General features: G+C 75.1%; 94 protein-coding genes (2 of these 94 cut by a window edge). 36 read left to right on the plus strand and 58 right to left on the minus strand.

All coding sequences use genetic code 11. The features are described 5' to 3' along the window. Both ACN9MS_RS18590 and ACN9MS_RS18595 read left to right on the plus strand, forming a co-directional pair. A protein-coding gene (locus ACN9MS_RS18590; protein WP_426309871.1) for a MerR family transcriptional regulator crosses the window boundary here: on the plus strand, positions 1–87 show its final stretch. 723 nt of this gene lie to the left of the window's left edge; only the last 87 of its 810 coding nucleotides appear in the window; the start codon falls outside the window, past its left edge; the stop codon is at positions 85–87. Between the two features lie 166 nt (positions 88–253). Beyond that, entirely contained in the window at positions 254–2,143 is a 1,890-nt protein-coding gene (locus tag ACN9MS_RS18595) for a glycerophosphodiester phosphodiesterase family protein (RefSeq protein WP_426309872.1), read from the plus strand. 70 nt (positions 2,144–2,213) lie between these two features. On the opposite strand, the gene ACN9MS_RS18600 is transcribed toward ACN9MS_RS18595, so the two are convergent. The 3 genes from ACN9MS_RS18600 to ACN9MS_RS18610 form a co-directional block, all read right to left on the minus strand. Beyond that, complete coding sequence (locus ACN9MS_RS18600; RefSeq protein ID WP_426309873.1) at positions 2,214–3,587, minus strand: hypothetical protein; 1,374 nt, start codon at positions 3,585–3,587, stop codon at positions 2,214–2,216. 65 nt (positions 3,588–3,652) lie between these two features. After that, positions 3,653–4,252 carry a dihydrofolate reductase family protein gene (locus ACN9MS_RS18605; RefSeq protein WP_426309874.1) on the minus strand — a complete coding sequence of 200 codons (600 nt, stop codon included), beginning with the start codon at positions 4,250–4,252 and terminating at the stop codon, positions 3,653–3,655. 48 nt (positions 4,253–4,300) lie between these two features. Beyond that, positions 4,301–5,134: a VOC family protein gene (locus ACN9MS_RS18610; protein WP_426309875.1), complete on the minus strand. Its 834-nt coding sequence runs from the start codon at positions 5,132–5,134 to the stop codon at positions 4,301–4,303. A 149-nt stretch (positions 5,135–5,283) separates the two neighbouring features. On the opposite strand from ACN9MS_RS18610, the gene ACN9MS_RS18615 reads away from it, so the two are divergent. Beyond that, a complete protein-coding gene (locus tag ACN9MS_RS18615) occupies positions 5,284–6,603 on the plus strand; it encodes an endonuclease/exonuclease/phosphatase family protein (RefSeq protein ID WP_426309876.1) in 1,320 nt (439 codons plus the stop codon). Positions 6,604–6,894: 291 nt separating this feature from the next. Next, entirely contained in the window at positions 6,895–8,043 is a 1,149-nt protein-coding gene (locus tag ACN9MS_RS18620; protein WP_426309877.1) for a ScyD/ScyE family protein, read from the plus strand. 102 nt (positions 8,044–8,145) lie between these two features. On the opposite strand, the gene ACN9MS_RS18625 is transcribed toward ACN9MS_RS18620, so the two are convergent. Further along, entirely contained in the window at positions 8,146–8,688 is a 543-nt protein-coding gene (locus ACN9MS_RS18625; protein ID WP_426309878.1) for a hypothetical protein, read from the minus strand. A gap of 62 nt (positions 8,689–8,750) precedes the next feature. Beyond that, complete coding sequence (locus tag ACN9MS_RS18630) at positions 8,751–10,139, minus strand: pyridoxal phosphate-dependent decarboxylase family protein (protein WP_426309879.1); 1,389 nt, start codon at positions 10,137–10,139, stop codon at positions 8,751–8,753. A 213-nt stretch (positions 10,140–10,352) separates the two neighbouring features. On the opposite strand from ACN9MS_RS18630, the gene ACN9MS_RS18635 reads away from it, so the two are divergent. Beyond that, the gene (locus ACN9MS_RS18635; protein WP_426309880.1) at positions 10,353–11,972 is read left to right on the plus strand and encodes an asparaginase; all 1,620 of its coding nucleotides are present in this window, start codon (positions 10,353–10,355) and stop codon (positions 11,970–11,972) included. A 31-nt stretch (positions 11,973–12,003) separates the two neighbouring features. Next, on the plus strand, positions 12,004–12,873 hold the full coding sequence (locus ACN9MS_RS18640) for a chitinase (protein WP_426309881.1): 870 nt from the start codon (positions 12,004–12,006) through the stop codon (positions 12,871–12,873). 101 nt (positions 12,874–12,974) lie between these two features. Here the strand turns inward: ACN9MS_RS18640 and ACN9MS_RS18645 are convergent, their stop codons facing one another. The 11 genes from ACN9MS_RS18645 to ACN9MS_RS18695 all read right to left on the minus strand — a co-directional run bounded on the left by ACN9MS_RS18645 (position 12,975) and on the right by ACN9MS_RS18695 (position 27,949). Then, positions 12,975–15,497, minus strand: a complete 2,523-nt coding sequence (locus tag ACN9MS_RS18645) for an alpha/beta hydrolase-fold protein (RefSeq protein WP_426309882.1) — start codon at positions 15,495–15,497, stop codon at positions 12,975–12,977. A gap of 157 nt (positions 15,498–15,654) precedes the next feature. After that, on the minus strand, positions 15,655–16,503 hold the full coding sequence (locus ACN9MS_RS18650; RefSeq protein WP_426309883.1) for an HpcH/HpaI aldolase/citrate lyase family protein: 849 nt from the start codon (positions 16,501–16,503) through the stop codon (positions 15,655–15,657). Beyond that, the gene (locus tag ACN9MS_RS18655; protein WP_426309884.1) at positions 16,500–17,720 is read right to left on the minus strand and encodes a CaiB/BaiF CoA transferase family protein; all 1,221 of its coding nucleotides are present in this window, start codon (positions 17,718–17,720) and stop codon (positions 16,500–16,502) included. Before ACN9MS_RS18655 ends, ACN9MS_RS18650 begins: the two co-directional genes overlap by 4 nt. Next, positions 17,717–19,855 carry an SUMF1/EgtB/PvdO family nonheme iron enzyme gene (locus ACN9MS_RS18660; RefSeq protein ID WP_426309885.1) on the minus strand — a complete coding sequence of 713 codons (2,139 nt, stop codon included), beginning with the start codon at positions 19,853–19,855 and terminating at the stop codon, positions 17,717–17,719. The genes ACN9MS_RS18655 and ACN9MS_RS18660 overlap by 4 nt, the downstream gene beginning before the upstream one ends. Before the next feature lie 52 nt (positions 19,856–19,907). Continuing rightward, positions 19,908–20,903 carry a ribokinase gene (locus ACN9MS_RS18665; RefSeq protein WP_426309886.1) on the minus strand — a complete coding sequence of 332 codons (996 nt, stop codon included), beginning with the start codon at positions 20,901–20,903 and terminating at the stop codon, positions 19,908–19,910. After that, a complete protein-coding gene (locus ACN9MS_RS18670) occupies positions 20,900–22,381 on the minus strand; it encodes an ADP-ribosylglycohydrolase family protein (RefSeq protein WP_426309887.1) in 1,482 nt (493 codons plus the stop codon). Before ACN9MS_RS18670 ends, ACN9MS_RS18665 begins: the two co-directional genes overlap by 4 nt. Continuing rightward, on the minus strand, positions 22,378–23,574 hold the full coding sequence (locus tag ACN9MS_RS18675; RefSeq protein ID WP_426309888.1) for an ADP-ribosylglycohydrolase family protein: 1,197 nt from the start codon (positions 23,572–23,574) through the stop codon (positions 22,378–22,380). Before ACN9MS_RS18675 ends, ACN9MS_RS18670 begins: the two co-directional genes overlap by 4 nt. Before the next feature lie 135 nt (positions 23,575–23,709). After that, positions 23,710–24,996 (minus strand): ABC transporter substrate-binding protein, encoded by a 1,287-nt coding sequence (locus ACN9MS_RS18680; RefSeq protein ID WP_426309889.1) that lies wholly within the window; start codon positions 24,994–24,996, stop codon positions 23,710–23,712. Positions 24,997–25,061: 65 nt separating this feature from the next. Then, positions 25,062–25,889, minus strand: coding sequence for a carbohydrate ABC transporter permease (locus ACN9MS_RS18685; RefSeq protein WP_426309890.1), 828 nt, complete (start codon positions 25,887–25,889; stop codon positions 25,062–25,064). 3 nt (positions 25,890–25,892) lie between these two features. Further along, positions 25,893–26,855, minus strand: a complete 963-nt coding sequence (locus tag ACN9MS_RS18690) for a carbohydrate ABC transporter permease (RefSeq protein ID WP_426309891.1) — start codon at positions 26,853–26,855, stop codon at positions 25,893–25,895. Then, a complete protein-coding gene (locus tag ACN9MS_RS18695) occupies positions 26,852–27,949 on the minus strand; it encodes a LacI family DNA-binding transcriptional regulator (protein ID WP_426309892.1) in 1,098 nt (365 codons plus the stop codon). The genes ACN9MS_RS18690 and ACN9MS_RS18695 overlap by 4 nt, the downstream gene beginning before the upstream one ends. 266 nt (positions 27,950–28,215) lie before the next feature. Here ACN9MS_RS18695 and ACN9MS_RS18700 point away from each other — a divergent pair, with 266 nt between their 5' ends. Next, positions 28,216–29,196 carry a glycoside hydrolase family 19 protein gene (locus tag ACN9MS_RS18700; protein ID WP_426309893.1) on the plus strand — a complete coding sequence of 327 codons (981 nt, stop codon included), beginning with the start codon at positions 28,216–28,218 and terminating at the stop codon, positions 29,194–29,196. Between the two features lie 172 nt (positions 29,197–29,368). Here ACN9MS_RS18700 and ACN9MS_RS18705 read toward each other — a convergent pair whose 3' ends face one another. Then, positions 29,369–30,091, minus strand: a complete 723-nt coding sequence (locus ACN9MS_RS18705; protein ID WP_426309894.1) for a DUF305 domain-containing protein — start codon at positions 30,089–30,091, stop codon at positions 29,369–29,371. 171 nt (positions 30,092–30,262) lie between these two features. Between ACN9MS_RS18705 and ACN9MS_RS18710 the strand changes: the two genes are divergently transcribed. Next, complete coding sequence (locus ACN9MS_RS18710) at positions 30,263–32,020, plus strand: carbohydrate-binding protein (protein WP_426309895.1); 1,758 nt, start codon at positions 30,263–30,265, stop codon at positions 32,018–32,020. 118 nt (positions 32,021–32,138) lie between these two features. Here ACN9MS_RS18710 and ACN9MS_RS18715 read toward each other — a convergent pair whose 3' ends face one another. Next, the gene (locus tag ACN9MS_RS18715; RefSeq protein ID WP_426309896.1) at positions 32,139–32,726 is read right to left on the minus strand and encodes an NADPH-dependent FMN reductase; all 588 of its coding nucleotides are present in this window, start codon (positions 32,724–32,726) and stop codon (positions 32,139–32,141) included. Between the two features lie 97 nt (positions 32,727–32,823). Here ACN9MS_RS18715 and ACN9MS_RS18720 point away from each other — a divergent pair, with 97 nt between their 5' ends. Together ACN9MS_RS18720 and ACN9MS_RS18725 are read left to right on the plus strand one after the other, a co-directional pair. After that, a complete protein-coding gene (locus ACN9MS_RS18720) occupies positions 32,824–33,345 on the plus strand; it encodes a MarR family winged helix-turn-helix transcriptional regulator (RefSeq protein ID WP_426309897.1) in 522 nt (173 codons plus the stop codon). A 2-nt stretch (positions 33,346–33,347) separates the two neighbouring features. After that, positions 33,348–33,773, plus strand: coding sequence for a YchJ family protein (locus tag ACN9MS_RS18725; protein ID WP_426311934.1), 426 nt, complete (start codon positions 33,348–33,350; stop codon positions 33,771–33,773). A gap of 22 nt (positions 33,774–33,795) precedes the next feature. Here ACN9MS_RS18725 and ACN9MS_RS18730 read toward each other — a convergent pair whose 3' ends face one another. After that, positions 33,796–34,257 carry a VanZ family protein gene (locus ACN9MS_RS18730; protein ID WP_426309898.1) on the minus strand — a complete coding sequence of 154 codons (462 nt, stop codon included), beginning with the start codon at positions 34,255–34,257 and terminating at the stop codon, positions 33,796–33,798. A gap of 118 nt (positions 34,258–34,375) precedes the next feature. On the opposite strand from ACN9MS_RS18730, the gene ACN9MS_RS18735 reads away from it, so the two are divergent. The 5 genes from ACN9MS_RS18735 (at position 34,376) to ACN9MS_RS18755 (ending at position 39,653) form a co-directional block, all read left to right on the plus strand. Then, on the plus strand, positions 34,376–35,365 hold the full coding sequence (locus tag ACN9MS_RS18735) for a TIGR03885 family FMN-dependent LLM class oxidoreductase (protein WP_426309899.1): 990 nt from the start codon (positions 34,376–34,378) through the stop codon (positions 35,363–35,365). Beyond that, entirely contained in the window at positions 35,362–37,065 is a 1,704-nt protein-coding gene (locus tag ACN9MS_RS18740; RefSeq protein WP_426309900.1) for an alpha-amylase family protein, read from the plus strand. Before ACN9MS_RS18735 ends, ACN9MS_RS18740 begins: the two co-directional genes overlap by 4 nt. 463 nt (positions 37,066–37,528) lie before the next feature. After that, positions 37,529–37,924: a hypothetical protein gene (locus ACN9MS_RS18745; protein ID WP_426309901.1), complete on the plus strand. Its 396-nt coding sequence runs from the start codon at positions 37,529–37,531 to the stop codon at positions 37,922–37,924. 18 nt (positions 37,925–37,942) lie between these two features. Then, the gene (locus ACN9MS_RS18750) at positions 37,943–39,139 is read left to right on the plus strand and encodes a threonine aldolase family protein (protein WP_426309902.1); all 1,197 of its coding nucleotides are present in this window, start codon (positions 37,943–37,945) and stop codon (positions 39,137–39,139) included. A gap of 19 nt (positions 39,140–39,158) precedes the next feature. Continuing rightward, positions 39,159–39,653, plus strand: a complete 495-nt coding sequence (locus ACN9MS_RS18755; RefSeq protein WP_426309903.1) for a nucleoside deaminase — start codon at positions 39,159–39,161, stop codon at positions 39,651–39,653. Positions 39,654–39,732: 79 nt separating this feature from the next. Here the strand turns inward: ACN9MS_RS18755 and ACN9MS_RS18760 are convergent, their stop codons facing one another. Continuing rightward, complete coding sequence (locus ACN9MS_RS18760; protein ID WP_426309904.1) at positions 39,733–40,647, minus strand: hypothetical protein; 915 nt, start codon at positions 40,645–40,647, stop codon at positions 39,733–39,735. A gap of 85 nt (positions 40,648–40,732) precedes the next feature. On the opposite strand from ACN9MS_RS18760, the gene ACN9MS_RS18765 reads away from it, so the two are divergent. Beyond that, the gene (locus ACN9MS_RS18765) at positions 40,733–41,161 is read left to right on the plus strand and encodes an SRPBCC family protein (RefSeq protein WP_426309905.1); all 429 of its coding nucleotides are present in this window, start codon (positions 40,733–40,735) and stop codon (positions 41,159–41,161) included. A gap of 97 nt (positions 41,162–41,258) precedes the next feature. Here ACN9MS_RS18765 and ACN9MS_RS18770 read toward each other — a convergent pair whose 3' ends face one another. Beyond that, complete coding sequence (locus ACN9MS_RS18770; RefSeq protein WP_426309906.1) at positions 41,259–48,299, minus strand: DUF5979 domain-containing protein; 7,041 nt, start codon at positions 48,297–48,299, stop codon at positions 41,259–41,261. A 342-nt stretch (positions 48,300–48,641) separates the two neighbouring features. Here ACN9MS_RS18770 and ACN9MS_RS18775 point away from each other — a divergent pair, with 342 nt between their 5' ends. The 3 genes from ACN9MS_RS18775 to ACN9MS_RS18785 all read left to right on the plus strand — a co-directional run bounded on the left by ACN9MS_RS18775 (position 48,642) and on the right by ACN9MS_RS18785 (position 53,074). Continuing rightward, positions 48,642–49,856, plus strand: a complete 1,215-nt coding sequence (locus ACN9MS_RS18775) for a glycoside hydrolase family 3 N-terminal domain-containing protein (RefSeq protein ID WP_426309907.1) — start codon at positions 48,642–48,644, stop codon at positions 49,854–49,856. A gap of 169 nt (positions 49,857–50,025) precedes the next feature. Then, the gene (locus tag ACN9MS_RS18780; protein ID WP_426309908.1) at positions 50,026–51,783 is read left to right on the plus strand and encodes a discoidin domain-containing protein; all 1,758 of its coding nucleotides are present in this window, start codon (positions 50,026–50,028) and stop codon (positions 51,781–51,783) included. Between the two features lie 238 nt (positions 51,784–52,021). Continuing rightward, entirely contained in the window at positions 52,022–53,074 is a 1,053-nt protein-coding gene (locus tag ACN9MS_RS18785) for a LacI family DNA-binding transcriptional regulator (RefSeq protein ID WP_426309909.1), read from the plus strand. Between the two features lie 86 nt (positions 53,075–53,160). On the opposite strand, the gene ACN9MS_RS18790 is transcribed toward ACN9MS_RS18785, so the two are convergent. The 4 genes from ACN9MS_RS18790 to ACN9MS_RS18805 form a co-directional block, all read right to left on the minus strand. Then, positions 53,161–53,439, minus strand: a complete 279-nt coding sequence (locus tag ACN9MS_RS18790; RefSeq protein WP_378218137.1) for a hypothetical protein — start codon at positions 53,437–53,439, stop codon at positions 53,161–53,163. 25 nt (positions 53,440–53,464) lie between these two features. After that, positions 53,465–54,763 (minus strand): anion permease, encoded by a 1,299-nt coding sequence (locus tag ACN9MS_RS18795; protein WP_426309910.1) that lies wholly within the window; start codon positions 54,761–54,763, stop codon positions 53,465–53,467. Positions 54,764–54,952: 189 nt separating this feature from the next. Then, positions 54,953–56,695, minus strand: coding sequence for a hypothetical protein (locus tag ACN9MS_RS18800; RefSeq protein WP_426309911.1), 1,743 nt, complete (start codon positions 56,693–56,695; stop codon positions 54,953–54,955). A gap of 63 nt (positions 56,696–56,758) precedes the next feature. Then, entirely contained in the window at positions 56,759–57,610 is an 852-nt protein-coding gene (locus ACN9MS_RS18805) for an NUDIX hydrolase (RefSeq protein ID WP_426309912.1), read from the minus strand. Positions 57,611–57,707: 97 nt separating this feature from the next. On the opposite strand from ACN9MS_RS18805, the gene ACN9MS_RS18810 reads away from it, so the two are divergent. Beyond that, positions 57,708–58,805 carry an SPFH domain-containing protein gene (locus ACN9MS_RS18810; protein WP_426309913.1) on the plus strand — a complete coding sequence of 366 codons (1,098 nt, stop codon included), beginning with the start codon at positions 57,708–57,710 and terminating at the stop codon, positions 58,803–58,805. Positions 58,806–58,807: 2 nt separating this feature from the next. Next, positions 58,808–59,725 carry a hypothetical protein gene (locus ACN9MS_RS18815; protein WP_426309914.1) on the plus strand — a complete coding sequence of 306 codons (918 nt, stop codon included), beginning with the start codon at positions 58,808–58,810 and terminating at the stop codon, positions 59,723–59,725. A 31-nt stretch (positions 59,726–59,756) separates the two neighbouring features. Here the strand turns inward: ACN9MS_RS18815 and ACN9MS_RS18820 are convergent, their stop codons facing one another. Beyond that, entirely contained in the window at positions 59,757–60,749 is a 993-nt protein-coding gene (locus ACN9MS_RS18820) for a hypothetical protein (RefSeq protein ID WP_426309915.1), read from the minus strand. A gap of 7 nt (positions 60,750–60,756) precedes the next feature. Next, positions 60,757–63,129, minus strand: a complete 2,373-nt coding sequence (locus ACN9MS_RS18825; protein WP_426309916.1) for a S9 family peptidase — start codon at positions 63,127–63,129, stop codon at positions 60,757–60,759. 73 nt (positions 63,130–63,202) lie between these two features. Between ACN9MS_RS18825 and ACN9MS_RS18830 the strand changes: the two genes are divergently transcribed. Continuing rightward, positions 63,203–64,042 (plus strand): MerR family transcriptional regulator, encoded by an 840-nt coding sequence (locus ACN9MS_RS18830; protein WP_426309917.1) that lies wholly within the window; start codon positions 63,203–63,205, stop codon positions 64,040–64,042. Between the two features lie 9 nt (positions 64,043–64,051). On the opposite strand, the gene ACN9MS_RS18835 is transcribed toward ACN9MS_RS18830, so the two are convergent. After that, the gene (locus ACN9MS_RS18835; RefSeq protein WP_426309918.1) at positions 64,052–65,521 is read right to left on the minus strand and encodes a DUF1254 domain-containing protein; all 1,470 of its coding nucleotides are present in this window, start codon (positions 65,519–65,521) and stop codon (positions 64,052–64,054) included. A gap of 140 nt (positions 65,522–65,661) precedes the next feature. On the opposite strand from ACN9MS_RS18835, the gene ACN9MS_RS18840 reads away from it, so the two are divergent. Continuing rightward, a complete protein-coding gene (locus ACN9MS_RS18840) occupies positions 65,662–66,597 on the plus strand; it encodes a transglutaminase-like domain-containing protein (protein WP_426309919.1) in 936 nt (311 codons plus the stop codon). 7 nt (positions 66,598–66,604) lie between these two features. Here ACN9MS_RS18840 and ACN9MS_RS18845 read toward each other — a convergent pair whose 3' ends face one another. Continuing rightward, positions 66,605–68,311, minus strand: coding sequence for a PQQ-binding-like beta-propeller repeat protein (locus ACN9MS_RS18845; protein WP_426309920.1), 1,707 nt, complete (start codon positions 68,309–68,311; stop codon positions 66,605–66,607). 21 nt (positions 68,312–68,332) lie between these two features. Then, positions 68,333–70,174, minus strand: a complete 1,842-nt coding sequence (locus tag ACN9MS_RS18850; protein WP_426309921.1) for a PQQ-binding-like beta-propeller repeat protein — start codon at positions 70,172–70,174, stop codon at positions 68,333–68,335. A gap of 174 nt (positions 70,175–70,348) precedes the next feature. Between ACN9MS_RS18850 and ACN9MS_RS18855 the strand changes: the two genes are divergently transcribed. After that, the gene (locus ACN9MS_RS18855; protein WP_426309922.1) at positions 70,349–71,335 is read left to right on the plus strand and encodes a diguanylate cyclase domain-containing protein; all 987 of its coding nucleotides are present in this window, start codon (positions 70,349–70,351) and stop codon (positions 71,333–71,335) included. 49 nt (positions 71,336–71,384) lie between these two features. Here ACN9MS_RS18855 and ACN9MS_RS18860 read toward each other — a convergent pair whose 3' ends face one another. The 5 genes from ACN9MS_RS18860 to ACN9MS_RS18880 form a co-directional block, all read right to left on the minus strand. After that, on the minus strand, positions 71,385–72,104 hold the full coding sequence (locus ACN9MS_RS18860) for an ABC transporter ATP-binding protein (protein WP_426309923.1): 720 nt from the start codon (positions 72,102–72,104) through the stop codon (positions 71,385–71,387). After that, positions 72,091–73,152, minus strand: a complete 1,062-nt coding sequence (locus ACN9MS_RS18865) for an ABC transporter ATP-binding protein (RefSeq protein WP_378229761.1) — start codon at positions 73,150–73,152, stop codon at positions 72,091–72,093. The genes ACN9MS_RS18860 and ACN9MS_RS18865 overlap by 14 nt, the downstream gene beginning before the upstream one ends. Continuing rightward, entirely contained in the window at positions 73,149–74,537 is a 1,389-nt protein-coding gene (locus ACN9MS_RS18870) for a branched-chain amino acid ABC transporter permease (protein WP_426309924.1), read from the minus strand. Before ACN9MS_RS18870 ends, ACN9MS_RS18865 begins: the two co-directional genes overlap by 4 nt. Beyond that, entirely contained in the window at positions 74,534–75,592 is a 1,059-nt protein-coding gene (locus ACN9MS_RS18875) for a branched-chain amino acid ABC transporter permease (protein ID WP_426309925.1), read from the minus strand. The genes ACN9MS_RS18870 and ACN9MS_RS18875 overlap by 4 nt, the downstream gene beginning before the upstream one ends. 111 nt (positions 75,593–75,703) lie before the next feature. Then, positions 75,704–76,957 carry a branched-chain amino acid ABC transporter substrate-binding protein gene (locus tag ACN9MS_RS18880; RefSeq protein ID WP_426309926.1) on the minus strand — a complete coding sequence of 418 codons (1,254 nt, stop codon included), beginning with the start codon at positions 76,955–76,957 and terminating at the stop codon, positions 75,704–75,706. Between the two features lie 874 nt (positions 76,958–77,831). Between ACN9MS_RS18880 and cspE the strand changes: the two genes are divergently transcribed. Continuing rightward, positions 77,832–78,035, plus strand: a complete 204-nt coding sequence (gene cspE, locus ACN9MS_RS18885) for a transcription antiterminator/RNA stability regulator CspE (RefSeq protein ID WP_047231069.1) — start codon at positions 77,832–77,834, stop codon at positions 78,033–78,035. A gap of 287 nt (positions 78,036–78,322) precedes the next feature. After that, complete coding sequence (locus ACN9MS_RS18890) at positions 78,323–79,069, plus strand: hypothetical protein (protein WP_426309927.1); 747 nt, start codon at positions 78,323–78,325, stop codon at positions 79,067–79,069. A gap of 126 nt (positions 79,070–79,195) precedes the next feature. Here the strand turns inward: ACN9MS_RS18890 and ACN9MS_RS18895 are convergent, their stop codons facing one another. Beyond that, positions 79,196–83,083, minus strand: a complete 3,888-nt coding sequence (locus ACN9MS_RS18895; RefSeq protein WP_426309928.1) for a TM0106 family RecB-like putative nuclease — start codon at positions 83,081–83,083, stop codon at positions 79,196–79,198. A 210-nt stretch (positions 83,084–83,293) separates the two neighbouring features. Here ACN9MS_RS18895 and ACN9MS_RS18900 point away from each other — a divergent pair, with 210 nt between their 5' ends. After that, positions 83,294–84,340 (plus strand): hypothetical protein, encoded by a 1,047-nt coding sequence (locus tag ACN9MS_RS18900; RefSeq protein WP_426309929.1) that lies wholly within the window; start codon positions 83,294–83,296, stop codon positions 84,338–84,340. Between the two features lie 30 nt (positions 84,341–84,370). Here ACN9MS_RS18900 and ACN9MS_RS18905 read toward each other — a convergent pair whose 3' ends face one another. Beyond that, positions 84,371–84,811, minus strand: a complete 441-nt coding sequence (locus ACN9MS_RS18905; RefSeq protein ID WP_426309930.1) for an SRPBCC domain-containing protein — start codon at positions 84,809–84,811, stop codon at positions 84,371–84,373. A gap of 196 nt (positions 84,812–85,007) precedes the next feature. Between ACN9MS_RS18905 and ACN9MS_RS18910 the strand changes: the two genes are divergently transcribed. Beyond that, positions 85,008–85,232 (plus strand): hypothetical protein, encoded by a 225-nt coding sequence (locus ACN9MS_RS18910; RefSeq protein ID WP_389273758.1) that lies wholly within the window; start codon positions 85,008–85,010, stop codon positions 85,230–85,232. Positions 85,233–85,324: 92 nt separating this feature from the next. Here ACN9MS_RS18910 and ACN9MS_RS18915 read toward each other — a convergent pair whose 3' ends face one another. From ACN9MS_RS18915 to ACN9MS_RS18930, 4 genes are all read right to left on the minus strand, one after another. After that, positions 85,325–86,089 (minus strand): amino acid ABC transporter ATP-binding protein, encoded by a 765-nt coding sequence (locus ACN9MS_RS18915; RefSeq protein ID WP_426311935.1) that lies wholly within the window; start codon positions 86,087–86,089, stop codon positions 85,325–85,327. A gap of 53 nt (positions 86,090–86,142) precedes the next feature. Next, positions 86,143–87,159: an amino acid ABC transporter permease gene (locus ACN9MS_RS18920; RefSeq protein WP_378229782.1), complete on the minus strand. Its 1,017-nt coding sequence runs from the start codon at positions 87,157–87,159 to the stop codon at positions 86,143–86,145. Positions 87,160–87,316: 157 nt separating this feature from the next. Next, complete coding sequence (locus tag ACN9MS_RS18925) at positions 87,317–88,264, minus strand: ABC transporter substrate-binding protein (RefSeq protein WP_426309931.1); 948 nt, start codon at positions 88,262–88,264, stop codon at positions 87,317–87,319. A 283-nt stretch (positions 88,265–88,547) separates the two neighbouring features. Beyond that, positions 88,548–89,843, minus strand: a complete 1,296-nt coding sequence (locus ACN9MS_RS18930; protein ID WP_426309932.1) for an FAD-binding protein — start codon at positions 89,841–89,843, stop codon at positions 88,548–88,550. Positions 89,844–90,033: 190 nt separating this feature from the next. On the opposite strand from ACN9MS_RS18930, the gene ACN9MS_RS18935 reads away from it, so the two are divergent. Further along, positions 90,034–90,897, plus strand: coding sequence for a CPBP family intramembrane glutamic endopeptidase (locus ACN9MS_RS18935; protein ID WP_426309933.1), 864 nt, complete (start codon positions 90,034–90,036; stop codon positions 90,895–90,897). Between the two features lie 11 nt (positions 90,898–90,908). Here the strand turns inward: ACN9MS_RS18935 and ACN9MS_RS18940 are convergent, their stop codons facing one another. From ACN9MS_RS18940 to ACN9MS_RS18950, 3 genes are all read right to left on the minus strand, one after another. Then, positions 90,909–91,544, minus strand: a complete 636-nt coding sequence (locus tag ACN9MS_RS18940) for a hypothetical protein (protein ID WP_426309934.1) — start codon at positions 91,542–91,544, stop codon at positions 90,909–90,911. 75 nt (positions 91,545–91,619) lie between these two features. Then, complete coding sequence (locus ACN9MS_RS18945) at positions 91,620–92,258, minus strand: response regulator (RefSeq protein WP_426309935.1); 639 nt, start codon at positions 92,256–92,258, stop codon at positions 91,620–91,622. Further along, on the minus strand, positions 92,255–93,496 hold the full coding sequence (locus ACN9MS_RS18950) for a sensor histidine kinase (protein WP_426309936.1): 1,242 nt from the start codon (positions 93,494–93,496) through the stop codon (positions 92,255–92,257). The genes ACN9MS_RS18945 and ACN9MS_RS18950 overlap by 4 nt, the downstream gene beginning before the upstream one ends. Positions 93,497–93,671: 175 nt before the next feature. On the opposite strand from ACN9MS_RS18950, the gene ACN9MS_RS18955 reads away from it, so the two are divergent. Then, on the plus strand, positions 93,672–94,259 hold the full coding sequence (locus ACN9MS_RS18955; protein ID WP_426309937.1) for a GlcG/HbpS family heme-binding protein: 588 nt from the start codon (positions 93,672–93,674) through the stop codon (positions 94,257–94,259). Positions 94,260–94,292: 33 nt separating this feature from the next. Here the strand turns inward: ACN9MS_RS18955 and ACN9MS_RS18960 are convergent, their stop codons facing one another. Both ACN9MS_RS18960 and ACN9MS_RS18965 read right to left on the minus strand, forming a co-directional pair. After that, positions 94,293–95,447 (minus strand): DNA glycosylase AlkZ-like family protein, encoded by a 1,155-nt coding sequence (locus ACN9MS_RS18960; RefSeq protein WP_426309938.1) that lies wholly within the window; start codon positions 95,445–95,447, stop codon positions 94,293–94,295. Between the two features lie 28 nt (positions 95,448–95,475). Continuing rightward, a complete protein-coding gene (locus ACN9MS_RS18965; RefSeq protein WP_426309939.1) occupies positions 95,476–96,165 on the minus strand; it encodes a DUF2993 domain-containing protein in 690 nt (229 codons plus the stop codon). Between the two features lie 116 nt (positions 96,166–96,281). Between ACN9MS_RS18965 and ACN9MS_RS18970 the strand changes: the two genes are divergently transcribed. Further along, positions 96,282–97,067, plus strand: a complete 786-nt coding sequence (locus tag ACN9MS_RS18970) for an LLM class F420-dependent oxidoreductase (protein ID WP_426309940.1) — start codon at positions 96,282–96,284, stop codon at positions 97,065–97,067. A gap of 78 nt (positions 97,068–97,145) precedes the next feature. On the opposite strand, the gene ACN9MS_RS18975 is transcribed toward ACN9MS_RS18970, so the two are convergent. After that, a complete protein-coding gene (locus tag ACN9MS_RS18975) occupies positions 97,146–97,283 on the minus strand; it encodes a hypothetical protein (RefSeq protein ID WP_426309941.1) in 138 nt (45 codons plus the stop codon). 2 nt (positions 97,284–97,285) lie between these two features. Further along, the gene (locus tag ACN9MS_RS18980) at positions 97,286–98,059 is read right to left on the minus strand and encodes a DUF1266 domain-containing protein (protein ID WP_426309942.1); all 774 of its coding nucleotides are present in this window, start codon (positions 98,057–98,059) and stop codon (positions 97,286–97,288) included. Positions 98,060–98,275: 216 nt separating this feature from the next. On the opposite strand from ACN9MS_RS18980, the gene ACN9MS_RS18985 reads away from it, so the two are divergent. From ACN9MS_RS18985 to ACN9MS_RS18995, 3 genes are all read left to right on the plus strand, one after another. Continuing rightward, positions 98,276–100,978 (plus strand): tetratricopeptide repeat protein, encoded by a 2,703-nt coding sequence (locus ACN9MS_RS18985; RefSeq protein ID WP_426309943.1) that lies wholly within the window; start codon positions 98,276–98,278, stop codon positions 100,976–100,978. A gap of 78 nt (positions 100,979–101,056) precedes the next feature. Then, positions 101,057–102,532, plus strand: coding sequence for a multidrug effflux MFS transporter (locus ACN9MS_RS18990; protein WP_426309944.1), 1,476 nt, complete (start codon positions 101,057–101,059; stop codon positions 102,530–102,532). A gap of 112 nt (positions 102,533–102,644) precedes the next feature. Further along, positions 102,645–103,469, plus strand: coding sequence for a uracil-DNA glycosylase (locus ACN9MS_RS18995; RefSeq protein ID WP_426309945.1), 825 nt, complete (start codon positions 102,645–102,647; stop codon positions 103,467–103,469). Positions 103,470–103,571: 102 nt separating this feature from the next. On the opposite strand, the gene ACN9MS_RS19000 is transcribed toward ACN9MS_RS18995, so the two are convergent. Then, positions 103,572–103,736 carry a hypothetical protein gene (locus tag ACN9MS_RS19000; protein ID WP_237840782.1) on the minus strand — a complete coding sequence of 55 codons (165 nt, stop codon included), beginning with the start codon at positions 103,734–103,736 and terminating at the stop codon, positions 103,572–103,574. Positions 103,737–103,905: 169 nt separating this feature from the next. Beyond that, positions 103,906–104,334, minus strand: coding sequence for a VOC family protein (locus tag ACN9MS_RS19005; protein WP_426309946.1), 429 nt, complete (start codon positions 104,332–104,334; stop codon positions 103,906–103,908). Positions 104,335–104,421: 87 nt separating this feature from the next. On the opposite strand from ACN9MS_RS19005, the gene ACN9MS_RS19010 reads away from it, so the two are divergent. Then, positions 104,422–105,225, plus strand: coding sequence for a helix-turn-helix domain-containing protein (locus tag ACN9MS_RS19010; protein ID WP_426309947.1), 804 nt, complete (start codon positions 104,422–104,424; stop codon positions 105,223–105,225). Here ACN9MS_RS19010 and ACN9MS_RS19015 read toward each other — a convergent pair. The 3 genes from ACN9MS_RS19015 to ACN9MS_RS19025 all read right to left on the minus strand — a co-directional run bounded on the left by ACN9MS_RS19015 (position 105,179) and on the right by ACN9MS_RS19025 (position 110,592). Further along, on the minus strand, positions 105,179–105,850 hold the full coding sequence (locus ACN9MS_RS19015; RefSeq protein WP_426309948.1) for a class I SAM-dependent methyltransferase: 672 nt from the start codon (positions 105,848–105,850) through the stop codon (positions 105,179–105,181). The genes ACN9MS_RS19010 and ACN9MS_RS19015 overlap by 47 nt on opposite strands. Positions 105,851–105,997: 147 nt before the next feature. Continuing rightward, complete coding sequence (locus ACN9MS_RS19020) at positions 105,998–109,297, minus strand: AAA family ATPase (RefSeq protein ID WP_426309949.1); 3,300 nt, start codon at positions 109,295–109,297, stop codon at positions 105,998–106,000. Continuing rightward, positions 109,297–110,592 carry an exonuclease SbcCD subunit D gene (locus tag ACN9MS_RS19025; RefSeq protein WP_426309950.1) on the minus strand — a complete coding sequence of 432 codons (1,296 nt, stop codon included), beginning with the start codon at positions 110,590–110,592 and terminating at the stop codon, positions 109,297–109,299. The genes ACN9MS_RS19020 and ACN9MS_RS19025 overlap by 1 nt, the downstream gene beginning before the upstream one ends. Positions 110,593–110,739: 147 nt before the next feature. Here ACN9MS_RS19025 and ACN9MS_RS19030 point away from each other — a divergent pair, with 147 nt between their 5' ends. After that, positions 110,740–110,976 carry a hypothetical protein gene (locus ACN9MS_RS19030; RefSeq protein ID WP_426309951.1) on the plus strand — a complete coding sequence of 79 codons (237 nt, stop codon included), beginning with the start codon at positions 110,740–110,742 and terminating at the stop codon, positions 110,974–110,976. 1 nt (position 110,977) lies between these two features. Here ACN9MS_RS19030 and ACN9MS_RS19035 read toward each other — a convergent pair whose 3' ends face one another. The 5 genes from ACN9MS_RS19035 to ACN9MS_RS19055 all read right to left on the minus strand — a co-directional run. Beyond that, the gene (locus tag ACN9MS_RS19035; protein WP_231581660.1) at positions 110,978–111,352 is read right to left on the minus strand and encodes an STAS domain-containing protein; all 375 of its coding nucleotides are present in this window, start codon (positions 111,350–111,352) and stop codon (positions 110,978–110,980) included. Between the two features lie 271 nt (positions 111,353–111,623). Further along, positions 111,624–112,154, minus strand: coding sequence for an aminoacyl-tRNA deacylase (locus ACN9MS_RS19040; protein ID WP_426309952.1), 531 nt, complete (start codon positions 112,152–112,154; stop codon positions 111,624–111,626). A 61-nt stretch (positions 112,155–112,215) separates the two neighbouring features. Then, the gene (locus ACN9MS_RS19045; RefSeq protein ID WP_426309953.1) at positions 112,216–112,749 is read right to left on the minus strand and encodes a DUF2087 domain-containing protein; all 534 of its coding nucleotides are present in this window, start codon (positions 112,747–112,749) and stop codon (positions 112,216–112,218) included. A 51-nt stretch (positions 112,750–112,800) separates the two neighbouring features. After that, on the minus strand, positions 112,801–114,534 hold the full coding sequence (locus tag ACN9MS_RS19050; protein WP_426309954.1) for an ABC-F family ATP-binding cassette domain-containing protein: 1,734 nt from the start codon (positions 114,532–114,534) through the stop codon (positions 112,801–112,803). 228 nt (positions 114,535–114,762) lie between these two features. Then, a protein-coding gene (locus ACN9MS_RS19055) for a PASTA domain-containing protein (RefSeq protein WP_426309955.1) crosses the window boundary here: on the minus strand, positions 114,763–115,343 show its final stretch. The gene runs 1,462 nt beyond the window's last position; only the last 581 of its 2,043 coding nucleotides appear in the window; the start codon falls outside the window, past its right edge — the gene reads right to left on this strand; the stop codon is at positions 114,763–114,765.

A 115,343-nucleotide genomic window follows, 5' to 3' on the forward strand; every position in this document is an offset into this window, starting at 1 on the left:
GCGATCGCGCGCCGCACCCTCGCGCTGCTGGAGGCCGGGCACGACGTCGCGCGCCTGCTGGCGCGCGTGCCGGGGCCGCGCGGGTGACGCTCGGGGTCGCGTTCGAGGGGGCGCTCGAGGGGGCTCGGGGTGAACGCCGGGGACCTGCGTCCCGTCACCTGGTCGCCCCTCCGGCGTCGCCCGGCGTCCACCGCACCGTCATGCGGCATTCGTAGCGTCGCCGGGGCAACCGTCCCGACGCTCGGAGGACCCGATGACGACCACCCGACGCCGCGCCGTGCGCGGTACCGCCGCCGCGCTGGCAGGAGCCCTGCTCGCGAGCACGCTCGCCGTGGCGGCGACCACGACCGCGACCGTCCCGTTCGCCGCCCCGGCCGCCGCCGAGCCCGGCGACGTGCTGCTCACCGAGTCGTTCGACGGCGACGCCCTCCCCGAGGGCTGGACGCCCGTGCTGGGCGACTGGCAGGTGCGGGACGGCCGGCTCGTCGGCGACGCGCCGGACGGGTCGTCGCCGGCGCGCATCGTCTTCGGGAAGTCGGCGGAGAACTACCGCCTCGAGGCGACGCTGCGCTTCGAGAGCGTGGACAACGCCTCCCGCTGGGCCGGCGCGATCCTCGACGTCGCGCCCGACGGCGCGGTCCCGTGGTGGCAGGCCGTCCTGCGCAGCACGACGACCGCGCACAACGGCGTCGAGATCGCGCAGCGGACGCCCGCGAACGCGTGGAACGTCCCGTACACGGCGTCGGCCCCGGCGGACGCGGCGACGGGTCGCGACGTGCGCCTGTCCGTCGAGGTGCAGGGCGCCGCGGTCACCTACGCGCTCGACGGGAAGACCCTCCTGGAGGGGCGGATCGACCGGTCGCGCGACGGCGCGCTCGGCTTCGTCACGGCCGGGGCGACCGTGAGCGTCGACGACGTCACCGTCACCGAGATCGAGCCCGCGTCCTACGTCGGCGACGACGGCGAGCTCCCCGTCACGGTCGCGCACCGCGGCTACTCGTCGGTCGCGCCGGAGAACACGCTCGCCGCCGTGGCGGCGGGCATGCGCACGGGCGCCGAGTACGTCGAGATCGACGTGCACACCACGGCGGACGGGCTCCCGGTCGTGCTCCACGACCAGACCGTGGACCGCACGACGGAGGGCTCCGGCGACGTCGCCGTGCTGCCCGGCGCGCAGGTCACCGCGCTCGACGCCGGGTCATGGTTCTCCCCCGCGTTCGCCGGCCAGCACCTGCCGACGTTCGCGCAGGTGCTGGACCTGCTGGAGACCGGCTCGTCGACCCTCCTGCTGGAGATCAAGGGCCCGGAGACGTCCGCCGAGGTCGAGCGCGTCGTGGACATGGTCGTCGAGGCCGGTCTCGAGGACCGCGTGGTCCTGCAGTCGTTCGACGTCGCCGCGCTGCGGTCCGCGCGCGAGCACGCGCCGCAGATCCCGCGCGGCCTCCTGCGCGGCTCGCTCGACGCCGACCCCGTCGCCGTGGCGCAGGACCTCGGGGCGGTCATGTACAACCCGTCCGCGACCGCGCTGCTCGCACGCCCGAGCGTCGTCGCGGACCTCAACGAGGCCGGTATCGCCGTGATGCCGTACACCGTGAACTCCGCGGCCGACTGGGCCCGGCTCACCGAGATCGGGGTCGACGGCGTCATCACCGACCGCGCGGGTGCGTTCGTCGGCTGGAAGCAGGCGCGCGAGCAGGAGGCGCCCGCCCCCGCCGCGCCGACGGTGGAGATCGTGAGCCCGGCCGAGGGCGCCGAGGTCGAGCGCGGCGGCACGCTCGTCGTCGCCGCGAGCGCCACGGACGCGGACGAGGTCGTCGTCTCGCTCGACGGCGAACCGGTCGAGAACGGCGCGGCGATCGCCGCCGCCGACCTCGCGCTCGGCGAGCACACCGTCTCCGCGACGGCCCGGGGCGCGGGCGGCGAGGCGACGGCGGAGCGCACCGTCGTCGTCACGGTCACGCCCGAGGGCCTGCGCGCCCGTGTCGCGGTGCTCGACCTTCCGCCCGGCCAGCTCGTGGGCGCGCTCACCGCGGTCGAGGCGGGGCGCTGGGAGTCGGTGCGGCGGACCCTCCAGAAGTTCGTCGACGACGCGGCGACGCGCGAGCGCCTGCTCGAGGAGATCGACCACCTCGACGCCCGCTGACGCCGGCGCCCCACGGAGCACCGTGTCAGGGCCCCGTCCCCGGTCGTGCTGCGACCGGGGACCGGCCCGCTCACGTGTCGGCGAGGAAGCGGCGCCGGTCGGAGCGGGCCGACCCGAGACCTGCCCAGCCGGCGAGGGCGAGCACGCCGCCCGCGACCCAGACGACGACGTCCCACCCGGGCGGGCCGTCGGAGCCGACGACGGCGCCGTCGGTCGCGAGGATCGCCGCCCCGAGCCCGAGCAGCACGACGCCCAGCACGAGCAGGACGACGTCCCGCACGGTCTTCCCCGCGCCGCGCCGGGGCGCGCGCGCCGCGAGCGCCGCGTTCTCGGCCGGGGTGAACGGCGCCGTCGGGCCGAGGGGCTGGACCCGCTCGGCGCCGTGCCGGAACCGTGCCGGGTCGTCGACCGCCTCGACGACCGCCGACGGCAGGCCGAGGAGGTAGGCGAGGTCCGCGACCGGGTCGCCGGGCCACGTGGACGCGGCGAGCAGCGCGCGCAGCCGGTTCGGGTCACGTGGCTCGCCGAAGGTCTCGACGAGCGCGTCGTACGCGCCCTCGGTCCCGGAGGCGGACAGGTCCGTCCACGTGTCGTTCCAGCTCCCGAAGACCCACGGCCGTCCGGGCGTCGTGAGCGTCCACGACACCCCGGACCCCGCCCGCTCGAGGCTGATCATCGCCTCACCCGGCCGCAGGCCGCGCTCGATCGTCGAGCGCGCACGGAACTCCCCGGAGAGGGCCGCGGTGAACGCCTCCCGCACCTCGTCGTCGGGCGCACCCGGGACGGGCGCGGACGGACGGGCGACCGTCCACACGGCGGTGCGCTCATCCGTCGAGCGCACCCACGCCGACCCGGCACGACGCACCGCGGCGCGGACGAACGCGGCGTCGGCGCGCACGAGCTGGACGACGGCGTCGGGCGAGGCCGAGTCGGTCGCCGGCAGGTCGGCGACGGCGGTGAACGTGTCGAGCAGGTCGTCGGGGTGCTCGAGCTCGCGCAGGAGGTCCGGCGCGGACGCCGCGTCCCGCAGCCCGACGAGCGCGGCGACGGCCGCGAGCACGTGGCCCGGGTCGCCGTCGAGGCGCATCGCGTGGTCGGTGCTCGTCCCGGACGGGTCGACGGGCGCCCACGTGACGACCGCCGGCGGAGCCACGGGGTCGGTGCGGGCTGCGAGGATCGCGCTCACGCCGTCGGGCAGCAGGTCCGACCCGCCGTCGAGCTGCACGACCCACGGCGCCGGGACCAGCTCGTCGACCCGCCCGAGCGCCTGCGCGACCGACGCGGGCGGGCCGGGCTCGCGGCCGGCCTCGACGTCGACCTCCGTGTCGACCTCGGCGAACGTCCAGCCGCGCTCGTCCGTCGGGCCGACGCGCCCGTACTCGAGGTCCGCGGCGCGCAGACGGGCGACGACCTGGTCGTGCGGGGTGCGGGTGACGACGTTCACGGCGTCATGATGCCCGAACGCGGCTCCCCGGGAGGTCGGGCCCCGCCAGGCGAGCGGTCGCGCGGTCAGCGCGCCCGGTCGTAGACCAGGGCGAGCTCCCCCGTCGCGCCCGTCTCCTGGTACGCGACCGTCCACGAGGTGGTGGGCAGACCGTCGTCGAAGAGCCGTGGCCCACCGCCCGCGACGACGGGGACGACCAGGAGGTACAGGCGGTCGACCAGGTCGGCAGCCAGGAGTGCCTTGATGACGCTCGCGCTGCTGTTGACGAGGATGTCGCCCTCTCCCGTGCCGCGGAGCTCCGCGACGACGTCCGTGGCGGGGGCGTCCACGACACGCGCGCGGTCCCACGGCGCCTCGGCCAGCGTCGTCGAGAGCACGACCTTCTCCGTGCCGACGAGCCAGCGCGCGTACGCGCGGTCCCGGGGGTCCGCGGAGCTGTCGTCGGCGACCGGCGGCCAGTAGCCGAGGAACCCCTCGGCGTTGACCCGGCCGAGCACGGCCGTGGTCGCGTCCGCGCACATGCGGGTCATCTGGTCGCGCGCCGTGTCGGTGGCGACGTAGGGGGCGAACGCCGCGAAGTCCCCCGGGCCGCCGGGGCCGTGGTAGCGCCCGTCGAGCGTGAGGGCGAGGTTCGCGGTGACGAGGCGTCCGGTCGTGCGGGTCATGAGCTGCTCCCTGTCTGGTGGGCCAGGCGCTCCGCTCGACGCGGCCGGTCAGAAGCCCTCGGGCGGGGTGAACTGCGACAGCGTGAGGACCGCACCCTGCGGGTCGCGGAGCGTGACCTCGCGGGTCCACTCGCCGACCTCCGCGGACAGGACGACGGCACCCGCGCGCTCGGCGGCCTCGGCGGCGGCGTCCCGGTCGGCGACGGAGAACACCACGGCGTGGTGGGCCGGCCCGTCGTCCTCGACCACGCCGGCCACGACGTCACGGAACCCGGGCGGCGCGCCCTCCTGGTTCGCGTCGATCTCCGGGTAGACGGTCCGGGCGAGGTGGTCGCCGTAGCCCGCCACGCGCGCCATGCCCGCGCCGAGCTCCGGGTCCACCTCCCACCCGAGGAGCGGACCGTAGAAGTGCAGCGCCCGTGCGACGTCGGGCGTGTGCAGGACGCTGAAGTTCCACGTGCCGGGCTCGTTGACGCGCTGCGCGCCGACCCGGGCCCCGGGCTCCCAGAGCCGGAACGTCGCGCCCTGGGGGTCGCGGACGGACGCCATGCGCCCGGGCGGCCCGATCGTCGTCGGGCCGTCGAGGACCTCGCCGCCGAGGTCGGGGACGCCGCGCGACGAGGCGTCCACGTCATCGACCGCGACGTACGTGATCCACTCGGGCACGCCGGTCCCCGACGCGACCGCCGCGACGTCCTGCCCGCCGAGCGAGGCGACGACGTAGCGCTCCCCCGTGCCGGGCGGCAGCCTGTCCTCGAACTCCCACCCGAACAGGGCGCCGTAGAACGCGAGCGCGGCGTCGACGTCGGGCTGCTCGGTGTCCACCCAGCACGGCACGCCGTGCGGGTAGGTGCGGACGGGCCGGGACTGCGAGGTGTCCATGCTCCAGGGTCCCACCGGGCGCCCACGTCGGCAGGACCTGCCGCCGTTCACCTGCCGGACACCCCGCCTCCCTTCCGCGCGGGGACGCGCCTGCGTACGGTGGCGGAGAACCTCTCGACGACCACCGTCCCCGACGACGAGGAGCCACCGTGTCCACGAGACCTGTTCAGCGAGCCCAGCCCCGCACCGCACGCACCGTCCTGACCTCTGCCCTCGCCGTTCCCGTCGCCCTGGCCGTCGCCCTGACCGCCACCCTCACCGGGGGAGTCGCCGGCGCCGCCGCGAGCCCCGCCGTCGCGCACGGCGGCCACGGGAACGGCCACGGGAACGGCCACGACCGCGCGACGCTGCGCGTCGCGACGTACAACGCGAGCCTCAACCGCGCCGCGGCGGGCGAGCTCGAGGCCGACCTCTCGACCCCCGACGACCCGCAGGCCGCGACGATCGCCGAGGTGCTGCAGCGCACGCGGCCCGACGTCGTGCTGCTCAACGAGTTCGACTACGTGCCCGACGGGCGCGCCGTCGACCTGTTCCGCGACAACTACCTCGAGGTCGCCCAGGGCGGCGCGACGCCGATCGACTACCGCTACGCGTACGTCGCGCCGTCGAACACGGGCGTGCCCAGCGGGTTCGACCTCAACAACGACGGCACGGTCGGCGGGGGCGACGACGCGCTCGGATTCGGGGTGTTCGAGGGCCAGTACGGCATGGTCGTGCTGTCGCGCTACCCGATCGACACGCGCGGCGTCCGCACGTTCCAGCACTTCCTGTGGAAGGACATGCCCGGCGCGCTGCTCCCCGACGACCCCGCGACCGCCGCGCCCGCGGACTGGTTCACGCCCGAGGAGCTCGAGGTCGTGCGGCTGTCGAGCAAGTCGCACTGGGACGTGCCCGTGCGGGTCGGCCGCGAGACGGTCCACGTGCTCGCGTCCCACCCGACGCCGCCCACGTTCGACGGCCCCGAGGACCGCAACGGCCGGCGCAACCACGACGAGATCCGGTTCTGGGCGGACTACGTGACGCCCGGCAAGGCGTCTCGGTACGTGTACGACGACGCCGGCCGCCGCGGGGGCCTGCACCCCGGCGAGAGCTTCGTGGTGCTGGGCGACCAGAACGCCGACCCGCTCGACGGCGACTCGGTCGACGCCGCGATCGACCAGCTCCTCGACCACCGGCGCGTCCAGGACCCGGCACCCCGCTCGGCCGGCGGCACCGAGGCCGCCGCGCTCCAGGGCGGCGCGAACGCGACCCACCGGGGCGACCCCGCGCTCGACACCGCCGACTTCGCGGACACCGCTCCCGGCAACCTGCGCGCGGACTACGTGCTGCCCTCGCGCGACCTGCGCGTGCGCGACGCCGGGGTGTTCTGGCCGGTCCAGGCGGACCCGCTGTCGCGGCTCACGGGCGTCTTCCCGTTCCCGAGCAGCGACCACCGGCTCGTCTGGGTGGACCTGGCCGTCCGCCGCTGACCCACCGGTCCGCCGTCGCCCCGGGTGCTCGTCGCCCGGGGCGACGGTCCTGGACCGGGACGGCGGTCGGGTGCACACTCGGAGGTCTGTGCTCACCGCCGACGCACAGCAGACTCCCGGCCGGCGCCTCGCCGGTCGCACGGCACGCCCCCGGCACACCCCTGGCGCGCCACGTCGTCCGGCCCGACGACCCCCTCACCCACGTCCCCGGCGCGACGCGCACGCGTGCTGCCCCGCAGCACGGCGACGACATCCCTGCCGCGCCCCGGGACCGCCGGACCTGGAGCACCCATGAGAAGACTCCGCACCGCCCTGCCCGCAGGCGTCGCCGCAGCGACCGCCGCCCTCGTGCTCGTCGCGAGCCCCGCCGTCGCGCACGGCGGCGGCAAGCCCGACCCGCGCCCGCCCACCGTGACCGACGTCGCGACCGGGCTCGTCACCCCGCTCAGCCTCGCGGTCGGTCCGCGCGGCACCACGTACGTCACCCAGAACTTCCCCGGGCTGCTCACGGCCGTCGGGCGCGACGGCACGCCGAGCGTGCTCTACGCGTCGCCCGACGGCGGCGAGGTGGGCGGCGTCTCCTACGCCGACCGCCGCATCACGTTCACCGAGACGCAGCTCGGTGAGCAGGGCCCGGTCGCGTCGGAGGTCTCGACGCTGCGCACGGACCGCTGGGGGAACCCGACGGGCACGCCCCGGGTCCTCGCGGACACGTTCGCGTACGAGCAGGCGAAGAACCCCGACGCAGGCGTGACGTACGGCCTGCGCAAGACCGACCCCGCGTGCGTCGCCCAGGTGCCCCCGGTGCCGGTCCCGGGCCTGTACACGGGGATCGCGGACTCCCACCCGTACGCGACGACCTCGTCGCGCGGCACGACCTACGTCGCCGATGCGGGCGCGAACGCGATCCTGTCGATCAGCGACCGCGGGAAGATCCGCACGGTGGCCGTCCTCCCGGCCCAGCCCGCGGTGGTCACCGCGGAGGCCGCGGCCGCGATCGGGTGGCCCGACTGCGTCGTCGGCGAGACCTACTGGTTCGAGCCCGTCCCCACGGACGTCGAGGTGGGCCCGCGCGGCGTGCTCTACGTGACGACGCTCCCCGGCGGGCCCGAGGACGCGAGCCTCGGGGCGCGCGGCGCCGTCTACACGGTGGACCCGTGGAAGGGGAAGGTGCGCCAGCTCGGCTCCGGGTTCGTGGGCGCGACGAACCTCGCCGTGACGGACAAGGGCACGGTCTACGTGGCCGAGCTCTTCGGCGGCAAGATCTCGCAGGTCGGCAAGCGCGGCCCGAGCACGGTCGTCGAGGTCCCGCTGCCCGCCGGGCTCGAGTGGGACGGCAGGGGCCTGCTCGCGACGACGAACGCGCTGCCCCCGGACGAGACGACGCCGCCCGACGGGCACCTCGTGCGCGTCGACCTCGGCAAGCACCGCGGTCGATGACGGCAGCGGGAGGCCGCTGACCGGCCTGCTGCTCGGCCCGGGCGCCCGCCGCGGCGGGGGCGCCCGGGCCGCGCCGTGCCGGGGCAGTCGCGGGTCGGGCCGTCAGCCCCGGCCGACGGTGAGCGCGAGGACCACCGCGCCGAGCGCGACGGCCAGCCCGACGCCCGCCGCCACGAGGCCGACGATCGTCGCGGCGCGGCTCCCGGCCGACGCGCCCACGCTCATGCCGAGGCCCTGGGCCGCCTCGGTGACGATCCGGCGCCCGGCCGCCGTGTCGAAGAGGACGCGCGTCCGCGCCCCCGACCCCTCGTCGACGACCGACGCCGTGAACGTCGAACGGATGGTCCCGCGCGAGACGGACCGCACCCAGCCCCGCTCGGGCTCGACGAACCGCCCGTCCGCGTCGAGAGCCCAGTGGGTGCGCCGCACGAGGTCGGTGAGCTCGACCCGCAGCCCGTCCGGCAGGACGCGCACCTCGTGGGTGACGAGCGTCGCGTAGTAGCTGTGCGAGAAGATCCGCCACCACGCCGCGTCCGGGCGGTCGAGCCGCAGCTCGAACCCGTCCGGTCGCTCGTCGACGATCCGGTACGGCGTCCCCTCGGCACGCGCGCGGACGGCGGCGGCGAGGTCCTCGGCGGTCGGCACGGCAGCGAGTGTAGGCGCCGCGCCTGCGTCCGCCGCCGTGCCCCGGCGCGGGACGCTAAGCCTCAGCCCGACGACGCGGCGCGGCGCAGGGCGTCGAGGCTCACCCGGACGTCGTCGTCCGTCGTCGCCCACGAGCTCACCGACACGCGCAGCACCGCGCGGTCGTGCCAGCGCGACCCGGACATCCAGGCCGTGCCGTCGTCGAGCACGCGGCGCACGACGTCCTGCGTCCGCGCGTCGTCGCCGAACGCCGCGCAGACCTGGGTGAAGACGACGTCGTTGAGCACGACCGCGCCGTCGAGCGCGCGCATCCCCTCCGCGAAGGTCGTCGCGTGCCGGCAGAAGCCCTCGACGAGGTCCGCGACGCCCGAGCGCCCCAGCGCGCGCAGCACCGCCCACACCGCGAACGCGCGACCGCGGCGCGACAGCTCCGGCACCTTGTCGAGCGGGTCGCCCGTGTCGCTCTGGATGAGGTAGTCGCCGTGCATCCCCATCGCCGCGCGCAGCGGTGCCGGGTCGGCGACGATCGCGAGCCCGCAGTCGTACGGGACGTTGAGCGTCTTGTGCGCGTCGGTCGCCCACGAGTCCGCTGCCTCGTACCCCGCGACGAGGTGCCGGTACGACGGCGACGCGGCGGCGAAGAGCCCGAACGCGCCGTCGACGTGCACCCACGCGCCGTGCCGGTGCGCGACCTCGACCGCGGCGGCGAACGGGTCGAACGCCCCGGAGTGCACGTTGCCCGCCTGGAGCACGACGATCGTCGGGCCCCCGGTCCCACCTGTCGAGGGAGAGGCGGGGTCGGTCAGGGCTTCCTCCAGCGCGGCGACCGAGATGCGGCCCTGGTCGTCGGCGACCACGACCTCGGGCGCGCCGAGCCCGAGGTAGGACAGCGCGAGGTCGACCGACTCGTGCCGCTCGGCACCCACGAGCACGCGGACGCGCGGCGCCCCGGTCAGCCCGTCGCGGCGCACGTCCCACCCGGCACGCCGCAGGACCTCGCCCCGTGCCGCGGCGAGCGCCGTGAAGTTCGCGGTCGTCGCGCCGGTGACGAACCCGACCGCGCCCGTGGCGGGCAGCCCGAGCAGGTCGAGCAGCCACGCGCTCGTCACGTCCTCGACGGCGGTGTGGGCCGGGGTCACCGTGCGCAGCGCGGAGTTCTGGTCCCACGCGCTCGTGAGCCAGTCGGCCGCGAGCGCCGCGGGGTGGCTCCCGCCGATGACCATGCCGTAGAAGCGGCCGGACGGCATCGCCGTGAGGCCGGGCCCGCACGCCGTGGCGAGGAGGTCGACGACGTCCGCGGCCCGCGTCGGACCGTCGGGAAGGTCGGTGCCGAGCGCCGCGACGACCTCGGCCACGGTCGCCCGCGGCGGGACGGGCCGCGTCGCGAGGGAGTCGAGCCACGCGGCGGCGTGCTCGTGCGCCCGCAGGAGGGCGGCGTCGCGATCGTCCATGACCGCTCCTGACCGGGCCGGACCGGCGCCGGCCCCTCCCGCCAGGCTGGACCCGCGGCGTGCGCGGGTCAACCGGCGCGACGCGGCGGGCCTCCGCGCGTACCGACGGAGCGATCCGGTACGCGAGTACTTCTTACGCACAGGCAACCATCAGGCAACACACGGTCCCTAGCGTCGGGCGGGCCAGATGTTCCCCCGACGGAAGGCCCCCTGTTGAGAACGTTCACCCTGACCCTGTCCGGCCGCGCCGTCGCGGCCGTCGTCGCGCTCGTCCTGGCGTGCGCGGCCCTCGCGGCGACGGTCGCGTACACCGTCGCCGACTCCCGGGCGTCGGCCGCCGCCGCACGCGCCGAGGGCGCCGCGGCACCGCTGCTCGCCGCCGGGACGGCCCCGGCCAACCCGCTCGGCATCACGTCCGCGCAGTACACGACCGCGACGGCGACCGCCGCCGCGGAGAAGCCGAAGGTCGTCGTCGTCGCGACCGGCGGCACCATGGCCGGCAAGGCGACCGGCCGCGACACGTTCACGAGCTATCGCGCCGGCACGTACCTCATGGAGGACATGCTCGACACGCTGCGCCCGGAGCTCGACGCCGTCGCCGACGTCACGGCCGTCCAGTTCGGCAACGCCGGGTCGTCCGGCTACTCGATGGAGCAGTTCCACGCGCTCACGCTCGAGGTGGAGAAGCAGCTCGAGACGGCGGACGCCGTCGTCGTGACGACCGGGACGGACACGCAGGAGGAGTTCGCGTACTGGCTCGACCTCACGGTCCAGTCGCGCAAGCCCGTCGTCACGTCCGGCTCGATGCGCCCGTGGGGGTCGGGCGACGGGCCGGACTCGAGCCTCGTGTTCGGCACGGACGCGCCCGCGAACCTGTACAACGCGATCAAGGTCGCGGCGTCGCAGCAGACGTTCTGCTTCGGCACCGTGCTCATGCTCAACGACGAGATCCAGGCGGCCCGCGAGGTCACCAAGTCGAACTCGTACCGCACGGACACGTTCCAGACGCGCGAGTACGGCGTGCTCGGCTGGATCGACGGCGACAACATCACGCTGGGCCGCGCGCCGGCGCGCGTGCTGGCGTGCGACACCGAGGAGTGGTTCACGCCGTTCGACGTCGCGACGGTCGACGCGAAGACCCTCCCGCGCGTCGAGATCGTCACGTCCTACCAGCAGGCAGGCGGTGAGGGTGTCGCGGCGTTCGCGAACGCGGGGGTCAAGGGCATCGTCACCGCGGGCACCGGCGCGGGCGGCATCTCGTCCGCGATGAGCCAGGCCCGCACCGCGGCGATCCGGGACAAGGGCGTGTGGTTCGTCTCGACGACGCGCACCGGGTCGGGGTCGTCGTACGGGGGCGGGACCGGCATCCTCCCGGGCGGCGACCTCACGGCCGTGAAGGCGCGGCTCCTGCTGCTCCTGTCGCGGGCCTTCACGGACGACTTCGCGACGGCACGGGGCTGGTTCGCGACCTACGGCAACGCGTCGTTCGACCAGTCCGCGACGGCGGCCACGATCGGCGCCGAGCCGGGGTCCACGAGCGTCCTCTTCACGGGCACGGCGACGCCGTCGTGCAAGGCGGCGGGCAAGCAGCTCTGGCTGACCACCTCGGTGACGAACACCGACACGGTGCCGATCGACGTCCGGGTGACGACGGTCTCGGGCGAGCACAAGTTCACGAAGATCCCCGCCGGGGAGACGGTCGAGAAGACGTTCTCGGTCAAGGGCAAGTCGCTCGACGCGGGCGAGGTGACGCTCGTCGCGTACAAGAACGTCGACGGCCAGGGCGTCCAGACGAAGGGCACGGCGGCCTACCCGGAGACGACGTGCGGCTGACGTCCTGACCGCCGGTCCCGCCGAGCACGACATGAGGGTCGTCATCGAGTCGATGGCGGCCCTCGTGTCGTGCTCGTGGGCGGGTGGTGTCGTGCTCGAACGAGCGGTGTGGCGCACCTCCGCCGCCGCCCGGATATTAAGCAGGTCTCCTCACGAATCACGTAGGGTGGTCACGGCCGCGACGTCGCGGTCCGCCGCCGACGAAGAGGACCCCATGGCCGACCCCACGCCCTCGCTCATCCCGACGACGCACGCCTCGCCGCCGGCGCCGGACCGCGCGCCGACGTTCGTCGTGACCGAGCAGCAGTTCGACGCGATGTTCCCGGAGCGGAACCCCTTCTACACGTACGCCGGGCTCGTCGCCGCGACGGCCGCGTACCCCGGGTTCGCGACGACCGGCGGCGACCGGGTGGCCCGCCGCGAGGCGGCGGCGTTCCTCGCGAACGTGAGCCACGAGACGCACGGGCTGGTGCACGTCGTCGAGGTGAACACCGCGAACTACCCGCACTACTGCGACCCCGCCCAGCCGTACGGGTGCCCGGCCGGGCAGGACGCCTACTACGGCCGCGGCCCGCTCCAGCTCTCCTGGAACTTCAACTACCGGGCGGCCGGCGAGGCACTGGGGATCGACCTCCTCGCCGACCCGTGGCTCGTCGAGCAGGACCCGACCGTCGCGTGGCAGACCGCGCTCTGGTACTGGAACACGCAGCCCGGCACCGCGTCGATGACGTGCCACGACGCGATCGTCGGCGAGCACGGCTTCGCCGAGACCATCCGGTCCATCAACGGCCCCCTCGAGTGCGAGGGCGGCAACCCTCGCCAGATGAACAACCGCGTCCGCCTCTTCCGCCACTACGTGGAGATCGTCGGCACCACGACGGGCGACCACCTCACCTGCTGACCGCCCCGGCCGCCCCGCGCCGAACACGACCTGGGGGTCGTCATCTGGCCGACAACGACCCCCAAGTCGTGCTCGACAGCGCGCACGGTCGTGCTCGGCGGTCAGCCGCAGGTGAGCGCGTCGTACGGGACGACGGCGGAGCGACCCTCCGCGGTGACGGTCGCCTCGCCCGCGGCGACGGTCGCGGCGCGGACGGGGAACGACTGGTAGGCGCTCGCCCCCGGGGGGACGTCCGCGACCACCCGCGTGCCGTACGGCGTGGCGAGCTCGACGTCGACGGGCGCGTCCGCCGTGCTCGTGGCGCGCACCGCGACGTAGGCCTTTCCGGCCAGGCACCGCGTCTCGGCGGTCGCGGTCAGCGGCGGCTCGCCCGGTCCGGAACCCGGCACGACGGCGTCCCACGGCACGCGCGCGACGAACACGTCCGCGGCGCCCGCGTTGGTCGTGCCCGCGGGGGCGCCGTACGTGAGCCCGGTGAGCAGCGCCGCTCCCTCGCCGGTCGTGCCGGCTGAGTCGGCCGAGGCCGGCCCGAAGGAGGCCGGGGCCGGGGTCGCGAACAGGTTCGCGTCGTCCCACTCGTCGGCGCCGTCGCGCTCGCGCGAGCCGGTCTGCGTCGCCTCGCCGGGGGTGCCGTCGGCCGCGACGGGGAACGTCACGACGTCCACCCCGCCGACGGCCGTGCCCAGCGCGCCGTACGTCGTGCCGACGACGAGCACCGCGTCGTCGGCGCCGAGAACGCCCGTCACGCCGCGGTCGTCGGTCGACGTGCCGACCTGCGTCGTCCACAGGACCTCGCCCGCGGGGTCGAACGCCCGCACCACGACGTCGTTGTCCCCGAGGTTCCCGTCCTCGCCGAGCGCGCCGCGCGTGTGCCCGACCACGACGACCGACCCGTCCGAGCGCGCCACGAGCCCGTTGACCTGGTCGTTCTCGCTCGTCGCCACGGCCCGCAGCCACTCCTGCCCGCCGTCGGCGTCGTAGCGCGCGACCCAGCCGTCGTTGGCGCCCGCGTGCTCGGCCCCGGGCATCCCGCCGCCCGACACCCCGCCCACGTACACCGCGCCGTCGGGCGACGCCGCGACCGCGAGCGCCTTGTCCTCGCCGGGGCCGCCGACCTGGCGCAGCCACAGCAGCTCGCCGTCGGCGGAGACCCGGCCCAGGAGCGCGTCCTTGTCCCCCGCGCTCGGGACGTCACCGACCCTGCCGCTCGTGTACCCGGCGACGTACGCGCCGCCCGCGCCGTCGGACGCGACGGTGTAGAAGCGGTCGGCCGCTCCCGGGTCGCCCGTCTGCAGCGTCCACGCCCGCTCGCCGTCGGCGGTCACGGCCGCGACGAACCCGTCGTCGCGCGTCGCGCCCGCGTGCGCGCCGTCGAGGTCCCCCTTCGTGTACCCCGCGACGAGCACGCCGCCGTCGGCGCCCGGCACGACGCCGTAGGCCCGGTCGTCCGCGCCCGTCGCGACCGCGTGCCGCCAGACCTCGGCGCCCGCGGCGTCGCGCCGCACGACCACCGTGTCCAGCCCGCCCGCGGGCTCGTACCCGTCCCACGCCCCGGCGAGGTTCAGCGCGACGGCGGTCCCGCCGTCGGGCAGTGCCGTGGCACCGCCCGCGCGGTCGTCGCCCGCCGACCCGAGCAGGTCCGCGTCCCACGGGGTCGCGGGCGTCGTGCGCAGCCGCGACGAGACGTCGACGACCCCCTCGCGGAAGGCGGGCCGCCAGACGTCCCAGTCGTGCCCGCCGTCGAGCACGCGCAGCTCGGCCGTCACGCCCGGGACGCGGCGCGCCTGGTTGTAGAGGCGCGCGGACTCGAAGTCGATGTCGTGCGTGGCCTCGGCGGGGTCGGGGTTGGCCCACTCGTCGTCGCCGACGGCGACGAACAGGTGCACCGGGAGCGCCGGGTCGAGCGCCGCGAGCGCCGCAGGGTAGGACAGCTCCGTGTACCGGTCGGCGTCGAACGGCGCGGTCCCGACGCCGTAGGCGCCGTGGTCCCGCGCGGAGGAGTCCGCGGGCGGCTGCGGCACGTAGACCGCGGGGCTCAGGACGATGCCCGCGGAGAAGGTGTCCTGGTGCGCGAGCGTGAACCGCAGCGCGCCCGCGCCACCCATGGAGTAGCCCCCGACGGCGCGCGCCTCGCGGTCCTCGACCGTGCGGTACGTGGCGTCGACGTGCGCGACGAGGTCGCGCGTGAACGCCGTCTCGACGGCGGTGCCGGCACCGGCGCCCGTCGCGTCCCCGGCATAGAGCGAGTCCGTGTACCAGGAGCCGCGGTCGTTCCACGGCGCGTCCGGCATGACGACCACCATCGGCTGGATCTCGCCCGACCCGATGAGCTCGTCCAGGTCCCCCGTGACCTGCTGCCACGCGGCCTGCGTGTCCCCGCGCCCGTGCAGCAGGTAGAGCGTCGGGTACTCCTGCTCGCCGTCGTCGTAGCCGGGCGGCAGGTAGACCGTGTAGTCGATCGGCCCGGCCGCCGAGTCGGCGACCCGCCCCGGCTCGACCGTGCCCTGCTCCGCGGCCGTCGCGGGCAGCGCGAGCCCCAGCCCGCCCAGCCCGACGGCGAGGGCCAGCGCGGTCCCGACCGCCGTCGTCCCGGGCCGTCGGTGCGGCCGTCGTGCTGCGTCCATCGTGTCTCCTCGTCGAGATCCGGTGATGTGCTGCCCCCTCCCCCTCCCTCTTCCCGCCGAGCACGACGTTGCTGTCGTGAAAAGGCCGATGACGACAGCAAGATCGTGCTCGACCGGGAGGAGGGTCGTTCTCGGCGCGGCGCGCGCCTCGGCCGCGCTAGCCCGGGCGACGGTCCCCTAGTGCCAGCACCGTGCGGGCTCGCTCGACCATCGCGACGTCGAGGAACGTGCCGTCCGCGAGCGCGACGACGCCCGTGCCCGACGCCGCGGCGTCGCCCACGCGCTCGACGACCTCGCGCGCGCGGTCCACCTCGTCCGGGGTCGGGAGGAACGCGTCGCGGATCGTGTCGAGCTGGCGCGGGTGGATCGCGGTGCGGCCGCAGAACCCGAGCGCGCGGCCGACGCGGCACGACGCGGCGAGCCCGTCGAGGTCGCGCACGTGCGTGTACGCGGACATCGCGGGCGAGGGCAGCCCCGCCGCCCGGGCAGCCACGACGACCCGGCTCCGTGCCCACGCGAGCCCCGCCTCGTCGTCGACCCGCAGGTCGGAGCGGAGGTCCGCCTCGCCGAGCCCGAGCGACGCGACCTGCGGCGACGCCGTCGCGAGCTCGAACGCGCGCTCGACCCCGAGCGCCGACTCGACCAGCAGGTGCAGCGCCCGCCCGGGCAGCGCCGCCGCGAGCGCGCGCACCTCGTCGGCCGACTCGACCTTGGGCACACGGGCCCCGACCGCGAGCGGCAGCCCTCCGAGCGCCGCGACGTCGTCGGCGTGCCAGGGCGTCGCGGGGTGGTTGACCCGCACCTGGACCCCTCGCACCGCGGCGGCCTCGTCCAGCAGCCCGACGGCGTTCCCCCGCGCCTCGTCCTTGCGCGCCGGCGCGACGGCGTCCTCCAGGTCCACGAGCACGACGTCGGCCGCGGACTCGAGCGCCTTCGCGACCCGGTCGGGCCGGTCCGCGGGCACGTACAGCAACGTGAGCGGCGGCGTGGTGCGGGGGTCGGTCATACCGCCCCCTCCGCCCGCAGCTCGGCGACGCGCTCGGGCGCGAACCCGAGCTCGCCGAGCACGGCGTCGGTGTCGGCGCCGTGCGCGCGGCCCGTGAAGCGGATGACGCCGTCGTTCCCGGACATCCGGAACAGCGGGCCCTGCATGAGCATCGGCCCGAGCTCCGGGTCCTCGATCTCGTGGATCGTGCCGAGCGCGCGGAACTGCGGGTCGTCGACGATGTCCTGCGCGTCGTAGATCGGCGCGACAGCGGCCTGCGCCTCCTCGAACGCCGCGACGACCTCGTCGCGCGTGCGCTGCGCGATCCAGCCGCCCACGGCCTCGTCGAGCAGGTCGGCGTGCTGCGCACGCTCGACGCCGCTTGCGAACCACGGCTCGTCGACGATCTCGGGGCGCCCGACGAGGCGCAGGACGCGCTCGGCGATGGACTGCGCCGACGTCGACACCGCGACCCACTGCCCGTCGCGCGTGCGGTACGTGTTGCGCGGCGCGTTGTTCGCGGAGCGGTTGCCGGTGCGCGGCTGCACGGTGCGGAGCTGGTCCCAGCGCGTGATCTGCGGCCCGAGCATCGCGAGGATCGGCTCGATGATCGCCGTGTCGACGACCTGCCCGTGCCCGGTGCGCTCGCGCGTGGACAGCGCGACCATGACGGCGAACGCGGTCGCGAGCGACGCGACGCCGTCGGCGAGCCCGAACGGCGGGAGCGTCGGCGGGCCGTCGGGCTCGCCCGTCATCGCCGCGAACCCGCTCATCGCCTCGGCGAGCGTCCCGAACCCGGGGCGGGTGCGGTACGGCCCGACCTGCCCGAACCCGCTCACGCGCGCGAGCACGAGCCGCGGGTTGCGCGCGGACAGCTCGTCGTAGCCGAGGCCCCAGCGCTCGAGCGTGCCGGGCCGGAAGTTCTCGATGACGACGTCCGCGTCGGCGACGAGCGCGAGGAAGACCTCGCGGCCGCCGTCGCTCCCGAGGTTCACCGTGACGGTGCGCTTATTGCGCCCGAGCGTCTTCCACCACAGGTTCACGCCGTCCTTCGCGGCGCCGTGCGTGCGCGACGGGTCGGGCTTCGTGGGGTGCTCCACCTTGACGACGTCGGCGCCGAGGTCGCCGAGGTGCATCGCCGCCATGGGCCCGGCGAACAGCGTCGAGGCGTCCACGACGCGTAGGCCCGCGAGCGCGCCCGCGGCGGGGTCGCGCGAGACGCGCGGTGCGTCCGTCATGCCGTCACCTCCTCGGCGGGCTGGTCGGCGGCGAGGTCCCACGCGCAGCGGAACCCGACGGTCGCGCCGCGCGCGAGCCCCAGGCCGGGGACGAGGAGCTTGACCGCGTAGTCCGGGGCGTGGCGCCCACCCTCGACGTACCAGTCGGAGCCCTCGGCGCGGTAGTCGCTGCCGCCCTTGAGCATGACGAACCGCGTGCGGCCGTCGGAGTGCTCGGATCCCGTCCAGCTCCACACGGCGGGCTCGCGGCGCGTCCAGCCGGGCTGCTCGGCCGCGAGCTGCCACTCGTCCTCGGTGGGCAGGCGCCCGCCGCGCCACGCGCAGTACGCGCGCGCGTCGTCGAGGTCGACGAACGTCACGGGCTCGTCCTCCGTGCCGGGCGCGGGACGCCCGTCCGGCCAGTGCGCGAGGAAGCGGTGCGCGACCGCGGGCTCGTACCCGGTGGCCGCGAGGAACTCCGCGAACTCCGCGTTCGTCACGTCGCCCCCGACCGCGACCGGCGCGGCGAGGTCGCCGTCGCGCTGGAGGGTCCGCGCGTCGTGCAGGCGCGGCGGCAGCGGCTTCCACTCGTCCACGTACGGCGCGCCCTGGTACATCCCGGTCTCGCGCGCGCGGTACCGGACGGTCAGCACGTACGGTCCCGCGGGGACGACGACGGCGCCCGCCCCGGGCGCGCCCGTCGCCCCGCGCGCCACGAGGGCCTCGGCACCGGGTGCGAGACGCCGCGCGATCCGGTGCGGGAACCTCGCGTCGGGTGCGTGCGGCGCGGCCGTGTCGAGCGAGCCGACGACATCGCGCAGGTGCGCCAGCCACGCGGGCTCGGCGACGCCGTCGGCCACGTGCAGCACCGCGGCGATCCCCCGCGCGGGCACGCGGACGACGCCGTCGATCCCCTCGCCGCGCCGAACCCGGGGTTGCGTGTCATCCACGGCCTGCCGAACCCCGGGTTGCGCGTCACCGGAGGCGTCCGCTGACGCGGAACCCCGGGTTCGGCGGGAGGCCGGGTCGGACGGGTCGGGCGGGAGGAGGGGGCCAGCGTAGTCAGAGGCGCCTCGGTTCACCAGCGTCCACAAGGTCACGCCGTCGAGGTCCCAGCGCGACGCGTAGACCCCCGCCTCCTCCGCCTCGGGGGCAAGCTCGGTGAGGGGCGTCCACACCCCCTCCAGCAGCAGGGGTCGCGCGGCGCGCTGGACCGTGACGAGGCGCTTGACCGTCGCGGCGTCGCGCCGCGACCAGCCGACCCACACGCCGAACACGACCTCCCACACCATGACGCCCACGCCGTTGAGCCACGCGGACTGGAGCTCCTCGGAGTGGTCGCGGTGCCAGCGGCGCACGTGGTGTTGCATGTGCCGGCGCTCGTACCAGTGCGCGCGCAGCACGCCCGGCACGGGCGAGTCGGCGAAGAACTGCGCCCACGACGACGAGTGGTCCTCGATGCGCTCGACCGGGAGCTTCGACTCCCCCTCGAGCACGATGCCGGGCCGCGCGGCCTCGAGCCGCGCAACGAGCTCCGGCTCGGCCTTCTTCAGGGTGTCGAGGAAGACGCCGTCGGCACCGAGGTCGCGCACGACGGCCGCGAGCTCGGTGAGGTCGTCGTCCCCGCGCCGCGTGCCGACGTCCCACGGGTTGTAGTCGACGAACACGTGGAGCCCCGCGTCGTGGAAGGTCCGCACGAGGTCGACGATCCCTGGGACGTCGCGGTAGAAGTCCCACTGGTTGCGCTCGTCGATCCCGATCACGGGGTACGCGTGCCACAGCACGACGGCGTCCAGGCCGCCGAACCGCTCGCGCGCATCCGCGAGGAACCGCTCGGGCGTGAACCGGTGCTCCTCGAACGAGTACAGCAGCTCGTCCCACAGCCACACCTGCGCGACCGTCGAGCACCCTGCGGCCCACGCCGCGTCCGGGCGGTCGTACGCGGCGCCCGTGTACCCGTGCCGGCGGCGCGCGTCGTCGCGCCACGCGGCGAGGCGCTCGCGCCACGCCGGGCGGTCGGCGGGGTCGGCCGGGCCGACGAAGATCTTCGCCTCGTCGAGCGCGAGCGACTGCTCGGGCGTGAGGGGCCCGTCGAGCGCGACCTCGGTCGGCTTGTCGATCGGACGCGGGACGAGCGGGTCGAACGTGTACGTCATGGTGCCTTTCCCTCGGCGGGCGGGCCCGCGCTCGGTCGTGCGGTGAACAGGCTCAGGTCGGTCGGGCGGAGTCCTCGGCCCGCCGCGCGAGCGCGACGACGTCCGCCGCGTCGGGCACGGCATCCTGCGCTCCGGGCCGGGTCACGGCGAGCGCGCCCGCGGCGGCGGCCAGCCGGGCGGCGTCGGGCAGGTCCGCGCCGCGCGCGAGCGCCGCGGCGAGGACGCCGCAGAACGTGTCGCCCGCGCCGGTCGTGTCGACGGCCTCGACGGGGATCGCGGGCACGTCGGTGAGCAGCTTCCCGCCGGGCAGGTGCTCGGCCACGAGGCTCCCCCGGCCGCCGAGCGTCACGACGACGGCCGGGACGCGGAGGAGCAGGAGGCTCACGAGGCTGCTCGGGTCGGTCTCGCCCTCCGTCGGACCCGCCAGGTCCGCCGCCTCGTGCTCGTTGACGACGAGCACGTCGATCGTGTCCCAGAGGTCGTCGGGCAGGTCGCGCGACGGCGCCGCGTTGAGGACCAGCAACGCGCCGGGCCGGCGCGCGGCCGCGGCGGCGCGCACGACGTCGAGCGGGACCTCGAGCTGCGCGAGCACGACGTCCGCCGCGGCGATCCGCTCGGCCTGCGCCGCGCCGACCGTCACGTGCGAGTTCGCGCCGGGCGCGACGACGATCGCGTTCTCCCCGTCGGGCGAGACCGTGATGAGGGCCGTCCCGGTCGGGGCGTCGACGCGCTCGACGAGGTCCGTCCGGACGCCCCCGCGGTCGAGCGACGCGAGCAGCAGGTCCGCCGCGTCGTCGTGCCCGAGCGCGCCGACGAACGTCGTGTCCGCGCCGCCCGCGCGCGCCGCGCCGACCGCCTGGTTCGCGCCCTTGCCACCGGGGTTGCGGCGGAGGTCGCCACCGAGGATGGTCTCGCCGCCGCCGGGGTGGCGCGGCACGTCGACGACGAGGTCGACGTTCGCCGACCCGACCACCACGACCCGTCCCGACCGGACCGATACCGCCCCGCCGTGCGCCGGGTCCTGCCCCGCGTCCGCCGTCGTGCTCATGCGCGCGCCCCCTCCGTGGCTCCCTGCGCGGCTCCCCCGGCCACCACGACCGGCGTCGCCCCGAGCGCGACCGTCCGCGCCGCGAGGTCCACGATCCTCTGCTCGCCGCCGGGCAGCGAGGTCGCGACGTGGCCGTCGAGCGGGCGCGTCCACTGCGGGCCGATCCCGTCGACGCCCTGCAGCGCACCCACCACGCCGCCGACCGTCGCGCCCGCGGAGTCGGTGTCCCAGCCCGCGGTGACGGCGATCGCGACGCTCGCGCCGAAGTCGCCGCGCCCGTCCTCGCCGCGGCCCGCCGTGAGCGCGTAGGCGATCACGGCGGCGTTGTTCAGCACGTGCACCCAGTGCAGGTCGCCGTAGGCGGCGTGGATCGCGTCGAGGCCGGCGCGCACGCCCGCCTCGGACGCGTCGCCGTCGCGGCCCGCGTCACGGCCGAGCCGGATCGCGCCGGCCAGCCGGCTGCCCGGCGGCACGACGGCGTCCGCCGCGTCGAGCACCTCGTCCACCGTGTCGCCGACCATGGCCGCCGACGCGAGCGCGGCCGCCCACATCGCGCCGTAGACGCCGTTGCGCGTGTGGCTCAGGCGCGCGTCCGTCCACGCGAGGCGCGCGGCCTCGCGCACGTCGCCGGGCGAGACCCAGCCGAGCACGTCCGTGCGGATGAGCGCGCCGATCCACTCCCGGAACGGGTTGTGGTGCGTCGCCGTCTCCGGCACCGGCCGCGCGTCGAGGACGTTGCGGTACGCGGCGCGCTCGGCCGTGAACACGCGGCCCGCGGGCAGCGCGTCGAGCCAGAGCTGCGCGACGTCGTCCGTCGTGAAGCCGCGCCCGTGCCGCTCCAGCAGGGCGAGCGCCAGGATCGGGTAGTTGAGGTCGTCGTCCTCCGGCATCCCGTCGATGTTCTCCTCGAGCGACGTCGGGGCGCTGCGCCGGTTCCACGGCCAGCGCGCGGCGACGTCGTCGGGCAGCCCGACGGCGGTGAACCAGCGGTCGAGCGGCCACCGGCCCGTCGCGCGCAGGATCTCCTCGATCCCGGCGCGCGGGATCTTCTCCACGGGCTTGCCGAGCAGGCAGCCTGCCGCGCGCCCGGTCCACGCCCCGAGCACGCGGTCCGCGTACGCGGCGTCGGCGGCTGTGCCCACGGCCGCACCGGCGGAGGACCCGACGGCGCCCGGGCGGTCGGGCAGGTCGGGCGCCGCCGGGAGCGTGGCGACGATCGCGTCCCAGTCGTCGGGCTCGTGCGGCGCGAGCGCCGCGGGGAGCGCGTCGAGCTCGACGAGCAGGTCGCGCGCGAGCGCGCGCAGCGCCGGGGTCGCGGGGACGGGACCGGCCCCGCTCACCGCGGGGACGGGGTCACCGCCCGCGGTGACCCAGCGCTCGCGGACGTCCGCGAGCGCCGCGGCGTCCTTGCCCTCCGCCGCGGCCTGGACGAGCTCGTGCGCGAGCAGGTCCTCGGGCTGGGCCCACGTGAGCCTCACGCCCGGTCACCCGCCCGCGCGGCGCCGTCGGGCACTCCGAGACCGCTCCCGTCCACGGGCGCGCCGCCGAGCTCGGCGAGCTCGCGCAGCCGCGACGTGGCGCGCTCCCGGTCGGCGCGGAGGATGTCCGCCGCCGCGGACGCCATGAGGCGGCCGGTCTCGCGGACGTCCATGCGGCTCGCCTCCTCGATCGCGTCGAGCCACTCGTCCGGCACGACGGCCGTCCCGCCGAGACCCGCGCACACCGCGCCGGCCATGACGGCGATCGAGTCGGCGTCGCGCCCGTAGTTCACGGCGCCGAGGACGGCGCCACGGAAGTCGCCGCGGTGCCCGAGCACGAAGCCGAGCGCCGCGGGGAGCTCCTCGATGGACTTGGTGCGCGACGGGCGGCGCGCGTCCATCGACATCTGCCGGTACGCGGGTCCCACGGAGTCGAACGGCGCGACCGTATCGCGGATCAGCCGGGCGAGCGCGCGCTCCTCCTCGTCCGTGGTGGGTGCCGTCGTCCAGCCGTCGAAGGCGTCGACGACGGCCTGGAGCGCGCCCGCGGTGCCGTCGTGCGCGAGGTCGCGCGCGGCGTGCACGACGTCGTCGACCGTGGCACCCGGCGCGACGGACGCGGCGACCATGGCCGCGAAGACACCTGCGGCCTCGCGGCCGTAGCTCGACTGGTGCGCGCCGGTGAGGTCGATCGCCTCGGCGTACGCGCCGCGCGGGTCGCCGGCGTTCGCGAGGCCGACGGGCGCGACGTACATCGCGGCGCCGCAGTTCACGACGTTCCCGACGCCCGCCTCGCGCGGGTCCACGTGCCCGTAGTGCAGGCGCGCGACGATCCACTTCTCGGCGAGGAACACGCGCTGCAGCAGCAGCGCGGTCGACTCGAGCTCGGGGATCCAGCGCGGCTCGCCGATCATGAGCGGCACGAGGTCCTCGGCCATCGCGTACGCGTCGAGGTGCTCGCGTCGCTTCGCGTACACCTCCACGAGCGCGCGCGTCATGAGGGTGTCGTCCGTGATGTGCCCGTCACCCTTGTGGTACGGCGCGATCGGACGCGCGTCCTGCCAGTTCGGGTACCAGGGCTCCACGATCCCCGTCACGCGCCCCCCGTGGCGCTCCTCGATCTGCTCGGGGGTCCAGCCCTCGGTGGCGCCCCCCAGCGCGTCCCCCACCGCCGCTCCGGTGATCACTGCCACCGCTCGGTCGTCCAGCCAGGTCACGGTCCACTCCCTGTCGATCTCTCTCGGCGCGGGTCGCGCCCGGGTGCGGCCCGTGAGGGCCGCGGTTCCCGGCGGGGCGGTCGTCCGTCGACCGCCCCGCCGCTTGTCCTGCTACTTGGTGATCTCGTCCCAGCCGGCCTCGAGCTCGGTCGCGAGCTGGTCGGCGTCGATCTCCTGGGCGAGGAACTTCTGGTACGCGGGCGTCGCGACCGTGTCCTTCCACTGCGCGTACGCGTCGACGAACAGGTACGGCGCCGACGTGAGGTACTGACCGGACGAGAGGATCGTCGACCAGCCGTTCTCGTCGCCGAGCGAGGACGCCATGGCCTCCTGGGCCGACGTCGTGGCCGGGATGAGCGCGTCCGCCTCGTTGAGCGCGGCGAGGTTCTCCGTGTCGGTGAAGAACTCGATGAACTCCGCGGACTCCTCGACGTGCTCGGAGTCGATGTTCACCGAGAGCGTCTGCGGGTTGGCGGCCTGCTCGGCGCCGTCGGGACCCTCGAGCGGGGGCAGCACGACCCAGTCGAAGCCCTCGGGCGCGTCGTTGGCGATGTTCGCGGCCTGGAACGAGCCCAGGATCGTCATGGCGACCTGGCCCGCGTAGAACGACGCGAGCGTCTCCGAGCCGGACTGCGTGAGCGTCACCGGCAGCACCGTGCTGTCCGTGTGCGCCATCTCGTCGACGAGCTCCGGCAGGGCCATCTCGCCCTCGCCGATGGTGATGCTCGCGTCCGCGCCGGTGCCCTCGAAGTACTGGCCGCCGAAGCCGGGTGCCATGGCCATGAACGCGGCCGTCGGGCTCGCGAGCCCCCACCCGAGACCGTACGCACCGTCCTTGGTGGTGGCCTTCGCGATCTCGCGCAGCTCGTCCCACGTCATCGTGTCGCCCGTGGGGATCTCGACGCCGGCGGCCTCGAGCATCGTCTTGTTGGCGAACACCATGTAGGACTGCAGCTCGGTCGGGTACGCGATGACCTGGTCGTCGACCGTCACGGAGTCGAGGATGCCCTCGGGGATGTCGGCGCGCCTCTCGTCCGACATGTACTCGGACAGGTCGGCCAGGTAGCCGTCCACGGCGAAGGGCACGATGCTCGCGGCCTCGTAGTGGATGATGTCCGGCGCGGCGCCGCCGTTGAACTGGGTGATGAGCTTGTCGTAGATCCCGTCCCAGCCCGCGGGCACGATCTCGACCTGGACGTCGGGGTTGGCCTCGTTCCAGTCCGCGACGATCTTCTCGGTCGCCTCGATGGCGGCCGGCTGGTCGGACAGCGACTGGAACTTCAGCGTGACCGGGCCGCCGTCGGCGCCGTCCTCGCTGCCGCCCCCGCTCGAGCAGGAGGCGACGAGCAGGGTCGTGATCGTGAGGCATGCGGCGATGGACGCACCACGAGTCTTCATGGTTCTACCTTTCGGGGTGGGGGTCGGTTCTGGGGGTCTGGGGGTGTTCGAGGAGGCCCAGCGGGTCAGCCCTTGACGGCGCCGGACAGCAGCCCGCCGGTGAGCTTCTTCTGCATGATCGAGAAGAAGACGATGCTGGGGATGGCCGCGAGCACGGAGCCCGCGGCGAGCGGGCCGAGCGCCACCTTGCCCTCGCCGCCGATGAACATCTTCAGCGTGATGGGCAGCGTGTAGTTCTCGGGCGACTGGAGCAGGACGAGCGCGAAGAAGAACTCGTTCCACGAGGAGACGAAGCTGAACATCGCCGTCGCGACGATGCCCGGCATGAGCAGCGGGAAGACGATCGTGCGGAGCACGGTGAACCGGCTCGCGCCGTCCATCGAGCCCGCCTCCTCGAGGTCCACGGGGATCGCGGAGACGTAGCCCTGCATCATCCACAGCGCGAACGGCAGGGTGTACGTGGTGTGGACGAGCGTGAGCCCGACGAGCGAGTCCGTGAGGCCGATGGTCCGCAGGATGAGGAACAGCGGCAGGATGATGAGGATCACCGGGAACACCTGGCTCACGAGGATCCAGCCGACGCCCGCCGCGCGGATCTTGCCGCGCAGGCGCGCGAGCACGTACGACGCGGGCAGCGCGATGACGACGACGAGCGCCGTCGAGACGACCGCGACGATCGCGCTGTTCCACGCCGAGCGCACGAGGCCCTGCCGCGAGAGCGCCTGCGAGTAGTTCTCCCAGTGGAAGTCCTGCGGGATCAGGCTCACGGTCAGCGAGTTGAGCTCGCCCGACGACTTGAGCGACGCCGAGACGAGCCACAGCAGCGGGAAGCCGAGGAAGAGGATGTAGAACGCGAGGGCCACGTACTGGGCCGGGCGGACGAGTGCGCGCACGGGTCAGCTCTCCTTCTCGGAGCGGAACTGCGACCGCAGGTAGATCGCGAGCAGGAGGACGACGACGACCACGAGCACGACGCCCATCGCGGCGGCGTAGCCGATGTTCCGGTTCTTGAACGCCTCCAGGTAGGTGAAGAGCATCGGCAGCATGGTCCGGCCACCCGGCCCGCCCTCGGTGAGCACGTAGACCAGCGAGAACGAGTTGAAGTTCCAGATGAAGTTCAGCGACGTGATCGACGTGATGATCGGCCGCAGGCTCGGGAGCGTCACGGCGGTGAAGCGACGCCAGGCGCCCGCGCCGTCCATCGCGGCGGCCTCGTGCAGCTCCTCCGGGATCTGCTGGAGCCCGGCGAGCAGCGTCACCGTGGTCTGCGGCATGCCGACCCAGACGCCGACGACGATCACCGCGGGCAGCGCGGTCGAGAAGTCGGCGAGCCAGTTGATGTCGTCCGGCAGCCCGAGGGCGCCGAGGAACGCGTTGAGCGGCCCGGCGTTGGGCGAGTAGATCATCTGCCACATGATCGCCACGACGACCGGCGGCATGGCCCACGGGATGAGCGCGAGGACGCGCGTCAGCCCCTGGAGCCGGAGCCCGGAGTTGAGCAGGAGCGCGAGGCCCATCGCCGCGACGAGCTGGAGCAGCGTCACCGAGACGGCCCAGATCATGCCGATGCGGAACGAGTCCCAGAAGAACGAGTTGTCCGCGAGGCGCACGAAGTTGTCGACGCCGACGAACTGGTAGTCCGGGTGGCGCACGAGCCGCGCGTCGGTGAACGCGAGCGCGACGCCCATGACGAGCGGCGCGACGCTGAGCACGAGGATCGGCAGGAGCGACGGCATGACGAGCGCGATCGCCTCGCGCCGTTTGGCGCGGGCCATGCCGCCCGTCCGGCGCGGGGCGCCGCGGTCCGGGCGGCGGGCCGCCGCCGCGTGCGGGTCGCCCGCGAGGGTCGGGGCGCTCATCGGTCACCTCCGGTCGTGGCAGCCGTGGTGACGTGCCCGACGGCGCCGCTCGCGCCGTCCGGCGCGCCCACGCCGGGCGTCGCGGCGGTCGACTCGCGCACGACGAGGCGCGGACCGACCGCGGTGTGGCGCCCGGCCTGCGCGTCGCCGTCCACGAGGTCGACCACGAGCTCTGCGGCGATCCGCCCGCGCTCGGTCGAGCCGAGCGAGACGCTCGTGAGGCTGGGCTGGAACACGCGGCCGATCTCGGTGTCGTCCATGCCGGTCACCGCGACGTCCTCGGGGACCGAGAGCCCGCGCTCGCGCACGGCCCGGATCGCGCCGATGGCGAGCAGGTCGTTGGCCGCGACGATCGCGTCCGGGCGGGCGCCGTCGTCGGAGGAGTCGAGGAGAGCGCGCGTGGCCGCGAGACCCGCCGCGACGGTGAAGTCCGCCGCGACGACGGCGTCGGCGCGCTCGCCCGCGAACCCGTCGGCGCGCGTCGCGGCGTCGAAGCCGCGCTGGCGTGCCTCGCCGGGCGTGGTGTCGAGCGGGCCGTTGAGGAACGCGAGGCGGCGGCGGCCGAGGCCGAGCAGGTGGCGCACGGCCTCGCCGATGCCGCCCGCCGAGTCGGTGGAGACGGAGTCGATGCCGCGGTCCGCGAGGGTGCGGCCGATGACGACGACGGGGACCGGCGCCTGCCGGATCTCCTCGACGAGCTCGTCGTCGGTACGCAGCGGGCTGAGGATCATCGCGTCGACGAACCCGCTCGACAGGCTGCGCACGAGCTCGACGGTCGAGGTGGTGGTGTCCCCCGTCGTCATGACGACGACGCGGTAGCCGTGCGGCGCGAGGACCTCGTGGATCGCCGTCATCATCTCGACGTAGACGGGGTTGCCGATGTCGGCGACGGCGAACGCGACCTGGAACGTCTTCTTCAGGCGCAGCGACCGCCCGATCGCGTCCGGGCTGTAGCCGAGCTCCGTGGCCGCGGCGCGCACGCGCTCGACCATCGCCGGGCTCGCGCCCGTCCCGTGCAGGGCGCGGGAGGTCGAGGCCAGGGAGACCCCGGCCCGCTGTGCCACCTGGATCAGCGTGGCGCGTGATGACGTCACTGTCGTCCACCTCGTCGTCGAAGGACCGTCGGTCTGGAAACGTTTCCAGACTGACGACCTCGACAGCCTGGAAACGTTTCCGGGTTGCGGACACTCTCGCACCCGCCCAGCCCGGACGTCAACCCCGCCGCATGCCCCACGCCGAGGGAGAATCTTGGTCACGCTCGCGTCTTCCACGGGTACGGGGTTCTGCGTACGGGGGTTGTCCACCACGGTGAGGCGCCGCCAGGCTCGAACCGACCCGACCACCGACGAAAGGTGCACCGATGCACACCCGAGCTCCGGCGTCGTCCTCCCCCGCGGCGTCCGCCGTGGTCGCCCAGCGGCCCGTGTCCCGCCCTCTCGCCCTCCTCCTCGCCGCTCTTCTCACGCTCGCGGGAGCGCTCTCGTGGGCCGTCGCCGGCCCGGCGCAGCAGGCGCACGCCGCGACCTGCGCACCCGCGTGGAGCTCCGGCGCGGTCTACCTGGGCGGCGCCGTCGTCTCGCACGGCGGCCAGAACTGGAAGGCCGGCTGGTGGACCCAGGGCGAGACGCCCGGCACCACCGGCGAGTGGGGCGTCTGGCGCACCCAGGGCGCCTGCGGCGGCGGGACCGACCCGGGCAACCCGGGCAACCCCGGCAACCCGAGCGGCTTCGTCGTCTCCGAGGCGCAGTTCAACCAGATGTTCCCGAACCGGAACGCGTTCTACTCCTACCACGGCCTCGTCGACGCGCTGTCGGCCTACCCGGGCTTCGCGACGACGGGCGGCACCGAGGTCGCCAAGCGCGAGGCCGCGGCCTTCCTCGCGAACGTCAACCACGAGACCGGCGGGCTCGTCTACATCAAGGAGATCAACACCGCGAACTACCCGCACTACTGCGACTACTCCCAGCCGTACGGCTGCCCCGCGGGCCAGAGCGCGTACTACGGCAAGGGCCCGGTCCAGCTGAGCTGGAACTACAACTACAAGGCCGCGGGTGACGCGCTCGGCATCGACCTGCTGAACAACCCGTACCTCGTGGAGCAGAACTCGGCCGTCGCGTGGAAGACCGGCCTGTGGTTCTGGAACACGCAGTCCGGCGCGGGTTCGATGTCCGGCCACCAGGCGATCGTCTCGGGCGCGGGCTTCGGCGAGTCGATCCGCTCGATCAACGGCTCGATCGAGTGCAACGGCGGCAACCCGGCGCAGGTCCAGTCGCGCGTCACCGCGTTCCAGCGCTTCGCGCAGATCCTCGGCACGACGACGGGCGCGAACCTCTACTGCTGACCTCGCCCGTCCCGAGCCCCTACCGTGGCCCGTCCCGATGTCGGGGCGGGCCACGGTCGCGTGCGTCGGAGGACACGCTCAGCACGCACCACGGTTCTCCCGCGCACGACCAGAGCTCTACCTCGCGCAACCACGGTTCTCCCTCGCGGGGCCTCGGCTCTGGCTCGGCGCGTCAGAGGGTGGCGAGGAGGTCGCGCATGCGGTCGATCTCGCCGCCCTGGCCGGCGGCGGTCTCGGCCGCGATCTCGTTCGCGAAGAGGTCCTGACCGTCGACGAGCACGACGTCGACCATCGCGAGGGCGCCCTCGTGGTGCTGGATCATCCCCTCGAGGAACAGCCGGTCGAACTCCGCGCCGCTCGCCGCCTCGAGCGCGGCGAGCTGCTCGGGGGTGAGCATCCCGGAGACGCCGTCACCGTGCTCGTGCCCCGATCCCTCGGGCGCGCGGGGACCCGTGCCGCCGTCGCCCTCCGCCCCCTCCGGGACGGCCAGGTCGCGCGCCTGGAGCCACGACGCGAGCGCGTGGACCTCGGGGCCCTGCGCGGCGGTGACGCGCTCCGCGAACGACCGGACGGCGTCGGACCCGGCACGGTCCGGCGCGAGCGCGGCGATCTCCAGCGCCTGGAGGTGGTGCTCGATCATCCCGGTCACGAACGCGGCGTCGGCCTGGTTCCAGGAGCCCGCCTCGGGCGCGGCGTCGTAGTCCTCGGGCGCGACCGTCGTCGCCTCCTCGCCCGGCCGGCCGGGTTGCACGACGACGCTCGACGGCGTCGAGGTCGGGTCCGGGTCGGCGGTGCACGCCGCGGCGCCGAGCGCGACCCCGAGCACGACGACGGCGCAGGTCAGGGCGCGTGCGCCGACGGTCGGGGTCGCGTTACCGCTGGGAAAACTCTGCACCCGCCCTGTTCCCTCCGTGTAAAAAGTCACCGCGATTCGCGCGCTTGGGGTGGTCCAGATCACACCTGCCGGACAGAATTCGCAGAACACTACCAAGGAGGTGTTTCGCTCGTGCATCGAACGACGAACAAGACGCGCCGGCAAAGAAGCCGGGTCCTGCTCGCCTCGTCCATGGCGGCCTCGCTCGCCGTCTCCTCGCTCGCCGTGGCCTCGTCGGCGTCCGCCGAACCGTCCGACGGCTCTCCCGAGGCGGTGGCCGCGCTCACCGAGCAGGCCGCCGGCTCGCTCGCCGACCTTCCCGCCCAGCGCCTCGCGCCGCTCGCCCAGGCCACCGACGTCCTGGCGCCCGGAGAGGTCGCAGGCAGCCCCAACCTGACCCACGTCGCGAACATCCCGAAGAACGGCGAGTTCGCGCCCGAGGGCCAGTACAGCAGCGACCTCGCGTTCCAGGGCCGCTACGCGTTCGCCGGCAACTACGGCGGGTTCACGGTCTACGACGTCGCGAACCCGACCGCGCCGCAACAGGTCGCCCAGGTGGTCTGCCCGGGCTCCCAGAACGACATCTCGGTCTACGGGGACCTCCTCGTCCTGAGCACCGACTCCTCGCGCAGCAACGACTCCTGCGAGAACGTCGCCCAGAGCGCCACGATCAAGGACTCGTGGGAGGGCATCAAGGTCTTCGACATCTCCGACCCGACGTCGCCGCAGTACGTGTCGTCGGTCGAGACGCAGTGCGGCTCCCACACGCACTCGCTCGCGCCGTCGAAGGACGGCGAGGAGCTGTTCGTCTACGTGTCGTCGTACAGCCCCAACGCGGCGTTCCCCGACTGCCAGCCGCCTCACGACCTCATCTCGGTCGTGCAGATCCCGCTCGACGACCCGGCCGCGGCCGAGCTCGTCTCGACCCCGGTGCTCTTCCCCGACGCGGGCGAGAACCCCGGCGGCAACCCTGGCGGCAACGGCTCGAGCACGACGTCGGGCTGCCACGACATCACGACCTACCCGTCGAAGGACCTCGCGGCGGGCGCGTGCATGGGCGACGGCATCCTCATGGACATCTCCGACCGTGCGCACCCGGTGGTCACCGAGGTGGTCCGTGACACGACGAACTTCGCCTTCTGGCACTCGGCGACGTTCAACAACGCCGGCACCAAGGTCGTCTTCACGGACGAGCTCGGCGGCGGCGGCGCACCCACGTGCAACCCGACGGTCGGGCCGGAGAAGGGCGCCGACGCGATCTACGACATCGTGGGCGGCGAGCTCGTGTTCAAGAGCTACTACAAGATCGAGCGCGAGCAGGCGGCGACCGAGAACTGCGTCGCGCACAACGGCTCGCTCATCCCCGTCCCGGGCCGCGACATCATGGTCCAGGCCTGGTACCAGGGCGGCATCTCGGTGTGGGACTTCACGGACTCGGCGAACCCCGTCGAGATCGCGTGGTTCGACCGCGGCCCGCTGTCCTCGGAGCGTCTGATCCTCGGCGGCTCGTGGTCGGCGTACTGGTACAACGGCGCGATCATCTCGAACGACATCCAGCAGGGCCTCGACGTCCTGCTGCTCGACGACCCGCTCACCAACGCGGCGAAGTCGGTCGTCACGGACGAGCTCAACCCGCAGGCCCAGCCGACGTACGAGGAGCCGGCGGCCTGGTCGAAGAGCACGGCCTACCAGGGCGGGGCGACCGTCACGTACGGCGGTTCGGTCTGGCGCGCGCAGTGGTGGACGAAGGGCCAGAAGCCGGGCGACCCGTGGGGCCCGTGGGAGGAGATCGCGGGCGTCGACGCGAACGGCGTCGGGGCATGGAAGCCGAGCCGCGTCTACGTCAAGGGCGACACCGTGACCTACGACGGGACCACGTACACCGCGAAGTGGTGGACGCGGAACCAGGCGCCCGGCGACCGCTGGGGCCCGTGGGCCGCGCAGGACTGACCCGCGCCCTGTCGCCTGACCGCTCGGGCCTCCGGCCCGGGTGAGGCGATGCCCGACGGCGCCCGCTCACCCTCGGTGGGCGGGCGTCGTCGTGCACGGGGTCGGCCCTTGCCGGGCGTCAGGCGGCGGCGACGGCCTTGCGGGCGCGCACGGTCGCGAGGGCGCCCGACCAGGCGACCACCTCGTCGAGCGTCGCGTCGAGGTCGCGCAGGTGGCGCTCGCGCGGCGCGACGGTCCGGAACTCCTCGAAGTCGTCGTAGAGCGACAGCCCGACCTGGGTGCGGACGTCGGCGAGCTGGAGCTCACCCGCGACGAGGCGCAGCTGCTCGACGGCGCGCGTGCCGCCCTGCGCGCCGTAGCCGACGAAGCCCACGGCCTTGTCGGCCCACTCGTGGTACAGCCAGTCCAGGGCGTTCTTCAGCACGGCGGGCGGTGCGTGGTTGTACTCGGGCGTCACGACGACGTAGCCGTCGAAGCCGTCGATCACGCGCGACCACTCCCACACGAGCGGGTTCTCGTACTGCTGCAGGCGCGGCGGGAGCGCCTCGTCGAGGTGGGGCAGCGGGTGGTCGGCGAGGTCGACGAGCTCGAACGTCGCGTCGGTGCGCTGCGTGGCGCGGTCGAGCACCCAGCGCGCGACGCCCTCGCTGTTGCGCCCGGTGCGCGTGCTCCCGACGAGGACCGCGAGACGCGGGATCGAGGTCATGGTTCCTCCAGAAGAGTGACGTGTCACCAAAGTTGGTGATGCGTCACCGTAACCCCATCTCGGTGACGTGTCACCCACCGCCGGTAAGATCGTCCGCATGGCGGGACACCCGATCCTCGACGACACCGAGCGCGACGCGTGGGACGCCTACGTGACGATGCGCAAGGCCCTCGACCGCGTGCTGGCCGCCGGGATGCGCGACGACGGCGACCTCTCCGAGGCCGAGTTCCAGGCGCTCTCGGCGCTGCACGCCGCGACGGACCGTGCCCTGCGCACGGGCGAGCTCGCCGCCGAGCTCTGCTGGGAGCGCAGCCGCGTCTCGCACCTCACGCGCCGCATGGCCGACCGCGGCCTCGTCGAGCGGACCGAGTGCGCCGACGACGCGCGCGGCACGTGGATCGTCCTCACCAACCCCGGCCGCCGCGCGCTCCTGCGCACCGTGCGAGGGCACACCGAGCTCCTGCGCGAGGTCGTCTTCGAGCCCCTCGGACCCGAGGGCCTGGCTCGGCTCGCGGCGGTGTCGCGCACGATCACCGAGGCGGTCGAGCGCTCGGGCCGGGCGCCCGCGGCGGAGTGCGCGCCGTCGGCCGCGACCGCCCGTCGGGGGGTCGCATCGTGACCCTGGCCGACGACGCGCGGTGCCCCTGCCTGTCCGGGGAGACGTACGGGTCGTGCTGCGGCCGCTTCCACGCGGGCCTGCGTCCCGGCGCCGACGGCTCGATCCCGGGGCCGTTCGCGCCGACCGCCGAGGCGCTCATGCGCTCGCGCTACAGCGCGTTCGCCATCGGTGACGCCGCCTACCTGCTCGCGACCTGGCACGCGTCGACCCGGCCCGGGTCGCTCGACCTCGACGACGACCTGGAGTGGCGCCGGCTCGACGTCGTGCGCACGGAGGCCGGCGGCCCGTTCGACTCGACGGGCGTCGTGGAGTTCGTCGCGCACCACCGGTCGCGGACCGACCCCGCGGACCGCGGGCGCCTGCACGAGGTCAGCCGGTTCGTCCGGGAGGACGACCGCTGGTTCTACGTGGACGGCGTCGTGGGCTGACGCCCGGTCTCGCAGGCCATCGTCACCCGACCCGGGGCGCCACCGGGCGTCGCGCCGACACCGCGACGAGCACGACCGCGACGAGCACCGCACCGAGCAGCGCGCCCGCGGTGTTCAGCACGACGTCCTGCACGGTCGGGACGCGGCCCGGCAGGAGGTTCTGGGTCAGCTCGATCGCGACCGACAGTGCGCAGCCCATGAGGGTGACGACACCGACGGCGCGCCACACGCCCAGCGGTGCGCCGTGCCGTCGTGCGGTCGCGCCGCGCAGGAGCGGCACCCCGAGCACGCCGAACGGCCCGAACATCACGACGTTCGCGAGCGCCTCGAGCACCGGCAGCGTGATCGGGATCCCGAGGCCCTGGAGGAAGTCCAGGGTGGCGGTCGCCCAGCTCGGCGCGTCGGTGGACTGCGGGGAGGGCCACAGCGTCACGACGAGGACGGCGGCGAGGTAGGCGGCGAACGTCCACGTCAGCAGGCGCATCGCGTCAGCGTACGGGGGCCGGCACGGCCCCCGCGGCGGCCCTCGGGACGGGCACGGACCCTCCACCGTTCCCCCTCCTCGCCGAGCGTGTCACCCGGACCCTCGGTTCACTGGCGCCATGGTCTCCCTCGGCTTTCACGCGTCCCACGAGCAGATCGCCCCGGGCCCCCTGCTGGGTGCTGCACGTCGCGCCCAGGAGGTGGGGTTCGACGTCGCGATGTGCTCCGACCACCTCGCGCCCTGGAGCGTGCGGCAGGGCGAGTCGGGTCACTCCTGGTCCTGGCTCGGTGCCGCGCTCGCCAGCACCGACCTGCCGTTCGGCGTCGTCACCGCGCCCGGTCAGCGCTATCACCCGGCGGTCGTCGCGCAGGCGATCGCGACGCTCGGGGCGATGTTCCCCGGCCGGTTCTGGGCCGCGCTCGGCTCCGGCGAGGCGATGAACGAGCACGTCACGGGCGACCCGTGGCCCACCAAGGCCGACCGGGACGCCCGCCTGCGCGAGTGCGTGGACGTCATCCGCGCGCTCCTCGCGGGCGAGGAGGTCACTCACCGCGGGCACGTCACCGTGGACCGGGCGCGCGTCTGGTCGCTGCCCGACGTCGTCCCGCGCCTCGTCGGCCCGGCCGTCACCCCGGCGACGGCACGCCGGCACGCGGACTGGGCCGGCGGCCTCGTCACCGTGAACCAGCCGGTCGAGTCGCTGCGCCGCGTCGTCGGCGAGTACCGCGACGCGGGCGGGCGTGGCCCGCTCGCCCTGCAGGTGCACGTCGCGTGGGGCGACGACGACGAGGCGGCCTTCGCCGTCGCGCACGACCAGTGGCGCTCCAACCTGCTGCCGCCGAGCGTGAGCTGGCACCTCGAGACCCCGGAGCAGTTCGACGCGGTCGCGGACCTCGTGCGCCCCGAGGAGGTGCGCGGGACGGTGCTCGTCGAGCACGACGCGCAGCGGCTCGCGGACCGCGTCGCCGAGCTCGCGGCGTGCGGGTTCGACGAGGTGTACCTGCACCACGTGGGGCAGCAGCAGGACGCGTTCCTCGATGCGGCCGGCGCGACGCTGCTGCCGCTCCTGCGGTCGGCGACCGCGACGACCGAAGGAGGTGCGGCATGAGGATCGGCGACACCGGCGACCTGTGGTGGAAGAACGCGGTGATCTACTGCCTGGACGTCGAGACGTTCATGGACTGGGACGACGACGGTGTGGGCGACTTCGCCGGACTGGTGCAGCGCCTCGACCACCTCGCCGACCTCGGGGTCACGTGCCTGTGGCTCATGCCGTTCTACCCGACCGCCGACCGCGACGACGGCTACGACATCACCGACTTCCTCGCGGTCGACCCGCGGCTCGGCGACGTCGGGGACCTCGTCGAGCTGGTCCGGACGGCCCACGACCGCGGCATCCGGGTCATCGCCGACCTCGTGGTCAACCACACCTCCGACCGGCACCCGTGGTTCAAGGCCTCGCGGTCGAGCACGGACGACCCGTACCGCGACTTCTACGTGTGGCGCGCCGACGAGCCCCCGCCCACGAAGGACCAGGTGATCTTCCCCGACCAGGAGGAGGGGATCTGGACGAAGGACGAGCGCACCGGCGAGTGGTACCGGCACCGCTTCTACCGCCACATGCCGGACCTCAACACCGCCAACCCGCGCGTCCGGGACGCGATCGCGAAGTCGATGGGCTACTGGATCCAGCTCGGCCTGTCGGGGTTCCGCGTCGACGCCGTCCCGTTCTTCCTCGGGGACGCGGCGGCGAACCCGTCGGACGAGATCGAGGACCCGCACGACTTCCTGCGCGCGCTGCGCTCGTTCCTCTCGCGCCGCACGGGCGACTCGATCCTCATGGGCGAGGTCAACCTGCCGTTCGAGGAGCAGCGCCTGTACTTCGGTGACGACGGGGAGGGCGACGGGAGCGAGTCCGGCCCGTCGAGCTCGGAGCTGACGCTGCAGTTCGACTTCAACGGCATGCAGGCGCTGTACCTGTCGCTCGCGCGGCACGACGCCGGCCCGCTCGCCGCGTCGCTCGCCGCGCGCCCCCCGATCCCGCACGACGCGCAGTGGGCGACGTTCGTGCGCAACCACGACGAGCTCACGCTCGACAAGCTCTCCGACGACGAGCGCCAGGAGGTCTTCGCCGCGTTCGGGCCCGAGGAGGACATGCAGCTCTACGGGCGCGGGCTGCGCCGTCGGCTCCCGCCCATGCTGGGCGGCGACCCGCGCCGCGTGCGGATGGTGTACTCGCTGCTCTTCGCGCTCCCGGGGACGCCCGTCCTCTACTACGGCGAGGAGATCGGCATGGGCGAGAACCTCGCGGCGGACGGTCGGCTCGCCGTGCGGACCCCGATGCAGTGGACGTCCGGACGCAACGGCGGGTTCTCGCGAGCGCCCGCGCGCCGGCTCGCCGGGCCCGTTCCCGGCGACGGCTACGCGCCCGAGCACGTCAACGTCGCGGACCAGCGGCGCGACCCCGACTCGCTGCTGACCTTCGTGCGCCTGCTCGCGCACCGCTACCGCGAGTGCCCCGAGCTCGGCTGGGGCGACGTCGACGTGCTCGACCAGCCGGAGCCGTCGGTCCTCGCGCTGCGCAGCACGTGGCAGGAGGCGTCGATGGTCACCGTCCACAACCTGTCCCCGGACCCGGTCGTGGTCCGGCTCGCGCTCGACGACCTGCCGGAGGACGCGCGCCTCGTCGACCTGCTCGACGCGGACGACGTCGAGCCGGACCCCGACGGGAGCGCCGAGGTCCGGCTCGACGGCTACGCCTACCGCTGGCTGCGCGTCACGCACCCGGGCTCGCGCCGGCTCCTGTGAGCCGACGGTCGGCGGAGCACCGGGGGCGCGACGCGCGGCCGGCGGTCAGTCGTCGTGGCTCGGCTCGTCCGGACCGACAGGCCGGCCCGGTGACGGCGGCCAGTCAGGCGGAGACTCGGGGAGCGGGTCCGCGTGGCTCGGGTCGCGCGACGGCTCTGACGGGTCCGAGGGCGGCCCCGGGGACTTCGGCGGCTCGACCGTCGGCTCGACCGGAGGGACCGGCCTCGTGCCGGGCTCGTCTGGGTTCGTGGTCATGGCTGCACCTCCGTGCTGCTCGGGACGCCCGCTGCGCCCCCCTCGACGCTAGGCACGCTGCGGCCCGCTCGCGCGCGGCCGGGCCTGCGGCTCGTCCCGGATGGGGACGGGTGCCCATCGCCCGTCCGCGCACCGGCGCCTACGATCCGGGAGTCCGTCGTCACGGCTGTTCGCCGCTCCGGAGGGAGCGGCTCTGGAAGGAGTGCACATGAGGACTCGTCAGATCGTCGCGGCCGCCGTCATGGTCGGTGCCCTGATGCTCGGGACCGCGGTCGGTGCGTCCGCCGGCACCTCGGGCACGGTGTACAGCGCCGGCAGCCCGTACTACGCCAGGGCGACGTTCGCCCCCAACGACCCGGGACGCCACAGCGCGTACGTCGCGGTTGTCGACAACCGCAAGGACGGCGCCAGCGCCGTCGCGCAGGTGCGGTTCGACGGCACGACCAAGACCGTCCGTGCGAGCGACGGGGTCGGGTCGAGCGTGTACTGGTACTCGGGCAGCATGTCGAAGGGCAAGTCGGTGTCGGTCCGCGCGTGCCGGCAGGACCTCTCCGCCGGTGGACCGATCAAGGACTGCGGCGCCTGGCGGACCTTCGTCGCGTAGGCCGGTGGTGGGCCGGCCATGAGGTCGGTCACCGCCGACCGAGGGCGGCGGTGTCCGGCGGCGGCCTACCCTGGGCACGTGACGTCGTTCGCCTCGGACAACTACTCCCCCGCCCACCCCGACGTCCTCGCCGCGCTCGCCGCGGCGAGCGCCGGGCACGAGATCTCCTACGGCGAGGACCCGTGGACCGCGCGCCTCCAGGACGCCGTGCGGTCCCGCTTCGGCCCGGACGCCACGGCCTACCCGGTGCTCACGGGCACGGGCGCCAACGTCGTGGCGCTCATGGCGATGCTGCCGCGCTGGGGCGCGGTCGTCGCGACCGAGCACGCGCACCTCAACACGGACGAGAACGGCGCACCCGAGCGGGTGGGCGGGGTCAAGGTGCTCGCCGTGCCGGCGCCGGACGGGAAGCTCACGCCCGACGCCGTGGAGCGGTTCGCGGGCGACCTCGGCGACCCGCACCGCGCGCAGCCGCTCGTCGTGTCGCTCACGCAGTCGACCGAGCTCGGCACGCTCTACACGCCCGCCGAGATCCGCGCGGTGGCCGACGCCGCGCACGCCCGCGGCATGCGCGTGCACCTGGACGGCTCGCGCCTCGCGAACGCGGCCGCGGCGCTCGACGTCCCGCTGCGCGCGCTGACCACGGACGCGGGCGTGGACGTGCTGTCGTTCGGCGGCACCAAGAACGGGCTCGCGCTCGGGGAGGCGGTCGTCGTGCTCGACCCGTCGGCCGTCGACGGCGTCGAGTTCGTGCGCAAGGCGACGATGCAGCTCGCGTCGAAGATGCGCTACGTCTCCGCGCAGCTCCTCGCGCTGTTCGAGCCAGTGGGCGACGTCGTCGCCGAGGTGGACGAGATCACGGACGCGGACGAGCTGTGGCTGCGCAACGCACGGCACGCGAACGCGATGGCGGCGCGCCTGCGCACCGGGCTAGCGGACGTCGTCGTCCCCACCGTGCTCGGACGGGACGACGCCGCGCTCGCCCCGCCGTCCGGCCTCGCCTTCACGCAGCCCACGCTCGTCAACGCGGTCTTCGCGACGCTCCCCCGCGCCGCCATCGAGCGCCTGCGCGAGCGGCACCGCTTCTACGACTGGGGTCCGGGCGAGTCGCCCGACCGGGTCGAGGTCCGCTGGATGTGCGCGTGGGACACGACCCCGGACGACGTGGACGGGTTCGTCGCGGACGTGCGCAGCGTCCTCGCGGTCGCGCGCTGACGGGGCGAGGATGGGCGCCATGACTCCCGACACGCTGCCCACCCCCGACGACCTCCTGCACCTGCGCCGCTGCGTCGAGCTCGCGCGCGAGGCGCTCGACGACGGCGACGAGCCGTTCGGCTCGCTCCTCGTCGACCGCGACGGGGTCGTACGGTTCGAGGACCGCAACCGCGTGAAGGACGGCGACGCGACCCGGCACCCCGAGCTCGAGATCGCCCGCTGGGCCGCGGCGCACCTCACGCCCGACGAGCGGCGCGACGCGGTCGTGTACACGTCGGGCGAGCACTGCGCGATGTGCAGCGCGGCCCACGCCTGGGTCGGGCTCGGCCCGATCGTCTACGCGTCGAGCACGACGCAGCTCGTCGGCTGGCTCGACGAGTGGGGCGTGGCGCCCGGACCCGTGCGCCCGCTCGCGATCGGCGACGTCGCCCCCGGCGTCGCCGTCCGCGGCCCGGCGTACGAGCTCGCGCCCGAGATCCGGGACCTGCACGCGCGCCTGCACGGCGTGTCCTGAACCTGTCGGCGCGAGTCGACCTGCCGCGACCTGCCGCGACCTGCCGCGACCTGCTGCGACCTGCCGCTGACAGGTCGCGTCAGGCGTCGAGCGCAGCCGCCACGGCGCCCGCGACCTCGGGGAGCGCGAGGTAGCCCGCCGGGCGACCGTCGGCGAGCAGCACGGCCGCCGCGTGGTGCCCGGGTGCCGCGTTCGCGACGACGAGGTCCTCGATCGCCGGCGTCGCCGGGTCGAGCGGGAACGCGTCCGGGCCGAGGCCGTGGAGCGTGAGCGCGTCCCGGCGGTCGCGCACCGCGACCCAGCGCCGCACCGGGGTGGGCACGCGCAGCGGGGCGCGGGCGGCGAGGGCGTCGCGGATCGCCCGGATCGCGAGCGGGGAACCGAGCGTGAGCAGCAGGGGCACGTCCCACCGTGCGGCGTCGGGGTGCTCGCGCAGCACCGAGTACGCCACGACCGACCCGAGCGAGTGCGCGATCACGACGGCCGGGCCGTCGACCGGGATCGCGGCCGCGACGGCGTCGTCGATCGTCGTGCGCACGGCGTCGTCGTGCAGGTACGCCCACACGTCGCGCGCGAGCAGCACGACGACGCCGCTGCTCAGGCCGGGCACGTACCGGTCGAGCGCGGACAGCAGCAGGTTCAGCCATGCCCCGACGTCGGCCCCGCTGCCCGTCCCGGCGCCCTCGGGGCGCGCCGGGACGCCCGCCCCGGCGCCCCGCAGCACCTCCTCGGCGACGGCCGCGACGAACGCGAGCTCGGCGTCGGGCAGGGCCGCCAGCGCGTGCACGGTCACCGGCGGCGGCTCGGCGTCGCCCGCGACGAGCCCCGCGAGGGTGTCGCCGTAGAAGACGAACGACGTGTCGTCGTCGTGCAGCACGCGTCCGGACCCCGCGGCGCTCAGGCCCGCGTCCAGCACGGCGGTCCACGTGCGGTCGAGGACGTCGGCGTCGAGGCCCTGGTTGTCGCGGCCGTGGACGAGCACGAGTCGGGTCACGCGCCCGAACCTACCGGCTGCCGGTGTCGCCCGGAGGGTCTACCGTCGGCCCCAGAAGCGAGCCCCCGAGCCCCCCGAGGTACCCATGAGCGACCCCTCCCTGACCGACCACAGCACGACCGCCGAGATCCACGTCGCACGACCCCCGCAGGTCGTGTGGGCCGAGCTCATGCACCCGAGCGCCCGCTGGATGCTCGGCATGAACGTCGAGACCGACTTCATGCCGGGCAGCCCGGTGACGTTCGAGGGCCACTACATGGGCCGCGAGTTCGCGGACTGGGGCACCGTCGTCGCGGTCGAGCGCCCGCGGCTGCTGCACTTCACGCACTTCTCCCCGACGATGGGCCTGCCCGATGTCCCGGAGAACTACCACGACATCGCCATCACGCTCGAGCCGGACGACTCCGGGACGCGCGTGCGCGTCGTCGAGCGCAACATCGAGACGGCTGAGCGCGCCGAGCGAGCGCACGCGCTGTGGAGCAAGGCGCTCGCGACGCTCGCGGGCCACGACTGAGGTCCGGCACCCCGCGCGAGCGGTACGACGACGGGCCGGTCACCCCGCGGGGTGACCGGCCCGTCGTGCGTCGCGGTGGGCGACGGCGTCCCGCCCGTCAGGCGGTCCGGCGCCGCGTCACGGCGAGCAGCGCGGCCCCGCCGAGGACGAGCAGCGCACCGAGACCGACGAGCCCGCCCGTGGTCGCGCCGGTCACGGCGAGTCCCCCGGTCGTGCTCGCCGTGTTGGTGAGCGTCACGTCCGCGACCTCGCCGACCGCGACCGTCAGCGCGGTGCTGCGCTGGCCGTCGACCGCGAAGACCGGCGTGCCCCACCGGACGCCGTCGATCCCCGGCAGGTCGACCTCGCCGAGCGTCACGACGGTCCCCTCGGGGAGGTCCGCCGGGCCGGTGACGACCGTGCCGTCGGCGCGGACCGTGAGCCGCCCGGACGTCGGGCCGTCGTAGAGCGTCCCGCCCGGGACGTCGGCGGTCCAGGTGACCGCGAACGCCGTGTCGTCGGGCACGCGGGCCGCCGCGCTCCCGTCGACGACCTTGTGCACGGCGAACCCGCCGACGAGGTGCGCGTCGTTCGCGGTGTTGGTCAGGGCGACCGCGACCGTGGTGTCCGCGGCGACCGTGAGGGTCGCCGGGTCGACGGCCACGCCGTCCACCGCGAACGCAGGCTCGCCCCACAGGACGCCCGGGACCTCCGGCAACGGGGTGCGCTCCGTGAGCGTCACCACGGTCCCCGCCGGCAGGTCCTGCGGTCCGGCGACCACGGTCCCGTCGGCGAGGACGGTGAGCGTGCCCTCCGTGGCGCCGTCGTACCCGACCCCGGCCGGGAGCGCGGCCGTCCAGCCGAGCTCGAACGCGGTGTCCCCCGGGACGAGGCTCGCGGCGTCGCCGGCGACCTCCTTGTGCACGGTGAACCCGCCGGCCCGCGCGACCGCCGTGTTCGTCACGGTGACCGCCACGGGGGCGTCGGCGGCCCCCACCACGACCGTGGCCGGGTCGAACGACGGCGTGCCCCACGCGATCCCCGGGACGTCGGGGAACGTCGGCTCGGCGAGCGTGACGGCCGTGCCGTACGGCAGCTCGGGCCCGTCGACGACGGTCCCGTCCGCGAGCACGGCGAGCGTCCCGCTCGTCGGGCCGTCGAAGGCGACGCCGTCGGGCACGGTCGCCGACCAGGTCACGGTGAACGCCGTGTCCTCCGGGACGGCGCCGGCCGCCGCGCCCGTGAGCGCCTTCGCGACGGTGAAGGTGCCGAGCACGGTGCCCGCCGTGTTGGTCACGGTCACCGCCACGGGCTCGCCGTCGTTCTCCGTGATCGTCAGCACGCCGTCGGGGTCGACGCTCGGCTCACCCCACGCGACGCCCGGGACCTCCGCCAGCGGCGTCTGCTCCGCGAACGTCACGACCGTCCCCACGGGCAGGTCCTGCGGACCGTCCACGACGGTCCCGTCGGCCAGGAGCGTCGCCGTGCCGGTGAGCTCTCCGCCGTAGGTCACGCCGTCGGGCAGGGTCGCCGCCCAGTCCACGAGGAACGCGGTGTCGTCCGGGACGACGCCCGCCGAGTCACCGTCCACGACCTTCTGGAGGCTGAACCCGCCGACCGCGCTCGTCGCGGTGTTCGTCACGGTCACCTCGGTCGGGGCGTCTCCCGTCTCGGTGATCGCCACCGACTCCGGGGAGAAGACCGGGGCGCCCCACACCACGTCCGGGATGCTCGGGAGTCCCGTCTCGGCGAACGTCACCACCGTGCCCACCGGCAGGTCCTGCGGACCGTCGACGACGGTCCCGTCGGCGAGCACCGTCAGCGTCCCGGTGAGCGGGTCGTCGTACGTCACGGCGTCCGGCAGGGTCGCCGACCACGAGACCAGGAACTCCGTGTCGTCCGGCACCACGCCCGCCGCGTTCCCGGCCAGCGCCTTGGCCACGGCGAACCCGCCGACGACGCTCGTCGCCGTGTTCGTCACCGTCACCACGGCGGGCTCGTCGCCCTCGGCGATCGTCACCGACTCCGGCGAGATCTCCGGGCTCCCCCACACGACGTCCGGCACGTCGGGCAGCGGGGTCTGCTCCGCGAACGTCACGACCGTCCCGACCGGCAGGTCCGCCGGACCGTCGGCGATCGTGCCGTCCGCGAGCACCGTGAGGGTGCCGGTCAACGGGCCGGGGTACGTCACGCCGTCGGGCAGGGTCGCCGACCAGTCCACGAGGAACGCGGTGTCGTCCGGCACCACGCCGGCCGCGTTCCCGGCGAGCGCCTTGGCCACCCCGAACGAGCCGGTCACCGCGTTCGCGGTGTTCGTCACCGTGACCGCGGTGGGTCCGCCGGCGCTCTCGGTGATCGTGAGCTGCGCGGGGTCCACGGACACCGCGCCCCACGTGACGTCCGGGACCGCCGGCGGGGTGGCCTCGGTGAACGTCACGGTGGTCCCGACCGGCAGGTCCTGCGGGCCGTCGACGACCGTGCCGTCGGCCAGGACGGTCAGCGTCCCGGTGAGGAAGCCGTCGTACGTGACGTCCGGTGGCAGGGTCGCGACCCAGGTCACCGAGAACGCGGTGTCGTCGGGCACGATCCCCGCGGCGTCACCGATGACGGACTTCTGGAGCGAGAAGCCGCCGACGACGCTCGTCGCCGTGTTCGTCACGGTGAGCTCGACCCCCGTCGCGCCCTCGACGATCGTCACCTCGGCGCCCGGCGCGAACGTCGGCGTCCCCCAGACGACGTCCGTGATCGCGGGCAGGGGCTCCTGCTCGGAGAACGCCACGGCGGTGCCGACGGGCAGGTCGACCGGACCGTCCACGACCGTCCCGTCCGCGAGGACCGTGACGGTGCCGGTCAGCGGGCCGGGGTACGTCACGCCCTCGGGCAGCACCGCCGTCCAGCCCACGACGAACTCCGTGTCGTCCGGCACGAGGCCTGCGGCGTTCCCGGTCACGGCCTTGGCCACCGTGAACCCGCCGTTCACCGTCGTGGCCGTGTTGGTGACCGTCACCGTGACGGGGTCGCCCCCGTTCTGCACGACGACGATCGTCGACGCGGGCGCGAAGGTCGGTACGCCCCAGACCACGCCGTCGACCGGCGGCAGCGGGGTGCGTTCGGTGAACGTCACCGTGGTGCCCACCGGGAGGTCCTGCGGACCGTCGACGACGGCCCCGCTCGCGAGCACGGTCACCGTCCCGGTCAGCGGTCCCGCGTAGGTGACGCCGTCGGGCAGCACCGCGGACCAGTCCACGAGGAACGCGGTGTCGCCGGGCACCAGCCCGGCCGCGTTCCCGGTCAGCGCCTTGGCGACCGAGAAGCCGCCGTCCACCGTGGTCGCGGTGTTCGTCAGCGTCACGACGACGGGGCCGGCGTTCTCGGTGATGGTGACCGTGGTCCCCGGGTCGTACGACGGCGTGCCCCACACGACGCCGTCGACCTCCGGGAGCGGGGACTGCTCGCTCAGGGTCACGACCGTCCCGACCGGCAGGTCGGCCGGGCCGTCGACGACCGTGCCGTCCGCGAGGACGGTGAGCGTGCCGGACAGGTCGCCGTCGTAGTCGACGCCGTCGGGGATCTCGACGCTCCAGTCCACGAGGAACGCGGTGTCGCGGGGCACCAGCCCGGCGGCGTTGCCCGCGACCGCCTTCGCGACGCCGAACGACCCGACGACCGCGTTCGCGGTGTTCGTCACGGTGACCGCGACGGGGTCGCCGTCGTTCTCCGTGACGGTGAGCTGGGCCGGGGTGAACGACGGCGGGCCCCACACCACGTCGCCGACCTCGGGCAGCGGCGTCTGCTCGACGAACGTCACCACGGTCCCCACCGGGAGGTCCGCCGGGCCGTCCACGACCGTCCCGTCGGCCCGGACCGTCAGCGTCCCGGTGAGCGGGCCGTCGTAGGTGACGTCCGGGGGCGGGACCGCGGTCCAGGTGACGGTGAACGTGGTGATGTCGGGCACGATCCCGGCAGCGTTCCCCTGGACGTCCTTCTGGAGCGTGAAGCCGCCCACGACGCTCGACGCCGTGTTGGTGACCGTCACGAGGGTCGGGGTGTCCCCGGTCTCGGTGACGGTCAGCGTGGCGGGGTCGAACGACGGTTCGCCCCAGACGACGTTCGGGATCGTCGGGAGCGTCGTCTCGGAGAACGTCACGGTCGTCCCGACCGGGAGGTCCTGCGGGCCGTCCACCACGGTCCCGTCCGCGAGGACGGTCAGCGTCCCCGTGAGGGACCCGTCGTAGGTGACCCCCGCGGGCAGCGTCGCGACCCACGTCACCGAGAAGGGCGTGGTCCCGGGCACGAGGCCCTCGGCGTCGCCGACGACGTCCTTGGCGACCGCGAACCCGCCCACGGTGCTGGTCGCCGTGTTGGTCACGGTGATGCCGACCGCCTCGCCACCGTTCTCGGTGATGGTGACCTCCGCGCCCGGGTCGAACGACGGCTCACCCCAGACGACGTTCGGCACCGCGGGCAGCGGCGTCTGCTCGGAGAACGCCACGGAGGTCCCCACCGGGAGGTCCTGCGGGCCGTCCACGACGGTCCCGTCCGCGAGCACCGTCAGCGTGCCGGAGAGGGCGCCGTCGTACGTCACGCCCTCTGGCAGCACCGCCGACCAGTCCACGAGGAACTCGGTGTCGTCCGGCACCGCCCCGGCCGCGTTCCCCGCGAGCGCCTTGCTCAGCGTGAACCCGCCGACGACGGAGGTCGCGACGTTCGTGACCGTCACCGCGGCGGGCTGCCCGCCGTTCTCGCTCACGACGAGCGACTCGGGCGAGATGATCGGGCTGCCCCACTGGACGCCGTCGATCTCGGGCAGCGGCGTCTGCTCGGCGAACGTCACGACCGTCCCGACCGGGAGGTCCTGCGGTCCGTCCACCACGGTCCCGTCCGCGAGCACCGTCACGGTCCCCTCGAGCGGCCCGCCGTAGGCGACCCCGGTGGGCAGCGTCGCCGCCCAGTCGACGAGGAACGCCGTGTCGCCCGGGACCGCACCCGACGCGTTGCCCAGGAGCTCCTTGTGCACCGTGAACCCGCCGTTCACGGTGCTCGCGGTGTTCGTCACCTGGACGACCGCCGGCTGGCCCTGGCCTACGGTGAGCTCGGCCGGGCTGATGGACGGCGTGCCCCAGACGACGCCGTCGATCGCCGGCGGCGCGACCTCCGCGACCGTGACGACCGTCCCGACGGGGAGATCGACGGGGCCGGCGTAGACCGTGCCGTCCGCGAGGATCACGCCCTCGCCGGTCGTCTCCCCCTCGTAGACGACGCCGTCGGGGATGTCGGCGGTCCACGTCACCGTGAACGCCGTGTCGCCCGGGACGAGCCCCGCGGCGTTGCCGTTCACGATCTTCACGACCGTGAACCCTCCGACCTGCGAGGTCGCCGTGTTGGTCACCGTGACGAGCGCGTCCTGGCCCTCCCCGACCGTCACGGTCGACGGCTCGACGACGGGCGTCGCCCAGGCGACGCCGTCGACCGGGTCGGGCGTGACCTCCGTGAACGTCACGGTCGTGCCGACCGGGAGGTCCTGCGGGCCGTCGACGACCGCGCCGCCCGCGAGCACGGTGAGCGTGCCCGAGAGGTCGCCGTCGTACGTCGCTCCCTCCGGGAGCGTGGCCGTCCAGTCGACCTGGTACTCCGTCGCGGGGTCGACGGCGCCCGCCGCGTTGCCCTGGAGCGGTGCCTTCTGCACCGAGAACCCGCCGACCGGACCACCGACGTTCGCGGTGTTGACGACCGACACGGTCATCATCGCGCCGTCGACGACGGTGAACGACGCGGGATCGCCCACCACGTCACCGTTGACGCGGAACACCGGCGATCCCCACGACACGCCGGGGACGGTCGGCAACGTCGGCTCGGAGATGGTCACGACGGTCCCGACGGGAAGGTCCGGGCCCGCGACGAGGTTGCCGTTGAGCGGGACCTCGAGGTCACCCTCGCCGGTCTCGCTGTCCGGTGCCGGCGTGACGTAGGAGTAGTGGACCGTGAACACCGTCCCGGCAGGGACGGCCGCCGCGGCGGCTCCCGTCACCGTCTTCTGCACGACGAAGCTGGAGGTCGGGACGCAGTTGAACGGCCCCGGACCGATCCACGGGTAGTTGTGGATCTCCAGGCCGCTCTGCGAGCCCTCGCCGCCGAAGGTGAGGTCGCCGCCGACGTACACCCGCCCGTTCATGTGGTTGTAGAGCTGGACGTCCGCCGCCGGCGCCATGACCGAACCCATGAACTGTGCCGCCCCCGCCGGGCCGAGCTGGACCGCGTCGGCGTCGACGAAGTTCCACATGATCCGCGAGGCCCAGTTGCCGAAGTCGGGGCTGGAGAAGTCGTCGAACCGGACGTTGTCGGCGGCGAAGTAGTTGGGCTGGAAGTCGACCGGGCCGCCCACGACGTTGATGACGATCGGCGCATCGTCCGTGAAACCGTTGAAGTTGAGCTCGTTGACGCCGTTGAGCGCCGCGGCGTCCACCGTGAACACGTGCAGCGCGCTGCTCGTCGAGCCATCGAAGGTCGCGATGTTGCCCGCCACCGCGGCGGGCGTCCCGGTCAGACCGGCGAACGCCGTCGAGGCCTGGGCGACCTGGTCGCCGAAGTCGCCGAACGGCGCGAGCGCCGCCGCCTCCCCGAGGTTCTGCCGCAGCTCGCCGTTGTTCGTGTCGACCGTCCCGGCCCCGGTCTTCGTCGCGCCGACCTGGACGTCACCGCCCCCTTGATCCTGGTAGCCCGCACCGACGAGGACGTTCGTCGGCGCGACGACGTCGAGCGTCCCGCCCACGTGGAGCATGACCGTGCCCGGGTCCGGCGCGATCTGCGATCCAGCGCCGACCGTGCCGACGTTGAACGAGCTCCCGCTGAGAGTCCGGTTGAACGTCGCGTCCCCCCCGACGACCAGCACGCCCTCGGCCTCGGAGGCCGAGCCCGTGGCCAGGAAGTTCCCCCCGGTGTAGACCGCGACGTTGTTGTCGGTGAAGGCCGGCGGCAGGTTCCCGATGCCCGGGAACTGGCCAGGGTCCGGGCACTGCACGACGGCGGCGGCGGACGAGGGTGCGGCCTGGGGCCCGGTGACGAGCACGACCGCCCCGGCGAGCGCGAGCGTCGCCGCGGTGACAGCCGCGACGGCTCGGCGCAGAGGGTCGAACGATGGGGGGCGGGAACCTCGGGTCATGCGCGCTCCTGGTCAGGCGGTCGGCGGCACCCGGGTCGTGGTGCCACCGTCTGTCTCTGAGACCTCGCTGCTCTTCCCCCATGACGCAGTCTGGCCTGTGATCCGCGTCTCTGCCCGGGGGCATTCGTCCCGGTCCCCGCGCTGACGGGCCTGCGTCGGTACGACGACGGACGCGGAACAGCAGGAGCGCGCTGCCGGTACCGAGGAACGCCAGGGCGAGGATGGTCACGACGCACCGTCGCCCCGGGACGCGACACCCGCGCGGGCATCAGCGTCGCGCCGCGGAAGGTTCCGCCCGTCGAGCCCCGTCGGGCTACGGTGGCCGCTGGAGGTGCCTGCCCTGTGACCCACCGTGCCCGGACCACCTGGATCGTCGTCGCCGTCGTCACCACGCTCGCCGCCGTCTCGGCGGTCGCGTGGTACCTCACCCGCCCGAGCCCTGCCCCGGCTCCGTCACCGTCGGGCGCGCCGACCGCGTCCCCCGACCCGTCGCCGTCGGCCCCACCCCCGACGCCGTCGACCCCGCCCGAGGACCCGCTGGCCGGGTGGACGCTCGAGCAGAAGGTCGGGCAGCTCTTCATGGTCGGCGTCGACGTGAGCGGCCCCCAGCAGGTGAGCTATGACGCGGTGTCGCAGCTCCACGTCGGCAACGTGTTCCTCGCCGGGCGGTCGCAGGCGGGCACCGGCCCGACGGCGGACCTCGTCGCGGGCTTCACGGCGCTCGTCTCGCCGGAGACCACGAACGGCACGCCGCTGTTCGTCGCGACCGACCAGGAGGGCGGCTACGTCCAGGTGCTGCGCGGTCCCGGGTTCTCGCAGATCCCCACGGCCACGGACCAGGCGGGCCTCGACCCCGCGGCGCTCCAGGCCGACGCGACGACGTGGGGCGGCGAGCTCGCCGCCGCGGGCGTGAACCTCAACCTCGCGCCGGTGATGGACCTGGTGCCCGAGGGGACGGAGGCGCAGAACCCGCCGATCGGGTACTTCCAGCGGAACTACGGCACCACGCCGGACACGGTGACGGCGCACGCGAACGCCTTCAGCGCCGGCATGGAGGCGTCCGGGGTGGACGTGACGATCAAGCACTTCCCGGGGCTGGGCCGCGTCACCGAGAACACCGACACCGACGCGGGCGTCACGGACGACGTGACGACGCGCGACGACCCGTCCGTCGCCGTCTTCGCCTCGGGGATCGAGGCGGGCGCCGCGTTCGTCATGACGTCCACCGCCGTCTACCCGCAGATCGACGGGTCGTTGCCCGCGGCGTTCTCGCCCGTCGTCGTCGACGGGATGCTGCGCGGCGACCTGGGGTTCGACGGCGTCGTCATCACGGACGACGTGTCCGCGGCGCAGCAGGTGCAGGCGTGGTCACCCGCCGACCGCGCCGTGCTGACGATCGACGCGGGCGGCGACATGGTGCTCGCGTCCGCCGACCCGAGCGTCGTGCAGCCCATGGTCGCGGCGGTCGTCGAGCGCGCGACGACCGACCCGGCGTTCGCGGCCAAGGTGGACGCCGCGGTGCTCCGCGTGCTCACCGCCAAGGAGCGCCTGGGCTGACCCGACAACAACTGGCTGACTGGTCAGTAAGAAATATTGCTCCGCCCTCTTGACCTCCGCGGACCGGCTGGTCCAGGGTGTGAGAGAGCGCTCTATCGGCGCGAGCACAGCGGCTCGCCCGACTTTCCGAGCAGCTCGCGACCCGTCCGACGTCCGAAGGAGCACGTCCATGCGCACCGCGTCCCGCGGCACCCGCAGCACCGCCAGCAGCACCTCCCGACGGCCCCGACCACGGCCCCGCGGCCGCGTCCTCGCGGCCGCCACGACCGCCGTCGGGCTCCTCGCCCTCGGCGCGCTCGTCCCGGCTCCCGCGACCGCCGCCCCCGGCGACCCGCTCTCGCAGGGCCGCAGCGCGACGTCGTCGAGCACGGAGTTCGGCTGGAGCACCGCGGCCGCCGCCGTCGACGGCGACCGCGGCACGCGCTGGTCCAGCGCGCACGCCGACGGCGCCTGGATCCAGGTCGACCTCGGCACCGCCCACGACCTCGACCGCGTCGAGCTCGACTGGGAGACGGCGTACGCGTCCGGCTATCGCATCGAGGTCTCGACCGACGGCGCCGCGTGGGCGACCGCGTACTCGACCACGAACGGTCAGGGCGGCGACGAGACGCTGCCCCTCGACGTCGCCGCGCGCTACGTGCGGCTCACCGCCACGCAGCGCGCGACCGTCTGGGGCGTGTCCCTCTGGGAGCTCCAGGTGTTCGGCGACGAGGGGGGCACGGGCGAACCCGAGCCCGGCACCGCCCGCCTGCTCTCCTACGGCAGGCCCGGGTCGGCGTCGAGCTCCCAGACGCTCGACCCGAACTGCTGGGACTGCACCCCGGACAAGGCGCTGGACCTCGACCCGGCGTCGCGCTGGGCCACGTCCCCGGACACCGGCTGGGTCGACGAGGGGTGGATCGCCGTCGACCTCGGCGCGCCCGCGCACGTCACCCAGGTCGTCCTCCAGTGGGACCCGGCGTTCGCGACGGGCTACGCGATCGAGGTGTCGGACGACGGGTCGTCGTGGCGGCCCGTGTTCTCCACCACGACGGGAAGCGGGTTCAAGGAGACGATCCCGCTCGACGCCGACGGTCGCCACGTGCGCGTGCACATGAACGACCGCAGCAGCGCGTACGGCTACTCGCTGTGGGAGCTTCAGGTGTACGGCACCGGCGGCGCACCCACGACGCCGCCCGCCGACCCCGCCGACCCCGACTTCGACGACCTCGAGCTCGTCTGGTCCGACGAGTTCGACGCCCCGGCCGGCACGCCCGCCGACGCCGCGAAGTGGCACATCGACCCCGGCATGCCGCAGAACGCGGAGCACCAGGTCTACACGGCGTCGGGCAACGGCTTCCACGACGGCCAGGGGCACTTCGTCCTCGAGGCGCGCCGCGAGAACGCCCAGGGCCGTGAGTACACGTCGCACCGCATGAACACGTCGACGTCGCTCAACACCCAGTACGGCCGCTTCGAGGCCCGGATCAAGATCCCCGCGGGCCAGGGTCTGTGGCCGGCGTTCTGGATGATGGGCTCCGACTTCCTCGAGGGCCGCCCGTGGCCGTACAACGGCGAGATCGACATCATGGAGAACGTCGGGTTCGAGCCCACGATCACGCACTCGACGCTGCACGCGCCCGCGTACTGGGGGGCAGGCGGCTACGGCGGCCCGGCGACCCTGCCCGGCGGTGCGCGCTTCGCCGACGACTTCCACGTGTGGGCCGCGGAGTGGGACAGCGAGGGCATCCAGTTCTCGCTCGACGGGCGTGACACGTTCTACGCGTCGAAGGAGACCGTCGAGTCGACGCGCGGTCCGTGGGTCTACGACCACGAGTTCTACCTGATCCTCAACCTCGCGGTCGGCGGGGACTGGCCGGGCGCTCCTGACGCGAGCACGCCGTTCCCGTCCCGCATGCTCGTGGACTACGTGCGGGTGTACCGGTGAGCGCCCGCACCCGGCGGCCCCTGCGGGTCGCCGGCCCGTTCCCGTGGTGAGGCCCCGCCTCTCCCGGTGACCGGTCCACGGCGGGCGTCCCTCCAGCGCCCGCACCCCGATGCCCGACGGCGCGGTGCTGCTCCCGCGCCGTCGGGCACCGTCCGGCGTCCCGGCCCCGGCGAGGCCGCCCACCGCCCGCGGGCGACGACCGGCCGCACGGCCCCGGGCGGGCGGTATAACTGACGACATGGCTGCCCGTCGCTCCTCTCCCCGCCCGACGCTCGAGGCGGTCGCGGCCGTCGCCGGCGTCTCCCGAGCCACCGTGTCCCGCGTCATCAACGGGGTGCCGACGGTCGACCCGGCGATCGTCGCGGTCGTCGAGAAGGCGATCGACGAGACGGGCTACGTCCCCAACCTCGCCGCGCGCACCCTCGTCACCCGGCGCACCGGGTCGGTCGCGCTCGTCGTCTCCGAGCCGACGGAGCGGCGGCACACCAGCCCGTTCCTGGAGCGCCTGTTCACCGATCCCTACATCGGTCGGGTGACGGCCGGGGCGCAGCAGGTCTTCCGCCCGCGCGACATCCACCTCGCGATCCTGCCCGCCGACCCGCCCGCGCACGACCAGGTCGTGCGCTACGTGCGCCAGGGTCACGTCGACGGCGTCCTGCTCATCACGTCGAGCTCCGGCGACCCGCTCCCCGCGCGGTTCGCCGCGCTGTCCGTGCCGGTCGTGCTGTCGACGCACCTCGACGGGGCGGACGAGTCGGTCGGCGTGAGCTGGGTCGACCTCGACCAGGCGGCGGGCGGCCGGCTCGCGGCGGAGCACCTGCTGGCCCGGGGCCGGACGCGCCTGGCGACCGTCGCCGGACCCGCCGACGTCCCCTTCGCGCGTGCCCGGCTCGAGGGCTTCCTCGACGCCGTGCGGGCCGCGGGCCTCCCCGAGCCGTTCGTCGCGGAGGGCGACTTCACGCGGGCGGGCGGCGAGGCGGCGGCCCGCGAGCTCCTCGCGGCACGCCCCGACGTCGACGGCGTGTTCGGCGCGAGCGACCTCATGGCCGACGGCGCGTCCACGGTCCTCCAGGAGGCCGGGCGGCGCGTCCCGGAGGACGTCGCGGTCGTCGGGTTCGACGACTCCACGGTCGCGCACCAGGCGCACCCCCCGCTCACGACGGTGCGTCAGCCCGTCGAGGAGATGGCGGCGGAGATGGCGCGCCTCCTGCTCGCGGCCATCGACGACCCGGAGACCGAGCCTCGCTCGGTCCTGTTCGACCCGACCCTCGTCGTGCGCGACTCCGCCTGACCCCCCTCGCGCTGAGTGCGTGAAAGAGTCGCGGTCGAATCGGTCCGACCGCGACTCTTTCACGCACTCAGCGGGGGGTGAGCCGTTCAGTGGCCGCCGCTCGCGATGAAGGCGATGCCCACCGCGATCGCGACGACGACGACGGCGAAGCACACGAGCGCGCCGACCTGCCGGCCGCGGGTGGCGCGCTCGACGCGCACGGTGCGGCCGTCGGACGTGAAGCGGCCGTCGGGGGTGCCGACCTCGACGGGCACGGCGCGACCGGCGGCGAGCCGGACCCCGAGCGCGAAGAGCGCGGGCAGGCCGGCGCCGACGACGAGGCCGGCGACGACGACCTTGAGCAGCGAGTCGATCTCGACGAACACGGTTCTCTCCTCCGGGCTGCCGGGGTCAGACGCTCGCGCGCTGGCGCGCGGCGGTCGGGGTCACGGTGGGTGCGCCCGAGGCGGGCACGGGCGACGCGGCCTGCGGCGCGGCGTCGGTGAACGGGTCGGCCGCGTCGAGGCGGCGCTCCAGCGCTGCCTCGCGCGCCTCGACGACCTCGGTCTCGAGCCCGGCGTCCACCGCGCCCTCCTCCCAGGCGTCGTTGACGTTGTTGTGGTCCACGGGCTTGCGGCGCGACGCGACCCAGATGGCGACCGAGGTGGCGACGAGGATCGCGAACACGACGACCGTGCCGGCCGCGCCGCCGATCCCGTGCTGGATGCCGTAGCAGGCCGCGCCGACGAGGCCGGCGGCCGGGAGCGTCAGCCCCCACGCGGCGAGCATGCGGCCCGCGACGCCCCAGCGGACCTTGGCGCCCGGCATCCCGACGCCGGAGCCGAGGATCGAGCCGGTCGCGACGTGCGTCGTCGAGAGCGAGTAGCCGAACAGGCCGGACATGAGGATGACGGCCGCGGACGACGTCTCGGCGGCCATGCCCTGGCGGGTGTCGATCTCGACGAGGCCCTTGCCGAGCGTGCGGATGATGCGCCAGCCGCCCAGGTACGTGCCGAGCGCCATGAAGGACGCGCAGGCAAGGATCACCCAGAACGGCACGCCCGAGTCCGCCGGGACCGCGCCCGCCGCGATGAGCGCGAGCAGGATGATGCCCATCGACTTCTGCGCGTCGTTGGTGCCGTGCGCGAGCGAGACGAGCGAGGCCGAGCCGACCTGTCCCCAGCGGAACGCGCGGGTCGACACGTCCTCCGGCACGTCGCGCGTGAGGCGGGCGACCGCCCACGTGCCGACGCTCGCGACGCCCACCGCGACGAGCGGGGCCAGCAGCGCGGGGATGAGCACCTTCGCGGCGACGCCGCTCCAGATGACGCCCTGCGTGCCGACGGCCGCGAGCACCGAGCCCACGACGCCGCCGATGAGGGCGTGCGACGAGCTCGACGGGATGCCGAGCAACCAGGTCAGGAGGTTCCAGGTGATGCCGCCCACGAGCCCTGCGAGGACGACCTCGAGGGTGATGACGTTGGCGTCGACCAGACCCTTCGCGATGGTCGCCGCGACGGCCAGGGAGAGGAACGCCCCGACCATGTTGAGGACGGCGGAGAGGGCGACGGCGGTCTTGGGCTTGAGGGCCTTGGTGGCGATGGACGTAGCCATCGCGTTGCCCGTGTCGTGGAAGCCGTTGGTGAAGTCGAAGGCCAGTGCGGTCACGACGACGAGCACCAGCAGGAGCGTCTCGGTCACGTCGTCCATGGTGGGGTCATCCCCGGAGCGCGCTCGACCATCCTGTGGATTCTTCGGCCACTGTTCACCGACAGTTCATCCGGTGTTCGAAGCCGTTGTTCGAACGCCGGAGGAGGCTCTGTTCGAGCACGTGCCGAGCAGGGTCGGACGGCCAGTGAGCGCGGGCGGTCCGGCCCTGTCGGGGCACGGGCGGGGACGTCAGGCGGAGGTCGGCGCGCCGAGCGCGGCGAGGGCGTCGTCGAGGTCGTCGACGACGGTCGCGACCGCCTCGCGCTGCGTCCGCGCACGCTCCGCCTCCGCGGCGACCGCGGTGCGCGCCTCGGCCAGCTCGGCGTCGAACCGCTCCGCGCTCGCCCGCGCGGCCGCGCGCTGGTCCCGCGCGCGCTGCTCGCCCGAGAACCACTGCCACGCGGCGACCACGCCCGCGACGACGGTCACCGCGAACCAGGCCGGCGCGACCGCGGTCCCGAGCACGAGCGTCACCGCCGCGATCGCCCCGACCCCGCCGACGACGCCCCACGACGCCCCGTCGACGGGGCGCGCCAGGAGCTCCGACCGTGCCGTCGCGGCGGGCGCCGCACCGTCGTCGGCCGGCGTGACGGTGACCGTCCGGCCCGCGAGGCGCAGCGCACGCGACGGTGCCGGGGTCGCCGCGAGCTCGGAGGCGCGCGCGTGGCTCGCGACGCGCAGGTCGTCGACGAGCAGCGGTGCCGCGAGCGCCGCGAGCCCCGGGTCGGTGCCGCGCGCGTCGTCGACGAGCAGGTCGACGAGCGTGCCTGCGGACGCGTCCCACTCCGGGCCGTCGTCCTCGGGCGCGCGGCCCACGCGGTCGGCCAGCAGCTCCGCCCGCTCGAGGAGGCCGCGCTCCACGGGCGCCCCCTCGTTCACGAGCGACCCGACGACCCGCAGCAGCGCCGCGCCCGGGCCCGGGTCGCCGCTCGGCGTCGCGGCGGTGCCGGGGGCGGCGCCCGTGCTGCCCGACGACGCCCCGAGGGCGAGCGGGCCCGGTGCCGCCGTGGGCAGGGCGACCTCCCCGGCGACGACGGCCCGTGACCACGCGGTCCAGGACCGCAGCAACGGGAGGGCGTCGGGCGCCGCGGCCCGGCGACGCGTCCCCGGCCCGTCGGCTGCCCCGGCCTCGGGCGAGCCCCAGTCGTCCCCGCTCCCGGGGAGCGCGGGCGCGGCCTCGAGGAGCCGGGCGCGCCAGCGGGCGTGCGCGTCGTCGTCGAGCAGGGCCACACGGTCGGCGAGCGCCGCGCGGACGACCGCCACGCCGTCGTCCCCGAGGTGCCCCGCGGCCGCCGCGCGCCACAGCGCCCGCTCGGAGGTCGTCACGAGGATCTCGTCCGGCTCCTCGGCAGGACGTTCCGTTGCCGCCTCGGGCACGCCGCCGGCGCTGCCCCAGCCGGCCGCCGGCAGGACGGGGGCGTCGAGCACCCAGGGCGTCCACTCGCGCGCGAGGGCAGGCTGCCCGACGAGCGCGCACACCGCGACGAGGTACGTCGCGGCCCGACGGCGGTCGCGCAGCAGCGCCTCCTGCGCCGCCTCGGGGTCGAGGCGTCCCCCGGGCAGCTCGGCGACGGCGAGCGCCGCGGGGACGAGCCAGTAGCCGGGCACGTCGGCGAGGTCGGGCGACCGGCGCAGGTGAGACACGTCGCCCTCGCCCGCCGCGACCGCGCGCGTCAGGGCGCGCGCCGCGTCCCGGGCGCGTCGGGCGGGGGTGAACAGCGCGAGCTCCTCGCGCACCTCGCCGAGCTCGATGAGCGCGTTGACGAGGCGTGTGAGCACCTCCACGCGGCTGGACAGGTCGCCCTCGAGCGAGCGCAGGCGCCGGCTGAGCGACGCCTCGCGCGACCGCGCCATCGCGGCCTGCGCGGCGAGCTCGTCCGAGAGGGCCTGCATGTTGCCCTGGTCGCTGCGCCAGTAGCTGTAGGTCGACATGCGCGCGAGCGTACTCAGCCCCGCGCCCCTGTCGAGGGGGAGTTCTCCCCCGCGTCGCGGCGGTCAGCGTCGCGGACGCATGAGCGGCGGGTCGAGGACGGCGGGCACGCTCGCCGGCGCGAGGTCAGGGTCCGCTGCCGAACCCGGGGTCGTGGTCACGCCCGACGCCGAGCCCGGCGACATCCCCGGGGTCGGCGCGGCGCGGTAGAGGGTCGCGGGGCGGCCGGTGCCGCCCGACGTCGTGCGGCCGGTGTCGGCGAGGAAGCCGGGGGTGGTCGTGGCCTTGCGCGAGAAGTTGCGCGGGTCGAGCCGCACGCCCCACACCGCCTCGTAGACGCGCCGCAGGTCGGCGACGGTGAACTCGGGCGGGCAGAACGCCGTCGCGAGCGCCGAGTACTCGAGCTTGGCGCGGGCGCGCTCGACGCCGTCGGCGAGGATCCGCGCGTGGTCGAACGCGAGCCCGGAGCCCGACGGTGCTCGGTCGCCCGGCGCCGTCGGCCCGCCCGGGGTCGCCGCGAGCAAGGGCTCGACGGGGTGCCAGGCCGCTCCCCCGGCGTCGGACCCCGCGTGGACGACGCCGAACTCCGGCGCGAGCAGGAGGTAGGCGACGGAGAGGACCGGCCCGCGCGGGTCACGGCCGAGCGGCCCGTAGGTGCGGAGCTGCTCGAGGTGGCCGGGCGGGCGGACGCCGGTCTCCTCCGCGAGCTCGCGCCGGGCCGCCCGGGCGAGCCCCTCCTCCGGCAGCACGAACCCGCCCGGGAGCGCGAGCGCGCCGCGGAACGGCTCGACGCCGCGCTCCACGAGCAGCACGTGCAGGGCGTCGTCGCGGACCGTGAGAGCGACGACGTCGACCGTGACGGGCAGCAGCGCGGCGGTCGGCGGGACGTCGGGGGTCTGGCTGACGGACGCGGTCATGCAGCCATCGTCGCACATTAGCGTCAGGTTGACGAGAACGAGCGAAGAGGTCTAGCGTCTTTATCGTCAGAGCGACGAGAACGAACGGAGACGAACCATGGCCACCATCCGCACCTACCCGTGGACCCGGCACTTCCTCGGCAGCCCCACCGGGCATGTCGTGCACCTGCGCCGCGGGCGCGTCGCGCACGAGGGCGTCGGGCAGGCGTTCTGGTTCCGCCCGACGACGTCCGTCCTCTCGGAGGTCCCCGTCGACGACCAGGAGCTGCCCGTCTTCTTCCACGCCGTGACCGCCGACCAGCAGGACGTCACCGTCCAGGCCGGCGTGACCTACCGGTTCGCCGACCCCGTGGTCGCCTCGCGACGCCTCGACTTCGCGGTGGACCCGCGCACGGGCGAGACGAGCGCCGCCGGCCGCGACCAGGTGACGAGCATCGTCGGACGGCTCGCGCAGAGCCGCGCCGCCGACGCGCTCGCCGCGATGCCTCTCGCCGACGCCCTCACGGCCGGCGTGCCGCGCGTGCGCGACGTGCTCGCCGAGGCGCTGACCACGGACCCGCGCCTCACCGCGACCGGGATCGTCGTCATCGGCGTCCAGGTGCTCGCCGTCCGGCCGGAGAAGGACGTCGAGCGCGCGCTCCAGACGCCGGCGCGCGAGCGGGTGCAGGCCGAGGCCGACCGCGCGACGTACGAGCGCCGGGCCCTCGCGGTCGAGCGCGAGCGCGCGATCGCCGAGAACGAGCTCGCGAGCAAGATCGAGCTCGCGACGCGCCGCGAGCGCCTCGTCGCCCAGGAGGGCGCGAACGCCCGGCGCGAGGCCGAGGAGAAGGCCGCCGCCGCGCTGGTCGACGCCCGCGCGACCGCCGAGCGTGCGCAGCTCGCGACGGACGCGAAGGCCGAGCAGGTGCGCGTCGTCGGCGCGGCCGAGGCCGCCGCCGAGCAGGCCCGCATGGACGTCTACGCGAGCGCCGGGCAGGGCACGCTCCTCGCCCTCGCGGTCCGCGAGGCGGCGGGCTCGCTCCCCGACGTCCAGAACCTCACCATCACCCCCGACCTCCTGACGGGTGTGCTGGGCTCGCTGCTGGGCGGCGCGCTCGGTGGGCCCGACGGCGGACCGGGCGCCCCGCGCCCAGGCGGTACGACGGGCGGCACGAGGTCGGGCGCCACGGCGGGCACCACCGGGAAGGCGGTCTGACGATGCTGCGGCGACGCGCCGTCGTCGTGCACCGGCGGACCGAGCTCGACGAGCTCCTCGACCGGCACGGCACGCGCGGTCAGGCGGAGTTCTTCCTCCGCTCGCGGGGCCGGTCGCTCGGCGAGGTGCAGGCTCGGCACGACGCGCTCACCGCGGCGCGCGCGGCGGTCGCGGGCGCGGTGCCCGACGGCTGGGCGCGCGCGGACGTCGAGCGCGCCGACCTGTCGCGCTTCCTCCTCGCGCCGGAGGACGTCGTGGTCGCCGTCGGGCAGGACGGCCTCGTCGCGAACGTCGCGAAGTACCTGCTCGGGCAGCCCGTGCTGGGCGTCGATCCCGAGCCGGGGGTCAACGCCGGCGTGCTCGTGCGGCACTCGGTCGCCGACGCGACGACCCTCCTGCGCGAGCTCGGCGTCGACGTCCCCGCCGGCGGGGCCGACCCCGCGGCGGTCCTTCCCGTCGACGCGCTGACCATGGTCCGCGCCGACCTCGACGACGGGCAGCACCTCACGGCGCTCAACGAGGTGTTCGTCGGGCACCCGAGCCACCAGAGCGCGCGCTACACGCTCCGGTGCGCGGCGGGCGAGGAGCGGCAGTCGTCGTCGGGGGTCCTGGTCGCGACGGGGACCGGCGCGACGGGCTGGTGGGCGTCGCTCGCGCACGACCGCGGCGGCCGGCCCGCGCCGGCCCGCACCGAGCACCGGCTCGGCTGGTTCGTGCGCGAGGCGTGGCCGTCGCCCGCGACGGGCGCCACGCTCACGGAGGGTGTCGTGGACGACGGCGCGGACGTCGCCCTCACCGTCGCCTCGGACCGGCTCGTCGTGTTCGGCGACGGCATGGAGGACGACCGCCTCGTCGCGGCCTGGGGTCAGACCGTCACGGTCCGCGCCTCCGACACCCCGCTCCGGCTCGTCCGCCCCTGAACGCAGGCCGTCCGACCCCAGGGCGGCGGGCTCAGCGGTCCGGCGGCGTCCCGCCCCGCCGGTCCCGACGCGCCCCCTTGCGAGCCTCCCGCGCCTCCCGCGCCTCGCGGTCGCGGCGCGCCCGGAGCACGGCCTCGCGACGCTCACCGATCTCGTCGCTCGACAGGCTCGTGAGGCGGTCCTGCGCGACGCGCGCCTCGGCGCGCTGGGCCTCGACACCGGCCCGGTGCTCGGCCGACTGCGGGCGCGTGCGGACGACGCGCGGGTCGATCCGGTACCGGTCGCCGTGCCGCTCGAGGCGGCGCTGCGCCGCCAGGCGTGCGCGCTCCCGGTGGAACCGCCAGGTCCAGGCCCGGCGCAACGCGACGACGGACCAGAGCGCGAACGGGACCGCGACCACGACGAGCCCGACCCGCCAGCCCGACGGCAGCGCCGTCGACGCCCCGGTGCTCGCGAGCGCCCAGGCGATCCCCGCCGGGACCGCGGGCCAGAACTCGCGGAAGTCCAGGTTCCACCCGCAGGCGTAGAAGCGCATGAGCGTGTCCGTGAGCCGCGAGCGCCGCTGCGGCTGGAGCGACATCGCGACCGGCCCGGGCACGGGCTGGCCGAGCGTCGTGCCGGGCGCGACCCGGCTCGTGAACGACAGCCGGTCGCCGCGGTACGACGGCCGCAGCGCCCGCCCGGCGTACACGAAGGACAGCGCCGCGAGCGGCCAGATCGCGCACGACAGGTACCAGGCGACCGGCCCCGCGAGCACGACGAAGATCGGCGCGAGCACGGCGAGCCGGCCGAGCACGGCACCGGGCGAGGCCACGAGCTCGGCCCACGGCTCTTGGTCCGCGGGCGGCTCGAACAGCCCGTACGCCGCGACCGCGAGGTACAGCCCGACGACGAACAGCCCGATCGCCGTCCACACCAGCCCGATCGCGAGGTAGCCGACCGGGCGCAGCAGCAGCGCCGCCGTCCCCGGGGGCGTCGCGTCGCGCGAGGTCCGCGGGTCGGGCGCGGGCGTCGGGCCGCTCACCCGACCGTCACCGCGCCGCGAGCCCGAGCACGTCGAGGACCCACGCGTCCTCGTACGCGACCTCGCGCCAGCCCTCGTACCGGCCCGAGACGCCGCCGTGGCCGGCGTGCATCTCGATCTTCAGCAGCGCGGGGGCCCCGGCGGCGCGCAGGCGCGCGACCCACTTCGCCGGCTCGACGTAGAGCACGCGTGTGTCGTGGAGCGACGTCACCGCGAGGATCCGCGGGAAGTGGGCCGCGTCGTCGGGCACGTTCTCGTACGGCGTGTACGTGCGCATGTACCGGTAGACCTCGGGGTCGTGCAGGGGGTCGCCCCACTCGTCCCACTCGACGACCGTCAGCGGCAGGGACGGGTCGAGGATCGACGTGAGCGCGTCCACGAACGGGACCTGCGCGAGCACGCCCGCGAACAGCTCGGGCGCGAGGTTGGTCACCGCGCCCATGAGCAGGCCGCCCGCGGACCCGCCCTGCGCGACGAGCCGCTCGGGGCTCGTCCAGCCCGCGTCGACGAGGTGGCGCGCGACCGCGACGAAGTCGGTGAACGTGTTGCGCTTGGCGAGGGTCTTGCCGTCGTCGTACCAGCGGCGCCCCATCTCGCCGCCGCCGCGCACGTGCGCGACCGCGAACACGACGCCGCGGTCGAGCAGCGACAGGCGCGAGATCGAGAACCCCGGGTCGATGCTGATCTCGTACGACCCGTACCCGTAGAGCAGCAGCGGCGCGGGCTCCGCGCCCGTGCCCGTCGCGTCGAGCCCGACGGCGTCGCGCCGCCACACGAGCGAGACCGGCACCTGCGTCCCGTCCTCGGCCGTGGCCCACTCGCGGCGCTGCACGTAGTCCGCGGCGTCGTACCCGCCGAGCACGGGCTGCTGCTTGAGCAGCGTGAGCTCGTCGGTCTCCACGCGCAGGTCGTACACGGTCGACGGCGTGACGAAGCTCGCGTAGGACAGGCGCACGTTCGGCTGGTCCCACTCGGGGTTGCCCGCGAGCGCGGCGGTGTACAGCGGCTCGTCGAACGCGACCTCGTGCACGTGCCAGTGGTCGCCCGAGGGTGCCGGGGTGTCGCCCGTGCGGATCGGCGTCGGCAGGCCCACGGGCCGCGGCGGCTCGGCCGACGCGAGGTCGATCACCCCGACCCGCGACAGGGCGTCGCGCCGGTAGGAGACGACGAGGTGCGAGGCGAAGGCGTCGACCCCTTCCAGCCGGGTCTCGGGGTCGTGCGGCACGACGACGGTCGCGTCGCCCGGTCCGGCCGGCCCGCCCGGCGAGGCGCCGCCGTCGGGCACCCCGGTCACGACGAGCTCGAAGTTCTCCGCGCCGTCGTTGTGCAGCACGAGCAGCACGTCCCGCCGCTCCCCCGCCGAACCCGAGGTTGGCGTCGTTCCCCCCGCCTTCCCACCATCGCCCTCGGGCTCGACGGCGGGGAACCAGGTGCTCGGCAGGACGGCGTGCTCGACCGTGTACTCGACGCCCTCGCGCCGCGGCCACACGACGCGAGCCTCGCCCGTCGGGTCGGCGGCGTCGATCAGCCAGGTCTCCGACGTGATCTTCGAGCCGACGTCGATCTGCACGAACCGCTGCGAGCGCGATACGCCGACGCCGACCCAGTAGCGCTCGTCGGGCTCCTCGAAGACGACGACGTCCTGCGTCGCGGGCGTGCCCACCTCGTGGCGCCACACGCGCCAGGGCCGCCACGCGTCGTCGACCGTCGGGTAGAAGACGTACCGCCCGTCCGGGGAGAAGACGGCGCCCGGGAACGTCCCGGGAACCTCGTCGACGAGGTCGGCGCCGGACTCCAGGTCGCGGATCCGCAGGGTGTACCGCTCGTCGCCGACGACGTCGACCGCGTACGCGAGCCGCGTCCCGTCGACCGACACGTCGAACGACCCGAGCGAGAAGAAGTCGTGGCCCTCGGCCTCGACGTTGTCGTCGAGCAGCACCTGCTCGCCCGGCACGGGCACGCCCGGCTCCAGCACGGGCGGTACCCAGGACGACGGCGCGTCGCTGCCGAGGCTCGCGTCGATGGGCGCGCGTGCCCGGATCGGGTACTGCGAGCCCTCGACGGTGCGCGCGTAGTACCAGTGCGCGCCCTGGCGCACGGGCACGGACAGGTCGGTCTCGAGGGTGCGCGCCTTGATCTCCTCGAAGATCCGCTCGCGCAGCGGCTCGAGGTGCGCGAGCCGCGCCTCGGTGTACGCGTTCTCGGCCTCGAGGTGCGCGACGACCTCCGGCGACTCCTTGTCCCGCAGCCACTCGTAGTCGTCGTCCACGGTCTCCCCGTGGTGGGTGCGCGGCGCCGGGCGGCGCGGCGCGACGGGCGCCTGCGGCTCCTCCCGCTCCGCGGGGGTCGGCGTGGCGGTCTGCGTGAGGTCGTCAGGCATCTGGCCAGGGTAGTGCCGCCCGACGGCGCGCCGTCGCCCTGGCGCGACGTGCTCCCCTCGTTACGCTCGACGCGTGACGCAGGAGCAGGGGGAGCGCCCGACGGCGGAGACGCTCACGAGCGGCGAGATGGTGCGTGCGTCGGGCCTGTCCATCAAGGCGCTGCGGCTCTACGACGCCAACGGGCTGCTCGTCCCGGCCGGCGTCGACCCCCGCACGGGCTACCGCGCCTACGCGCCCGAGCAGGTGGAGCGGGGCCGTGCCCTGGCGCTGCTGCGCCGGATCGACGTGCCGCTCGCGCGCGTCCCCGAGGTGCTCGACGCGGACCCGCGGGACGTGCGCGACGTCCTCCTGGGATGGTGGGACGAGCGGCAGCGGTCGCTCGCGGAGCAGCGCGCGACCGCCGAGGAGCTCGCGCGGCGGCTCGCCGTGCGGCGCGGCGACGCCGAGGCCCGGTGGCGCGAGGTCCCCGCGTGCACGGTCGCCACGATCACGTCGTCCACGACCCAGGCCGACCTCGTGCCCACGTTCAGCGCCGACCTGCTGACGATCCGCGCATACCTCGCCGCGGCCGGCGCCGAGGCGGGCGCCGCGCACTGGGTGATCTACCACTCGCCCGTCGGCCGCGACGTCCCCGGGCGCGTCGAGGCGTGCGTCCCGTACCGCGGGGCGGTCGTCCCTGCGGGGCCGGTCGTGCTCCGCGAGGACCCGGCCCGCACCGAGGCGTACGTCGAGGTCCCCTCGCGCGACTGCCGCTTCCCGCAGATCGTCGGGTACCTCGACGCGCTGCGCGTCGCGACCGGGCTGGCGCACGCCCCGTCGCGCGAGGTGTACGCCGTCCCGTGGTCCGACGAGCCCGACGCGGTCGTCGCGGACGTCGCGCTCGCCGTCGGGCCCGCCGTGGGCGCGCACTGACCCCGGGCGTCAGTCCTCGACCAGCTCCAGGTCGCCCGGGAGCCACGTGCGGTCGAACCACGGCTCGAGCGGCCCGTACAGGCGCAGCATGGGGAACCACGACCTGCCCGGGACCGTCCCGACCCAGTTGGACTCGCGTCCCACGGGCGGCTCCGGGCCGAACCAGAGCACGGTGCTGCCGTCCTCCTCGGTCGCGACCGTGCCGCTGAGGCTCAGGAGGCTCGGGTACGGGTTGTCGGTCTGGAGCAGCGACCGGGTCTGGGTGTCGTAGAGGTCCACCGACCAGAAGTTCTTCGCGGGCGGGTTCGGCGGCAGCACGAGCCGGTAGGTGCGCGCGCCGTCGAGGATCCGGCCCTGCGCGTCGTGGGCCGTGTAGGCGTACGCCGACCCGGCCCCGACCTGGGCGTGCGCCATCGCGGGCGTGATGACGGTCGCGAAGAAGTGGAACTGCGCACGAGCGTCGAGCAGGCGCGCGCCGTCGGCGAGGAACTCGTACGAGCCGCCGAGGAACGCCTGGAGCCAGCTCGACCCGAGAGCGACGCGCGCCTCCGGGTCGCGGGGGGAGTAGACGAGCGCGCGGCTGATCGCCGCACCGGCCTTGGCCGCCGTGTCGAGCGTCGCGCGCAGCTCCGGGCTCGGGGCGAACGGGCGGCCGGGCACGATGCCGACGGCCCGCAGCAGCCCGGCGCGCTCGGGGTCGAGCGCGCTCGTCGGCTCCTCCGCGACGATCTCGGCGACCTCGTCGAAGAACGAGGCGTCGTTGGCATGGACCGTGTTGACGCGGGTCCCCGCGATGTTGACGAACTCCGTCGGGGGCGGGTCCCCCGCGTCGGCGAGCGGGTAGATCCGCGTCTCCTTCATCGCCGGCACGCCGCCCAGCGCGCGCAGCACGACCCAGTTGGTGAACGTGGGCGTCCGGTAGACGAAGTAGCCGTCCGGGACCTCGCCGTCGTATCCGGGCGGGAGGAACAGGTAGCGGCCGCCCTCGCCGCGGTCCGGACCCGCGATGCCCATGTCGGCGACGTAGCGGAACCAGAAGTCGTCGACCACGCACAGCGAGTTCTTGGGGGGCTCGATGACGAGCGGGCCCGTCTCGCGCAGGTCGACGAAGAGCGACCCGTACGTGGTCGCCGTGTTCGGCGTGAGGAAGATGCCGCCCGAGTCGGCCCGCGGGTCGGTGTACCCGACCTGGTTCGAGCGCAGGAGGCCGAGCTCGCGGAACCCGCGTCGCATCGCCACGAGCGACGCACCGGGCATCGCGCTGAGGAACGCCTCCACGCCGCGCAGGAAGTCCAGCGAGCCGTAGAGCCGCTCGACGGACTCCGGGGTCGGCACCCCGTCCACCAGCTCGAACCGACCCAGCGGGGTGTCCACCGGGGAGGGCGTGCTCACCGCGGCGACCGCCGCCGCCAGCGCGTCGGCCGCGGCGCTCGTCGCCGTGCTCTCCTCGGTGCTCGACCCGGTACTCGCGTCGGACATGGCTCAGGCTCCCTCGTCGGTCGGTGCACGGCTCGCGCGCTCGACGCCGAGCGGCTGCGCCGACCGTAGGTCGGCGGCCACCGCACCGCCACCGGAAGGAGGCTTGACCCTGCCCCTGGGGCGGGCCCGAGGGTCGACGCATGGACGTCTCGCGCTACGCCGCCCACAGCCCCTGCTCCGACCCGCGCCACCACGGCCCGCTCCTCGCGGCCGTGGCGCCCGACCCGGCGAGCCTCCACGCTGCGGTGACGAACGCCGTCGTGCACTACCGCGCCGGAGCGACCGCGCCCACCCCCGCACAGCTCGACGACGTCGACCGGCGGTGGGTCTCGTCGATCCTCGACGCGGTCACGGAGCGCGCGCCCGGCCCGCTCGCCGCGCCGCGCTCCCCCGAGCAGCGGGCCGGCGGGTGCTGCCGGGACCACTCCCTCCTCGCCGTGGCCGTGCTCCGCGAGCACGACGTCCCCGCCCGCACGCGGCTCGGGTTCACGGACTACCTGGGTGAGGGCGGGTTCCACCACGACCACGTCGTGGTCGAGCGGCACGACGGCGAGCGCTGGGTCCGGTCCGACCCGGAGCTCGAGCAGGGCTCGCGCGCGTTCGACCTCCACGACATGCCGACGGGCGAGGGCGCGCCCTTCGAGACCGCCGCCGAGGTCTGGACGGCCTATCGCGCCGGGCGGCGCGACCTCGCCGACCACGGCGCCGATCCCGACCTGCCGTGGTTGACGGGTGCCGGGTTCGTGCAGCGGTACGTGCTCGCCGACCTCGCGCACCGCCAACGGCACGAGCTCCTCCTGTGGGACGTGTGGGGCGCGTCCGCCCTGCCCGGCGTCGCCCCGGACGAACGCACCGCGGCGCTCACGGACCGGGTCGCCGAGCTCACGCTCCTGGCCGACGCGGGCGACCGGACCGCCGAGGCGGCGCTCACCGTCCTGTGGGCGACGGACGACCGCCTCCGGCCCGGGCGCTACGTGACGACGTGGTCGCCCACCGGCCGGCTCGGCTGGACCGACCTGGTCGCGCGCCGGACCGGCTGGGCCGCGGTCCCGCGGGACGCGGCGGTCGTCGGCTGAGCCCCGCTCAGCCCAGCAGGGTGACCGACTCCCCGTCCCAGCGCAGGAGCCGCCCTTGCGCGGGCACGAACGACGCCCAGTCGCCCTCGAGGTCGTCCTCCCAGACGACCGACCCCGACGAGAGCTCGAGCGCGACCACGCGCGGGTGCGTGCCCGTAGCCGGGTCGACCAGCACGAGGATCGCGCACCGCCCGTCCGTGAAGGCCTGCGTCACCATGGCGGACCGTCCCTCGTCGCCCCCGAGGTCGTCGAGGAAGCGCGACCACGTCTGCTCCCCCGACAGGGCGTCGAGCCCGAGGACCGTGTTCGCCGTCCCGACGACGGCCGTCCCCTCCGCGAGCACGTAGACGGACTCGGGCACACGGGCGCCGTCGTACGTCCACAGGCGCGCGCCCTCGTCGTCGTACGCGCGCAGGTCGATGCCGTCACGCACGAGGAGCACACCGGGCGCCGGGTCGTCGGTCGCCCGCGGGTCGAGCACCTCGCCCGGGACGTCGAGGACGGGCACGCCCTCGGCGTCGAGCACGCGGTCGGCGCGCAGCGCCCCGGTCGAGCCCTGCCGGTCCGCGTCCACGAGGAACCGTCCGCCCGCGAGCGGCACGGCGCCGTCGGTGGGCAGGTCGGGGTCGTCGAGGCGCTCGCCGTCCGGGAGGAACGACGCCGCGACGCCGCAGCCGCCGACGTCGACCAGCGTCTCCGTCGCGACGAGCGTGAGCCGGTCCGGATCGATCTCCTCGCCACCCGTCTCGGGATCCCACGTGGTGCACGACCACGGCACGTCCTGGAACGGGAGCTCGCTGCGCCAGCGCACGTCGCCGGTCAGGGCGTCCTCGACCGTGACGACCACGTCGCGCCCCGCGATGCCGTCGACCGTCTCGCCGGCGCCCGGGTCGACCGACACGGGCGGGCCGCTCGGCGGCCCCGGCTCCCCGACGCGCTCGGCCCGGACCAGGCTGCCGTCGGGACCTGGCACGAGCACCGCGCCGTCGATCTCGACCTCGCGCTCCCCCACGACCTGCCCCGCGGCGTCGAGCACGATCGCCGTCGCGGTCCCCGCGCCGGGAGCCGGCCGCGCCGCCGGGTCGTACCAGAACGGCGAGACGCCCGTGCCCGCGACGCACACGATCGTGCGCGACGGTGCGCTCGACAGCTCCCACGGGCTCCACGACCCGCACACGGCCTCGTCGCCGCCGAGCGCGGCGCGCCACGCCTCGGCACCGGTGTCCAGGTCGAGCGCGACCGCCTCGTCGCCCTCGACCGTCACGAGCAGGCCCGGCAGGAACCCCACGCCGCGGTCCGCCGCGGCCGGCGCCGTCCATCGCTCGGTCGGGGCGACGTCGAGGGGGCGCACCGCCCCGCGTGCGACCTCGAGCCGCTCCTGCGCGTCACGGCTCGTCACCGCGTCGACGACGAGCATCCCGCCCACGAGCACGGCGACGACACCCGTCACCACGGCCGCGGCGACCCACCGCCGTCGCCGACGGTCCCCGGGCGCACGCGGTAGGGAGCCTCCGGCGCCGACGTCGTCCAGGCCGTCGCCCCCGAGACCCGTCGGGTCGTGCGGCCCGAGACCGGGCGGGGCGTCGCGCGGGAGCGCGCCGAGCAGCACGGGGTGCGGCGCGTCGAGGAGGTCGGGGTCCACGTCGACCCCGGCCGACTCGACGAGCTCGAACGTGCGGCGGTCGTCACCGCCGTCTCGTCGTCGGAGCGGCACGCCCCCAGCGTAGGACGGCCGTCAACCGAGCCGGGTGATCCCGGTGTCGCTCATCCTCAGCAGCCGACCCTGGAGCGGCGCGACCCAGGAGCCGCCGTCCGGACCGGCGGTCTCCGCCGTCCATGCGACGCCGCCGTCGGCGAGGTCGAGCGCGAGCAGGGACGTCGTCCCCGCGTCCCAGTCGGAGACGGAGAGGATCGCCCGGGACCCGTCCGTGTAGGCCACGTCGGCCGACCATCCCGTCCCGACCTCGAGCCCTGCGGTCAGCTCCTCGCGGTCGAGCGACCAGCGTTCGCCGCCCGTCGTGAGGTCGAGGCCTGCCAGAGCGCCGTCCCCGTACCCGTTGCTGACGACGAGCGTCCCGCCCGCGGCGACGAGCACCGCGCCGGAGGTGCTCTGCTCGGACGTGCGCCACAGCTCGGTGCCCTCGACGTCGAACGCGACGAGGTCAAGGCCGTCCCGCACGAGAGTGGGCACCGGGCGCCCGTCGGTCGCCGACGGCGCGAGGACGCTGCCCGGCGGCTCCCAGCGCACCGCCCCGTCGGCCCCGAGGATCGCAGGCGCCGACGTCGGCTCCGTCCCGCTCGAGGGTCCCCAGCCGTAGTCGTAGCCGATCGGGTCACGGGAGTAGGTGCCGTCGGAGAGCGCGACGACCCCGTCGACGGGGTTCTCGACCTCGTCCAGGCGCGTGCCGTCGAGGGTGAACCACGCCGTGACGCCGCAGCCCTCGACACGCAGCAGGCGCGTCTCGACCGCCGTCCACAGGTTCTCCAGGTCTGCGCGGATCGTCTGCTCGCCGTCGGCCTCGCTCCACGTGATGCACTGGCCCGCCCCCGCGACGAAGGGGAGCTCTGCCTCCCAGCGCACGTCACCCGTGAGCGCGTCCTCGACCTGGACGACGGCGGGACGTCCGTCCGGGATCTCGCGCGGCATCCCCGTGGCGTCGTCCGTCTCGAGCACCGCGCCCTGGTCGGCCGGGAGCTCGCCCACCCGCTCGGCGCGGACGACCGTCCCGCCCGGGCCCGGGGTCAGGAGCGCGCCCTCCGTGCTCGCCTCACGCTGGCCCAGCACCTCGCCGTCGTCGTCGACCACCGTGATCGTCCAGGACGCGGCCACGATGCGCCCGGTCATGGGGTCGATCTCCGGCGACCGGTCCCGGACGATCCCTCCCGGGGCCTCCGGGACAGGGGCGACGCACACGAGCGTGTCGTCGGGCTCCCCCGAGGGCAGAGCCCAGAGGATCCCGCTCCCGCACGTCGCGTCCTTCCCGACACCGACCCGCCAGCGCTCCTCACCGCTGTCGAGCGAGACCGCGACCGCCTCCCCGTCCACCACCGTCACCATGCTGCCGGGCAGCAGCGCGAGCCCGCCCGTGAGACCCACGTCGGCCGTCCACTGCTCCCGCGGGGCGTCGGGCAGCGGCTCGACCCCGCCCGGCGCGGCGCGCAGGCGGGCGATGTCGGCCCGGCCGTGCCACGCGTCGACCGCGAGCATCCCGCCGAGCACGAGGGCGACCCCCGCGGCGACCGCACCGATCACGGCCGTCCGCCGCCCGGGGCGCGACGCCCGCGGGGAGTCGGGACGGGCCCCGTCCGCCGGGGGCTCGTCGGTGCCGGGCTCGTCGGTGTCGAGCGCGTCGTCGGGGGCGGTGCCCGGCACGCCCCGGCCGCGCCCTCTCCCGTCGAGGTCGGCCGGTCGGGCGGCCCCCGACCAGGTGGGGCCGGCGGCGCCGCGCGGCGCAGGGGCGGAGCCGCTCGCGGATCCCCAGACGGGCCCGTCGTCCTCGAGGTCCACGTCCGCGTCCGCCGACTCGACCAGCTCGAAGGTCAGTCGGTCCCGGGCGTCACGACGGCGGAGCGGCACGCGTCCAGCCTAGGCGACGGGACCGCGTCGCCCTCGCACGGCGCGGCCCAGCGCAGCCCCGCCCGCGGCGTCCCGGTGACGCCCGGCGACGGTCGCGTGACGCGGCCGTGAACACTCGACGAACACTGGGGCTCGTCCCGGCGACGACGGTCGCGACGCCGCCACACTGCCCGTGTGCACGACGAACTCACCGAGCTGGCCCAGCACACGGCGATGCGACCGCCCGCGCGAGCGAGCGGCACCGTCGCCGACCTCGCGCGGCCGGTGCTGTCGGTCGGCTCCTCCATGCCCGTGGGCCAGCTCGAGGTCCTGTTCCGCAACCCCGACGTCAGGTGCGTCGTCGTGCACGACGACGAGGTGCCGCGCCCGGATGCCCCGGCCGCGCGCACGGGGGTGGTGGTGCGTGCGAGCCTCGTCGCCGCGCTCACCGGCCGGCTCGGCTACGGCCGCGCGGTCCTCGAACGCCGGCCGGTCGCGAGCGTCACCGACTGGTCGCCGCTCGTCGTCGCGCCGACGGCGGCCGTCACCGAGGTCGCGACGCTCGCCATGTCCCGGCCCGACGACCACCGGTACGACGACGTCCTCGTCCGCGGCGGCCACTGGGCGAGCGTCGGCGCGGCGGAGCTCGTGCGCTCGCTCGTCGGGACGCTCGCGGAGCGGTCCACGCACGACGCGCTCACGGGACTGCTCTCGCGTCGCAGCACGTGGCACTCGCTCACCCGGCGCTGCCGGCTGGTCGCGCGCGGCGGTACGCGCGTCGCGCTGCTCCTGCTCGACGTCCAGGACATGTCCGGGGTCAACGCGCTCCACGGGCAGGACGCCGGGGACGCCCTGCTCGCGGGTGTCGGCCACCGGCTGCGGTCGTGGCTCCCCGGGGGCTGCGAGGCGGGCCGCGTCGACGGCGACCGGTTCGCCGTGCTCGCGACGCTGCCCGCGATGGGCGACGTCGAGGCCGCCGCGAGCGCCGAGGCCCTGCGCCAGGAGGTCCTCGCCCAGCTCGGCGCACCCGACGGCCCGGTGCGGCCGTCGTTCCGCACGTCGCTCACCTGGTCCGTCGCCGGAGCGGCGGACGCCGACGAGCTCGTGCGCGAGGGCGAGGCCCGCCTCGCGGCGGCGCGCCCCTCGCCGAACACGACCTGGGTGCCGCTATCCGTCGGATAGCGGCACCCAGGTCGTGCTCGACGGCGCGCAGGGGCGTGCTCGACCGGGGTCAGGCCACGCCCAGGTACGCCTCCTTGATGCTCGAGTCGGCCAGCAGCTCCTTGCCGCCGCCGCTGCGCACGACCTCGCCCGTCTCCAGCACGTAGGCACGGTCCGAGCGCGAGAGCGCCTGCTGCGCGTTCTGCTCGACGAGCAGCACCGTCGTCCCCTGCGCGTTGATCTCCGACACGATGCGGAAGATCTGCTGGATGACCATGGGCGCGAGGCCCATCGACGGCTCGTCGAGGAGCAGGAGCCGTGGGCGCGCCATGAGCGCGCGCCCGATCGCGAGCATCTGCTGCTCGCCGCCGGACATCGTGCCGCCCACCTGCTCCTTGCGCTCGGCGAGGCGCGGGAAGAGCTCGAACACGCGGTCGAGCGTCTCGTCGTGCTCGGCCTTGGACGCGAACGTCCGCGCGTAGGAGCCCATCTCGAGGTTCTCGATGACCGTCATCCCAGGGAAGATCCCGCGCCCCTCGGGGGCCTGCACGATGCCCTCCAGCACGCGCAGGTGGGCCTTCATCTTGGTGATGTCCTTGCCGTCGAAGAGGACCTTGCCGCGCGCCACCGGACGGATGCCCGAGATCGCGCGCATCGTCGTCGTCTTCCCGGCGCCGTTCGCCCCGATGAGGGTGACGAGCTCGCCCTCCTCGACGGTGATCGAGATGCCCCGCACCGCCTCGATGCGCCCGTAGGCGACCGTCATGTCCTGGAGCTCAAGCAGAGGCATCGTCACCACCTCCTTCGGTCGTGGGGGTCGCGCTCCGGTCGTCGGCGGCGGCGAGCTCCTCGTCGGGCACGCCCAGGTAGGCCGCGATGACCTTGGGGTCGCTCGTGACCTCGTCGGGCGTGCCGTCCGCGATGACGCGCCCGAACTCGAGCACGACGATGCGGTCGGTCACCCCGCGCACGAGGCGCATGTCGTGCTCGATGAGCAGGACCGTGTAGCCGTCGTCGCGGATGTGGCGGATGAGGTCCATGAGGGACTCCTTCTCCGCCGGGTTGAAGCCCGCCGCGGGCTCGTCGAGGCACAGGAGCTTGGGCTCCGTGGCCAGGGCGCGCGCGATCTCCAGACGGCGCTGGTCGCCGTAGGAGAGGTTGCGCGCCTTCTCCGTCGCCCGCCCGCCCACGCCCACGAACTCGAGCAGCGCGAGCGCCCGGTCGATGGCGTCGCGCTCCTCGCGCCGGTGGCGCGGGGTGCGGAACAGTGCACCCGGGACAGACGTGCGGTGGCGCGCGTCCGACCCGACGACGACGTTCTCGAGCGCCGTCATCTCGTTGAACAGACGGATGTTCTGGAACGTGCGGGCGATGCCGCGCTGCGTGATCCGGTAGCGCTTGAGCTTGCCGACCGGGGAGCCGTCGAACACGACCTGTCCCTTGGTCGGCCGGTAGACGCCCGTCATCGCGTTGAACGCCGTGGTCTTGCCCGCGCCGTTCGGCCCGATGAGGCCGAGGATCTCGCCGCGCCGGATGTCGAAGGACACGTCGTCGAGCGCGACGAGGCCGCCGAACTGGACGGTGACGTTCTGCATCTGGAGCAGCGGCTCGCCGACCTTCGCGTGGACCGTGCGGTCCGGCGCGACCATCGCGTCGACGAGCTCGGGGTTCGCGAGCTCGGGCCGCACGTCCGCGACGTCGACGATCGCGGGCTCCTCCAGGACGGCGCCCGGCATGTAGAGGTCGGCGCGCGACGAGTCGGCGCGGCCCGACGACGCGAGGTGCTCGTCGCCGTGCTCGCCGCCCGCCCCGATGCCGCCGGGGTCGTGGGTGCTCATCGGGTCTCCTCCCCGTCCGTCGTGCTCTCTCCCGTGCGGGTCCCGCCGGGCGTCGGGCGCGCGGCGCCCGTCGTGCCCGACGCCGTGGCGACGGCCGGGGTGCCCGGCCGCGCACCGTCGTCGGACCCGGACCGCGTGGCGGCCTGCGCCGCGCGGCGCGCCGCCACGTAGAGCTCGCGCCCGTAGGCGAGCAGCTTCTGCCGGACGGGGATGAGGCCCTGTGGACGGAAGATCATGAGCACGACCAGCGCGATCCCGAAGAACAGGTAGCGGTAGCTCGCGATCTCGTTGCCGTTGATCGGGATGCCGAACAGCTCGGTGCGGCCGAGGAAGAAGTTCGGCAGGTACACGATGATGAACGCGCCGAGGATCACCCCGAGCTTGTTCCCCTGGCCGCCGAGCACGACCGCGCAGAGGAAGAGCACGGAGTTGATGACGTTGAAGTTCGTCGGGATGACGAACTGGACCTGGCCCGCGTAGAGCGCGCCCGCGACGCCGCCGATCGACGCGCCGATGACGAACGCCCACAGCTTGAAGCGGAAGGTCGGGACGCCCATGATCTCCGCCGCGTCCTCGTCCTCGCGGATGGCGACCCAGGCACGCCCGACGCGCGAGCGCTCCAGGTTCCCCACGAGGAGCAGCGAGATGACGATGAAGACGAGGCTGAGCCAGTACCACCAGACGCCCGAGTTGAGCGTGCCCGCCGCGTTGCCCGCGGAGAAGACGCCGTTGGGCAGCTCCTCCGTGACCCCGACGCGCGGGTAGGCCACGCCGCGCAGGCCCTGGCCGCCGCCCGTGAGCTCGTCGAGGTTGTCCGCGAGGAGACGGACGATCTCGCCGAAGCCGAGCGTGACGATGGCCAGGTAGTCGCCGCGCAGGCGCAGCGTGGGCGACCCGAGGATCAGGCCCGACAGCGACGTGATCGCGACCGCGATCGGCAGCGCCGCGAGCCATGCCCAGTCCTGCGACAGCCACTCGTCGGTCTGGTTCCACGGGCTGTCGGGGCTCGTGAGGATCGCGACCGTGTACGCGCCGATGGCGTAGAAGCCGACGTACCCGAGGTCGAGCAGGCCGGCCTGGCCGACGACGACGTTGAGGCCGATGGCGATGAGCGCGATCATGCCGAACTGCGCCATCACCCCGCCGAAGTTGGTCCCCACCGTGGTGAGCACCGGGATGTTGAGGATCGGCACGAGCGCGATGAAGATGAGGAACGGCACGCCGATCAGCCACTGGGTGGGTCGCGCCTGGGCGTCCCACCACAGCCTGAACCGGTCGCCGACGCCGCCGTGCGGGCGGTCCTTCGTCGCGACCCGGCCCACGGGAGGCATCGATGTGGGGCGGCCCTCGGGGGCCGGCTGCGGTGCAGGGGTCGAGGTGCTCATGCGCGCGCCCTCCCCAGAGACTCGCCGAGGATGCCGGTCGGGCGGAACATGAGGACGATGATCAGGAGCGCGAACGCGACGACGTCGCGCCACTCCGTCCCGAACACGACCTGGCCGTAGTTCTCCATGACACCGAGCAGCAGGCCGCCGAGCAGCGCGCCGCGCAGGTTGCCGATCCCCCCGAGCACCGCGGCGCAGAACGCCTTGATGCCGAGGATGAAGCCGCCGGAGTAGATGATCCCGTTCGGCACGCGCAGCGTGTACAGCAGCGCGGCCGCGCCGGCGAGGATGCCGCCGATGAGGAACGTCAGCATGATGACGCGCTCGCGCGAGACGCCCATGAGGGTCGCGGTCACCGGGTCCTGCGCGACGGCGCGGATGCCGCGGCCGAACTTGGTCCGGTTGATGAACATGTCCGTCGCGAGGGCGAGGACGAGCGCCGACAGGATGATGACGAGCGTGATGTTCGTGACCGGCGCGCCGCCGATCGTGAACTGCACCTCGGGCTGCACGAGCCGGATCGGCTGCTGCGCGTTGACGCCGCCCAGGGTGCCACCCGTGAGCTTCGGCAGCACGAAGTGCACGAACTCCTGGATGATGAACGACATCCCGATCGCGGTGATGAGGAACACGAGCGCTGGTGCGCCGCGCCGTCGCAGCGGTCTGTAGGCCACGCGTTCCAGCCCGACGGCGGCGCCGCCCGCGACGAGCATGCCGCCGAGCATCGCGATGCCGAGATAGAGGACGGTGAGGGCGACGCCCTTGTCGTACACGTTCCCGCTCGGGTAGAAGCCCAGGAGCATGAGGGTCGCGTACTGCCCGAACATGCCGAGCATGAAGACCTCGGAGTGGGCGAAGTTGATGAGCCGCAGCACGCCGTAGACGAGCGTGTAGCCGACGGCCACGAGCGCGTAGATCGCGCCGTAGGTGAGGCCCTCGATGGTGAGGCCCCAGAAGTTCCGGGCGAGGCCCGCGATGTTGAAGTCGATGAGGGACTGGTGGACGAGGGGACCGGCGGTCGCGCTGTGCATCAGCGCGTCAGCAAGAGCGGGCATGACGCTCCCTGATTCTTTCTCTGGTGTACGAGGTCGTGGTCCACGACGGGCGCCCCGCCGACCGGTCCCCGCGCGGGGGGACGTCGGGGCGGGGCGCCCGTCGTCGTCGGACTACTGGACCTCGTAGATCCAGATGAGCGCCGAGGCGAGCTCGCCCGTGTCGTCCCACTCGTAGGTGCGGGCCAGGCCCTCACCCGAGTAGTTCGCCACGTAGTCGATCAGGCCCGCGCGGTCGGTCACGCCCGAGGCGATGCCGGTGAGCATGATCGTCGCGAGGTCGTAGCCCTCGACCGAGTACACGCCCGGCGCCTGGCCGGCCGACTCCTCGTACGTCGCCGCGAAGTCCTCCGGCGCGGGGCCGCACGGGCAGGAGAGGATCGCGCCCTTGGACGCCTCGCCCGCCTGCGAGACGAACTGCGGGTCGTTCGTGCCGTCCGCCGAGACGAACGGGATGTCGACGCCGCCGTCGCGCAGACCCTGCACGAACGGCGCCGCCTCGGCGTAGTAGCCGGCGTAGAAGACCGCGTCGGCGTCAGCGCCCGAGATGATCTGGACGGCGGCGGAGAAGTCCTTGTCGCCCGTCTTGACCTCGGCGGCGCAGTCCGCGTTCGCGGCGTCGCCCAGGCCCTCGGTGATCTGCTGGGCGAGGCCGATGCCGTAGTCCGAGTTGTCGGAGACGACGCAGACGCTGCCGAACTCCTTCGTGTTGACGAGGTACTTGGCGACCGACGGCCCCTGGACGGCGTCGTTGGCGAGGCCGCGGAAGAAGTTCGTCCAGCCGTTCTTCGTCAGGTCGGGGTTCGTGGCCGACGCCGTGAGCGACAGCAGGCCGGCCTGGTTGAAGACGTCGCCGGTCGCGGCGGTCTCGCCCGAGAACGCCGGGCCGAGCAGACCGAGCACGGACGCGTCGCCGACGATCTGCGGCGCGACCTGGGTGGCCTTCTGCGGGTCGCCCTCGGTGTCGAACTCCTTGATGGTCACCTGGCACCCGGGGTTCGCCGCGTTGAACGCGTCCACCGCGACCTGCGCCCCGTACAGGATGTTGAGGCCGAGCGCGGCGTTCGGACCCGTGAGGGCGCCCGCCATCGCGATGGACGTGCCCTCGGCGCACTCGGCGCTGCCGTCGCCGGCCGGGTCGACCGGGTTGCCGGCCTCGGTCGCCTCGACCTCGGCGCCGTCGATGTCGATCTGGACCGACGGGACGATGCTCAGCTCGGCCGAGCCGCCGCCGTCGTCGGTCTCGGTCGACGTCCCGGTCGTCTCGTCTCCGCCGCCCTGGGACTGGGGACCGCAGGCGGTGAGGACGAGAGTGGCCGCGAGGAGCAGAGCAGCACCCCCGCTCGCCCGTCGTGCTGTGCGATGCATGCCAACCTCCGTGGTCCTGATCCCCGCGGAGGGCGGCCACGCCGCTTCTCCCCGCGGTCGATCGCTGAATTCAACACTGAATAGCGTGCTGAATAGTGACACAGGTCACCCGGGGACGAAACCTGCCCGCGGACGTGTCGCCCGGAGCCCTCCGCGGCATCTCGGAGGGCTCCGGACCCACGAATCCGCGGGAGGTGGCGCCTCCGCGTTCCTGGGTGACGCGAACGTAGGCGGATCGGATTTCGTGGGACGCAGGGAGTTGTTACCGACTCGTAACGTGAGGGTCTCGTTTCGTTCCGTGGACGGTACGGATGTGCCGATTTCGCCGTCGCCCTACGGTGGGGCGACGACCCTCACGTCCCGTCTCCTGCACGCCCGCCGGTGCCCCCGATCACCCTCTTACCGTCCGCCCTCGGCTTCCTCGCCGGCGGGCGGCTCGCGCGGAGCACCGCCCGCACGCTCCCGCCCGACGACGGCGCGCGGCTCCTGCACGCGTACGCCTCCCGGTCCGCGCGGGGCTCGGCCCTGCTGGAGCCGGTCCTGCGCGAGTGGGCAGAGCCGCTCGCCGCCGAGCGCGGGAGGCCGCCTGGCGGCGGGTCGTGCCGGCGGTGGAGCTGACCGCGCTCGGGCCGTGACCTGCGACGTCGGGCGGTCGTGAGGTCGTCACGACACTCGCGGGGCAAGCCATGGCCAAGAAGGGGCATACCCTGTACGGTTGACCCCGAGATTGCAGTGCCTCGCTTGTCCTCGCGTCGATGTGACCGCCACCCGGCGGGCGCCCGGCGGACCTTGTTACCCAAGAGTTGACGACGAACACCGTGATGTACTCCCCTGCGCCCGCGGGGGGTGTTTCCACACTCTTGAAGGAGTAACAATGGCTACCGGAACCGTGAAGTGGTTCAACAGCGAGAAGGGCTACGGCTTCATCGCCCCCGAGGACGGCTCGGCCGACGTGTTCGCGCACTACTCCGCGATCCAGTCGCAGGGCTTCCGCACGCTGGAGGAGAACCAGCGCGTCGAGTTCGACGTGACGCAGGGCCCCAAGGGCCCGCAGGCGGAGAACATCCGCGCGATCTGATCCGATCTCCCCGGTGACGACCCTCGCGGGTCGCGCCGACCGATCGTTCACCGAGCGCCCCCGACCCTCCGGTCGGGGGCGTTCGTGCGTCCGGGGCCGGTCGCGCCTCGGAGCCGTGCCGAACTCGGGGTAGCTCCTCGCGCGGCGGGCGGGGTGAGGAACGACCCCGGGCTCGGCGTCGGACGGAACCGCGGGGCGAGACTCCTCGTTGGTCCGGGAGTGAGCCGTACCGGCCACGACCCTCGCGCGAGCGCACGACGCCGCGCCCCACACTCGGAGGACGACCCATGGGATTCCTGGACCGGCTTCTCGGCCGCGAGCCGCGCGACCCGCACGGCGCCCCGCAGGCGGGCACCTACGGCTCGCAGACGCAGCACCCGACGCAGTACCCGCCCCAGCACCCCGGCCAGCCCGCCTACGGGAGCGCCCCGCAGGACGCGCGCGCCGCGACGGCCGCGCCCCGCACCCCCGACCAGGTCGCGGTCGACCGCTACCGGTACCTGCTGCGCACCGCGCCGCCGGACCAGGTCGAGCAGGCGCACGCCGAGGCGTTCGCCCGCCTGACGCCCGAGCAGCGGCGGCAGGTGCTCACCGAGCTGGGTGAGCAGGTCCCGGCGTCGGAGCGCGCGACGTCGGACGCGCCGCAGGACCTCGCCCGGATGGCGACGCGCGCCGAGATGCGCCAGCCCGGCACGCTCGAGCGCACGTTCGCCGGCCGCGGACAGGGCGCACCCGGGTTCGGCGCCATGGTCGGCTCGAGCCTGCTCGGCACCATCGCGGGCGTCGTCATCGGCTCGGCGGTCGCGAACGCCCTCTTCGGGCCGGCGTTCGCCGATCCCACGCAGCCCGTCGCGGAGGACGCGGCGGCCGAGCAGGGCGCCGAGGATCCCGGTGCCGCCGAGGCCGGCGACGGCGGAGCGGTCGAGGCGGCGGGCGAGGACCCCTCGGGCGGCGGCTACGACGGCGGTGGGGACCTCGGCGGCGGCGACTTCGGCGGAGGTTTCGACGACTTCGGCGGCTTCGGGGAGTTCTGACCCGGCGCGCCGCCGGTACCACCGCGCCCAGCCGGGCTGACCCCTGCCCGGCCGGGCGGCGCCCCGCTCGACCCCGCGGGCCTCTGGCTCGGCCGGACGGAACGTGCTCGGCCGGCCGGACGACGCTCAGCCGACGGGCGCGGAGCCCGTCAGCCCGAGGAATGCGCCGAGCTCCTCGACGCCCCGCGGGGAGTGCGGCAGGAGGTCGGTGAGAGCGGACGAGCGCACGACGACCGCGCTCCACTGCGCGCGCGACACCGCGACGTTGACCCGGTGCCGCGAGAGCAGGAACCCGAGACCGCGGGACGCCTCGCGACCCGACGAGGCGGCGAGCGTCACGACGACGACCGGCGCCTCCTTGCCCTGGAACCGGTCGACCGTGCCCACCTGGACGTCCGGGTATCCCGCCGCCTCGAGCGCGCCGCGCACGGCCCACACCTGCGCGTTGTACGCCGCGACGACCAGGACGTCCCCCTGCCCGAGCGGCCGCCGCTCCTCGACCCCGTCGGCCGTCGTCGTCCACGTCCGCCCGAGGACCCGCTCGACCTGGCGGACGACCTCGGCTGCCTCCTCGGACGAGCGCACCGAGTTCCCCGCGTGCTCCACGAGCACCTGCTCGACCCCGGGCGGGACGCCGTCGAGCTCGCGCTCCGCCGTGCACGGGTGCGCGTGGAGGCGGTCCTCGTACGCGAGGGTCGAGACGGCCTGCGCGAGGCGTGGGTGCATGCGCCAGGTCGTCGGCAGGAAGTAGCCGCGCCCCGGGGGCAGCACGCCGTGGCCGTCGGCCAGCCAGCCGAGCGCGGACCGGTCGACGGGCTCCGGGTGCCGGCCCTGGCTCACCTGGGGGAGCTGCTGCGGGTCGCCGAGCAGGAGGAGCCGGCGCGCCGAGCGCGCCACCGCGACCGTGCTCGCGAGGGAGAACTGCCCAGCCTCGTCGACGACGAGCAGGTCGAGCGTCCCGGTCGGGAGCCGGTCGGCCGCGAAGTCCCAGGCGGTCCCGCCGACGACCCGCCCGCCCGGCGCGGCCGCGAACGCCGCGAGATGGGCGCCGTCGAGCTCGTCGTACACGGCGCGCGCCGACGGCCCGTCCGCCGCGACCTTCTTCGCCACGACCTCGCGCGGGACGCCCGCCCCGAGCACGACCGCCCGCAGCATGTTCTCGACGACGGCGTGCGACTGCGCGACGACGCCGACCCGCCAGCCCTGCGCGACGAGCCGCGCGACGACGCGCGACCCGACGTAGGTCTTGCCCGTCCCGGGCGGGCCCTGGACCGCGAGGTACGAGTCGTCGAGCCGTCCGACGGCGGCCGTGACCGCCGCGACGACGTCGCCGTCCGCGACGGGTGGGAGCCCGGGCCCGGCCGCTCCGTCGGCGCCCTCCGGGAGACGCGCGCCGTCGTCACCCTCCGGCACGTGGAGGCCGCCCGAGCGTGCGGCCGGCGCCGGCACGAGCCGTGGGTGCCGCCGCAGGAGCACGTCGGTCGCGGCGTCGAGCGGCAGCGCGCCCGTCGTCTGCCACGTCCGGAGCGCGGTCCGCGCGGCGGCCTCCGCCGCCGCCTCGAGCGGCTTCGCGCTCGGGCCCGGCGACGGGGTGAGCGCGACGGGGGTCGCGTCGAACGGCGCGGCACCGGTCGGGAGCTGCTCGCGCACGACGAGCACGTCCCGCTCGCCCGCCGGCGTCGCGCGGCGCCGTGCGTCGACGACCGACGCGCCCGTGAGCCAGCCGCGCACCCCGTCCGCCGCCGTCTTGACGCACGGCGGCAGCGGCGGGTCGTAGAGGACGTACGGCGCCACGCCCACGCGCAGGTCGCTGCCCTCGGGGAGCCGGCCCACGAGCTCCAGGCGGCGCGACCACGTCCGGCGCCCTGGCTCGACCTCCCAGCCCGAGACGACCTCGGCCTGCTCGACGAGGAACGCGTTGCGACGCCCCAGCCACTCGTCCACCGGGAGCGAGAGCCGCGAGTAGTGCTCGTGCCAGAACGGCTTCGCCTCGCGCCGGAAGTACCCCGCCGCCGCGCCGTACAGCGCGAGCGCCCGCTCCTCGGCACCGCGCCGGGCCCGGTCCTCCCCGACGACCTGCCGGACCTCCTCCTCCAGCATCACCGCGGACGACCGCTCCCGCGGCTCGACGTCCGCCAGATCCTCACCCCGCCTGTCGGGCGCGATCTCGCCCCCGGGGGAGGTGACGGACATGGCGGGGTCGGGGGAGGTGCGCGCCGTCGTGGTCGGGTCTGGCGGGAGCTCCGCGAGGGACGAGCGGCGCGGATGGTAGACGGCGCGCACCTCCCCCGACCCCGCACCCGAGGCGACCACCTCGGCGGCGAGAACGGCATGACGCAACCACTCCGCCAGCCGCAGCGTCGACACGCAGTCGTACCGGTTGTAGTCCGCGATCCCGCGGAGCAGCTCGTCCGCCTCGTCGTCACGGCCGGCCTCGCGCAGCGCGGTGTACTCCGCGTACGCGACCACGGACGCGGCAGCGGTGGTGACGTCGCCGGTGCGCAGCTCGTCGCCCATGTAGAGCGGCTCGAGCTTCTTGATCGACCGGGACTTGTCGGAGACGTGCAACGCCTGGCGCACGACGGCGTAGAGATCGACCAGGACGCCGTCGCGCAGGAGGTCGTCGACCTCCTCCTCGTACACGCCGTGCCGCGCGGCGATGGCGAGCAGGTGCGCGCGCTCGTAGTCGGCGTAGTGGTAGACGTGCAGGTCCGGGTACGTGCGGCGGCGCGCGTTGACGTGGTCGACGAACGCGACGAGGGCGTCGCGCTCCGCCGCGAGGTCGTGCGCCCACAGCGCGTGGAAGGGCGGGCGGTCCTCGGGCGCGTCGGGACGCTCGACCCAGCCGAACAGGTAGTCGAGGCCCCAGCTCGTGCCGCCCGCGTCGGTCCACAGCGGGTCGCCCTCGAAGTCGAAGAAGACGTCACCCGGGCTCGGCGCGGGCAGCGCGAGCACGGGGGCCGGGTCGTCGATGCGCCACGAGAGCTCGTGGGGTCCCGTCGCGTCGGCCCACACGACCGTGCCGTCGGACGGCCCGGTGCCGAGCTGGAGCGCGGCCTGGCGTCGGACCTTCGTGAACGACGACCGGCTCATGCCGTCGGGCACGGGTGTCTCGTCGGTCGCGGCCGCGAGCTCGTCGATCGTGCGGATCCCCGCAGCGTGCAGCCGTGCGCGCTGCGACTCGTACACCCCGCCCACGAGCAACACGTCGCGGTGCGCGTCGATCTGCGCCCGGCAGTCGTCGCAGCGCCCGCACGCCCGGACGGCGGGGTCGTCCCAGGGGGCGCGGCCGTCGCGCGCGACGTGCTCGGCCGTGAGCCGGACGAGCCGGTCGCGGCGGTCGCGGAACACGGGCAGGAGGTCGGCGAGGCGGTGCGACGTGCGCTCGCGCGTGCCGAGCACGAGCGAGACGTCGGGGTCGACGGGCACGCCCGCGGCCTGGAGCTGGTCGCCGTACGCGGCGAGCTGGAGGAGCGCGGGGACCTTGGCGCGCCGCGCGAGCTTGGTGTCGACGACGGCGTAGCGGGCCGCCACCGTGTCGTCGGTGCCGGTCCGGACGAGGAAGTCGGCGCGCCCGTGGAAGGAGCCGTCGAAGAACGCCGCCTGGTGCACGACGTCGGCGCCGGCCTCGAGCGCGGCGAGCGTGCTCGCCTGGGCCGCCACGAGCGTGTCCCAGGAGACCCCGCGCGGCGGCTCGAGGCGCACGACGCCGCGGCCCGTCGTCGGGTCGAACGCACCGTGCTCGGCCTCGTAGCCCGCGAGGACCTCGCGCTCGTGCCGCGCGCCGAGCGCGGCCGTGCGCGCGAGCATCGCGTCCTCACCGGCGGCGCGACGCGGGGCACGGCCGAGCTGCTCGTCGAGCCGGCACAGGAGCCGGTACTCGCAGTCGGCGGCGACGACGAGGTCGCTCGCCGAGTGCACGAGGACGCGCTCGCGCGCGGGCGCGCCGCCCGTGACGGTCCGGCCGGGATCGGCCGCGACGGTCCGCAGCGCCGGCTCGTCGACGAGGAACACGCACACCTCCGGGTCGGGGGACGAACGCCGCCGGGGCGGGAGCTGGGCCGCCTCGCCGGTCTGCGTCCGTTCTACCAGCGGCCACCCACGTCGCGGCGCCGATTCGTGCCGGTGGCCACGACTCCCCTACTGTTCCCGTCGAACCCGGAGCCCCGTCGAGACCCTGCGTCCCCGTCGACCGTGCGCCGGACGCTACCGAAGGAGGACCCCATGGCCGTGCGGTTCGTGCCGCCCCCGGGGTGGCCCGTCCCCGAGGGCTTCACCCCCACGACCGACTGGCACCCGGACCCGTCCTGGCCGGCCCCGCCCCCGGGCTGGGTGTTCTGGGAGGACGCCGCGACCTCGGGGTCCCCGGTCCCCGTGCCCCTCCCGGACGCGCCGGTCCTCCGCACGACCGAGCCCCTGCCCTCCGGACCCGCGACGCCGACGCGCCGGTCGCTGCGCGGGCGCTCGTCCGGAGCGACCCCGGCGGTCGGCGCGGCCCCGGCGGTCGGCGCACCCCCCACGGGTCCGGGGGTCGACGCGACGCACGTGGCGACGCTCGCCCCGGTCGCGACGGGCGCCGTCGACCACCACCCCGTCGCCGGATCGACGATGATCCTCCCCGCGCTCGGCGCGCTGCTGGACGACCCGGCCGCGCGCCAGGTGGTCGCCGGCACGGCCCCGACGGCCTCGGCCGGAGCCGCGCGGTCCGGCGTGGTCCCCGTCGGCCCGACGCCCGCCGGCCTTGCCGCGGCACCGCCGCGCGCGACGGCGAACCCGGCGCGTGCCTCCGGGGGCGTCGGTCCGCTGGCGCTCCCCGGCGCCGACGACGACGAGGACGCCGCCCCCGACCGCGGCCGCCGGTGGCTCGTCCCGACCGCCGTCGGCCTCGCAGGCGTCGCCCTCGGCCTGCTCGTCGGCATCGGCCTGACGCTCTCCGCGCAGGGGGAGGCGCAACGCGAGAAGGCCGAGGCGCAGCGCGTGCAGAGCGAGGTCGCGGCGGAGCGCGAGCAGCTCGAGTCGGAGCGGGCCGACCTGGAGGCCCAGCGCGCCGAGCTCGACGCGGCGACGACGCAGCTCACCGAGCGCGAGGCGGCGATCACGAAGGCCGAGGAGGACGCCGCGAAGCGGTCGCAGGAGCTCGACGACCGACAGAAGCAGCAGGACGAGCGCGACCAGCAGAACCAGCCCGGTCCGGGGAACAACGGCAACGGCAACGGCAACGACGGGAACGCCGACGACGGCAGCTGGGACTGGGGCGACTGGGGCTGGTGAGACCGCGGTGGTCCCCCGCGAGCCCGGGGCTCACTTCTCCGGGTCGGGGTGCTCGGCGAGCCGCGCGTAACGGCTGAGGATGCGTGGCCACCCGGTGAAGCGCGACCGCACGCGCTCGCTGCCGGGCGCCCACCCGCCGTGCTCGAACCGCACGGCGGTCCCGGTCGTGTTCGGCCGCAGGTCGACCCGGACGAGCGACGCCCGGCCGGGCGGCTGCCCCGGGGTGAACGTGTGCGCGAGGTGGGTCGCCCGCTCCCAGAGCGTCACGCGCCCCCAGACCTGCTCGTCGGCGCCGTGGGACGCGACCACGCGACCGCCGACGGCGGGCTCGACGACCAGCCCGGAGAACGACCCCGCGTCGTCGGTGTACCCGGGGGGCCACCACTCCGCGATCCGGTCGACGTACGTGTCGAAGGCGACCTCGACGGGGCACGCGAGCCGGAGCTCGTGGACGATCGGGGCGAGGCTCATGCGGTCCTCCCGGGTGCGACCGGGACGCGGCGGCCGGTGCGCGTCAGGATGCAGTGAACCGCGCCCGACGACGTCGCGCCACCGGTGGCTCGTCAGCGCCGGTCCGAGGCGTGCGCGCCCGGTCTCCACGAACGTCTCACGGACACGTCACCGCTTCCGGTCGCGGAACGCACGTCCCTCACCGAAGGTGGGAGGCGTGCCGACGCGATCCCTCTCCCACACCCTCACCCCCACCCCGGACAGCGAGACCCCGATCTACGACGCGCTCGTGGTCGAGCACGAGAACATGCTGCCGCTCGTGCACCTGGGCCGGGCGCTCAGCGGGGAGATGGTCACGGTCGCTCGCCCCACCGGGCTCTCGCCCCGCCTCGCCCCGGGGCACGACGCCCCCGCGCTCCCGCGCCGCCGTCGCGCGGGCTGAGCCGAGGCGCGCGCGATCGACCCCCACGTCACCGGGTCGACCTCCCGAGGGCCGATCTCGGACGCACAGGCCGATCTCGCGGCCCGCCCCGCCTACAGGACGTGCGCGAGGAACGACCGCGTGCGCTCGTGCTGCGGGTCGCCGAGCACCTGGTCGGGCGTGCCCCGCTCGACGATGACGCCCTCGTCCATGAAGACGACGGTGTCCGCGACCTCGCGCGCGAACCCGATCTCGTGCGTCACGACCATCATCGTCATGCCGGACCGCGCGAGGTCGCGCATGACGGCCAGCACCTCGCCGACGAGCTCAGGGTCGAGCGCCGACGTCGGCTCGTCGAACAGCATGAGCTCGGGCTCCATGGCGAGCGCCCGCGCGATGGCCACGCGCTGCTGCTGCCCGCCGGAGAGCTGCGCCGGGTAGTGGTCCGCGCGGTCCGCGAGGCCGACGCGCTCCAGGAGCTCGGCAGCGCGGGCCCGTGCCTGCGCCTTGCTCAGTCCGCGCACCTGCACCGGGGCCTCGGCGACGTTCTCGAGCGCCGTCATGTGCGGGAACAGGTTGAAGCGCTGGAACACCATGCCGATGCGCGAGCGCTGGCGCGCGACGACCTTGGGGTGCAGGCGGTGCAGGCGCGTCCGCCCGTCCTTGGTCACCTCGCGGTAGCCCATGAGCTCGCCGTCGACGCGGATGCGTCCGCCGGTGATCTCCTCGAGCTCGTTGACGCAGCGCAGGAGCGTCGACTTGCCGGACCCGGACGGCCCCAGGACGACGCACACCGAGCCGCGCGGGACCTCGAGGTCCACGCCCCGGAGCACGTGCAGGTCGCCGAACATCTTGTGCAGGCCCTCGACCTGCACCATCGGGGCGCGCGTGGTCGTGTCGCTCGTGCGCGACGGCGCGTCCTGCGTCCCGGTCACGGGGTCACCTCCAGGAAGGGGTCGTCCTTGGTCGTGCCGGACGCGGCGATAAGGTCCTGCTTGCTCGGCTTCCGGCGCCCGCCGCCCCGGCCGCCCGGTCCGCGCCCGCGGCGTCGGGCCGCCGTCTGCGTGCCGAACCCGCGGCCGTAGTACCGCTCGATGTAGTGCTGGCCGACCATGAGGACGCTCGTGATGAGCAGGTACCAGATCGCGGCGACCATGAGCAGCGGGATCGGCAGGAAGAGCCGGTTGCCGATCGCGTTCGTCGAGTACTGCAGGTCGAGCGTGAACGGCACGGCGAGGACGAGCGACGTCGTCTTGAGCAGGGAGATCGTCTCGTTGCCCGTCGGGGGCACGATGACGCGCATGGCCTGCGGCAGCACGATGCGCCGGAGGATCTTGCCGTCCTTCATGCCGAGCGCCTTGGCGGCCTCGGTCTGGCCCGGGTCGACGGAGCCGAGGCCCGCGCGCACGATCTCCGCGAGGTACGCGGCCTCGTTGAGCGAGAGCCCGATGAGCGCGCACACGAACGCCGTGAACAGGTCTGCCGTGCGGAACTCGAAGAACTCGGGGCCGAACGGGATGCCGAGGCTCAGGCGCGGGTAGAGCACCGAGACGAGGCCCCAGAACACGAGCTGGGTGTAGATCGGGGTGCCGCGGAAGAACCAGATGTAGCCCCAGCTCACCGACTTCATGACGGGGTTGTCCGACCGCCGCATGATCGCGAGCAGCACCGCGAGCACGATCGCGATCGCCATCGAGCAGAACGTCAGCACGAGCGTCCAGCCCACGCCGCGCACGACCGTCACGTCGCGGAAGTAGAGCCAGACGACGTCCCAGCGGAACTTCTCGTTCGTCAGCAGGGCGTTGGCGGCCATCGCGGCGAGGACCAGCAGCACGACGGCGGAGATCCACCGGCCGGGCCGCGGGACGGGTCGGGCGTGGATGCGGTCGGGGACCGGGTCGTCGCCCGGTGCGCCGGCGGCGTCGCCGCCGGGAGTCCTACCGGTCATGGTGCACCTCGGGGTGTCGGGGCTCGGGGCACGAGCCGGGCCGCGCGGACGACGTCGTCCGTGCAGGCGTCCAGTGTGCCGGTCGCGGGCGCCGGGTGGGCGCCCGCGACACGGCGGGGACTGGGGTGAGGGATGAGATGAGGGCGGTGCGGAGGCGTCAGCCGACGGACGGGTTGACCTCCGCGGTGTCGAGCGCGGCGTCGCCGCTGCCCCACGCGCCGAGGATCTCGACGAGCTGGCCGCTGTCCATGAGCGACTGGAGCGCCGCCTGGATCGCCGCGGCGAGCTCGGTGTCGTCCTTCGCGACGACGACGCCCTGGGGTGCGCTGTCGAACACGTCGCCGAGCTGCTCGAGCTGGCCGCCGGTCTGCTCGACCGCGTAGCCGATGACCGGGGAGTCGGCGTAGAGGACCTGCGCCTTGCCGCCCGCGACGTTCGTCGTGGCGTCGGACTGCGACTCGTACTGGAGGATGTCGATCTTCTCCTCGCCCGCGTCGGTGCACGCCTGGCTCTGCACGGCGATGTCCTCGTCCTGGATCGTGCCCGTCTGGACGGCGACAGTCAGCCCGCACAGGCTCTCGGGGTCGACGTCGTCCGGGTTGCCCGACGCGACCGCGTAGGCGGACCCCGCGTTGAGGAAGGAGATCATGTTGGCCTCCTGCATGCGCTCCTCGGTGATCGTGAACGAGGAGATCCCGGCGTCGTACTTGGTGCCGAGCGCAGGGATGATCGCCGGGAAGTCGGCCGACTGGACCTCGACCTCGAGACCGAGCGTCGCGCCGACCGCCTTGATGACGTCGATGTCGAAGCCGATGGGGGTCGTGCCGTCCGCGTCGATGAACTCGGCGGGCGCGTACTCCGTGTTGGAGCCGACGACGAGCGTGCCGGCGGACGCGACGTCCTCGGGCAGCAGGGCGGCGGCGGCGTCGTCGACCTCGATCGTCGAGGGGTCGAACGACGGCGCGGCCGACGTCTCGTCGGATCCTGCGGTGCCGCCGTCGGTCCCGGTCTGGGACGCGTCGGTGCACGCGGTGAGCAGGAGGGCGCTCGTCGCGGCGAGCGCCACGAGGCCGGTGAGGGGAAGCTTGCGCGGGGTCGTACGCACGGTGTTCTCCGATCGGGGTGGGGGCCGGGCAGGGGCAGCGTAGACACCGATCGTCTCCGTCGTGTTACGTCGGCACCCGGCCCGGAGGCCGAGGAACGTACGGGGAACAGAGGACCCGGCGGTGCGCAGCACCTGCGCACGAGTGTGAGGCCGTACCGTCCCACTCACCAAACCGGCGGGGACATCGACGCCGAACCGTGACGAACCACCCCGCCGAACACGACCTGAGGGTCGCTCTACGTCCCCTCAGGTCGTGCTCGACGGCGGGCGGGGTCGTGCTCGGTCAGCCCGCGAGCAGGCGCTCGACGTAGCCGCCGAGGAAGCGGCCGTCGGGGTCGTGCCGCTGCACGAGCTCGCCGAAGTCGTCGAAGCGCGGGTAGAGCGTCGCGACGGAGCCCGGGTCGTGGACGAGCGCGTGCGAGAGCTTGCCCCAGTGCGGGCGCGCGCCGAGCGGGAGGAGCGCGGCCTCGACGTCGGGCAGGACGCGCGCGACGTCGTCGGGCAACGGCTTCCACGTGAGGTGCACGCCGACGGCCGGGCCGTCGAACGGGCTGAGCCACAGCGGCTCGGCGTCGGCCGCGACGGTCCGGATCTCCCCCACCTGGAGCAGCGGGGTCACGCGCGGACCGAGGTCGCGCATCGCGGCGAACGCGTCCCGCGCGTGAGCGCGCGGCACGAGGTACTCGGACTGCAGCTCGGCTCCGTTGCTCGGCGTGAAGTCGAGCCGGAAGTGCGGCAGCCGCTCGTTCCACGGGCCGGGCTCGCCGAGCTGGGGCGTGCAGTGCACGGGGTCGATGCCGGGCAGGGGGTGCAGCATCGACGGTGCGCGCGTCGCCCCGAAGAGCTCGACCCGTTCCACCCCGGGCTCCCCCGGTGCGAGGCGCGACTTGCGCCAGATCTGCTGCACGCCGTCCGGCCCCCAGTCCGTGAAGAGGCTCACCGAGTACGCCGACGCCGTGAGCTCGTCGTAGTGCGCGGTCACCGCGTCCCACGGCAGCGCGACGTGCACGTCCTGGCGCACGTCGAACGTCGGGACGGTCTCGAGCTCGACCCGGGTCACCACGCCCAGCGCCCCGAGGGCGACCACCGCGCCGGGGAAGTCCGCGTCCCCGCGCCGCAGCGTCCGGCGCTCGCCGTCGCCCGTGACCAGCTCCAGCCCGACGACGGCGCTCGCGAGCGAGCCGACCTCGTCGCCCGAGCCGTGGGTCGCCGTCGCGACGGACCCCGCGACCGAGATGTGCGGGAGCGACGCGAGGTTCGCGAGCGCACGGCCCGCGGCCTGCACGTGCCGCGTCACGTCGCCGTACCGCAGCCCCGCCGCGACCGACGCGACGCCCGTGCCCGGGTCGACCACGACGGGCGGGCGGCCGTCGTCGTACCGGTCGAGCACGACGTGCGTGCCGGCCGTGTCCGCGACGTCCCCGAACGAGTGCCGCGACCCGAGCGCCTTGACGCGCGGTGAGCGCCGCACGACGTCGGCGAGCTCGTCGGGCGTCGCGGGGTGCACGACCTCCGCCGCGGAGTAGGTGAGATTGCCGGCCCAGTTGGCCGGTCGGGGTACGTCGGGCGTCGTCGTCACGCCCCCACCCTGCCACCCCCCTTCCCGCCGAACACGACCTGAAGGACGCTCTTGCGCCCAGAACGACCTCCCAGGTCGTGCTCGACGACGGGCAAGGTCGTGCTGGGTGAGCCGGGCGGGGGGTTGTCCCCACCCTCTTCCGGGGGCGGCCCGGGCTTCCGGGAACGGGACGAAGCGGTGAGATCGAGACATGACGACCAGCGCACGTCCTCTTCCCGTCTCGACGCGGTCCCGGCGCGCCTCTCCCTCCCTGTCTCCGGACGGCTCCGCGCAGCCCCTCCGCGGCGGGCTCGCCGCGTTCTGGGCGCTCGCGTTCGGGCTGTCCTGGGCGCCGTGGGGCGCGGCCTGGCTGCTCGGCGGCGACCTCGCCGACCCCGTCGTGTTCGCGCTCTACGCCCTTGGCGGCTTCGGCCCGACGCTGGCCGCGCTCGTGCTGTGCGCGGGAGGCCGCCGGAGCCCGCGGGCCGCTCGCTGGGGCACGGCCGGGCGGTGGCTCCCGGCCGCGGTCGGGATCGGCGCCGCGCCCGCGGTCGTGACGGCGCTGCTCGTCCCCGGCCTCGGCGGCGCTCCGGCCGACCTCTCGGCCGGGGCGGCGGCCGTCGTCGCGGCGGGCGGGCCGGTCCTGTTCGCCCTCGTCTCGCTGTGCGCGGGGCCGCTGTCGGAGGAGTTCGGCTGGCGCGGCTACGCGCAGCCGCGCCTGCGCCGTCGGCGCTCGCCGCTCGCGACGTCGGTCGTGCTCGGCGCGGTGTGGGCGGTCTGGCACCTGCCGCTGTTCGCGCTCACCGGGACGTGGCAGTCGACGCTCGGCCTCGCGAGCGTCGAGGCGGCGCTGTTCCTGCTCGCGATGATCCCGCTCTCGAGCGCGTACTGGCTGGTCAGCGAGCGCCTGCACGGCGGGGTGCCCGCGGCGGTGGCGCTGCACCTGGTCGGCAACGCCGCCCTGACGTTCCTCGCCGTCACGTCCCCGTTGGCGATGGCGGTCTACGTCGGGGTGATCGTGCTGACGTCGGTGCTGATCCACCTCGTCACCCGCCCCGGCGCGCCTCGCCCCTGAGCCGGGCGACGTCAGGGCGTCACGAGGTCCACGGGGTGCTCGGCCAGGACCTCGCCCGTCTCCGCGTCGAGCACGACGACGGTCGACGGCGGCAGGGCGGACAGGTCCGGCGCCGTCCAGCCCTCGACGCCGGTGCACGTGCGGCGGTCGAACGACTCCAGGACCGTGCCGGTCGTCGTCTCGACGGTGACCGTGGCCGGGTGGTCGAGCACCTGACGAGGCCACCTCTCGACGTCGAGCCAGCCCCCGGAGCCGCTCGCCGGCGTGCTGTTCCACCAGCCCTCGAGCCCGCCGAGCGCTTCCGGCTCGCCGCCGTCTCCCCGGACCTGGATCGGCGTCCCCGCGGAGCCGGCGAAGCCGCCGCACGCCTGCACACCGTTCGTCTCGACGGGCGCTGGTCCCGGCGTCTCGGCGGCGAGCGCCGGGTCGTCCGCCGGTGCCTCCGCCGCCGGTGCACCGCCGACGGCGTCGCTCGGCTCGGTCCCTGCCGCGCGGCCGGTCAGCGCCGCGGCGACCCCGACCCCGAGGACGGCGACGACGAGCACTCCCCCCACGAGCAGGGCCCGCGTGCGCGGACCGCGCCCTGGCCCGACGTCGTCCCCCGACCCCTCGGTGGGCATCCCGTCCCCGGGCGTGGCGTCGTGCATCGTCGTCCCCCTGTCCCCCGCGCGACCCGCCGCTCTGCGGGTGTGTCCGCACCCTACCGGCGCGGCGGGGCGGTGTCAGCGGCGCACGCCCCGGGTGCGCAGCGCGTGCGCGACCGCCGCCGCGCGCGTCTCCACGCCGAGCTTGGCGTAGACGTGCGCCAGGTGGGTCTTCACGGTCGCCTCGCTGATGTGCAGCCGTCGGCCCAGCTCGCGGTTGGACAACCCGTCGGCGAGGAGCGTGAGGAGCTCCGCCTCGCGCGGGGTGAGCGCGGTGCCCGGGTGCTGCATCGAGTGCATGAGCCGCGACGCCACCGGCGGCGACAGGACGCTGCGGCCCGCGGCGGCCGCTCGGACGGCGGCGAAGATCTCGTGCGGCTGCGCGTCCTTGAGCAGGTACCCGGTCGCGCCGGCGTCGATGACGCGCACGATGTCGGCGTCCGTGTCGTACGTGGTGAACACCAGCACCGGGACCTGCGGGTGCGCGCCGCGCAGGCGCCGGGTCGCGTCGATCCCGTCCATGCCGTCGCCCAGCTCGAGGTCCATCATGACGACGTCGGGCGCGGCATCCTCGACCAGCGCGAGCCCCTCCTCGCCCGACCCGGCCTCGGCGACGACCCGCAGGTCGGGCTGCGACTCCAGGAGCGCGCGCAGCCCGGCGCGCACGACCGGCTGGTCGTCGACGAGCAGCACGGCGACGGGTGCGGGGTCGGTCATCGGGAGCCCTCCTCGGGGTCGGTCGCCAGGGGGTCCGTCGTGGGCGCGTCGTCGTGGGTCGGGACCTGCGCCGCGACGACGGTCCCCTCGCCTGGCGCGCTCTCCACCGTGACCGTCCCGCCGAGCCGCGCGACCCGGCGGCGCATCGCGCGCAGGCCGTACCCGCCGGTGCTCGACGGCGCGGCGACCGCGTCGGGGTCGAAGCCGACGCCGTCGTCGTACACGTCGAGGGCGACCGCGCCGGGCAGGTACGTGAGCGTCACGTCGAGGCGCTCGGCAGCGGCGTGCTGCGCGACGTTCGCCGCGGCGCTCTGCGTGACCCGCAGCAGGGCGTGGGCGACCTCGGGCGCGAGGGCGCGCGCGTCGCCCCAGGTCGTCAGCGACGCGCCCGGCACCTGGCCCTGCGCGGCGGCGAGCAGCGACGCATGGAACCCGTCCGGGTCGACGCGCGCGGACGCGAGGTCGTGGACGAGGTTGCGCGTGTCCGCGAGGCTCGCGCGCACGGCCACGGCGGCGCGGCGGACGGCCGAGCGCGCGTCGTCGGGCGCCGTGTCCCACGTCTGGTCCGCCGCCTCCAGCAGCAGGACGCCGCTCGCGAGGCCCTGCGTCACGGTGTCGTGGATCTCGCGCGCGAGGCGCTCGCGCTCGGCCACGATCCCCGCCTCGCGCTCGGACCGGGCGAGGCGGGCCTGCGCCTGCGCGATCTGCTCCTGGAGCTGGACCCGAGCCGCCGCGTCGCGCTCCACGCGGTCGGTGACGAGCGTGAGGAGCACCGCGACGCACGGAGGGCCGACGAGCGCGGCCCAGTCGGTCCCGTCCGAGAGCCGCAGCAGCGCGACCGACGTCACGACCGCGACCTCGCCGACGAGCACGTGCGACCACGGCGGGCGGAACGCGAGGCGGCACACGAAGAAGAGCGGGAGCGCGCACCACGCGAAGCTCGGGGCGAGGAGCGCCAGCACCGACCACGTCGCGAGGAGCACGAGGGTCGCCGCCCGCGCGGGGACCGATCGCGACGACGTGCGCCGCGACGCCACGAGGAGCGCCCCGTACGCGACGACCGTCACCGCGGCCAGCACGACGACGAGCTGCCAGCGGTCGTCCGCGCCGTGCCGCACCACGTACCGCGTCGTGGACGTCGCGACGAGCGCGAGGAACGTCGCGTGCACCCCGACGTCGAGCGCGCGCCCGGCGGCGGGGCGAGCCTCTCCGGGAGGCGCGGGCAGGTCGGCGGGCATCGACCCACGGTAGGTGCCGCGCGTGCGCCGCACATCAGCCGATCGGACGAGAGCCACCGCGACGAAGGGGGCACCGAGCCGGCCCCGATCCGCCGACGCGGCGGCGAGTGCTCGCCGCGAAGACTGGTCACGACCCCGGACGTCCGCGTCCGACCCCCCCGAGAAAGGCATCGCCATGGCCGCCTCGCGCCTCCGCCCGCTGACCCTCACCGCCGTCGCGCTCGCGACCGCCCTCACGCTCACCGCCTGCACGGCCGGTGCGTCCGGGAGCCACGACGCGGCGGCCGACCAGCCCGCGCAGCCCGCCGCCGTCGCGGTCGCCGACGTCACGACGGACGAGGTCGTGCAGGTCGGCCGGCTCACCGTCGCGGCGGCGCAGGAGGCCGCGAGCGCGGCGCTGGCCGCGTGCCAGGCCGAGGACCTGGGCTTCGTCAGCGTCGCCGTCGTCGACCGCGCGGGCCAGGTCCAGGCGCTCGTGCGTGGCGACGGCGCCGCCGTGCACACGCTCGAGGCCGCCCAGGCCAAGGCGTACACGTCGGCGGCGTTCGGCGCCGCGACGAGCGAGCTCGCGCCGCGCGCGGTCGGCGACGGCGCGACGGTCGCCGACCTGCCCGGCACGCTGTTCCTCCCGGGCGCCGTCCCGGTGAAGATCGACGGCGCGACGATCGCGGGCATCGGCGTCGGCGGGGCTCCCGACGGCATGGCCGACGAGGCGTGCGCCGCTGCGGGCCTCGAGGCGCTCACCGGCCCCGCCGAAGGCTGACGGCCCGGGGCGGCGGCTCGGGGGCGACGCGGCTCAGGCGCGGGCGGTCCGCCCCCAGTGCGTGGAGACGGCGGCGACCTGCTCGTCGAACGCCGTCGCCTCCGCAGCCGTGGGCGCGCGGCGCCACTGCGGCTCGACGACGACGTCGCGCGCCCCGACGACCCAGCGCCACCGCCCGACCACCACGCCGTCGACCGCGAGCCCGTGGATGAACGACCCGAGCCGGTCGCCCAGGTCGACGCCCTCCGCGACGACGAGCGCGCGGGTCTCGCCGTAGGACATGAAGAGCTCGTCGTAGCTCTGGAGCAGGTCGACGACCGGCCGGTCCGGGTCACCGTCGGGCGCGAGGGCGCCGACGAACGGCCCCGGGTCGAGCACGCGGGTGTCGGCGTCGGCGAGCCGCCACAGGGTCGCGCCCTCCAGCGCGCCCGCGCCGGGCACGGCCACGGCCTCCTCCCCGAGCAGGTCGAGCGCGTGCCGCACGTCGGTGAGCGTGAAGCCCGACCACTGCGCGACGTCCCTGACCGTCGCGTACGCGCGGCTCGCGAGGTAGCGGCGCAGGAGCTCGACGAGCGCGGCGTCGCGGTCGAACCGCTCGCCGAGCGGCCCGTAGCCCGTGGGGACGCGGTCGTCGAACGCGGCGTACGTCTGCTGCTTGCCGTCGAGCGGCCCGCTGACCAGGAGCCGGTCGAGCTCGGCCTGCATGAGCACGTAGCCGAGGGCGATGCCCTCGAGCGGGCGGCCGTGGGCGGCGAGCAGGCCCGCGAGCTCACGACGGGTCCGGGGCCGCTCCTGCACGGCCGCGACGACGAGGTCGGTCTCGGCGACGTGCCCCGCCGTCCCGACCTGCCGGTACATCGTCCCGTTGGCCCGGTGCACCCGCGGCGCGCTGAGCTCGACGAGCCAGCGGGCGTCGTCGGACCGGACGAGGTGCCACGTGGGACGCAGCACGTGCGTGCGGACCACCTCCCCCCGGTCGCACCCGGCGACCGCCCCCGCCGCGCCGGGCCGCGCGTCGGGCCGCAGGCGCCGCGTGAGACCCCACAGCGCGGGGTGGAACTCCTGGCCCTGCACCGCGACGAGATGCCCGACGGCGGTCGGCACGTCCGGCAGGTCGGGCGACCGCAGCCGGTGCGCGGCGAGGCGCGCCGCGAGCACGTGGCCCTCGTCCACGGGCGCCCCGCTCACCGCGGCACCCACTGCCCGGCCGCGACGGTCACGACGCCACCAGGTCCTCGGCGACGACGTCGGTCCCGGTCACCGTGACGCGCACCCCGCCGTCGACGACGGACACGGCGTCGAGCGCGACGCCGTCGGGAAGGTCGAGCGGGACACGCAGGTCGGACAGCGCGCGGGAGATCCCCGACGGGAGGTCGTCGACCGAGACGGTCCCGAGGCCCGTGCGGACCGCGACGACGTCGACGGCCAGCTCGGCCGGCCCGGAGACGCGCGGGGTCACGTCGACCGTGATCGTCGCGCCCAGCAGGTCGAAGGCCAGGGACAGCACGTCGCCGGAGGCGGTGATGCCGACCTCCAAGCCGCTCTGCTCGGCGACGATCTGCTGCAGCGACTCGGCCGCGATGACCCCCGACGCGGTCCCGGACGCGATGCGGTACGGCTCCGACGTGCTCACGCCGTCGGCCTCGACCTGGAGGTCGGAGATCGCGTAGCCGCCAAAGGACGCGGAGTCCGCCGAACCGGTGACGTGCGTCAGCTCACCGCGCGCGAGCTGCGTGAGGAACGGGAACCCCGTGATGTCGAGCTCCGCCCCGGTGACGTCGTCGGCCTGCTGCTCGAAGGCCGTCACCGCGCCGCGCTCCGCGGCGCCGACCGCGACCCGGTCCGCCACGACGGCGACCGCCACGAGCACCACGAGCGTCACGAGCAGCCCCACCAGTCGCTTCATGCGCCCACCCTAGGTCCGCCGACCGCGACCCTGCTGTCGTTGTGAGGCTCGTGGCGGCAGCAAGGTCGTGCTCGACGCGGGGTGTCGACGTTCTCGGCCGACGTAGATTGCGACGTATGACCTCAACCCGGCACCCCTACCGCATCGGCGTCCAGCTCCAGCCGCAGCATGCCGACTACGCCCAGGTCCGCGACGCCGTGCTGCGCGCGGAGGACCTCGGCGTCGACGTCATCTTCAACTGGGACCACTTCTTCCCGCTCACTGGCGACCCCGACGGCAAGCACCTCGAGTGCTGGACGATGCTCGGCGCGTGGGCCGAGCAGACGGAGCGCGTCGAGATCGGCGCGCTCGTCACGTGCAACAGCTACCGCAACCCCGATCTCCTGGCCGACATGGCGCGCACGGTCGATCACATCAGCGGCGGGCGCCTGATCCTCGGGATCGGGGCGGGCTGGTTCGAGAAGGACTACGACCGGTTCGGGTACGAGTTCGGCACCGCGGGCGCGCGCATCGCCGACCTCGCCGAGGCGCTGCCGCGCATCAAGGCCCGCTGGGCGGCGTCGAACCCCACGCCGACGCGCGACATCCCCGTGCTCGTCGGTGGCGGCGGCGAGCGCAAGACCCTGCGCGTCGTCGCGGAGCACGCGGACGTGTGGCACTCGTTCGGCGACGCGGAGACGCTCGCACGCAAGAGCGCGATCCTCGACGAGCACGGCGATGCCGTCGGCCGCGACACCGCCGCGCTCGTCGAGCGCTCGGTCGGCGTGTCGCGGCCGCCGTCGGAGTCCGCGGACGCGCTCGTCGCCGCGGGCGCGACGCTGTTCACGGTCGGCACGAGCGGGCCGGACTACGACCTGTCGCTCGTGCGGGAGTGGGTCGCCTGGCGCGACGCCCAGGGCTGACCACCGCGCCGAGCACGAGGTCGCCGTCGTTCCGACGCCCGCGACGACGGCCACCTCGTGCTCGACGGCGCGGTGACGTCAGAACAGCGCCCGCGCCAGGTTCGACAGCGCCGCGTGGACCTCGGACCGCAGGCCGTCGTCGGCCAGCACCACGGCAGCGCCCACCCCGATCACGACGAGCAGGACCCCCGCGCGCCACCACCAGGGCGACCGCACGCTCAGTACGCCAGCGTCCGCCACGGCGACGACTCGGTGTCGAGCAGTCGTCGCACCGCGCGCTTGAAGTCGGGCAGGTCCTGGTCGATCGGGGTGCGGTTGCCCGCCGACCAGAACGCACGCCCGGCGAGGAACCCGTCGCCGAACTGCTCCCACGACGCGTACGCGGGGCGCGACATCACGACGGCCTCCTCGATCGCCGCCCACGCCCGCTCCGGCGTGACGAACCCGGCGTCGACCGCGAGGCGGCTGACGTGCACGACCCGTGCCGCGTCCCACGCCGCGATCGACGGCGGCAGGGGGTCCGCGAGCTCGCCGTGCCCGCCCACCTGCGCCGACGCGCTCCAGCCCTGGTAGAGCGCCACCGCGCGCTCGGGGTCGAGACCCCGCGCCGTCGCCTCCTGCCGCGCCTGCGCGGCGTGCTGCTCGGCCGCGCCCTTCGCGTCCCGGCGGCTCAGGCGGCCCGAGTACAGCTCCTCGACCTTGGGCATCGCGATCGCGTAGTAGCCGCGGTGCCCCTGGGTCAGCAGGAGCTCGTACGTGCGCTCGACGTCGTCCGCGCCGCGCACGTCCCACCCCGCAGCGAGCGGCTTCGCGGCCGTGCGCGCGTCGGCCTCCACGGTCAGCGCGTTGATGGGCAGCACGCCCTCGACCGCGTAGACCGCCCCCAGCGCGAGGCCCCGCTGCTGCGCGGGCGTGAGCGCGGGCGCGTCCTCCTTCGCGTACAGGTCCGCGGTCCCCGAGAACATGTCCTTGAGCTTGTCGAACAGACCCACCGTCGCTCCTTCGTCTCCCCGCGCCACGGGCGCGGTCCGTCGCGCCGCGGTCGTCGCGGCCTCCGGCAGCGTGACCGTGCGGACCGCCCCGGGGCACGACTCCCGAACGATCCCGAACGACACCGCCGCGGGTTTCACCCGGTCGCTCGCGCCCGGCGTCTCCGCAGGGCGAGACAACGTCGGGCAGTGGTGGGTGGCCGTCGCTAGCCTGGCGCGATGCCCCTCGACCCGCCGCCGTCCCCCGTGGGCGCCGGGTCGGTCGACGAGCTCGCGGCACGACTGCGTGCGCTCCGGACCTGGGCCGGCGACCCGTCGTACACCGAGATCGCGCGACGCGTCGGCGCGCTCCGCACCGCCCGAGGGGTGCCCGCGGCCGAGGCTCGGCCGGGCCGAGTGACCGTCTACGACGTCTTCCGAGCGGGCCGCACGCGGCTCGACGTCGACCTCCTCGCCGACGTCGCCCAGGTCCTCGGCGACACCCGGCCGGCAGGGTGGCGCGCGGCGTACCGGACGGCGGGTCGGGAGGCCTCCGCGACGGGCGCCGCGCCGGACGAGACGACACGCACCGGGACACCGAGCGCCCCGGCCGGGCGGACCACCGTGCGGGTGGGGGACGTGTCGCCCGAGCGTCCGCTCGTCGGCCGGGACGGCGAGGTCGCGCGCCTGGTCACGATGCTCGCGGCGCCACGTGAGCAGGAGGCGCCAGGAGGCGGTGCGGCGCCGCGCGTCGCGACCGTCACCGGCCTCGCCGGGACGGGGACGACGAGCGTCGCGCTCACCGTCGCGCGCGAGGCCCCGGCGGACGTCGTCGCGCTCGTCGACGTGCGCGGGGCGTCTGCCGCCGTGGCGCCGTCGGACGCCGTCGTGCTCGACGCGCTGCTCCAGTCGCTCGGCGCGCCGCCGCCGGACGCGCGGGCGCGCGACGTCCCCGCGCTCGCCGCGGGCCTCGCGACCGCGCTCGCCGGGCGTCGCACGACGGTCGTCCTCGACGACGTGGCCGACGCCGCCCAGGTCGCGGGCGTCGTCGCGCACCTGCCGGCCGCGACACGCGTCGTGGTCACGGCGCACCACGTGCTCGACCTCCCCGGCGCGGCCGGGACGACCCTGGACCCGCTCCCCGAGGCCGACGCGCTCGCGCTCCTCGGGTCGCTCGTCGGCGCGGACCGCGCGGCCGCCGAGCCGAGCGCGGCCACCCGGCTGGTCCGCGCGTGCGGCGGCCTCCCCGCCGCGCTCGTGCGCGTCGCCGACGACGTCCGGGCACGGCCCGGCTGGTCGCTCGCCGACCACGCCCGCCGGGTGGAGGACCTGCCCGGACCGGTCCTCCACCCCGCGCTCGCCGCGGCGCACCGCGACCTTCCCGCCGACCATGCCCGGGCCCTGCGGCTCCTCGCCCTCGTCCCGGTGCCGCTCGACGCCGCGTGGGTCGCCGTCCTCCTCGGCATCTCGACGAGCGAGAGCCGGGACGCGCTCGCCGCGCTGGGACGCGCGCACCTCGTCACCAGCGGGCCGCGCGGCGAGGTCGTCGTGCCCGACGCCGTCCGCAGCCTCGCCGCCGACCTCGCCCGCTCCGACGACCCGTTCTCCGCGCGGGCCACCGCCGTCGGGCGCCTCGCCGGCCGCCTGCTCGACGACGCCCGGCCCGCCGTGCGCGCAGCGGCGCCCCACCACGACGCGGCCGGGTGCTCGACCGAACGGGGCGACCCGAGCGAGCAGGGCGCCGCCGAGCAGGGTCCGACCGGGCAGGGCTCGGCCGCGTCGGGCGCCGTGGCGACGAGGAGCACCACCGACGCCGCGCTCGCGTGGCTCGACGCCCACCGCGACCTGCTCGTCGCGACGTCGGCGCTCGCCGCGGAGCACGAGCTCGCCGACGTCGTGACCGAGCTCTCGGCCCTGCTCGCGCCCTACCTCGACTCCGCGGGCCGCTGGGAGGACGCGGTCGCGGTGCACACGGCGGCGGTCGAGCACGGGCGGGCGTCGGGGCGGTCCCAGGCCGGGCGCGACCTCGGGCGCACGCTCGAACGGCTCGGCCGGTACGACGAGGCGCTCGCGCAGCTCGTCCGCTCGCTCGAGCGCGGCGACGACCCGCGCCCCGGCCAGACGCTCAACCGCGTGGGCAACGTGTACAAGCGGCTCGGGCGCTTCGACGAGGCCGAGACCGCGTACCGCGACGCGGCGGCCGGGGCGCGGACCGCGGGCGACCCCGTCAGCGAGGGCCGCGCCGTCGGGAACCTCGCGGACGTGCACCGCATCCTCGGGCGTGGTGACGACGCGCGCGCCGGCTACGACCGGGCGCTCGCGCTGTCCCGCCGCGTGGGCGACGCGCTCAACGTCGCCATCGTGTCGAGCAACGCCGCGATCCTCTCCGAGGCGGAGGGCAGCCTCGAGCGCGCGCTCGCGCAGCACCGCGACGCCCTCGCGAGCGCGACGTCGCTCGGCGACGCCGGGCTGGCGACCCGGGCACGGGTGCACGTGGGTCGGCTCCTCGTGCGCTCCGGCGAGACCGGGGCCGGCGTCGCCGACCTGCGCGAGGCGGTGGGGGCCGCCGTCGCGCTCGGGGACCCCGACGCCGAGGCCGAGGCCCGCAGCGCGCTCGCGACCGCGCTGCTCGCCGCGGGCTCCGTCGCCGAGGCGGTGACCGTGGGCGAGGCCGCCGTCGATCTGGCGCGCCGCGTCCGCGCACGCCTCGTCGAGACGGAGGCGCTCAACGCGCTCGGGGAGGCCGTGCTCGCCGCGGGCGACGCCCCCCGCGCGGCAGACCTGCACGATGCGGCCCGCGCGCTCGCCGTCGAGCTCGACGACGCCGCCGAGGAAGCCCGTGCGCTGCGCGGTCGCGCAGCCGCAGGACGCGGGTTCGATGCCGACGACGGCGACAGTGACGGTGACGGCCAGCACGACGGCGAGGCGCGCGTCAGAGCCTGAGACCTCTCCGCCGTCTCAGCATCCGATCACGTACGGCGTCCGGGAACATGTGGCGCCCCGCCCGGGGTTGCCCTTGTCATGGCCTCCACTCCCCCCGCGACCCCGGCGCCGACCGCGCCCGTCGTCGCACCGCAGGGCACCCGCTCCACGAGCCCCGCCGCTCCCGCCCGACCCGGGCGCATCAGCGCGGGCCTCGTCCTGCTGCTCTCCGCGCTCACCGCGATCGGTCCGCTGACGATCGACCTCTACCTCTCCGCCTTCCCGCGCATCGTCGACGAGCTCGGCACGACCGAGTCCCGCGTCCAGCTCACGCTCACCGCGACGCTCGCCGGGCTCGCGATCGGCCAGCTCCTCATCGGGTCGATCTCCGACGCGATCGGCCGCCGCGCTCCCCTGCTGGTCTCCCTCGCGGTGTACGTCGCGGCGTCCGCCGGGATCGTCTTCGCCGGATCGGTCGCCGCGCTCACCGGCCTGCGGTTCGTCCAGGGGCTCTCCGCGGCCGCCGGCATGGTGCTCTCCATGGCGATCGTGCGCGACTCGTTCGAGGGGTACCAGATCGGCAAGGTCATCGCGCGCCTCATGCTCGTCGTGGGCGTCGCTCCGATCCTCGCCCCGACCATCGGCGCCCAGTTCCTGCGGCTCGGCTCGTGGCGCGGCATGTTCGTCGCGCTCGCCGTCGTCGGCGCGGTGCTGTTCGTGCTCGTGCTGCTCCGCCTGCGCGAGACGCTGCCGGCCGAGCGCCGACGTTCCGGCGGGACCGTCGCCGCCCTGCGCTCCTACGGCTCGCTCCTGGGCGACTGGTCGTTCATCGGGCTCGCGCTCATCGCCGGCTTCTACATGGCCGCGATGTTCACGTACATCTCCGCGTCGACGTTCGTGTTCCAGGACTTCTTCGGCATGTCCGCCCAGCAGTACGCGATCGTGTTCGGCGTCGGCGCGGTGTCCGTGACGGCCGGCAGCCAGATCAACGGCGCGCTCGTGGGCCGCGTTGCGCCCGAGCGCATCCTCCAGGGCGCGGTCGCAGCCGGGTTCGTGCTGTCGGGCGGGCTGCTCGTCGCGGCGCTCGCCGGCGGCGGCCTCGCGTGGCTCGTGCCGCTCATCGTCCTCACGCTCGGCACCGCCGGCTTCGTCATGCCGTCCGTCCCGGCCATCGCGCTCGAGCGCAACGCGCACCGCGCCGGGAGCGCGGCGGCGCTCATCGGGGCGTTCCAGTTCGGCGTCGGCGCGGTCGTCGCGCCGGTGACCGGCCTGCTCGGCGGGTCGCCGCCCGTGACGATGGCCGCGGTGATGTTCGGCGTGGTCGTCGTCGCCGGAGCGGTCCTGCTCGGCCTGCGGCACACGTTCGGCGCGCCCGTCCCCGACGACGCCGCCGACGCGCTCACCGCGCACGACGCGACCGAGATCGGCAGCGCGACCGCCGTGTCCGGCGGGACGGTCGAAGGGTCCCGTACCGCGGGCGCCGCCGACCGGCCCGGCCGCGAGGCCGGCGTCGACGTCCCCGACGACGCCGCGGCGCTCGCCGAGGCCACGGTGCTCGCCGACCGCGGCGCCTGACCCGGCCCGGCCTCCCGCCGAGCACGACGCCACGCGCCGTCGAGCACGACGTTGCTCTCGTCGTCCCACGGATGTCGACAGCAACGTCGTGCTCGGCGCGGAGAATGGGCGGGTGACGCCCGACGACCCCGACTACCCGCTCGCCGCACGCACCGCGCCGACCCTCGCGGTGCTCGACGCGCACCTGGTGGAGTGCCGCGCGTGCCCGCGGCTGGTCGCGTGGCGCGAGCACGTCGCCGAGGTCAAGCGCGCGTCGTTCCGCGAGGACGACTACTGGGCCCGCCCGGTGCCCGGCTTCGGCGACGAGCGCGCGGGGATCCTCGTCGTCGGGCTCGCGCCCGCCGCGCACGGGGCCAACCGCACGGGACGCATGTTCACGGGCGACCGCAGCGGCGACTTCCTGTTCGCGTCCATGCACCGCACGGGCCTGGCCAACCAGGCGACGTCCGTGTCCGCCGACGACGGGCTGCGCCTCACCGGGATCCGCGTCACCGCCCCGGTGCGGTGCGCCCCGCCCGACAACAAGCCCACCCCCGAGGAGCGCCGCCGGTGCGGTCCGTACCTCGCGCGCGAGGTCGAGCTGCTCGGGGAGAGCGTGCGCGTCGCCGTCGTGCTCGGTGGCTTCGGGTGGCAGGCGCTCCTGTCCACGCTCGCGGAGCAGGGCTGGGACGTGCCGCGCCCCCGCCCGCGGTTCGCGCACGGCGCGGAGGTGACGCTGCGCCGTCGGGCACCCGCGCCGGGGGCGTATGCCGTGGGGGCTCGCACCGAGGGCGAGGAGCCCGACGGCGGGCAGCAAGCCCCTGCGCAGACCCTCACCCTCCTGGGGTGCTTCCACGTGAGCCAGCAGAACACCTTCACCGGACGGCTCACGCCCCAGATGCTCGACGACGTGCTCCTCCACGCGCGCGACCTCGCCGGCCTGGACGCCCTGCACTGAGGACCGGTCGCCGAGATGCGCTCCGGGACGAGGGAGGCACCCGGAGGTGCAGCGCTCGGCCGCGGGTGCAGCGCCCGTCCTGACGTGCGTCTGCGGGGCGGTCTATCGGGCCGCGGTCGTCGGGGACTGACGCCGCGGGGCGTCCGCCCAGCGGCGGCGCTCGGCGACGCGGGGCAGGGCGCGGCCCACGAGCCGGAGCTGCTCGCGGCGCACGATGACCTCCATGCGCCGCAGCTCGCGCTCGAGCGAGGACGATGCTGCTGACATTGCTGCTCTCCTTCGACGGCACCGGGCGGCGGTCCGCCCCCGCCGCGCTCGCGACGGACCCGGTGATGACGCGCGACGACCGCGGTCGGTCGTCGCCCTGCCCCCGTAGGAGGGACGGACGCGTCCCGGGTTCGTGACATCCGTCGCCGGGCCGTGCCGGAGAGGTCGGCTATGCCGTCGGGAGCGCGGACTCGTCGTACTGCTCGACGAACTCGCCCGTCGGCGGGATCGGCGTGATGACGTCGATCAGGACGCCGTTCGGGTCGGCGGTGATGAAGTGGCGCTGGCCGAACGCCTCGTCGCGCAGCGAGCGCAGGACGGGCAGGCCTGCCGCGACGAAGCGGTCGTGGACGGCGTCGACGTCCTCGACCTCGAGGTTGAGCAGGAGCCCGCTCGCCCGCCCCCGTCCGCTCTCGGGGATCGTCTCGTGGTCGCCGTCCAGCACGGCGAGATTCACGGCCTCGTCGTGCGCGGACTGGAGGTGCACGTACCAGTCGCTCGTGAAGAGCGGCCGGAGGTCGAGGTGCTCGACGTAGAACGCCGCGGTCGCCGCGACGTCTCCGGTCATGATCACCGGGTACCAGCTCGTGATGCGCACGGGTCTTCTCCTCTGGTCGTGGGCAGGCGCTCGAGGGAACAAACAAACAGGCTGTATGTATCTAAGAATGACCTACAGTCTGTCGGTATGCAAGAGACACGTCGCACCAACGCCGAGCGCACCCGCGCCACCCGGACCGCGCTCGTCACCGCGGCGCGCGAGCTGTTCGTCGACCCCGGGTACGCGGAGGCGTCGACGCCGCAGATCGCCGCGGCAGCGCACGTCACGCGCGGCGCGCTCTACCACCACTACGCGGACAAGCGGGACCTGTTCCGGGCGGTCGTCGAGGCCGAGGCGGAGGCCGTCGCGCGCGAGATCGAGGCGCGGACCAGTCCGGTCGGCAGCGTCCACGAGGCCGCAGCTGCGAGCGCCGCCCGGACGGCACCCCGTGCGAGCGACGCTCCCGCTCCCCGCTCGCGACACGCGCCCGACGCGCCCGACGCCCGCGGCATGCTCGTCGAGGGCGCGCGGGCCTACCTCGACGCGATGTCGGTCCCGGGACGGACGCGCCTGCTGCTCGTCGACGCCCCGGCCGTGCTCGGCGCCGCCGAGGCCGACGCCCTCGACGCGCGCCATGCCCGTCGCACGCTGCGCGCAGGCCTCGCCGCGGCGATCGACACGACGCCCGACGACGCCGCACCGGACGACGAGGCCCGCACCGGCCGTGCCCGTGACGGCGGCTCGCACCCCGCGGAGAGGGACCGGCCGACGACGCCGCGCGTCGGGGACGACGTCGCGCACGAGGACCGCCTCGACGCGCTGACGCTCCTGCTCTCTGCAGCCTTCGACCGCGCGGCGCTCGCGCTCGACGGCGGCGCGCCGCCACACCCCGTGCGCGCGGCGGTCACCGAGCTCGTGGACCGGGTGTGCGCGCCGCGAACCACTCGATGACGCCCGCCCGCGTGCGCTCGTGCCGCTCGACGGCGAGCCCCGCGTCGAGCACCCAGCGGAGCGGGCGGCGGCGGAAGTGCTCCCCGGCGAGCGGGACGCTCACGGCGTCGGCCGCCGCCTGGAGCGCGCGGAACGGCCACGACGACGACTCGACGTGGTCGGCGAGGACGAGCAGGCCACCGGGCCGCAGCACGCGGACCATCTCCGCGAGCGCGGCACGGTGGTCGGGGATCGCGCACAGCGAGAAGGTGCAGACCACGGTGTCGTAGGCGTCGTCGGGGAGGTCGAGCCGCTGCGCGTCACCGAGCCGGAGGTCGACGTCGATCTCCCGCTCCGCCGCCCGTCGTCGCGCGACCGCGAGCATCCCCGGGCTCCACTCGACGCCCGTCAGACGGCCGTCCAGCACCCGCGCCGGGTAGTGCGCCAGGTTGAGCCCCGTGCCGATCGCGACCTCCAGCGTCTCGCCCGTCGCGAGCCCGCACGCGCGGGGGCGGACGTCCGGGAAGAAGCGGCGCTCCGCCACCGCCATGCCGCGGTCGTAGGCGCCCGCCTCCCGGTCCCAGCGCCGCCGCAGCCGGGCGTCGCGCGGGCTCGCCGCGCCGTCGTGCCGGGCCGGTCCTGCCATCCCCAACCACCTCTCGCCGCCGACGGGCGGCCCGCTGCACCCGGTGGCGTCGACCGGTCGATGATCTGCGCGTCCGGCCGACGTTCTCCGCTCGGTGCCTCCGGCTGGCGTCTCTCGACCGCCGCTCCTGGGTGAGGACCGCCGTCCTCACGCTCGCACGGTGAGCGTGCTCCCGCCTCCGGGCACGCGCCGCACCTCGATGCGCTCCGCGATGGACTGCTTGAGCGCCTCCACGTGCGACACGACGCCGACGACGCGCCCACCCGCCCGGAGCCGACCGAGAGCCGCGAGCACGGCCTCGAGCGTCTCGGGGTCCAGGCTGCCGAAGCCCTCGTCGACGAAGAGCGTCCCCAGCTCGACCCCGCCCGCCTCCGCGGTGACGACGTCCGCGAGCCCGAGGGCCAGGCACAGGGACACGTAGAACGTCTCGCCGCCGGACAGCGTGCGCGGGTCGCGCTCGCGCTCGGTGACGTGGTCGAGGACCTTCATCGCGAGCCCACGCTTGTGCGCGCGCACGTCCTCGCGCGTCGCGCTGCGCACGAGCTCGTACCGGCCCGACGACATCTCGGCGAGGCGCTCGTTCGCCGCGGCGACGACGTCCTCGAACCGCTGGACGAGGACGAACGTCGCGAGCGTGAGCGCGTGGGCGTTGTCGCCGGAGCCGGACGCCAGCGCGGCCATGCGCGCGACCGGCGCGGCCGCGTCGCGGGCTCGGGCCCAGTCGTCCGCCGCCGCCCCGATCCCCTCTGCGGCGGCGCCCGCGGACTGCGCCTGGCGGGCCACGAGCTCGTGCCGGCGGCCCGCCGCCCGAGCCGTCGCCTCAGCCTCCGCGACCGCGGCCCGCGCCGCGGCGACGTCCGGGCGCGCGTCCTCGGGCAGGTCCGCTATCGCGGGGTCGGCCAGCCCGGCGGTGGTAGCGGCACGCGCTGCCTCGTGCTCGGCGACGCGCCGCGAGAGCGCCCGACGGTCCGGCTCGTCGAGGACGGCGGCGAGCGCGTCGCGGGCGTCCACGAACCCCGACCGGTGAACGAGCGCGCCGAGCTCGGCCGCGCGCTCGTCGACGGCCCTCCCCGCGGTGGCGACCGCGGCGCCCGCGTCGGCGAGCGCGTCGATCGTGCGGAGCCGGTCGTCGAGCGCCGCGGCGAGGACGGCGACCGGGTTCTGCGTCCCGCCCTCGTCGGCGAGGGCGTCGGGCAGGTCGGCAAGCTCCACCAGCGGTCCGGCCGCGGCGACCTCAGCACGGATCTCGGCCCGGTCGGCGTCGAGCGTCGCCGCGAGCTCCTCGACGCGGGCCGTCGTGCCGGCGATCACCTCCGCCAGTGCGGCGGCCCGCTCCTGGAGGGCGAGCGTGGCGGCGTCGAGGGCGTCGAGCTCCTGCTCGGCGTCCGCCCGCTCGTGCGCCGCCACGCGGGCGCCCTCGACCAGCGCGTCGACCTCGGCGACCCGCTCCGCTGCCTCGTGCGGCGTCATCCCCTCGGCGTCCCGACGGCGCGCGGTCAGCCGCTCCGCGAGGACCTCGACCCGCGCGGAGGCGTCGTGCAGCGCCCGCTCCGCCTCGGCCCGGCCGTGCTCGGCCTCCTCGACGTCCTGCGCCGTGGCGTGGTCGTCCGCGAGCGGCGCCGGGGCCGGGTGGTCCGTGCCGCCGCACACCGGGCACGGGTACTCCTCGACGAGACCGGCGGCGAGCTCGCCCGCGAGGCCGGCGATGCGGGCCGCCCGGACCCGCGCCTCCTGCTCGACCGCGGCGCGCGCGGCCGTCGCGGCCTCCCTGCGCGCGGCACGCGCCACCTCCTCCTCCGCGGCGAGCGTCGCGGCCTGCCGCGCCGCCTCCTCGACCGCACGCGCACGCAGCGCCCGCTCCTGGCAGGCCCCGAGCGTCCCGGCCGTCTCCGCGAGCGACGCCAGCCGCAGGCGCAGCTGCTCACGACGCGCCGGGCGCGCGGCGAGCTCGTCGAGAGCGCGCGCTCGCTCCTCGACCGCCCGATCGACGTCCTTGCGGGCGTCGGCGACGGCCCGGTCGCGGCCCGGGAGCGAGGCACCGACGGGGAGCAGGCGGGTCACGCGCACCCCGGCCGTCGCGACGTCGGCGCGCAGCGCCTCGAGCGTGGTCGGGTCGGCGTCGGCGAGACGCGCGGGCGCGCCCGTCCGGGCGAGCGCGAGCCGGTCGCGCGCGGCGACGAGGAGCCGCTCCGCGCGGACGAGACCCTGCGCCGCGGGAGCGACGACGGCCGCACGGGTCGCGGCGTCGATGCGCCGACGGTCGTCGGCGACCTGGGGCTCCTCCTCCGCGAGGCGGGCCTCCTCGGCGCGCAGCCGCGCCCGGCGGTCCACGGCGTCGGCGACCGCCCGCTCGGCGTCGAGGCGGTCGCGCGCCACGACGAGTGCCGCGTTGGCCGTGACCTCGCGCTCGGCCAGCAGCTCCGCCTCGGCCTCCAGCCCCGCGACGCGCGCGAGGGCGAGCGCGTGCACGCCCGCGACCGGGGCGCCCTCGCTCGACACCCCGGTCGCGGCGGGCTCCTCCCCCGCGATCCCTCCGTCGTCGAGCGGCGTCGGGGACGACGACACGGTGTCCGTCGGGGACGAGAGCGCGATGTCCGCGGCGTCGAGGCCTGGCGGCCTCGCTGCCTCCGCCGCATCCCGAGCGATGTCCGCCACGGCCCGTGCGACGTCGGCCTCGTCGGCCCGCCGCAACCGCGCATCGTCCTGCGCGGCCGCGCGCAGTCGCCGGGCGTCGTCGGGCATGAGCCCCGCCGCCCCGGTGAACCGCTCGACCGCGCCGCGCACCCCCTGCCGCGCGCCGTCCGACCGTGCCCGCGCCGCGCGCGCGAGCTCGGCGAGCCGCACCGCCGCGCGGTGGTAGAGCTCGGTGCCGAAGACCCTCTGGAGCAGCACGGCCCGGTCCTCGGGCTTCGCGCGCAGGAACGTCGCGAACTCGCCCTGCGGCAGCACGACCGTCTGCACGAGCTGGCGACGGTCGAGCCCGACGATCCGACGGATCTCCTCCCCGGCCTCGTCGAGCCGCGCCGAGAGCAGCTCGCCGGGCGGGCCGTCGACCCCCGCGAGTGCCTCCGCGGACGGCACGCCCGCCAGGCGCCAGAGCCGCACCGAGGCCTGCTGGGTCGTCGTGCCGGTGCCGCGCTTCTTGGGCCGCCGGTACTCGGGCGTCCGGCGCACGCGGTACACGCCCGACGGGACCTCCAGCACGAGGTCGACGAACGACTCGACCTCGGGCGCCGCGAACGCCGAGCGGAGGCGGTCGTCGCTCGCGGCCTCGGAGGCGACCTTGCCGTACAGCGCGAAGACGATCGCGTCGATGACCGTCGACTTGCCCGCCCCCGTGGGCCCGTCGAGCAGGAAGATCCCGGACGCGCCGAGGGACGCGAGGTCGACCCGATGGAGGCCCGCGAACGGTCCGATCGCCTGGAAGGTCAGCGAGTGCAGGTGCATCAGGCGCTCCGCTCGTCCGCCAGCGCGAGCTCGAACGCCTCGCGCAGCACGGCGACCTCCGCATCGCTCGGCGCGTGGCCCGCCACGTGCTCGACGAAGTCCCGCGCGACGTCGAGCGGGTCACGGCCCGGCCCGACGGCGGTCACGACCTCCCGCTCGGCGACGCGCGGCGGGCGGTGGGACACCTGGAGCGCGTGCGGGAAGCGGGCTCGGACGCGCGCGTAGAGCTCCGCTGGTCGCACGGCGTCCGTCACGACCACCCGCAGCCAGTCGTCGACGTGCGGCTCGCCCGCCGCTCCGAGCAGGTCGTCGAGCGTCCCCGTGACCTCCGCGAGGCGGCGCGGCACCGGCGCGGGGACGAGCTCGACGGCCGCGTCCGGATCCCCGCCGGTGCCCAGCCGGTCCAGGTCGACCAGCGCCGTCGACTTGCGCTGGTGCAGCTCCGAGAAGGAGAACGCGAGCGGCGACCCCGAGTAGCGCGCGACCGTCACCGACCCGCTGGCGTGACCTGCGGTTTCACGTGAAACGTCGGGCACGGTCACGCGCTGCGGCCCGTGCAGGTGCCCGAGCGCGACGTAGTCGATCCCCCAGCCACCGAACGTGGCCGCGGGCACAGCGTCGACCCCACCCACGCGAATGTCCCGTTCCGACTCCGACGCGAGCCCGCCGACCACGAACGCGTGGCCGACGACGACGGCGCGTGCGGCCGGGTCCTGGGCGCGGCGACGCGTGAGGTCAGCCCCGACGCGCCGCATCGCGGCTCCCATGACCGCCTCGTGCGACCGGGCGAGCGGCGTCCGCGCACCGTCGGCGCGCGCGTCCGCGCCCGGTTCCGCACCGAGCGGCCCGGTGTCGTCGGCCAGCACGTGGCGCGCTGTGTCCGGGTCGAGGTACGGCAGGGCGTAGACGAGCAGCGGAGCGTCGCCCGTGCCGCTCCCGCGGCGCGGCGCGAGGACGACGGGCGCCCCGACGTCGGACAGCCGCGCGCGCAGGTGCACGCCCGGACGCATGACACGGTCCCCGAAGCCGAGCCGGACCGCGGAGTCGTGGTTGCCCGGCGTGACGACGACGTGCGCGTGCTCCGCGAGCCGCGTGACCGCGTCCGACAGGAGCGACACCGCGTCGACGGGAGGGATCGCGCGGTCGTACACGTCGCCCGCGACGACGACGGCGTCGACGCCCTCCGTGCGGGTCAGCTCGACGAGGTGGTCGAGGTGCGCGGCCTGGTGCTCCAGCAGGTCGACCCCGTGCAGCGTGCGCCCGAGGTGCCAGTCGGACGTGTGCAGGATGCGCATGACCGCACGGTACCGACCGCGTCCCACAGGCCGAAGGACCGACGGCGGTGCGGTCCGACCTGCGGCGGGGCACCGTGTCGCACGGCCGCTCCCCGGTAGGGTCGAGCCGCACGGCGCCCGCACGGGCGCCCGACCGACGGAGGACCCATGGACCGGCGCACCCTCGACCTCGCGGTCCCGATGGTGTACGGGGCGCTCCTGGCGTGCTCCGCGCTGTGGTTCAAGGACGCGCTCGTGCCCATCGCCGTCGTGGGCGCCATGCTCACCGGGCTCTACTGGGCGGCGCTGCGCCAGAAGCTCCCGGCGCAGAACCCTCCCCACGGTTCCGGCACCCAGGACGCGCCGCCGCCCCGCCACGACGACCCGCCGTACGGGTCGGCCTGAGTCACACCGCGCCGACGACCTCGATGGGGCCCGTCGTCGCGCCGCTGCGCTCGACCGGGATGCGTCCGCCCATGCCGATCATCTCGAGCAGCTCGACGATGCTCGTCGACGGGTCGCGGAGCACCACGTCGCGGCCGTCCTCCTCGCCGAGCATGTACAGCTGGATGATGAACGCGATGCCCGACGAGTCGATGAAGGTCACGTCAGCGACGTCGACCACCACGCGCCCGCGCGTGTCCAGCACGTAGGACATCGCCTCGCTCGCGCGGTCGCGCAGCGCCGCGTCGATCTCTCCCCACATCGTCACGACCACGCCGCCGTCCGCCGGGGCGTAGACGATCCCGCTCGTCCGGTCGATCGCGCTGCCTGTGTCCACGGTTCCCGCTCACCGTCTCTCTCGAGTCGTCCTGCGTGCTGTCGGCCGCCCCTCCGGACAACGTCCGGTGGTGACGGCCTGTTCCCCGCGCGCCCCCGCGAGGCTCCGTACGGTCGCACGCGCCGCCGTCGGGCGACGGGTCGCGCCGGGCGACCGTGACCGGAGCAGAACGAGTCTGCACCCGACGCGCGGCGCGCACCAGCCCTCGAGCGGGTGGTCCTCGACCTTTCCCCGAACCCACACAATCGCCGCGCGGTGGTGGTCGAGCGCGCTACAGCGGCTCCGTGACGTCCGCGACCTGCGCGCCCAGCGCGCCGACGAGCGCGCGCCCGTCCACCGTCGCGGCGACGCCGTGCGCGCCGCCGCCGATCGAGACGAGGCGCGCCTCGGCGTCGGGCTCCGCGCCCTCCTCCCCCGCGACGTCGACCTCGTCGCTCGCCCCCGGTCCCGCCACGATCCGGACGTCGGCCACGACCGGCCAGGCGTGCGTCGAGCCGAACGGCGTGATCGTGCCGCGCTCGTAGCCCGTGACGTCGCGCGCGACCTCCTTGTCCGGCATCGACAGGCGCGAGACGCCGAGGAGAGAGCGCAGCTTGGGCCAGGAGATCTGGCGGTCACCCGGGACGAGCACGAACAGGTAGTCGTCCTCCGAACGCCGCACGACGATCGTCTTGAGGACGCGCGCCGGGTCCACGCCCCGGGCCGCGGCGGCCTCCTCGAGCGACCCCACCCGCCCGTGCCGCGTGACGGTGTAGTCGATGCCCGACGCCTCCAGCGCCGCGAGGGCGCGCTCGCTGCTCATGGCACCGACCCTAGCCGCCGCGTCCGACGCCCACCCCGCCGCGCGACCGTGCGCCTGGTGGTCAGACGTCGTCGAACTCCGTGACGACCGTGCGCCAGTACTCGGCGCCGTCGCGCGTGCGGTGCACGAGGCCGGAGTCGACCATCGCGCGCCGCAACGACACCGGGTCCGCCGCGCGGGCCGCGAGCCGCTTGGTCAGCGTGAGCTCGGTGACGGGCTCCTCCAGGGGCAGCACCTGCGCCGCGAGGAACCGCACCACGAGCTCGCGGTCGCGCAGGCGCTTGGGCGGGCGCAGCAGGCGTCCGTCGACGAGGAACCGCTCGGGGCCCGTGGGCCGGGGCGTGGGCGCCGTCGCGAGGAGTGCCGCGAACCGCTCGGGCGCGGCGCGGAGGAACCCGCCGTCGTCGCGCACGACCACCCCGGCGGCGAGGAGCGGTGCGAGCCGCCGGCGCTCGTCGGTCGAGAGCACGGCCTCGGCGGGGCCCTCCGTCACGACGCGCGCGAGCACCTCCAGCCGACCCCCGTCCGCGAGCGACGCGACGACCTGCTTCCACGCGTTGTCCGGTGCCACGGCACCGGTCTGCTCGACGTCCACCCACCGACCCTAAGCACGCTCCGGCGCGCCGGGCCAGCGAGTTGTCAGCGCTCACGCGAGGTGCACGACGTCGCCCGTCCAGCGCTGCCGCAGCCACCGGTCGTGCGACGCGACGACGACCGCGCCCGGCCACTCGTCGACGGCCTCCATGAGCTCCCCGGCGAGCGTCAGCGACACGTGGTTCGTCGGCTCGTCGAGGAGCAGCACGTCCGGGGCCTGCGTGACGAGCATGGCGAGGACGACGCGCCGCCGCTGGCCGACCGACAGCTCCGCGAGCGGGCGCCCGAGGTCGCGCGGCGCGAGGAGCCCGTGCGCGTCCACGGCCGCCTCGCGCGCGCCCGCACGGTCGGCCGGGTCCCAGCCCTGCGCGAGGGCGAGGAGCTCGCGCGGGGTGCGGTCGTCGTCGTGCAGGTGGACGTCCTGCTCCAGCAGCCCGACGCGCACCCCGCGCGCCCGCCCGACCGTGCCCGCGTCGGGTGCGAGATCGCCCGCGAGGACGTGCAGGAGCGTCGACTTCCCCGCGCCGTTGGCGCCCGTGACGAGCAGCCGCGTGCCGCGCGCGACCTCGATCGAGGGCACGCCCGACGCCGTCATGTCGAGCCGTTCGGCGCGCTCGCCGGGCGCGCCCGTACCCGCCGGTCGGTGCACGACGACGCCCCGCGCCCAGGCGACGACGTCGCCCCCGCCGGGGGTGACCGCGCCGCCGCTCGGCGCCGCGAAGCGCAGCGGCGGCGGAGGCTTGCGGACCTGGTCGCGATCGAGGGTGTCGAGGCGCAGCTGCGCGTTGCGCACGCGCCGCGACACCTGGCTCTGGACGCGCTCCCCCTTGAAGTCGTAGAGGATCTTCGCCTGGTTGCCGCGCTCGCGGTTCTTCGAGACGTCGCGCGCGGTGACCGCGACGGACCGGCGCAGCTCGGCGAGCTCCGCCTGCTCGGCCTCGAACCGCTGCTCCCAGCGCGCGCGCTCGACCCGCTTGGCGTCCAGGTAGTCGCTGTACGCGCCGCCGTACAAGGTGGAAGCGCCACCGGGCCGCGACACGCCGCTCGCGGCGCCCCGCAGCGGCTCGACCACCGGGTCGAGGTCGAGGATCTCGGTGCAGACCTCGTCGAGGAAGACGCGGTCGTGGCTCGCGAGGACGACGGCGCCCGGGAGCGCGCGCAACGCCGCCGCGAGGAACTCGGCCGCGTCGTCGTCAAGGTGGTTCGTCGGCTCGTCGAGCAGCAGCGCGCCGGGCTGACGCACCAGCAGCGCGGCGAGCCCGAGCCGCGTCCGCTGCCCGCCCGAGAGCGAGCCGACCGCGCGCCCGGCGACGCCGTCGACGTCGAGACCCAGGCCGGCGAGCGTGCGCGCGGCGCGCGCGTCGGCGTCCCACACGTCCGCGAGCTCGGCCCGGTCGAGGGCGCGCGCGTACGCAGCGTCTGCGCTCGCGACAGGCTCCGCGCCGTCGGGACCCGCGAGGGCGAGCGCCGCCTCCTCGAGCTCACGCTCGATCGCCCGGACGCGCGCCAGCGCGTCGTCGACGACCGCACGCACGGTCGTCGATGGCGGGTAGGGGAACTCCTGGTGCAGGAACCCGAGGTCGTCGGGCCGGGTCACGGCCCCGTCGTCAGGTGCGAGCGTGCCCGCGAGCACGCGCAGCAGGGTGGACTTGCCGACGCCGTTCTCGCCGACGAGTCCCGTGCGGTGGCCGGGGTCGACGGCGAGGTCGACGCCCCGCAGCACGGGGCGGCCCGCGAAGGACACGCGGACGTCGGACGCACGGAGGACAGGGGTGGAACGGGCCATGGGGCGATCACCTACCAAGGTGCCCGGGTGGCACGCGCACGCGCCAGGAACGGCGCGGGGGCCATGACGACGGGCTCGACGGGACGGAGCGGTCGGGGCAGGTGAGGATCACATCGCTGACGAGGCTACGCGGCCGCCCGCCGCGACGCACGCGATTATCCGAGGGGTCCGCGGCGCGAGCGGGCACCGCGATCGCCCCCGCCGCGCAGGGTCCGACGAGGTCGCGCGTCAGGGTGCGGTCGTCTCCGTCGCGCCCGCCGTGGGCTCGGTCGGCGCGGACGTCGGCGCGACGGTCGGTTCCTCCGTCGGCTCGGGGTCGGGGGTCGGCTCCGGGTCGACCGGCGGCTCGGGGTCCACCGGGGGCTCGGGGTCGGCGGGCCCGGTCGACACGACGATCGTGACCGTGCTCCCCGGCGCGACCTGCGTGCCGGAGCCCGGGTTCACCGCGATCACGGTGCCCGCGGCAGCGGGGTCCTCCTGGGTCGTCACGCTGACCTTGAGCCCAGCCTTCGCGAGCGCGGCCTCGGCCTGGGCCTGGGTCGTGCCGACGAGCCCGGCCGGCACGGCGACCTTCGCAGGCTGCTCGGGCTCCTCCGGCTTCGGGGTGGTGGGCGTGGTCGGCTTGGTGGGCGTGGTCGGCTTCGTGGGCTCGGTCGGCGTGGGCTTGGGCGCCGGGGCCGGCGCACCCGGGGTCGACGGCTTCTGCGGGGTCGTCGGAGTGGTGCCCTCGGACGGCGTGTACCGCGTCGGCATCTTCCCCGCGGCGAAGAACTCGAAGTGCCACGGCTCGGGCTTGGAACCGTTCGGCC

Origin of the sequence: Cellulosimicrobium sp. E-16, from assembly GCF_049913115.1 — a bacterium.
Taxonomy (GTDB): Bacteria; Actinomycetota; Actinomycetes; order Actinomycetales; family Cellulomonadaceae; genus Cellulosimicrobium.

Bases quoted from the DNA above. Each gene is read 5' to 3' on its own strand.
- ACN9MS_RS18595 (WP_426309872.1), top strand. From the start codon at position 254: ATGACGACCACCCGACGCCGCGCCGTGCGCGGTACCGCCGCCGCGCTG.
- ACN9MS_RS18605 (WP_426309874.1), bottom strand. From the start codon at position 4,252: ATGACCCGCACGACCGGACGCCTCGTCACCGCGAACCTCGCCCTCACG.
- ACN9MS_RS18610 (WP_426309875.1), bottom strand. From the start codon at position 5,134: ATGGACACCTCGCAGTCCCGGCCCGTCCGCACCTACCCGCACGGCGTG.
- ACN9MS_RS18620 (WP_426309877.1), top strand. From the start codon at position 6,895: ATGAGAAGACTCCGCACCGCCCTGCCCGCAGGCGTCGCCGCAGCGACC.
- ACN9MS_RS18630 (WP_426309879.1), bottom strand. From the start codon at position 10,139: ATGGACGATCGCGACGCCGCCCTCCTGCGGGCGCACGAGCACGCCGCC.
- ACN9MS_RS18640 (WP_426309881.1), top strand. From the start codon at position 12,004: ATGAGGGTCGTCATCGAGTCGATGGCGGCCCTCGTGTCGTGCTCGTGG.
- ACN9MS_RS18645 (WP_426309882.1), bottom strand. From the start codon at position 15,497: ATGGACGCAGCACGACGGCCGCACCGACGGCCCGGGACGACGGCGGTC.
- ACN9MS_RS18650 (WP_426309883.1), bottom strand. From the start codon at position 16,503: ATGACCGACCCCCGCACCACGCCGCCGCTCACGTTGCTGTACGTGCCC.
- ACN9MS_RS18655 (WP_426309884.1), bottom strand. From the start codon at position 17,720: ATGACGGACGCACCGCGCGTCTCGCGCGACCCCGCCGCGGGCGCGCTC.
- ACN9MS_RS18660 (WP_426309885.1), bottom strand. From the start codon at position 19,855: ATGACGTACACGTTCGACCCGCTCGTCCCGCGTCCGATCGACAAGCCG.
- ACN9MS_RS18665 (WP_426309886.1), bottom strand. From the start codon at position 20,903: ATGAGCACGACGGCGGACGCGGGGCAGGACCCGGCGCACGGCGGGGCG.
- ACN9MS_RS18680 (WP_426309889.1), bottom strand. From the start codon at position 24,996: ATGAAGACTCGTGGTGCGTCCATCGCCGCATGCCTCACGATCACGACC.
- ACN9MS_RS18690 (WP_426309891.1), bottom strand. From the start codon at position 26,855: ATGAGCGCCCCGACCCTCGCGGGCGACCCGCACGCGGCGGCGGCCCGC.
- ACN9MS_RS18700 (WP_426309893.1), top strand. From the start codon at position 28,216: ATGCACACCCGAGCTCCGGCGTCGTCCTCCCCCGCGGCGTCCGCCGTG.
- ACN9MS_RS18710 (WP_426309895.1), top strand. From the start codon at position 30,263: ATGGCGGCCTCGCTCGCCGTCTCCTCGCTCGCCGTGGCCTCGTCGGCG.
- ACN9MS_RS18715 (WP_426309896.1), bottom strand. From the start codon at position 32,726: ATGACCTCGATCCCGCGTCTCGCGGTCCTCGTCGGGAGCACGCGCACC.
- ACN9MS_RS18720 (WP_426309897.1), top strand. From the start codon at position 32,824: ATGGCGGGACACCCGATCCTCGACGACACCGAGCGCGACGCGTGGGAC.
- ACN9MS_RS18730 (WP_426309898.1), bottom strand. From the start codon at position 34,257: ATGCGCCTGCTGACGTGGACGTTCGCCGCCTACCTCGCCGCCGTCCTC.
- ACN9MS_RS18735 (WP_426309899.1), top strand. From the start codon at position 34,376: ATGGTCTCCCTCGGCTTTCACGCGTCCCACGAGCAGATCGCCCCGGGC.
- ACN9MS_RS18740 (WP_426309900.1), top strand. From the start codon at position 35,362: ATGAGGATCGGCGACACCGGCGACCTGTGGTGGAAGAACGCGGTGATC.
- ACN9MS_RS18745 (WP_426309901.1), top strand. From the start codon at position 37,529: ATGAGGACTCGTCAGATCGTCGCGGCCGCCGTCATGGTCGGTGCCCTG.
- ACN9MS_RS18750 (WP_426309902.1), top strand. From the start codon at position 37,943: ATGAGGTCGGTCACCGCCGACCGAGGGCGGCGGTGTCCGGCGGCGGCC.
- ACN9MS_RS18755 (WP_426309903.1), top strand. From the start codon at position 39,159: ATGACTCCCGACACGCTGCCCACCCCCGACGACCTCCTGCACCTGCGC.
- ACN9MS_RS18765 (WP_426309905.1), top strand. From the start codon at position 40,733: ATGAGCGACCCCTCCCTGACCGACCACAGCACGACCGCCGAGATCCAC.
- ACN9MS_RS18770 (WP_426309906.1), bottom strand. From the start codon at position 48,299: ATGACCCGAGGTTCCCGCCCCCCATCGTTCGACCCTCTGCGCCGAGCC.
- ACN9MS_RS18780 (WP_426309908.1), top strand. From the start codon at position 50,026: ATGCGCACCGCGTCCCGCGGCACCCGCAGCACCGCCAGCAGCACCTCC.
- ACN9MS_RS18785 (WP_426309909.1), top strand. From the start codon at position 52,022: ATGGCTGCCCGTCGCTCCTCTCCCCGCCCGACGCTCGAGGCGGTCGCG.
- ACN9MS_RS18795 (WP_426309910.1), bottom strand. From the start codon at position 54,763: ATGGACGACGTGACCGAGACGCTCCTGCTGGTGCTCGTCGTCGTGACC.
- ACN9MS_RS18800 (WP_426309911.1), bottom strand. From the start codon at position 56,695: ATGTCGACCTACAGCTACTGGCGCAGCGACCAGGGCAACATGCAGGCC.
- ACN9MS_RS18805 (WP_426309912.1), bottom strand. From the start codon at position 57,610: ATGACCGCGTCCGTCAGCCAGACCCCCGACGTCCCGCCGACCGCCGCG.
- ACN9MS_RS18810 (WP_426309913.1), top strand. From the start codon at position 57,708: ATGGCCACCATCCGCACCTACCCGTGGACCCGGCACTTCCTCGGCAGC.
- ACN9MS_RS18815 (WP_426309914.1), top strand. From the start codon at position 58,808: ATGCTGCGGCGACGCGCCGTCGTCGTGCACCGGCGGACCGAGCTCGAC.
- ACN9MS_RS18825 (WP_426309916.1), bottom strand. From the start codon at position 63,129: ATGCCTGACGACCTCACGCAGACCGCCACGCCGACCCCCGCGGAGCGG.
- ACN9MS_RS18835 (WP_426309918.1), bottom strand. From the start codon at position 65,521: ATGTCCGACGCGAGTACCGGGTCGAGCACCGAGGAGAGCACGGCGACG.
- ACN9MS_RS18840 (WP_426309919.1), top strand. From the start codon at position 65,662: ATGGACGTCTCGCGCTACGCCGCCCACAGCCCCTGCTCCGACCCGCGC.
- ACN9MS_RS18860 (WP_426309923.1), bottom strand. From the start codon at position 72,104: ATGCCTCTGCTTGAGCTCCAGGACATGACGGTCGCCTACGGGCGCATC.
- ACN9MS_RS18865 (WP_378229761.1), bottom strand. From the start codon at position 73,152: ATGAGCACCCACGACCCCGGCGGCATCGGGGCGGGCGGCGAGCACGGC.
- ACN9MS_RS18870 (WP_426309924.1), bottom strand. From the start codon at position 74,537: ATGAGCACCTCGACCCCTGCACCGCAGCCGGCCCCCGAGGGCCGCCCC.
- ACN9MS_RS18875 (WP_426309925.1), bottom strand. From the start codon at position 75,592: ATGCCCGCTCTTGCTGACGCGCTGATGCACAGCGCGACCGCCGGTCCC.
- ACN9MS_RS18880 (WP_426309926.1), bottom strand. From the start codon at position 76,957: ATGCATCGCACAGCACGACGGGCGAGCGGGGGTGCTGCTCTGCTCCTC.
- cspE (WP_047231069.1), top strand. From the start codon at position 77,832: ATGGCTACCGGAACCGTGAAGTGGTTCAACAGCGAGAAGGGCTACGGC.
- ACN9MS_RS18890 (WP_426309927.1), top strand. From the start codon at position 78,323: ATGGGATTCCTGGACCGGCTTCTCGGCCGCGAGCCGCGCGACCCGCAC.
- ACN9MS_RS18900 (WP_426309929.1), top strand. From the start codon at position 83,294: ATGGCCGTGCGGTTCGTGCCGCCCCCGGGGTGGCCCGTCCCCGAGGGC.
- ACN9MS_RS18905 (WP_426309930.1), bottom strand. From the start codon at position 84,811: ATGAGCCTCGCCCCGATCGTCCACGAGCTCCGGCTCGCGTGCCCCGTC.
- ACN9MS_RS18915 (WP_426311935.1), bottom strand. From the start codon at position 86,089: ATGGTGCAGGTCGAGGGCCTGCACAAGATGTTCGGCGACCTGCACGTG.
- ACN9MS_RS18920 (WP_378229782.1), bottom strand. From the start codon at position 87,159: ATGACCGGTAGGACTCCCGGCGGCGACGCCGCCGGCGCACCGGGCGAC.
- ACN9MS_RS18935 (WP_426309933.1), top strand. From the start codon at position 90,034: ATGACGACCAGCGCACGTCCTCTTCCCGTCTCGACGCGGTCCCGGCGC.
- ACN9MS_RS18940 (WP_426309934.1), bottom strand. From the start codon at position 91,544: ATGCACGACGCCACGCCCGGGGACGGGATGCCCACCGAGGGGTCGGGG.
- ACN9MS_RS18945 (WP_426309935.1), bottom strand. From the start codon at position 92,258: ATGACCGACCCCGCACCCGTCGCCGTGCTGCTCGTCGACGACCAGCCG.
- ACN9MS_RS18950 (WP_426309936.1), bottom strand. From the start codon at position 93,496: ATGCCCGCCGACCTGCCCGCGCCTCCCGGAGAGGCTCGCCCCGCCGCC.
- ACN9MS_RS18955 (WP_426309937.1), top strand. From the start codon at position 93,672: ATGGCCGCCTCGCGCCTCCGCCCGCTGACCCTCACCGCCGTCGCGCTC.
- ACN9MS_RS18965 (WP_426309939.1), bottom strand. From the start codon at position 96,165: ATGAAGCGACTGGTGGGGCTGCTCGTGACGCTCGTGGTGCTCGTGGCG.
- ACN9MS_RS18970 (WP_426309940.1), top strand. From the start codon at position 96,282: ATGACCTCAACCCGGCACCCCTACCGCATCGGCGTCCAGCTCCAGCCG.
- ACN9MS_RS18985 (WP_426309943.1), top strand. From the start codon at position 98,276: ATGCCCCTCGACCCGCCGCCGTCCCCCGTGGGCGCCGGGTCGGTCGAC.
- ACN9MS_RS18990 (WP_426309944.1), top strand. From the start codon at position 101,057: ATGGCCTCCACTCCCCCCGCGACCCCGGCGCCGACCGCGCCCGTCGTC.
- ACN9MS_RS19000 (WP_237840782.1), bottom strand. From the start codon at position 103,736: ATGTCAGCAGCATCGTCCTCGCTCGAGCGCGAGCTGCGGCGCATGGAG.
- ACN9MS_RS19010 (WP_426309947.1), top strand. From the start codon at position 104,422: ATGCAAGAGACACGTCGCACCAACGCCGAGCGCACCCGCGCCACCCGG.
- ACN9MS_RS19015 (WP_426309948.1), bottom strand. From the start codon at position 105,850: ATGGCAGGACCGGCCCGGCACGACGGCGCGGCGAGCCCGCGCGACGCC.
- ACN9MS_RS19020 (WP_426309949.1), bottom strand. From the start codon at position 109,297: ATGCACCTGCACTCGCTGACCTTCCAGGCGATCGGACCGTTCGCGGGC.
- ACN9MS_RS19025 (WP_426309950.1), bottom strand. From the start codon at position 110,592: ATGCGCATCCTGCACACGTCCGACTGGCACCTCGGGCGCACGCTGCAC.
- ACN9MS_RS19030 (WP_426309951.1), top strand. From the start codon at position 110,740: ATGGACCGGCGCACCCTCGACCTCGCGGTCCCGATGGTGTACGGGGCG.
- ACN9MS_RS19040 (WP_426309952.1), bottom strand. From the start codon at position 112,154: ATGAGCAGCGAGCGCGCCCTCGCGGCGCTGGAGGCGTCGGGCATCGAC.
- ACN9MS_RS19050 (WP_426309954.1), bottom strand. From the start codon at position 114,534: ATGGCCCGTTCCACCCCTGTCCTCCGTGCGTCCGACGTCCGCGTGTCC.